Origin of the sequence: Carboxylicivirga sediminis (assembly GCF_018156225.1) — a bacterium.
Taxonomy (GTDB): domain Bacteria; phylum Bacteroidota; class Bacteroidia; order Bacteroidales; family Marinilabiliaceae; genus Carboxylicivirga; species Carboxylicivirga sediminis.
The window spans coordinates 1-115,343 of the sequence record NZ_JAGTAR010000014.1 but is presented as its reverse complement, the minus strand read 5'-3'; the positions used below and the strand labels follow the sequence as shown (position 1 = coordinate 115,343).

The 115,343-nt window shown below is 41.1% G+C and carries 89 protein-coding genes (1 of these 89 running past the window's edge); 45 read left to right on the top strand and 44 right to left on the bottom strand.

Annotated elements, in window-relative coordinates; all coding sequences use genetic code 11:
* The 6 genes from KDU71_RS10645 to KDU71_RS10620 all read left to right on the top strand — a co-directional run.
* Positions 1-842 carry the 3' portion of an efflux RND transporter periplasmic adaptor subunit gene (locus KDU71_RS10645; protein ID WP_212190641.1) on the top strand. It extends 271 nt beyond the left edge of the window, so 842 of the gene's 1,113 nt are visible here — the last part of the coding sequence; the start codon falls outside the window, past its left edge; its stop codon occupies positions 840-842.
* Between the two features lie 160 nt (positions 843-1,002).
* A complete protein-coding gene (locus KDU71_RS10640; protein WP_212190639.1) occupies positions 1,003-4,167 on the top strand; it encodes an efflux RND transporter permease subunit in 3,165 nt (1,054 codons plus the stop codon).
* Positions 4,157-5,506 (top strand): TolC family protein, encoded by a 1,350-nt coding sequence (locus KDU71_RS10635; protein WP_212190637.1) that lies wholly within the window; start codon positions 4,157-4,159, stop codon positions 5,504-5,506. The genes KDU71_RS10640 and KDU71_RS10635 overlap by 11 nt, the downstream gene beginning before the upstream one ends.
* Before the next feature lie 3 nt (positions 5,507-5,509).
* A complete protein-coding gene (locus KDU71_RS10630; protein WP_212190635.1) occupies positions 5,510-6,568 on the top strand; it encodes a sensor histidine kinase in 1,059 nt (352 codons plus the stop codon).
* Complete coding sequence (locus KDU71_RS10625; protein WP_212190633.1) at positions 6,561-7,328, top strand: LytR/AlgR family response regulator transcription factor; 768 nt, start codon at positions 6,561-6,563, stop codon at positions 7,326-7,328. The genes KDU71_RS10630 and KDU71_RS10625 overlap by 8 nt, the downstream gene beginning before the upstream one ends.
* Positions 7,329-7,418: 90 nt before the next feature.
* Complete coding sequence (locus KDU71_RS10620) at positions 7,419-9,065, top strand: diflavin oxidoreductase (RefSeq protein ID WP_212190631.1); 1,647 nt, start codon at positions 7,419-7,421, stop codon at positions 9,063-9,065.
* A 31-nt stretch (positions 9,066-9,096) separates the two neighbouring features.
* On the opposite strand, the gene dnaB is transcribed toward KDU71_RS10620, so the two are convergent.
* A complete protein-coding gene (dnaB, locus tag KDU71_RS10615; RefSeq protein ID WP_212190629.1) occupies positions 9,097-10,647 on the bottom strand; it encodes a replicative DNA helicase in 1,551 nt (516 codons plus the stop codon).
* 150 nt (positions 10,648-10,797) lie between these two features.
* On the opposite strand from dnaB, the gene KDU71_RS10610 reads away from it, so the two are divergent.
* The 3 genes from KDU71_RS10610 to KDU71_RS10600 all read left to right on the top strand — a co-directional run bounded on the left by KDU71_RS10610 (position 10,798) and on the right by KDU71_RS10600 (position 15,370).
* On the top strand, positions 10,798-13,227 hold the full coding sequence (locus KDU71_RS10610) for a LamG-like jellyroll fold domain-containing protein (protein ID WP_212190627.1): 2,430 nt from the start codon (positions 10,798-10,800) through the stop codon (positions 13,225-13,227).
* A 77-nt stretch (positions 13,228-13,304) separates the two neighbouring features.
* Positions 13,305-13,772: a DoxX family membrane protein gene (locus KDU71_RS10605; protein WP_244828378.1), complete on the top strand. Its 468-nt coding sequence runs from the start codon at positions 13,305-13,307 to the stop codon at positions 13,770-13,772.
* A gap of 95 nt (positions 13,773-13,867) precedes the next feature.
* Entirely contained in the window at positions 13,868-15,370 is a 1,503-nt protein-coding gene (locus KDU71_RS10600) for a Gfo/Idh/MocA family protein (RefSeq protein WP_212190625.1), read from the top strand.
* Between the two features lie 69 nt (positions 15,371-15,439).
* On the opposite strand, the gene KDU71_RS23020 is transcribed toward KDU71_RS10600, so the two are convergent.
* Together KDU71_RS23020 and KDU71_RS10590 are read right to left on the bottom strand one after the other, a co-directional pair.
* Complete coding sequence (locus tag KDU71_RS23020) at positions 15,440-18,772, bottom strand: DUF1080 domain-containing protein (protein WP_244828376.1); 3,333 nt, start codon at positions 18,770-18,772, stop codon at positions 15,440-15,442.
* 58 nt (positions 18,773-18,830) lie between these two features.
* Positions 18,831-20,147, bottom strand: coding sequence for a Gfo/Idh/MocA family oxidoreductase (locus KDU71_RS10590; RefSeq protein ID WP_212190624.1), 1,317 nt, complete (start codon positions 20,145-20,147; stop codon positions 18,831-18,833).
* A 189-nt stretch (positions 20,148-20,336) separates the two neighbouring features.
* Here KDU71_RS10590 and ispE point away from each other — a divergent pair, with 189 nt between their 5' ends.
* On the top strand, positions 20,337-21,152 hold the full coding sequence (ispE, locus tag KDU71_RS10585) for a 4-(cytidine 5'-diphospho)-2-C-methyl-D-erythritol kinase (RefSeq protein WP_212190622.1): 816 nt from the start codon (positions 20,337-20,339) through the stop codon (positions 21,150-21,152).
* Between the two features lie 32 nt (positions 21,153-21,184).
* Here the strand turns inward: ispE and KDU71_RS10580 are convergent, their stop codons facing one another.
* The 4 genes from KDU71_RS10580 to tgt all read right to left on the bottom strand — a co-directional run bounded on the left by KDU71_RS10580 (position 21,185) and on the right by tgt (position 25,573).
* A complete protein-coding gene (locus KDU71_RS10580) occupies positions 21,185-21,508 on the bottom strand; it encodes a biotin/lipoyl-containing protein (RefSeq protein WP_212190620.1) in 324 nt (107 codons plus the stop codon).
* 11 nt (positions 21,509-21,519) lie between these two features.
* Positions 21,520-23,064 (bottom strand): acyl-CoA carboxylase subunit beta, encoded by a 1,545-nt coding sequence (locus tag KDU71_RS10575; protein WP_212190618.1) that lies wholly within the window; start codon positions 23,062-23,064, stop codon positions 21,520-21,522.
* A gap of 171 nt (positions 23,065-23,235) precedes the next feature.
* Positions 23,236-24,318, bottom strand: a complete 1,083-nt coding sequence (locus KDU71_RS10570; protein WP_212190616.1) for an LptF/LptG family permease — start codon at positions 24,316-24,318, stop codon at positions 23,236-23,238.
* Between the two features lie 124 nt (positions 24,319-24,442).
* On the bottom strand, positions 24,443-25,573 hold the full coding sequence (gene tgt, locus KDU71_RS10565; RefSeq protein WP_212190614.1) for a tRNA guanosine(34) transglycosylase Tgt: 1,131 nt from the start codon (positions 25,571-25,573) through the stop codon (positions 24,443-24,445).
* 216 nt (positions 25,574-25,789) lie between these two features.
* Between tgt and KDU71_RS10560 the strand changes: the two genes are divergently transcribed.
* From KDU71_RS10560 to KDU71_RS10530, 7 genes are all read left to right on the top strand, one after another.
* Positions 25,790-26,908 carry a glycosyltransferase gene (locus tag KDU71_RS10560; protein ID WP_212190607.1) on the top strand — a complete coding sequence of 373 codons (1,119 nt, stop codon included), beginning with the start codon at positions 25,790-25,792 and terminating at the stop codon, positions 26,906-26,908.
* Positions 26,899-27,507: an RNA polymerase sigma factor gene (locus KDU71_RS10555; RefSeq protein ID WP_212190605.1), complete on the top strand. Its 609-nt coding sequence runs from the start codon at positions 26,899-26,901 to the stop codon at positions 27,505-27,507. The genes KDU71_RS10560 and KDU71_RS10555 overlap by 10 nt, the downstream gene beginning before the upstream one ends.
* A gap of 59 nt (positions 27,508-27,566) precedes the next feature.
* Positions 27,567-28,187, top strand: a complete 621-nt coding sequence (gene rsmG / locus KDU71_RS10550) for a 16S rRNA (guanine(527)-N(7))-methyltransferase RsmG (protein WP_212190603.1) — start codon at positions 27,567-27,569, stop codon at positions 28,185-28,187.
* A gap of 190 nt (positions 28,188-28,377) precedes the next feature.
* Positions 28,378-28,536 (top strand): 50S ribosomal protein L34, encoded by a 159-nt coding sequence (rpmH, locus tag KDU71_RS10545; RefSeq protein WP_212190601.1) that lies wholly within the window; start codon positions 28,378-28,380, stop codon positions 28,534-28,536.
* Between the two features lie 172 nt (positions 28,537-28,708).
* Positions 28,709-29,497 carry a PASTA domain-containing protein gene (locus KDU71_RS10540; protein ID WP_212190599.1) on the top strand — a complete coding sequence of 263 codons (789 nt, stop codon included), beginning with the start codon at positions 28,709-28,711 and terminating at the stop codon, positions 29,495-29,497.
* 86 nt (positions 29,498-29,583) lie between these two features.
* Positions 29,584-30,663: an RluA family pseudouridine synthase gene (locus KDU71_RS10535; RefSeq protein ID WP_212190597.1), complete on the top strand. Its 1,080-nt coding sequence runs from the start codon at positions 29,584-29,586 to the stop codon at positions 30,661-30,663.
* Positions 30,664-30,694: 31 nt separating this feature from the next.
* The gene (locus KDU71_RS10530) at positions 30,695-31,666 is read left to right on the top strand and encodes a D-alanine--D-alanine ligase (protein WP_212190596.1); all 972 of its coding nucleotides are present in this window, start codon (positions 30,695-30,697) and stop codon (positions 31,664-31,666) included.
* A gap of 120 nt (positions 31,667-31,786) precedes the next feature.
* Here the strand turns inward: KDU71_RS10530 and KDU71_RS10525 are convergent, their stop codons facing one another.
* The 10 genes from KDU71_RS10525 to KDU71_RS10480 form a co-directional block, all read right to left on the bottom strand.
* Positions 31,787-32,803: a hypothetical protein gene (locus tag KDU71_RS10525; protein WP_212190594.1), complete on the bottom strand. Its 1,017-nt coding sequence runs from the start codon at positions 32,801-32,803 to the stop codon at positions 31,787-31,789.
* Positions 32,804-32,974: 171 nt separating this feature from the next.
* A complete protein-coding gene (locus tag KDU71_RS10520; protein ID WP_212190591.1) occupies positions 32,975-33,694 on the bottom strand; it encodes a response regulator transcription factor in 720 nt (239 codons plus the stop codon).
* 441 nt (positions 33,695-34,135) lie between these two features.
* Positions 34,136-35,686 (bottom strand): hypothetical protein, encoded by a 1,551-nt coding sequence (locus KDU71_RS10515; protein WP_212190590.1) that lies wholly within the window; start codon positions 35,684-35,686, stop codon positions 34,136-34,138.
* Positions 35,687-35,765: 79 nt separating this feature from the next.
* The gene (locus KDU71_RS10510) at positions 35,766-37,253 is read right to left on the bottom strand and encodes a hypothetical protein (RefSeq protein ID WP_212190588.1); all 1,488 of its coding nucleotides are present in this window, start codon (positions 37,251-37,253) and stop codon (positions 35,766-35,768) included.
* Between the two features lie 40 nt (positions 37,254-37,293).
* Entirely contained in the window at positions 37,294-38,682 is a 1,389-nt protein-coding gene (locus KDU71_RS10505; protein WP_212190586.1) for a hypothetical protein, read from the bottom strand.
* A gap of 197 nt (positions 38,683-38,879) precedes the next feature.
* Positions 38,880-39,488: a response regulator transcription factor gene (locus KDU71_RS10500; protein WP_212190584.1), complete on the bottom strand. Its 609-nt coding sequence runs from the start codon at positions 39,486-39,488 to the stop codon at positions 38,880-38,882.
* A 357-nt stretch (positions 39,489-39,845) separates the two neighbouring features.
* Positions 39,846-40,862, bottom strand: coding sequence for a DUF4097 family beta strand repeat-containing protein (locus KDU71_RS10495; protein WP_212190582.1), 1,017 nt, complete (start codon positions 40,860-40,862; stop codon positions 39,846-39,848).
* Between the two features lie 125 nt (positions 40,863-40,987).
* Complete coding sequence (gcvP, locus tag KDU71_RS10490; RefSeq protein ID WP_212190580.1) at positions 40,988-43,858, bottom strand: aminomethyl-transferring glycine dehydrogenase; 2,871 nt, start codon at positions 43,856-43,858, stop codon at positions 40,988-40,990.
* Between the two features lie 162 nt (positions 43,859-44,020).
* A complete protein-coding gene (locus KDU71_RS10485; RefSeq protein ID WP_212190578.1) occupies positions 44,021-44,662 on the bottom strand; it encodes an MBL fold metallo-hydrolase in 642 nt (213 codons plus the stop codon).
* A 30-nt stretch (positions 44,663-44,692) separates the two neighbouring features.
* Positions 44,693-45,343: a protein-L-isoaspartate(D-aspartate) O-methyltransferase gene (locus tag KDU71_RS10480; RefSeq protein WP_212190576.1), complete on the bottom strand. Its 651-nt coding sequence runs from the start codon at positions 45,341-45,343 to the stop codon at positions 44,693-44,695.
* Positions 45,344-45,523: 180 nt separating this feature from the next.
* On the opposite strand from KDU71_RS10480, the gene KDU71_RS10475 reads away from it, so the two are divergent.
* Positions 45,524-46,234, top strand: a complete 711-nt coding sequence (locus tag KDU71_RS10475) for a sugar transferase (protein ID WP_212190574.1) — start codon at positions 45,524-45,526, stop codon at positions 46,232-46,234.
* A gap of 43 nt (positions 46,235-46,277) precedes the next feature.
* Here the strand turns inward: KDU71_RS10475 and KDU71_RS10470 are convergent, their stop codons facing one another.
* From KDU71_RS10470 to KDU71_RS10455, 4 genes are all read right to left on the bottom strand, one after another.
* Positions 46,278-49,079 carry an alpha-amylase family glycosyl hydrolase gene (locus tag KDU71_RS10470; protein ID WP_244828371.1) on the bottom strand — a complete coding sequence of 934 codons (2,802 nt, stop codon included), beginning with the start codon at positions 49,077-49,079 and terminating at the stop codon, positions 46,278-46,280.
* Positions 49,080-49,145: 66 nt separating this feature from the next.
* The gene (locus tag KDU71_RS10465) at positions 49,146-50,198 is read right to left on the bottom strand and encodes a SusE domain-containing protein (RefSeq protein ID WP_212190572.1); all 1,053 of its coding nucleotides are present in this window, start codon (positions 50,196-50,198) and stop codon (positions 49,146-49,148) included.
* A 25-nt stretch (positions 50,199-50,223) separates the two neighbouring features.
* Positions 50,224-51,855, bottom strand: coding sequence for a RagB/SusD family nutrient uptake outer membrane protein (locus tag KDU71_RS10460; RefSeq protein ID WP_212190570.1), 1,632 nt, complete (start codon positions 51,853-51,855; stop codon positions 50,224-50,226).
* A 12-nt stretch (positions 51,856-51,867) separates the two neighbouring features.
* Entirely contained in the window at positions 51,868-54,864 is a 2,997-nt protein-coding gene (locus tag KDU71_RS10455; RefSeq protein WP_212190563.1) for a SusC/RagA family TonB-linked outer membrane protein, read from the bottom strand.
* A gap of 482 nt (positions 54,865-55,346) precedes the next feature.
* Here KDU71_RS10455 and KDU71_RS10450 point away from each other — a divergent pair, with 482 nt between their 5' ends.
* From KDU71_RS10450 to KDU71_RS10425, 6 genes are all read left to right on the top strand, one after another.
* Complete coding sequence (locus KDU71_RS10450) at positions 55,347-56,375, top strand: LacI family DNA-binding transcriptional regulator (RefSeq protein WP_212190561.1); 1,029 nt, start codon at positions 55,347-55,349, stop codon at positions 56,373-56,375.
* Between the two features lie 431 nt (positions 56,376-56,806).
* Positions 56,807-58,165 carry an MFS transporter gene (locus KDU71_RS10445; protein WP_212190559.1) on the top strand — a complete coding sequence of 453 codons (1,359 nt, stop codon included), beginning with the start codon at positions 56,807-56,809 and terminating at the stop codon, positions 58,163-58,165.
* A 10-nt stretch (positions 58,166-58,175) separates the two neighbouring features.
* Entirely contained in the window at positions 58,176-58,829 is a 654-nt protein-coding gene (pgmB, locus tag KDU71_RS10440) for a beta-phosphoglucomutase (protein WP_212190557.1), read from the top strand.
* A gap of 62 nt (positions 58,830-58,891) precedes the next feature.
* Positions 58,892-61,204 carry a family 65 glycosyl hydrolase domain-containing protein gene (locus tag KDU71_RS10435; protein ID WP_212190555.1) on the top strand — a complete coding sequence of 771 codons (2,313 nt, stop codon included), beginning with the start codon at positions 58,892-58,894 and terminating at the stop codon, positions 61,202-61,204.
* A 138-nt stretch (positions 61,205-61,342) separates the two neighbouring features.
* On the top strand, positions 61,343-63,169 hold the full coding sequence (locus KDU71_RS10430) for an alpha-amylase family glycosyl hydrolase (protein ID WP_212190553.1): 1,827 nt from the start codon (positions 61,343-61,345) through the stop codon (positions 63,167-63,169).
* Between the two features lie 140 nt (positions 63,170-63,309).
* Entirely contained in the window at positions 63,310-63,528 is a 219-nt protein-coding gene (locus KDU71_RS10425; protein ID WP_212190551.1) for a hypothetical protein, read from the top strand.
* A 291-nt stretch (positions 63,529-63,819) separates the two neighbouring features.
* Here the strand turns inward: KDU71_RS10425 and nhaD are convergent, their stop codons facing one another.
* Both nhaD and KDU71_RS10415 read right to left on the bottom strand, forming a co-directional pair.
* Positions 63,820-65,181 carry a sodium:proton antiporter NhaD gene (nhaD, locus tag KDU71_RS10420; RefSeq protein ID WP_244828364.1) on the bottom strand — a complete coding sequence of 454 codons (1,362 nt, stop codon included), beginning with the start codon at positions 65,179-65,181 and terminating at the stop codon, positions 63,820-63,822.
* A 91-nt stretch (positions 65,182-65,272) separates the two neighbouring features.
* On the bottom strand, positions 65,273-65,602 hold the full coding sequence (locus KDU71_RS10415) for a hypothetical protein (protein WP_212190540.1): 330 nt from the start codon (positions 65,600-65,602) through the stop codon (positions 65,273-65,275).
* Between the two features lie 218 nt (positions 65,603-65,820).
* Between KDU71_RS10415 and KDU71_RS10410 the strand changes: the two genes are divergently transcribed.
* From KDU71_RS10410 to KDU71_RS10375, 8 genes are all read left to right on the top strand, one after another.
* Positions 65,821-66,420 (top strand): DUF4294 domain-containing protein, encoded by a 600-nt coding sequence (locus tag KDU71_RS10410; protein ID WP_244828362.1) that lies wholly within the window; start codon positions 65,821-65,823, stop codon positions 66,418-66,420.
* A 62-nt stretch (positions 66,421-66,482) separates the two neighbouring features.
* A complete protein-coding gene (gene recR / locus KDU71_RS10405) occupies positions 66,483-67,103 on the top strand; it encodes a recombination mediator RecR (protein ID WP_212190536.1) in 621 nt (206 codons plus the stop codon).
* Position 67,104: 1 nt separating this feature from the next.
* Positions 67,105-67,557 (top strand): hypothetical protein, encoded by a 453-nt coding sequence (locus tag KDU71_RS10400; RefSeq protein ID WP_212190528.1) that lies wholly within the window; start codon positions 67,105-67,107, stop codon positions 67,555-67,557.
* Between the two features lie 12 nt (positions 67,558-67,569).
* The gene (locus KDU71_RS10395) at positions 67,570-68,001 is read left to right on the top strand and encodes a BT0820 family HAD-type phosphatase (protein WP_212190526.1); all 432 of its coding nucleotides are present in this window, start codon (positions 67,570-67,572) and stop codon (positions 67,999-68,001) included.
* Between the two features lie 48 nt (positions 68,002-68,049).
* On the top strand, positions 68,050-69,219 hold the full coding sequence (locus KDU71_RS10390; protein ID WP_212190524.1) for a glycosyltransferase family 2 protein: 1,170 nt from the start codon (positions 68,050-68,052) through the stop codon (positions 69,217-69,219).
* A gap of 112 nt (positions 69,220-69,331) precedes the next feature.
* Entirely contained in the window at positions 69,332-70,918 is a 1,587-nt protein-coding gene (locus KDU71_RS10385; RefSeq protein WP_212190522.1) for a PD40 domain-containing protein, read from the top strand.
* Positions 70,919-71,057: 139 nt separating this feature from the next.
* Positions 71,058-72,980 (top strand): PD40 domain-containing protein, encoded by a 1,923-nt coding sequence (locus tag KDU71_RS10380; protein WP_212190520.1) that lies wholly within the window; start codon positions 71,058-71,060, stop codon positions 72,978-72,980.
* Positions 72,980-73,492, top strand: coding sequence for a GNAT family N-acetyltransferase (locus KDU71_RS10375; protein WP_212190511.1), 513 nt, complete (start codon positions 72,980-72,982; stop codon positions 73,490-73,492). Before KDU71_RS10380 ends, KDU71_RS10375 begins: the two co-directional genes overlap by 1 nt.
* Before the next feature lies 1 nt (position 73,493).
* Here the strand turns inward: KDU71_RS10375 and KDU71_RS10370 are convergent, their stop codons facing one another.
* Positions 73,494-73,949 (bottom strand): type I restriction enzyme HsdR N-terminal domain-containing protein, encoded by a 456-nt coding sequence (locus KDU71_RS10370; protein ID WP_212190509.1) that lies wholly within the window; start codon positions 73,947-73,949, stop codon positions 73,494-73,496.
* Between the two features lie 143 nt (positions 73,950-74,092).
* On the opposite strand from KDU71_RS10370, the gene KDU71_RS10365 reads away from it, so the two are divergent.
* From KDU71_RS10365 to KDU71_RS10345, 5 genes are read left to right on the top strand one after another with little or no spacing between them, the layout of a single operon-like run.
* Positions 74,093-74,869 (top strand): AMP nucleosidase, encoded by a 777-nt coding sequence (locus KDU71_RS10365; RefSeq protein ID WP_212190507.1) that lies wholly within the window; start codon positions 74,093-74,095, stop codon positions 74,867-74,869.
* A 12-nt stretch (positions 74,870-74,881) separates the two neighbouring features.
* A complete protein-coding gene (gene holA, locus KDU71_RS10360) occupies positions 74,882-75,883 on the top strand; it encodes a DNA polymerase III subunit delta (protein ID WP_212190505.1) in 1,002 nt (333 codons plus the stop codon).
* A 40-nt stretch (positions 75,884-75,923) separates the two neighbouring features.
* Positions 75,924-76,535 carry a rhomboid family intramembrane serine protease gene (locus KDU71_RS10355; RefSeq protein ID WP_212190504.1) on the top strand — a complete coding sequence of 204 codons (612 nt, stop codon included), beginning with the start codon at positions 75,924-75,926 and terminating at the stop codon, positions 76,533-76,535.
* 2 nt (positions 76,536-76,537) lie between these two features.
* Positions 76,538-77,035, top strand: a complete 498-nt coding sequence (locus KDU71_RS10350) for a D-glycero-alpha-D-manno-heptose-1,7-bisphosphate 7-phosphatase (RefSeq protein WP_212190500.1) — start codon at positions 76,538-76,540, stop codon at positions 77,033-77,035.
* Entirely contained in the window at positions 77,035-77,913 is an 879-nt protein-coding gene (locus tag KDU71_RS10345) for an aminotransferase class IV (protein ID WP_212190498.1), read from the top strand. Before KDU71_RS10350 ends, KDU71_RS10345 begins: the two co-directional genes overlap by 1 nt.
* Here the strand turns inward: KDU71_RS10345 and KDU71_RS10340 are convergent.
* Entirely contained in the window at positions 77,882-78,475 is a 594-nt protein-coding gene (locus KDU71_RS10340; RefSeq protein WP_212190496.1) for a YqgE/AlgH family protein, read from the bottom strand. The two genes, KDU71_RS10345 and KDU71_RS10340, sit on opposite strands and share 32 nt — an antisense overlap.
* A 330-nt stretch (positions 78,476-78,805) precedes the next feature.
* Here KDU71_RS10340 and KDU71_RS10335 point away from each other — a divergent pair, with 330 nt between their 5' ends.
* Entirely contained in the window at positions 78,806-80,722 is a 1,917-nt protein-coding gene (locus tag KDU71_RS10335; RefSeq protein ID WP_212190494.1) for a Na+/H+ antiporter NhaC family protein, read from the top strand.
* 120 nt (positions 80,723-80,842) lie between these two features.
* Here KDU71_RS10335 and KDU71_RS10330 read toward each other — a convergent pair whose 3' ends face one another.
* On the bottom strand, positions 80,843-83,266 hold the full coding sequence (locus tag KDU71_RS10330; protein ID WP_212190492.1) for an alpha-ketoacid dehydrogenase subunit alpha/beta: 2,424 nt from the start codon (positions 83,264-83,266) through the stop codon (positions 80,843-80,845).
* A gap of 152 nt (positions 83,267-83,418) precedes the next feature.
* Here KDU71_RS10330 and KDU71_RS10325 point away from each other — a divergent pair, with 152 nt between their 5' ends.
* Positions 83,419-83,661 carry a hypothetical protein gene (locus KDU71_RS10325; protein WP_244825053.1) on the top strand — a complete coding sequence of 81 codons (243 nt, stop codon included), beginning with the start codon at positions 83,419-83,421 and terminating at the stop codon, positions 83,659-83,661.
* A gap of 174 nt (positions 83,662-83,835) precedes the next feature.
* On the opposite strand, the gene KDU71_RS10320 is transcribed toward KDU71_RS10325, so the two are convergent.
* Together KDU71_RS10320 and KDU71_RS10315 are read right to left on the bottom strand one after the other, a co-directional pair.
* Positions 83,836-84,561 carry a DUF6261 family protein gene (locus tag KDU71_RS10320; RefSeq protein WP_212190486.1) on the bottom strand — a complete coding sequence of 242 codons (726 nt, stop codon included), beginning with the start codon at positions 84,559-84,561 and terminating at the stop codon, positions 83,836-83,838.
* Positions 84,562-84,717: 156 nt separating this feature from the next.
* Positions 84,718-84,933 (bottom strand): hypothetical protein, encoded by a 216-nt coding sequence (locus KDU71_RS10315; RefSeq protein WP_212190484.1) that lies wholly within the window; start codon positions 84,931-84,933, stop codon positions 84,718-84,720.
* Between the two features lie 456 nt (positions 84,934-85,389).
* Here KDU71_RS10315 and KDU71_RS10310 point away from each other — a divergent pair, with 456 nt between their 5' ends.
* Positions 85,390-86,451, top strand: coding sequence for a hypothetical protein (locus KDU71_RS10310; RefSeq protein WP_212190483.1), 1,062 nt, complete (start codon positions 85,390-85,392; stop codon positions 86,449-86,451).
* Between the two features lie 187 nt (positions 86,452-86,638).
* Here KDU71_RS10310 and KDU71_RS10305 read toward each other — a convergent pair whose 3' ends face one another.
* The 15 genes from KDU71_RS10305 to KDU71_RS10235 all read right to left on the bottom strand — a co-directional run bounded on the left by KDU71_RS10305 (position 86,639) and on the right by KDU71_RS10235 (position 107,637).
* A complete protein-coding gene (locus tag KDU71_RS10305) occupies positions 86,639-87,784 on the bottom strand; it encodes a hypothetical protein (RefSeq protein WP_212190481.1) in 1,146 nt (381 codons plus the stop codon).
* A gap of 71 nt (positions 87,785-87,855) precedes the next feature.
* Complete coding sequence (locus KDU71_RS10300) at positions 87,856-88,848, bottom strand: FAD:protein FMN transferase (RefSeq protein ID WP_212190479.1); 993 nt, start codon at positions 88,846-88,848, stop codon at positions 87,856-87,858.
* 124 nt (positions 88,849-88,972) lie between these two features.
* The gene (locus KDU71_RS10295; RefSeq protein ID WP_212190477.1) at positions 88,973-90,415 is read right to left on the bottom strand and encodes a RagB/SusD family nutrient uptake outer membrane protein; all 1,443 of its coding nucleotides are present in this window, start codon (positions 90,413-90,415) and stop codon (positions 88,973-88,975) included.
* Positions 90,416-90,539: 124 nt separating this feature from the next.
* Positions 90,540-93,638 (bottom strand): SusC/RagA family TonB-linked outer membrane protein, encoded by a 3,099-nt coding sequence (locus tag KDU71_RS10290; protein ID WP_212190475.1) that lies wholly within the window; start codon positions 93,636-93,638, stop codon positions 90,540-90,542.
* A gap of 166 nt (positions 93,639-93,804) precedes the next feature.
* The gene (locus KDU71_RS10285; protein ID WP_212190473.1) at positions 93,805-94,398 is read right to left on the bottom strand and encodes a lysine exporter LysO family protein; all 594 of its coding nucleotides are present in this window, start codon (positions 94,396-94,398) and stop codon (positions 93,805-93,807) included.
* Entirely contained in the window at positions 94,395-94,661 is a 267-nt protein-coding gene (locus KDU71_RS10280; RefSeq protein ID WP_212190471.1) for a LysO family transporter, read from the bottom strand. The genes KDU71_RS10285 and KDU71_RS10280 overlap by 4 nt, the downstream gene beginning before the upstream one ends.
* A 13-nt stretch (positions 94,662-94,674) precedes the next feature.
* Complete coding sequence (locus KDU71_RS10275; RefSeq protein ID WP_212190469.1) at positions 94,675-97,794, bottom strand: glycoside hydrolase family 2 TIM barrel-domain containing protein; 3,120 nt, start codon at positions 97,792-97,794, stop codon at positions 94,675-94,677.
* Between the two features lie 27 nt (positions 97,795-97,821).
* A complete protein-coding gene (locus tag KDU71_RS10270) occupies positions 97,822-99,828 on the bottom strand; it encodes an MGH1-like glycoside hydrolase domain-containing protein (protein ID WP_212190462.1) in 2,007 nt (668 codons plus the stop codon).
* A 217-nt stretch (positions 99,829-100,045) separates the two neighbouring features.
* Positions 100,046-101,596, bottom strand: coding sequence for a tetratricopeptide repeat protein (locus tag KDU71_RS10265; protein ID WP_212190460.1), 1,551 nt, complete (start codon positions 101,594-101,596; stop codon positions 100,046-100,048).
* 141 nt (positions 101,597-101,737) lie between these two features.
* On the bottom strand, positions 101,738-102,997 hold the full coding sequence (gene nqrF / locus KDU71_RS10260; RefSeq protein WP_212190458.1) for an NADH:ubiquinone reductase (Na(+)-transporting) subunit F: 1,260 nt from the start codon (positions 102,995-102,997) through the stop codon (positions 101,738-101,740).
* A gap of 18 nt (positions 102,998-103,015) precedes the next feature.
* Positions 103,016-103,648 carry an NADH:ubiquinone reductase (Na(+)-transporting) subunit E gene (gene nqrE, locus KDU71_RS10255; RefSeq protein ID WP_212190456.1) on the bottom strand — a complete coding sequence of 211 codons (633 nt, stop codon included), beginning with the start codon at positions 103,646-103,648 and terminating at the stop codon, positions 103,016-103,018.
* An 18-nt stretch (positions 103,649-103,666) separates the two neighbouring features.
* On the bottom strand, positions 103,667-104,326 hold the full coding sequence (locus KDU71_RS10250) for an NADH:ubiquinone reductase (Na(+)-transporting) subunit D (RefSeq protein ID WP_212190454.1): 660 nt from the start codon (positions 104,324-104,326) through the stop codon (positions 103,667-103,669).
* Between the two features lie 12 nt (positions 104,327-104,338).
* Entirely contained in the window at positions 104,339-105,037 is a 699-nt protein-coding gene (gene nqrC / locus KDU71_RS10245) for an NADH:ubiquinone reductase (Na(+)-transporting) subunit C (protein ID WP_212190452.1), read from the bottom strand.
* A gap of 12 nt (positions 105,038-105,049) precedes the next feature.
* Complete coding sequence (locus KDU71_RS10240; RefSeq protein WP_212190450.1) at positions 105,050-106,207, bottom strand: NADH:ubiquinone reductase (Na(+)-transporting) subunit B; 1,158 nt, start codon at positions 106,205-106,207, stop codon at positions 105,050-105,052.
* 80 nt (positions 106,208-106,287) lie between these two features.
* On the bottom strand, positions 106,288-107,637 hold the full coding sequence (locus tag KDU71_RS10235) for a Na(+)-translocating NADH-quinone reductase subunit A (protein WP_212190448.1): 1,350 nt from the start codon (positions 107,635-107,637) through the stop codon (positions 106,288-106,290).
* Between the two features lie 91 nt (positions 107,638-107,728).
* Between KDU71_RS10235 and KDU71_RS10230 the strand changes: the two genes are divergently transcribed.
* On the top strand, positions 107,729-109,063 hold the full coding sequence (locus tag KDU71_RS10230) for a type IX secretion system plug protein (RefSeq protein ID WP_212190446.1): 1,335 nt from the start codon (positions 107,729-107,731) through the stop codon (positions 109,061-109,063).
* A 271-nt stretch (positions 109,064-109,334) separates the two neighbouring features.
* Here KDU71_RS10230 and KDU71_RS10225 read toward each other — a convergent pair whose 3' ends face one another.
* A complete protein-coding gene (locus KDU71_RS10225; protein ID WP_212190444.1) occupies positions 109,335-110,384 on the bottom strand; it encodes a nuclear transport factor 2 family protein in 1,050 nt (349 codons plus the stop codon).
* Positions 110,385-110,740: 356 nt separating this feature from the next.
* Here KDU71_RS10225 and pruA point away from each other — a divergent pair, with 356 nt between their 5' ends.
* The 4 genes from pruA to KDU71_RS10205 all read left to right on the top strand — a co-directional run bounded on the left by pruA (position 110,741) and on the right by KDU71_RS10205 (position 115,105).
* Entirely contained in the window at positions 110,741-112,369 is a 1,629-nt protein-coding gene (pruA, locus tag KDU71_RS10220; RefSeq protein ID WP_212190442.1) for an L-glutamate gamma-semialdehyde dehydrogenase, read from the top strand.
* A 323-nt stretch (positions 112,370-112,692) separates the two neighbouring features.
* Positions 112,693-114,261 (top strand): hypothetical protein, encoded by a 1,569-nt coding sequence (locus KDU71_RS10215; RefSeq protein ID WP_212190440.1) that lies wholly within the window; start codon positions 112,693-112,695, stop codon positions 114,259-114,261.
* A 173-nt stretch (positions 114,262-114,434) separates the two neighbouring features.
* Complete coding sequence (locus tag KDU71_RS10210; protein ID WP_212190438.1) at positions 114,435-114,740, top strand: FtsB family cell division protein; 306 nt, start codon at positions 114,435-114,437, stop codon at positions 114,738-114,740.
* Positions 114,741-114,781: 41 nt separating this feature from the next.
* Entirely contained in the window at positions 114,782-115,105 is a 324-nt protein-coding gene (locus KDU71_RS10205) for a hypothetical protein (RefSeq protein ID WP_212190436.1), read from the top strand.
* The last annotated feature ends 238 nt before the right edge of the window (positions 115,106-115,343 follow it).

The window sequence follows — 115,343 nt, the reverse complement described above, 5'->3', positions numbered from 1 at the left end:
ACAGCTACCAAAAAGGCGAGCTAATGCTGGAAATTGATCACCAGGAGTTTTACATGAACCTGCTGGCACAGAAAAGTGAGTTTATCACCCTGGCCACGTCCATCCTGCCCGACCTTAAATCAGACTATCCGGATGCATACCCTCTCTGGAGAAAGTATGTTTCTTCCATTGATGTAAATGCCCCTCTGGCTGAAATGCCCAAAGCACAAAGCGAACAGGAACATTTTTACCTCTCGGGCAAAGGCATCCTAAGTAAATATTACTCGGTAAAATCGGCTGAAGAAAAGCTGTCTAAATACATCATACGCGCACCCTTCACAGGCGTTGTAACGGCTGTGAAAGCCGAAGCCGGCAAGGCTGTTCGCCCAGGATCTGAAATGGGTACCATGATTAGCACCGCCCATTACGACCTGGAGATAACCATTCCGCTTGGCAGTATGCAACAGATAAAAGCAGGGACTGAAGCTCAACTTAGTTCATCAGATATAGCAGGCAACTGGCTTGGCAAAGTAGTGCGTATCAGCGGTGATATTGATGAGCAGTCACAAAGCGTCAAAGTATTTATACGCACCCAGGGCTCAGAGTTGAAAGAAGGCATGTACCTAAATGCAGAGATAGCTCAGAAACCATTGGAAAACGCTATTAAGATTCCGCGCAAAATGGTAGATGATAACAACCACCTGTTCATAGTTGAAAATAATGCTCTGAGGAGTATTGAAGTAGAGGTTGTCAGCCGCCAGAGTGATTATGCCATTGTTAAAGGACTACCTGCTGGCACCCCTGTTCTGGCCACGGTAGTAAAAAGTGCCTATGACGGTATGCCAGTGCGCGTGAATGATTAAACAAGACATAAGCGGTAAGCATAATCGGTTATTAATGATTCCTAACACCCTTTATACGCTTAATTTTACAATAATCAATCAGTAGCTTGATAGATGTTTTAAAGTCACAACAGACACCTCAAATGAATATCTACTAACTACTGACCAATAATTAATACACATGAAAAACCTCATAGCCTACTTTATGAAATTTCCGGTGGCAGTCAACCTCATCATGGTGATGGTACTGCTATTTGGCACATTCTCATTAATTGGCATCCAAAAGAATTTTTTTCCCAATATCGCACAGCGTTACATATATGTGGATATTGTTTATCCGGGTGCTTCCCCCGAAGAGGTGGAAGAAGGCGCAATTCTGAAAATAGAAGAAAACGTTAAAGGCCTTGAAGGGATGGAGCGCATCACCTCTGTATCGCGCGAAAACAGTGGCACCGTAACCATTGAAATGTTGAAGGGCACCGACATGGACGAAGCACTGATTAAGGTAAAGAATGAGGTGGAACGCATTGCTTCCTTTCCGGTAGGTATCGAGTCGGTGGTGACATACAAACATGATGATGTAAATTTCTCCATCAACTTTGTGATAACACCCAACGAAGGTAAGCATGCCAGCCTCAAGCAGCTCAAATCAACTGCCCGGCAGATGGAACACGATCTTCTGCGTAAAGAGGGTATCTCAAAGATCTCCATTGGGGGCTATCCCGACGAAGAAATTGCCATCCTCTTAAAAGAAGATGCGCTTGAAGCCTACAACATTACGTTTACTGAGATTGCGCGTGCCGTAGCCAAAACCAACCTACTGATGACTGGCGGTAGTATTAAAGATGGCGAAGAGGAACTGTTTATTCGTGTTCGCAATCGTGAGTATGAAGGAGAAGGACTGGAAGATATTGTTATTCGTAATACACCCGGAGGCGGCATCATCCGTCTTAAGGATGTAGCGACCATAAAAGACCAGTGGGCCGATTCACCTTCTGAAGTGTATTTCAATGCCAGGCAAAGTGTGGTGATTACCATACAAAGCACCTTTAGCGAAGATGTGATTACTGCTACTGATGCTGTTAAAGAATACATTGAAGAATTCAACAACAGTCAGGATCTATATACAGCAACCGTTATTCGTGATTCCAGCGACCTCTTGAACCAACGTATCAATCTGCTGGTTAAGAATGGTATTATCGGTATTGTTCTGGTATTACTATTCCTGTCCTTGTTCTTAAATCCGCGTATAGCCTTTTGGGTAGCGGTTGGTATCCCCTTTTCCATGTTGGGGATGTTTATTATCATACCAGGCACGCCCGTTACCATTAATATGTTATCGCTATTCGGGTTGATATTGGTACTCGGAATATTGGTGGACGATGCCATTGTAGTGGCCGAAAACATCTACCGCCACTGGCAGATGGGAAAAACACCCATACGAGCAGCCGTGGATGGCACACTGGAAGTAACCCCTGCTGTTGTATCAGGTGTTCTAACTACCATGATGGCCTTTTCAGCTTTCATCTTCCTGGACGGGCGCATGGGTGATATGTTTAAAGAGATTTCCATTGTTGTGATTGCCATCCTGTTTGTATCTCTTATTGAAGGATTAATTATTCTGCCGGCTCACGTGGCACACTCCAAAGCACTTAAAAAAGGCTATAAAAGCCAATGGGTAAAATACATGGGCTGGGCCGAAACAGGCCTGCTTAAATTGCGTGACATTACCTATAAACCATTGGTAGAAAAAGCAATTCAATACAAAACCATCACCTTTGCGGTGTTTACAGCCTTGTTTATTATTTCAATCGGTATGGTATCGGCCCGCTGGGTCAATGTCACATTCTTTCCACAGGTGGATGGCGATAACATCACCGTGAGCTTAACCATGCCATCGGGTACTGATGAAACGGTTACACAAAAGCAGGTTGATAAAATTACCAAGGCCATATGGGAGGTCAACGAGGATATGCGCGCGCTGCAACCCGACAACCAGAGCATCATCAAACAAACCTTTCAGCAGTTTCAGGGCATGGGTAGCAAAGCCACTGTTCAGATAACCCTGCTGGATGGCGAATCGCGCAACTCTACTACCGACGATGTGGTATTGCGCCTGCGCGAAAAGGTGGGCGATGTACCTGGTGCCGAAGCATTACTCTACGAAGGATTTAACCCCTTTGGCAAAGCATTGGTTATCTCATTATTGGGAGATGACAACGATATTTTACGCGCTGCCAAAGAAGAATTGAAGCGCGGACTGAATGAAATGCCTGAGGTCACCGATGTTTCGGACAACACACCTATTGGTTATCGTGAAGTAGAGTTGCAACTGAAGGAGAAAGCACACCACCTAGGCATCAGTCTGCAGGATGTTATCGGACAAGTGCGCGAAGCCTTTTGGGGCAATGAGGCACAGCGCCTGCAGCGCGGAAAAGACGAAGTGAAAGTGTGGGTGAAATATTCGGAAGATAACCGCCGCTCAATTGGTCAACTGGAAGACATGAAGATCAGGCTGAGCAATGGCACTGCCTATCCTTTATCTGAACTGGTCACTCTGAAAACAGTTAATGGCTTCTCTAATATTCAGCACCTCGATTTTGAACGCGAAGTTCAGATTGAAGCCAACCAGTCGGATCCAAACGCATCCTTACCTGATGTCATCAAAAAAATTGAGAAGGAAATTCTACAACCTATTTATGCGAAATACCCGGGTGTAAAAGCCGATTACGAAGGACAGAAACGTGAAAGTGGAAAAGTAGCCAACTCGATGCAACAGGTGATGCCAATTATTTTGTTGCTGATGTTCTGCGTGGTGATACTGACACTTCGCTCTGTCACGCAATCCATACTGGTTTATATGATTATTCCTTTAAGTTTAGTAGGCGTCATCATTGGACACTGGATACACGGCATGTCATTAAGTTTGATGTCGGGCATGGGAGTTATAGCCTTGATTGGGGTAATGATCAACGATTCACTGGTGCTAATTAACGCCTTGAACATTAACCTCAAGGAAGGCATGAAATACGAAAAAGCGTTATTAGATGCAGCCATTTCCCGCTTCCGCCCAATCCTATTAACCACCTTGACTACTATTGCAGGCATGGCACCTATGCTACTGGAGACGAGCATGCAGGCCCGTTTCCTTATACCTATGGCTATTTCGGTGAGTTATGGTATGGCTATGGCCACCACTACAACTCTGGTGCTGTTACCAGTGATGCTGCTCATTGCCAATGGCACCAAACTAAAGTGGCAACAATTACGCGGTAGAGAAGTTACCCGTGAAGAATTAGAACCCGCAATTAAAGAAATGAAATACATCGAAGAATATGAAAACTAAATATATCTCAACACTTCTGCTAGCGTGGATATGCCTGTCCGCTAATTCGCAGGAGGTATTACCTGATTCCAGCGAGCAACTGACACTGCAAAAAGCAGTGGAAATTGCCATGGTTAACAACTACGACATTAAAATAGCCAGTGGCGAGTTGCAAAAGGCTCAAAACCTGAACTCAGCTGGTAATGCCGGGCTTCTGCCTTCAGTGAGTCTTAGTGGTGGGGCCGACTACTCCAACAAAGATACCGAGATGGAACTGCTAAGCCAGGGAAGCGACGGCTCTGCATCGAGTGTAATTATTGAGCAGGACAATGCTGCCTCAACCACTTACAATGCTAATGCTCGCATTGATTACACCCTGTTTGATGGATTTGGCAATATTTACACTTATAAAAAATTACAGAGTGCCGATGCTTTACAGGAAACTATCTTCAGGCAGCAAACCGAAGCCACAATAGTGCAGGTAGCCCAGGAGTATTACCAGGTATGTCGTTCACAACAAAACCTGCATCTGGCCAAAGAATCGATGCGCATCTCACGGGAGCGTTGGCAAAAAGCCATTGACCAAAAAGCATATGGCCAGGCCACTCAACTCGACGTGCTCAATGCCGAGGTGGACATGAATAATGACAGTACAACTGTGCTGCAAACCGAGCAGACCTTTATTCAGAGCCTCAAAAACCTCAACCTGGTTCTGGGTATTCCCATACAAAGCTCCTATGAAGTTGATAATTCCATCAGCTACCGCGATGATTTAACGGCCGATAATGTAGTAGCAGGTGCCCTGATGAACAATGCCAGACTGGTAGCGCAACAACAGCAGGAACAAATAAGTGAGTTTGATGTGAAAATTGCCAATGCCGGCAAATACCCAACCCTATCGGCCTATGGACAATATGGCTATTACAGGCAGGATAATGATGCCGGTCAGTTGCTGTATAACCAAAACCTTGGCACAACAGCCGGTGTATCGCTGAAGTTTAATGTGTTCAATGGTAGCCAGCAGCGAACACGTGAAAAAAATGCCAAACTGGATTTCATCAATCAACAGGAACGCACCTATCAGGTTAAATCAGAAATTGAGCGTGATGCTTCGAATGCTTATACTGACTATATTTACAAACGTAGAATTGTTGAGTTGCAAAAGAGCAGTCTGGAACAGGCACGCCTTAATTTCGAACAAACACAGGAATTGTTTCAACTGGGACGTGTGACTTCCATAGAGTTCAGAACGGCACAGCAAAATCTGCTAAAAGTAGCGGCTAACTATAACGATGCACAATTTCAGGCCAAAACAGCTGAATTCTACTTGTTACAGTTATCCGGTCAATTAGTACAATAAGTAATGACTAACAATATTATTTTCAGAAACAAGCGACTAAAGCTCTTGCTGACGCCATTTATTTTATTTGGCATCATACTGATTGCAATGGCACTTACTGTTGTATTTCAGTACCGAACCATTGAGGAAATAAGCCATATGCCACTCGAAAGAATGGCCATTGGCTTCCTCGAAGCCTTGGGCCTTGTGTTTTTATACAATTACCTGGTTCGCAAGCTGAATGTCAGCTACCCATGGAAGCGCAACTGGCTTGTTCGCTCCATTATCGACTTTGGCATAACCATTATTATCCCAACCATTATCATTGGGACGATTAATTTTGCCATTAATGCCGGTTGGATGCCCGAACATCAAAATGAAGAACAATTCCGCATCATTATTTTCATTATGCCACTAATGGTTAGTGCCTTATTAATGGTTGTGGTTGAAATGATAGTGGCTACAGAGGAACGCAACCAACTGGAGCTGAAAATAACGCAACTCGAGAAGGAGCAAATCAACACCAAATACACAGCCCTGAAAGAGCAATTGGATCACCATTTTCTATTTAATAACCTTAGTGTTCTGTCTTCGCTGATATACGAGAGCACCGAGAAAGCCGATAAGTTTATTCAGGACTTTGCTGCCATATACCGTTATGTGCTTTCTATTAACAAGCAAGACCTGGTGACCGTGGAAGAGGAAATGGAATTTATTAAAACCTACCTCAACCTGTATAAGTATCGATACGAGGATCGGTTCGATTATAATTGCAACATCGAACGAGAACTTGCTAACTACCTCATCCCCCCCCTTTCATTGCAGGTGGTTGTTGAAAACGTCTTAAAGCACAATGTGGTATCACAGCAACATCCGTTAACCATCACCATTGAAACAACAGATGGCAAACTTATCATCAAGAACAACCTGCAGCTTAAAACGGATAAGTTTGTATCAACACAAACAGGCCAGGCCAACCTCATTGAAAAGTTTAAATTGCTAAATTGCGAAAAACCGCTGTTTTACAGTCAGGATAATCATTACATATCATTAATCCCACTTATACCCCCGAGCCATGACTAATGTATTGATTGTAGAAGACGAAATGCCATCGGCACGCAAACTCAAAAGTATGCTCGAATTGGTTGCGCCTGATTTAAAGGTGTGTGAGATAACTGATTCGGTGCAATCTACCATTGCGTTTTTAAGCAATAATTCGGTCGACCTCATTTTTTTGGACATCCATCTGGCCGACGGCAACAGCTTCCAGCTTTTTGAGCAATTAAACATTGAGACACCGGTTATTTTCACCACTGCTTACGATCAATATGCCATCCAGGCATTTAACCACAACAGCATTGGCTACCTGCTGAAACCATTTGGCAGCGATAAATTAAAAGCCGTTCTTGATAAATACCGCCTCAATACACAATCACCCAGAGAACAATCAATTGATTATCAACTATTGGGCAAGATGATTGCTCAACAACAGGTACAGCCCGAATACCGCGAACGCTTTCTGGTGCATTACAGAGGTAAGTTAAAACCGGTTCCAATTAATGACGTGGCCTACATCTATGCAGAAAACCGCGGGGTTTTTATATGCACGCACGAAGGCCGCATCTATGATATTAACCAAACACTTGAACAACTGAGTGAGGAGTTAAATCCCAGACAATTCTTTCGGGCCAATCGTAAATTCATTGTCAGCGTTTTGGCTATTGTGGAGGCACACCTTTACTCAAAAAGTAAGCTGAAACTGGAGCTTAAACCAGCTGCCAATACTGAGGTCATCGTCTCAAGCGATAAAGCCAGTAAATTCAAGCAGTGGCTGGCCCGATAGGCAAACATTTTCATCCCAATATTTGTTAATATTAAGAAGGCTCACTTTACCGAAGCCTTCTTTTTTTTAATAATAAAACACGCATCATATATGGGATTTTTCAGCGCTTTGATTAAAAAGAAAGATAAACCACTTAACCTCAATATTAAGGCTGACATTAAATGTCCGCCCATCACTATCTTATATGGCACCAAAACGGGTAATGCTCAGCTGGTTGCCCAACAAGCCCACAAATATTACCATCAGTGTGGCATTGAGAGCGAATGCTATAACATGGAGAAATATGATGTGGGGCGCTTACCCGCAGAGCACAAACTTTTAGTGGTGGTCAGTACTGATGGAGAAGGCGAACTTCCACCGAATGCACGTAAGTTTTTTGCCCTTTTGCAACATGAAGAAATGCCCATGTTACCCAATTTGCAATATGCGGTTTGTGCCCTGGGAGATTCAAGCTACGACAATTTTTGTGGCGCTGGCAAAACCATTGAAAAACAACTTCAAAAACTAGGAGCACAAGCCATCATGAGTCGCGTCGATTGTGATTTAGACTTTAAAAAACCAGCACTTCAATGGATTCAGAATAGTTACGATACCATTACCGGTGTTAAGAAGGAGGCACCCATAGCTGAACCTGAGATTACTGAGCCAGACTTTATTTCAACAACATTAACCAAACGACAACAGCTCACAAAAGGAGAAACCCCACAAGCTGTATATCATATCGAACTGGATAACACCACAAATAAGGTAGATTATGCAGCGGGTGATTGCATAGAAATCATCCCAAGTAACCCGATAAAACTGGTTGATCAGATTATTGATACACTTAACCTGAATCAGTCACAGCAGTTGATTTCCAATAGCCATACACTTGAATACGCTTTACTGCACCAGTTTGAGATTACTAAGTTAACACGTCCTGTCATCAGGCGATACATGAAAATTAACATCAATGAAAGTCTGAAAAGACTTTACAATGATAAAGAAGCACTACGAGATTACCTGGTATCATCTGATGTGCTGGACTTAATTAAAGACTATCCGTGCCAAATGGATGCAGATGAGTTTATTAGTATTTTGCAACCACTGCACTCGCGCTACTATTCAATTGCATCAGGTGCTAAAGCTAAGGCCGATCAAATTGACCTGACAGTAAAAACCATTCGGTTTCAGCAAAAAGAACGGGAATATGAAGGCGCTGGCTCAACCTATGTTAATGAAAGCTTAGAAGAAGGAGCCGAAATTCATTTCAGGCTGGTTGCCAATCCCTCCTTTCACTTACCAGACGACCCGGCAACACCGCTTATTATGATTGGTGTTGGAACCGGCATTGCTCCTTACAGAGCATTCCTGCAGGATTTAAAGGCTCAAGGCATCAAAAATAAAGCCTGGCTCATTTGGGGCGATAAACACCAAACCACTGACTTTTTGTACGAAGATGAGCTGATTGATTACTACAAGAATAATACCCTGGCCTTTATCAATACAGCATTCTCACGTGATCAGGAGCAGAAAGAGTATGTACAACAACGCCTAATCGATTATCAGGATCGCCTGCTGGAATGGCTGGATGATGGCGCTATGATTTATCTTTGCGGGCACAATAAGATGGGTGACCAGGTGAAGCAAACACTGGTACATATATACATGAATGCCAAAGGCATGAGTGAACAGGAGGCCAGAGCCTATCTGCGTGAGCAACGCAATAATAATATAATCCGTGAAGATTTATATTAATTGATATCAGAAGCAATAGTTCAACTACACATTAAAAAGGCACATCACTATTAAAGCCCGGGCCATCAGGAAACTCGGGCAATTGTTGCCCACCCGATTGCGATACAGCATCTGACTCAGCATTTTGGTTCATTTTAGAACCAAATGTTTGAGATGGTGCACTCTGACCAAAACCGCTATCATCAAACTCAGCATCTTCCACATCCTGGAAACGTGCCAGTTCGGCGCGGAATCGTAAGCGTACATCAGCTGTTGGCCCTGCACGGTGTTTGGCTATAATGATTTCGGCCATACCAATTAATGAGTTTCCCTGTTCATCCTCAGTAATACGATAATATTCAGGACGGTGAATAAAACACACCATATCGGCATCCTGCTCAATCGCACCTGATTCACGCAGGTCTGACAGCTGCGGACGCTTTCCTTCGGCTCCTGCACGACCTTCCACACCACGGTTAAGCTGTGACAGGGCAATAATTGGCACATCCAGTTCTTTGGCCAAACCTTTGAGGTTACGTGATATCAAACTCACCTCTTCCTGACGAGAGCCAGGATTCATACCGCTGGCATTCATCAGCTGCAGGTAGTCAATAATCACACATTGTATATCGTGCTGCTTTTTTAGTCGACGACACTTGGCACGTAACTCAAACACCGATAAGCCGGCCGTGTCATCCACAAAAATAGGAGCATCAATCAGGTTCTGTATTTTATGGTCAAGCTGTTCCCATTCGTATGGAGCCAGATTACCTTTCTTGATTTTATCGGCAGAGAGCTCTGTTTCCGATACAATCAATCGGTTCACCAATTCGACATTAGACATCTCCAGCGAGAAGATGGCCACCGGAATCTTATGGTTCAACGACATCTGGCGAGTCATGGACAGCACAAAAGCTGTTTTACCCATCGCCGGACGTGCCGCAATAATAATCAAAGCCGAGCCCTGCCATCCAGACGTAATACGGTCCAAAGCCGTAAATCCTGATGCCACACCACTTAAACCATCCGAACGCTCAGATGCGGCCTTAATACGATCAATTGCATCCTGAATAACCGGATTAATCTGCGTAGCATCACGCTTCATGCTTCCTTGCGAAAGCATAAAAAAGGTACTTTCTGCCTCTTCCAGCAAGTCATTTACATCAATACCATCGTCGTAGGCTTTACTTTGCAAATCGCTTGAGATGTGAATCATCTGACGCTGCAAATATTTTTGCCAAATGATACGCGCATGGTATTCGATGTGGGCAGCCGATGCCACTTTACTGGTCAATTGAGTGATGTAAAAAGCACCTCCGCACTCCTCCAGCTTACCCATTTTCTTGAGCTGCTGGGTAACCGTTAGCATATCAACCGGCTGCTCATGCGCCTCCAAATCCATAATGGCTTTATAGATATGCTGATGGGCTTCCTTATAAAAATGCTCTGGCTTCAGTAGTTCCGACACATTTAGGAAAGCCTCTTTTTCCAGCAATAAAGCACCCAAAACCGCTTCCTCCAGTTCAGTCACCTGAGGTGGTAGTTTACCCATTTCTAAGCCCGCAACAGGCTTTTTGCGATTTGAATATCTATTATCTGCCATATATCTAACTTGGAAAAATTCGGAGAGGCAAAGATACAAAAAGCACTCAAAGTTATGTCTGTTTACATTTATTTTAATCCACGATTATTGCCCAAGCAGAATCCATTTACTCTTTAAAAACTTATATTTGCCTTACAACACTAATTATCTATGAACCCAGAAATTCGCTATCTACAGCTCGTATTAAGTCTTCTTTTTTCCACCTGTCTATATGCACAATCTCCATTAGATAAAAAAATGTTGGGATGTCATAGTAGAGTTGTACTTGAAGTTGAATCTGAATTGGAGGTAACATCTGGCATTGAAAAAGGAATCGACACTTTTATTCCGACATGTACTGATTATAACTGTTTAGTAAGCGTTTTTAAAACACTATCAAGCAAACTTACTCAAGCCCCAAATTCACGTTTCATCATAATCAATCAACATCATAGTGATTCTGTATGGAATAAAGCCATTGAACAAAGTACTCTTGACAAGTTACTTGTTGAAACTAAACAAAGACTGGGTACACAACTATACTCCTGTATCTTAGATTCAAACACTCTCATTTCTTTCTCAAAAGGAACAACTCTTTATAGTTTTGATTTCAACGACTATATAACTAACAGTGGTGATAGTATTTCAATCCATGAAAGAGCCAATGACTTCTTACTAACAAAAATAAACCTTGATTCTTCAGATACAATTATTAATGGACCGATAAACACTTGGGTTAAAAGTCTAAATACTGAGTATAGCCAACCGGTTATTAACCTGTTAAAGCTATGGGATAATACGGGTAAACGACCGCATTTTATTGTTTGTAAAAGGTATGAAGCGGAACAAGGCATAAGCATCACCAATATCATTAATCAAACGGCCTTTCGAACGGTTAAATTCACTTTGGATAACAAGGTGTTTGCGCCGGTAAAAATCAGTGAGAAACCAGGCTTTATAAGTGGTGGTCGAGTATGCTTCCCCATTGCACCGGAGCAGCAGTACAAATTCGAAATTACACCCAAAGCAAAAGGCTACAGATTCTCTCCGGATATCTTCAGATTTACAGCGGAACATGAAATGGTTGAAGTACCTATAACTGCTATTCCTTTGCCACTTAATCACAAGCAAGTAATACAATTTAACTTTGATAATTCTGAGGCGCCAGGTGCTAATCATGTTGATAACATATATGCATCGTCAAATACCATGTTGCAAAAAGACGATGAGCGAGGCAAGGTGTTTTATTTTGATGGTCAAGGAGATTATATCGATTGCGGCTCCCATTTAAACATTGATTTTAAAAAGCCGATTACCATTAGCATCTGGGTGAAACCAGAAAAGATGGAGCAGGATCATAGTCTGGTTGGTTTGGCAAATATTTTTTCAATGAAGATTAGAAACAGTTGGTTAACCTTTACACATACCGATGTTTCAGACATCAACTTTAAAGACTACCCAATTGAACCGAATACATGGCATCACCTGGCAATTGTTAACGAACCTAACAACCAGCTCACATTTTTTCAAGACGGGGAAATGATTGGAATATCAAAAATAGGAGAGATAGACAATACAGACCATGCCCTTTTGATTGGTACAAACATCTGGGGTGAATACTACCAGGGATTTATGGACGATTTAATTATCTGGAACCGGGCACTGTCTGACAATGAAATCATTCAACTTAGCCAACTTGAAAGCAGCCATAAAAACTATCGTTTAATTACTGTTCTAATGGCACTTGCTTTAGCAGCTCTGGCATTAACTATTTGGTGGATAAAACTGCGATCGCCAAAATCAATAACTCAACCTGATAAAGTCAACAAAACGACAAACTCCCCGGCAATTAATACTGAGCAGACTCGTCAGGTAAGTTCTTGCATATTAACATTCGGTGAACTTCGGATCATCACCAGCGATGGTCATAACCTGGCTACGGAATTATCGCCAAAGGAAAAACAATTGCTGATATATCTCCTGTGGCACACCTATCGAAACAACAAAGAAGGTGTTTCATCCAGACAGCTATCAGAAGACCTCTGGCCCGGCATTTCTAAAGACAGGGCAAAGAACAACAGGAGTACCTACATGCAGCGATTAAGGAAGTTATTAAATGATTCAACAGGTATACAAATCACCTACTCATCCAATAAAAAATGGATTTTAGAGCTACCTGCTTCTTATACATGCGATTTAGTCACCTACGAAAAGGTTAAACAACAACTGAACAAAGAACGTAACATCGACAACCTTCAGATGTTTCTTAACACTTTGCTTGATGGTAATTTTCTATCACAAACCCGAAATGAGTTAATCGACACCTTTAAAAATGAAATTGAAAATGAAATCATTCTACTTTTAACGGATCCTGATATTATTGAAATAGCTAAAAACTCCCATCGAATTATTCCAATAATTACTGCCGCCATCAGGAAGTACGATCCCTTAAGTGAAACTGCCTTATCGCTTGAAATTAATTGGCTTTATAGCATCGGGCACCATGGGCGGGCACTTGAAACTTACCAAAAATTCTGCTACGATTATGAAACTTTATATGGGGAAGTATTTAACCGAAAAATGGATAAACTGCTCACTTAATTAAGGAATTACCCTATTCATTACTCCTTCCTTTTATCCTTCAAACCTCATCTTAGTCAATATTTAATATTATTGAGATGAGGAATAACAAATCAGAGAAAATTGCTTTAACCTTATTAAGAATAGCTATTGGCTGGTTATTTTTTCATGAGGGCTTAAACAAAGTTATCACTGAGGGATGGACAGCAAAAATGTATCTCCTGCAGGCTAATGGACCACTACAATCCTTTTATCATTGGATGGCCTCCAACGAATCTATTCTGCAATTCACCAATTACAGTTTAATCGGTTCTCTATTGCTCATTGGACTGGCTCTATTTATTGGTTTATACGAACGTTTTTTTACAATCGCAGGCATCATTATTCTGGCATTATTTTACTTTGCTTACCCACCTTGGGGCGAATCAATCAATAGTTATGCCGAAGGTAATTACCTGTTAGTAGATAAAAATTTGATTACAGCCTGTGCTTTACTGGTGCTATTCCACTTTAACATTGCTAAGGAATTTGGTCTCGATCGATTCCGTTTCAAACCTAATGCTTAATCCAATTCAAGCTGAAACGAACCTATAAATCGGATTCTAATTGCTCAGTTAAAAATCGATTTACGAGTTCTATTTGACCTAAAAATATTCAAATCATGAAGAGACGAGATTTACTTAAAGGGCTGGTAGGAGTTCCTTTTTTAGGAGCTTATGGTTATCTGCTCTTAGATAAATTAAAACATACTCCTGATATAAATGACAATCCATTTATTCATTTTCTAGAAAAGAAACTACCATTACCGGCACAACAAACACCGTATTCTAACGATGGTAAAAAACTAAGAATCGGAATTATTGGAACAGGCAGCAGAGGCAGCTATTTAATGAAAGCTTTAGGCTTTTTGCCACCTGAAAGCATTGATCAGATGAATGAGAAACAGCAACAGCTTTTTAATGAACAACCTGATCTTAATGTTGAAATTGTTGCCATTTGCGATCTTTACCAACCACGCGCCGAAAAAGCAGCATTGGCAGCGGCCAACATTGACAGGGATGGCACCCAAAAATTCAATAGGCCAGCTGTTAAAACCTATGCATCATATAAGCAATTGATTGCTGACAATACTGTAGATGCCGTTGTGATTGCAACAAGTGACCAATGGCATGCCCCCATTACAATTGAAGCCGCCAAAGCCGGTAAGCATGTTTATTGCGAAAAAGCCCTCACGCATAATCTGGAAGATGTTTTTAAGGTAAGGGATGCGGTGGTTAACAACAGAATTACCTTTCAATTGGGACATCAAAACAGGCAAACGGAAAATTACATCCGTTCTAAACAAATTGTAGATGCCGGCCTGCTTGGAAAGGTTAATCTGGTTGAAACTTCAACCAACCGTAACTCAGAGAATGGTGCGTGGCTTTACAATATTCCTGAATCAGCCAACGAGCAAAATGTGGACTGGAAACAATTTCTACGCAATGGAAATATACCTTTCAATAAAGAACACTTTTTCAGATGGCGTTTGTTTTGGGAATACAGCACCGGTCTTGCCGGCGACTTACTAACACACGAGTTTGACTGTATTAACCAAATACTTGGAATGGGCATACCCGAAAAAGTAACTGCTTCGGGAGGTATCTACCATTGGAAAGACAACCGTGAAGTACCTGACGTTTTTCAGGTCATGATGGAATATCCAAGTAAGAGCATGTCGCTGATGTACTCAGCATCGCAGGCTAACAGCGCCAACCGCCCACGCCTGATTATGGGAACCGATGCATCACTTGAAATAGGTGGAAAAATTAATTTAAACGTCGATCCGGGCTCCAGGCTCTATCAAAAATATCTAAAAGATAATCAGGTACAGCCCAACAGCTCCATCTGCTTAAACAACGCTGAATCGTTAAAACTGGATGGTATTAGTTCGGCAACTGAAAAATATTTTGCCTCACGAGGATTATTGTACACAACACATAATGGTAAGATGATGGATACTACCCACCTGCATTTAGCTGAATGGTTACATGCCATTAGAACGGGTTCAACAACCAGTTGCAATATTGATCGCGCATTTGAAGAAGGCATTACAGCACAGATGGCCACTTTAGCCTACCGCGAAGAAAAAGTCAAAAAATGGGATGGTGATAAAGTCATTTAGACTTCTGAATAATATTAAAAAGCCTCGCAGAAATTATCATCTGCGAAGCTTTCACATTTTAATTTAATCCTACAACTCCTTAATTCTAATATTTCTAAAAAAGACCTCAGAACCATGGCCTAAAAAGCCAATATACCCTTTTGTACGCTTAAGTCCCGGATGATCTTTCCCATCCAAAGTACCATTGGCCGATGCTTCAGCAATATCACCATCCACAATTACTTCACCGTTCAATATTACTTTTACTTTGTTTCCTTTTACAATCACTTCTTCGGTATTCCATTCTCCAACAGGCTTTAAGTAACCTCTTTTGGCAGCTATAACACCATAAACCGAACCATGATACTGGTAAGGCTGCAGCTTGGCATAGACAGGAGCCGTGTTATCCAGAATCTGCAACTCCATACCCACATAGGCTGCATCTCCTTCCAGTGGCGCCCTGATACCCAATCCATTATTGGCCCCAGGGGTTAACTTAAATTCAAAGCGGTAAATAAAATCAGCATATTCCTTTTCGGTGTATAAATTACCATGTCCCCCATTCTTTGGTTTTATTACAATCTCGCTATTCTCAACCAGGTAATCCGTTTTATTACCAACCCATCCATTCAGGTCGGTACCATTGAATAAGGCTACAAAGCCATCAGCCTTTTCTTCATCAGTCAGGTTAAAACCGGCTACATCCAGCTCCTTAATATACACATCCCGAAACGCCAGGTCAGTACCATGAGCCTGCAACTCAATTGGACCGGAGGCAAAAATTGGTATTGAACGATCCCAGTAATTTTCCATCACCACGTTATCAACTACCAAATATCCATTCAGGTAAACCGTTACGCGTTCGCCAACCATGCGAATCCTAAAGGTATTCCATTCACCAATTGGATTATCTGCCACTAATAATGGCTTGCTTTCATGTTTCTGGTTATTGTACAGTCCACCAGAGCCAACCTGTGCCCCAACATCAACCCGTGAAGTATCCCATACCTGCACCTGAGGCGTTCCTCGCAGATAAATACCACTGTCGCCATGCTTCGTTATTCGCCAATCAACTATCATTTCAAAGTCACTATATTCTTTCACCGAACACAAATTATGGCCTTTACCATTAAACACGATATGCCCATTCTTAACCGACCAGTTCTCAGCCATTTTTTTATCGGCTTCCTTTTGTAACTGACTATGTTTATAGGATGATAACTTCTTAAGCTTAATCGGATTGTCAACAAACCCTTGCCAGCCACATAGGTCTGTCCCGTTAAACATTGACACATAGCCCTTATCATTCGTCATAGAAGCCAGATAAGTCTCAATATCAATTTTTAAATACTGGCTATCAGGACCTGTTATCAGCGGAAGGGCTTTCATTAAACCATCCCTGATGATGTCACCATCCAAGCCATTTCGCTTGCCTGCATCATGCATAGCCACTTTCACCAACGCATTGGCTGCATCATTTTTCAAGGCACTATCATCCAGATAAGTTGACAAGTAGATAAATGTCAGATAGGTCTTAACCGAAGACAAGGCATTCAGTACCTCCTTTTTCTCTGCATTCCCTTTTGCCAGCGGCATTACCTTGCGCATTAACAGCAGCTTTTGATCATTGGGCAATTGCGATGACGTAACTTTGTTGACATAGCCACTGAATGCCTTTTTGTAAGTGTTGTCAGATGACGCTCCTTCGACAATGGAATACAAAGCAGGCAATGCAGCTGTTCCGCTCCAGTGCACCAAAGCTTCCAGTGCTGCTGGTGAGTGCTCATTTTGATAAGCCTCATACACCAGTTGAACAGCTTCCTGGCCACCTATCGCACTGTATACCGGAATAAACTTATTAAACTCATCAGACTTAGCCGCCTCAAATATCTTATTCTTTGCCACCTCTTTCTCTTTCGTTTGCTCATAAGCAGCAACAATGGCTTTAGCAATTAGCTCACAATCCTCAGATGCTTTTACGCCTTGAAATAATGCTAATAAAGCTTCCAGATCCTTTTCTCCCGAAACTGACGCCAGGTTTTGTAATGCCACACTACTTTGCTCACCTCCATCTTTGACTATATCCATCATCTTATCAAATGCACCTTTATACTGTTTGGCACCCCAAATGTCGATTAACACAGCTTGTCCCGCTGCCGGAACCTGATTAAAAATAGTTAAAGTCTGCTCAATATTGTTTTTACTAACACTTAATAACAGCGCCTGCCTGGCTACCTCCACATCATCCTTAGCCGTATGGTTGGCCAGAAAATCAAGAATTACATTAATACCTTCTTCCCCATTCAGAGTTGCATAGCAAATGAGTGCCTCCTGACGAACACCGGCATCCTTTGAGTTGACTAATACCTCAACAGATGGAGCATCAGTTGCCTTTCCAGTCTGCGATATCAGGTAGAGAATTTCTTTTTGCACTTCCGGTGATTTACTGCGTTGCATTTGCTTCACCCATGGTTCCAAAGGTGTCTTCTGTCGAATAGCTTCTTCAATGGCTGCTCCCCGATAAACCTTATCCTTACTCTTTAATGCACCTAGGAGAAGAGCATTCGTTTGAGCCATATCGCTCAGCTCACACATCAGCATCAACGCACCGGTTTTAACCTGCACGGCCGATGTTTTTTTATTAATTTTTGTTGCTATCTGCATAGCTTTTTTAGGGTCTGTTGATGCTATTTGCTCAACATAGTCCAGCAATGCAAAAACCGCCTGGTCCGCTGAAGGATTGTAGTTTGCTGCTTTCGCTTCCAGCATTATCAATTCTTCTGAAGTTTCGCACGGCATGCTTGCCAAAGCACGTAATATATCTGTTTTAAGCTCGGTTGTTGCTTGCGGGTATAAACCTGCCAATTGACTGGCATAGCCAGCATCATTACATTGCCCCAGGGCTTTAACCAAACTTTTTTGAGCGGAGTTTCCTGCATTTTTTAAGGACTCGGAAAAGAACTGTGCCGACCTAGAAGCATCGGATAATAGCATGCTTTTAATGGCTGGCTCCCTCAGCACATCATCACTTAAATAGCTACTTAGAGCATGTATACAGGCCGAAGAACCGACAAATTCCAGTTGACGAATAAAAAAGGCTTTCACCTCGTTGCTTGTTGACTCCTCAATCATTTTCAATAACTGACGTTCCCATTCTTTGGCTGCATTCATCTCCAATGATTGGCTGATATATTTAGAGTAACTCTCAACAGAGAAGCGTGCTTTGGTATCATCACCTGTGCCCGGTTCCACTATTTGCTGACAAATTAACTCACGAACATCAGGTCCCAACTGCAACATGTCTTTCATTAGCTTATCGCGATAAGCCATATTATTGACTGGCATCTGCACCAGCAGGTCGGCCACCTTGGTATCAACAGTTCGATTTATTTGAGATTGCGCTGATGTTATCACCAATAACATCAACAAAAGATTAAGTATTCTTTTATTTAAGTACATAAAATTCATTGTTTAAGGTTGATTAGATGCTCCAATTGCCACGCATAGGTTGATTCAACAGACGATTTGCTCCATCGTCATTAATGAACTCCTGCTTTACCGGATCAAAGTGTAAAGTGCGTCCAAGTCGTAATGCCACTATTCCCATGTTTACAATAGTACAAGAGCGATGACCGTTTTCTTCGTTAAGTGCGAACTTTTTACGTGAGCGCACCGACTCATGGAACGATGTAATCTGTGGCTCCGGATCAGGCATGGAATCAATGATACCTTTCAAATTTGGAATGGTTGAGCGAAAACCTTTGTATATCTTACCTTTGGGTCCTTCAATGTATGCAGCATCCTGATCTTTGTTTTCGCCATCCAGAATTATCTGGCAACCATCAGCATAGGTATAGGTAATTTTTCGCCAGGTACCTACTGCATCCGGGTGTTGCTGGGGAGCATCCACCTCTACCTTAACCGGACTGGTGTCATCTTTACCCAGAATGTATTGCACCGGATCAATATAATGCTGGCCCATATCACCCAGACCTCCACCATCATAATCCCAATAACCGCGGAACTTAGTATGTACCCGGCGAGAATTATAGGGTTTAGCCGGAGCTGGTCCTAACCACATATTATAATCCAATGTCTCCGGCACTGGTTGTGGAGGCAGGTTATGCTCACCTTGCCAATAGAACTTCCAGTTATATCCGGTAACGCCACTGATGGTTACTTTCAACGGCCATCCTAATACACCACTGTCAATAGCCTTCTTAAGGGGTTTAACAGTGGTTCCTAATCCATAGAAATTATCTTTAAATCGAAACCATGTATTTAGGCGGAACATACTGCCACTTTTCCTGACAGCTTCAACAACTTTTATTCCCTCGTCAATGGTACGGGTCATGGGTTTCTCACACCATATATCTTTACCTGCTTCAGCTGCCATTACCGACATAATCCCATGCCAGTGAGGAGGCGTTGCAATATGAACTACATCAACATCTTTTTGCTGTAACAAATCCCTGAAATCGGTATAAGCTGGTATACCTTTACCAACTTTATCAATTGCCCTTTTTAGATGATTCTGATCAACATCACAAATAGCAACCAAGCGGCCTTCCCTTGTAAGGTGATGACCATAACCAATACCTCCCATTCCAATGATGGCCTTGGTAATTTGATCACTCGGAGCCGTGTAACCTGGTCCGCCTAACACATGTCGCGGAACAATCGTAAGAGCAGTCAATCCAAGCAATCCTTTTTTTAGAAAATCTCTCCTTTGAATTCCATTTTTATCACCCTGCTGTCCTTCAGAACAACAAGTGATTTCCTTTTTATTTTCCTTCATTAGATCTGAATTATGATATAATATTCAATTATTCAATGATATGATTTCAGATCAAAACTACTTAGCTACAGGGTATTTAGAGGGGTAACAAGCTGAGTAATGCCCTTAATTAACCGTCAAAAATATTTCGATTATTAACTTTTTCTCAAACAAAGAGAAATAGTTACTTTGCAATCAAAGAACAACAATATGATTTGCTATCCCAACGCTAAAATAAATATAGGCCTTAATGTGGTTGAAAAAAGGCCTGATGGCTACCACAACCTTGAAACTATTTTCTTTCCAATACCATTGACTGATGCTCTTGAAACGGTGCATAATCCTGAAAGCAAAGAACCATACTTATTCAGTTCGTCAGGAATTGACATTGACGCTAAGCCAGAGGAGAATATTTGTATTAAAGCCTTTGAGTTGCTCAAGGCTAACTATGAGCTTCCTCCTGTTAATATTCATCTGCATAAGATGATTCCTTTTGGCGCCGGACTGGGCGGCGGCTCGGCAGATGGGGCTTTTATGCTCAACCTGCTAAAGAAAGAGTTTGAGCTGGACGTAACCGAAGAAGAGTTACAAGAACTGGCTGCCCAGCTAGGTGCAGACTGTGCCTTTTTCATCAAAAATAAACCTTCGTATGCCACTGGAATTGGCAATATACTACAAGACGTAGAACTGGATTTGAGCGATTATTACATTGCTCTTATAAAGCCACCTATTCACGTTTCCACGCCGGATGCGTACAGAGGTATCACTCCAACTCCTTCATCGCATTCGTTAACCGAGTTAATTCAGCTCCCGGTCGAACAATGGAAACACCATATTAAAAACGACTTTGAGCAATCAGTTTTTGCTAAATATCCAGAGATTGGTAAAATAAAAATGGAACTCTACGAAGCTGGCGCCAGTTATGCCTGCATGAGCGGTAGCGGCTCCAGTGTCTTTGGATTGTTTAAGACAGAACCTTCTTTGAATATGCCGCCATCCTGTTTTACCTGGATAAAAAAGCTATAAAGTAAAAGGGCTGCAAATTGCAGCCCTTTCTCTTATTCTATCACCACCATTAAGTGGTTCTTCGGAATTCTATCACCTTGTGACACTTTTATTGAAACAACCTTCCCATCGTGTGGCATGGTTATCTGGTTACGCATCTTCATGGCTTCCAGAATCAAAAGTGATTCACCTTCTTTCAATGATTGACCTTCTTTCACAAACACCTCACAAATTGTTCCTGGAATGTAGGACAATATGTGGTTTGGATTTGGCGCCTCATATTTAATACGATTTTCGAATTTCTTGGTGAGTTTTGTCTTATACTTCATGCTAAGTATAGCAAAATCAACCAATCCTTCTGTTTTCTGTGTACTCATATGCGCAACTATTAAAATGGAGGAATACCATGCTTTTTAGCAGGACGATGATCATCTTTACCGGCCGATACCTCAATGGCATGCAGCAATAAAGCACGTGTTTCGCTTGGCTCAATTACCGAATCAATATAACCCTTAGCAGCAGCGACATATGGATTAGCAAACTTCTCTTTGTACTCTTCCACCTTGATGGCACGCATTGCATCTTTATCCTCAGCTTCATCAATATCTTTCTTAAAGATGATATTAGCCGCACCTTCTGGTCCCATTACAGCAATCTCAGCCATTGGCCATGCAAACATAAAGTCTGCTCCAAGGTGACGTGAGTTCATGGCGATATAACCACCACCATATGCTTTACGAAGAATAACCGTTACTTTAGGTACAGTTGCCTCTGAGTATGCATACAGTACTTTCGCTCCGTGACGAATTACACCGGCATGCTCCTGGTCTACACCCGGCAAGTAACCTGGCATATCCTCAAGAGTGATAATAGGCACATTAAAGGCATCACAGAAACGGATGAATCGAGCCGCCTTATCTGAACTGTCACAATCAAGTACACCGGCCAATACCATAGGCTGGTTGGCTACAAAACCAACTGTTTCACCGTTTAAGCGACCAAATCCGATCACAATATTCGCAGCCCAAAGCTCCTGAATCTCGAAGAAATCAGAATCATCAACAATGGCTTTGATAACATCACGAACATCGTAAGGTGTTTTAGGATCAGAAGGAATAATATCTTCGATCTTACCTTTGAATTTAGGTGGTTTTGGAGGGAAAGCTTTTGCTTTCTTACTGTTATTCCAAGGAATAAAGGTAATCAGTTTCTTAATCTGCTCGAAACATTCAGCTTCGCTGTTTGAGAAGAAGTGAGCATTACCGGTTGTTTCAGCGTGCACACGTGCACCACCTAAATCTTCCATCGAGATTTTTTCACCAAGCACTGATTCAATTACGCCTGGTCCGGTAATAAACATCTTAGAAATATTCTCAACTACAAAAACGAAGTCTGTCAATGCCGGAGAGTATACAGCACCACCCGCACATGGACCCAAGATAACCGACAGCTGAGGTATAACACCTGAAGCTAATGTGTTACGGTAGAAAATCTCACCGTATCCGGCTAAAGAGTTCACACCTTCCTGAATACGCGCACCACCTGAATCGTTAATACCGATTAAAGGCACACGCATTTTTAAGGCGTGATCCATGATTTTTGTAATTTTACGGGCATGCATTAATCCTAATGATCCCCCGGCTACAGTGAAATCCTGAGCAAAGATACAGATAGGTGCACCATAAATGGTACCTGTACCGATAATAACCCCATCACCATGCAACTGCTTTTTGTCCATTCCGAAGTCACGAGCTGTGTGCTCAACAAAAAGGTCGTATTCGGTGAAAGAATCTTTATCAACGAGTGCAAGGATTCGTTCGCGAGCCGTCATTTTACCCATGGCTGCTTGCTTTTCAATGGCTTTGTCGCCACCACCCTTTTGCACTTGTTCCTTTCTTTTCCGAAGGTCAAGGATGTGTTTTTTCAATGACATAATCCAAAAATTTGATTTAACCTCTATTAATCAAAATATTAATTTAGCATCCTGATTAATAATTTTTCAGAGTGCATAATTACTAATTTATTTTTTTTAACAAAAGGAATAAAGTAAGATAGTACGCTTTTCAACAACGGAACAACCTGTGCAAATAGTCAGTTTCTTAGACTATTTAGGCGCCCTCATGTACAAATAAAATCCTATGGCAGCAAAAACAATGTTGGGCAACCATACGGCCAACATTGGATTCATATTACCATTTACGGCAAAGGTGGTTGAAATTGTCATGAACAAAATATACGAAAAACTCAACGCAATACCAACTCCAATGTGCAGCCCCATACCGCCCCGCACTTTACGCGAAGCCAATGACACCCCAATAAGGGTTAGAATAAAGGCGCTGAACGGTGATGCCACCCGCTTATACTTCTCAATAAGAAACTCCTCAAGGTTTCCAACGCCGCGAGCTCGCTGCTCATCAATATAATTATCCAATTCGGTATTGGTCATCATCTCAAAATACTTGCGCTCTTCCTGAAAGTCTTTGGGCGTTACATTGGCAATCAGGGTATCCATTTTGGAACCGCTGCTTATCTTATGCTCCACCCCGTCGGTAAACTCGCGCAACACATAATTCCTGAGCTGCCATTTACCCGAAGTAGTATCGTATTTGGCATAACGGGCTGATAACTTGGACACCAATTCCTTTTCATCGTATTTTTCCATCGAAAAATGATCGCCATTACCGCTATAAGCCCGGTACTTATCCAGGTAAACAAACACACCTGGCTCTATTTGCATATGAATTTTGTCCAGCCCTTTGGCTTTCCTGTTTTTAACATAGACATTTTCAAACTGTATACGAGTTTGGTTGGCCGGCGGTATTACATAACCACCCAACAAAAATGAGAAAAGCCCAATGATAGCAGCTCCCAAAAAATAGGGGAACATCATACGCCGGAAGCTAACGCCGCTCGACAAAATGGCAATAATCTCTGTTTGATAGGCCATCTTTGAAGTGAAAAAGATAACCGCAATAAATACAAATAATGGGGTAAACAGGTTGGCAAAATAGGGGATGAAATTCTTATAATAATCAAACACAATCGCCTTTAAAGGAGCCCCGTGTTCAAAGAAATTATCAATCTTTTCGGTGACATCAAACACCACTGATATACTAATTATCAACAGTATCGCAAAAAAGAATGTCCCTAAAAATTTTCTAAGTATATAAAGATCAAGTTTTTTCAAAACTCTCTATTTAGTTTAGTGAAGCCTGCTACAAAAGAACGAAAAAATAGTTACAAGCTAAATAGTAAAACTTCAATCACTCCTTTGTTATAGACAACTAATAGCTCTTGCACACTCATTACCATTAAAGGCGAGTTGTCAATTTTTTAACCATCACATCCTTCCATTGCACAAAATCGCCTTCCAAAATGTGCTTACGCGCCTCGCGCACTAACCATAAATAAAATGTCAGATTGTGCATACTGCCAATTTGCGCCGCTAACATTTCTTTTGAAACATATAAATGACGCAGGTAGGCCTTGGTATAGTGATGATCAACAAAAGATGTTCCATTAGGATCTACAGGTGAGAAGTCGTTTTTCCACTTCTCATTGCGCATATTTAGTATGCCTTCAGAGGTAAAAAGCATGCCATTACGCCCATTGCGCGTAGGCATTACACAGTCGAACATATCTACACCCAATGCAATATTTTCAAGTAAATTGGCAGGTGTACCCACCCCCATCAGGTAACGTGGCTTATCTTTAGGTAAGATACCATTCACCAGCTCAACCATTTCATACATCACCTCTGTTGGTTCACCAACGGCCAGCCCACCGATGGCATTACCTTCGCGGTTTTGCGAAGCAATAAATTCAGCCGACTGGGTTCTCAAATCACGATAACCGGCTCCTTGCACTATCGGAAAGAATGTTTGAGAATGCCCATACAACGGTTCTGTTCGGTCAAAATGGTCAACACCTCTTTTTAACCAGCGATGCGTGAGCTCCATCGATTTTTTAGCGTAAGCATATTCAGCATCTCCCGGCGGGCACTCATCCAGTGCCATAATAATATCTGCCCCAATGACCCGCTGAATATCCACTACATTTTCGGGCGTAAATAAATGCTTTGAGCCATCCAGGTGTGAACGAAACATGGCACCTTCTTCGGTCAGTTTTCGGTTATCACTTAAAGAGAATACCTGATAGCCTCCACTATCGGTCAACATTGGTTTATCCCAACCGTTGAATTTATGTAATCCACCTGCGGCTTTTAATATATCCAAACCAGGTCGCAGATACAGGTGGTAAGTATTGCCGAGAATAATTTGGGCCTTAACATCATCTTCCAAATCACGAAAATGCACCCCTTTAACCGAGCCAACAGTTCCAACTGGCATAAAAATGGGTGTTTCAATTTCACCATGATCGGTTGTTATTTTCCCAACGCGCGCACTACTTTTGGCATCGGTATGTTGCAGCTCAAATTTCATTTTCCTTGTATTAATGACATTTCTAAATCTGCCTATCATTGTATGATAAAACAGCCTGCAAATATACAACAGCCGCTTTATAAATAAAATGCAGAAAAGAGGTTCTTACACTAAAAACTGTTTCGTCGTCATTTTTTTGAAACGATGGGCAAAAATGACTTGATAAGAACAGGCTTTTCATAAAAATATGTTGCATTTTTGACTAAAATTCAAACTGTGGACGAATCAATACTATATACCTTAGGCGGCATTTTTATCTTTTCCTGGCTTTTTCAGCTCTTTTACCAGCTATTCTTTCTTTTAAAACCATCGCATTTTAAACCTCTGACGTATGATAATAAACAGCGTCCTTTATCAGTTATTATTTGTGCTAAAAACGAAGCATCGAATCTAAAAAACTTCATTCCGAAGATATGCAACCAGAATTACCCCAATTTTGAGGTCATTGTGGTAAATGACTGCTCTACGGATGACTCAGAAATGGTATTAGCGCAACTAAAGACTGAATTCAGCAACCTCTATTACACCAGCATCCCACTTAGCAAACAACATTATCAAGGTAAAAAATTAGCGCTCACAATTGGTATAAAAGCAGCTAATAATGAGCATTTAGTGTTTACTGATGCTGATTGCTACCCAACATCAGACCAATGGCTAAAAGAAGTAAGCAGTCAGTTCACCGATGAAAAACAAATAGTAATTGGCCATGGCCGCTTTGAGAAGCAAAAATCATTCTTCAACCTGTTTTTGCGCTACGAAACCTTTTTCAACGCAGTACAATATATGGGCTTTGCATTACGTGGCAAACCATTTATGGCGGTTGGCAGAAACATGGCTTATACCAAATCTTTGTTTGAGCAAAGCGATGTTTTTAAGCCATACCTTAACATGGCTTCGGGTGACGATGATTTGTTTATCAGACGTTGCGCCAATAAACATAACACAACTATTCAATTAAATTACGATAGCCAAACCGTATCACTGGCACCACAAAGTTTCAGTGAATGGAGAACTCGTAAATCGAGGCATTTAACCACGGCACCTGCATATAGGTTTGGGATAAAATGCTGGCTGATTATGGAGCCCCTGACTCGTCAAATAATGTGGCTTCTAACACTTTGTTCACTTTTTTTTCATATTTTTGTTCCTTTAACAATTGCGTTATTTGCTCTCCGCATGCTGACTTTACATATTGTATTAGCCAAAGCAGCAAATAAAATGGGAGAAAACAAGTTATTCTGGGCAACCAGTATTTTTGATTTTATAACGCCTTGGTTAGTTGGGAGTGTTTGGGTAATTAATATTTTTAGTGCAAAGAAGAAGAAATGGAAGTAAATCCGAATCTATCTGATAAGGCAAAATACGACTTAGATTTAGTGGAAGTAGCAGTTAAAGGCGATCAAAAAGCCTATGCTGAACTCATGGGCCGCTACAGAGATGCCATTTACTTTATGCTCCTGAAAATGGTGAATAACAAAAGTGATGCCGAGGACCTGACGATTGAGGCCTTTGGTAAAGCCTTTAAGAACATTCATCAATACTCACCAAACTATGCATTCAGCACATGGCTGTTCAAAATAGCCTCTAATAACTGCATTGATTTTCTTAGGAAAAAGCGCAATAACATCGTTTCCATCGATGGCGGCATTTCGGATGATAAAGAAAATGATCAGCCGATACACCTGAAGGATGAAACGCCCGACCCGGAAGAAAATCTGATAAAGCAGCAAAAGAAGATATTAATGCGCACCGTGGTCAAGAAACTTAAACCCCGCTATCGCATTTTAATTGAGCTTCGCTATTTCAAAGAGTTCTCATATGAAGAGATTGCCGAAGAGCTGGATCTTCCGCTTGGAACTGTAAAAGCCCAATTATTCAGAGCCAGAGAACTTCTCTTCAATACCCTAAAAAACTCGGATATCAAACTGGGGTAAGCTCTTAGTTTCTATTTTAACATTTAGCATTCAGGATAAGTTATCCTGCACATCATATCATGGAATTAATTAAAAAGTACTTTCCGAATTTAGATCCTTCTGTTGAAGAAAAACTCAGCCGACTGGGAGATTTATATGCTGACTGGAATTCAAAAATCAATGTCATATCGCGCAAAGACATGGACCACTTCTACGAACGTCATGTTTTGCATTCATTAGGCATAGCAGCTTTCATTCAATTTGAAACAGGCACACAAATCCTGGATGTTGGCTGTGGTGGTGGTTTTCCGGGTATTCCTCTGGCTATTATGAATCCTGACTGTCAGTTTCACCTCATCGATTCGATTGGTAAGAAAATTAAAGTGGTGAAAGGCGTTGCTGAGGCATTAGACCTACAAAATCTTACAGCTGAACAAATAAGAGTTGAAAATCATCCTAAGCAATATGATTTTATTATCAGCCGGGCAGTAACCGCCTTTCCTGATTTCGTAAAACTATGTCACAACAAATTCCTTCCAACGAATAAAAATGCCATTACTAACGGCATCATCTATTTAAAGGGAGGAGACTTTGAAGGTGAAATAAAGCCGTTTAAAAACAGGGCATCCGTAACGCCGCTGACCAACTACTTTGAGGAGGAGTTTTTTGAGACGAAAAAGATCATCCATCTGTCGATGTAAGCAACAGTGGTATTAAACTTTATACAAACCTAAAAAAGCATTCATTTTTTTTTGGAAGATAAAAAAAACATGTATTTTTGCAGTCCGAAAAGTTAAGGTAACAACATTAACTTAGCTCTTCAAAGGAGGAAGATCCCGAACGAATCCATTTGAAAAGCGATTATTACGAAGAATAAAAAAATTACATACAATGAAAAGGACATTCCAACCATCGAACAGAAAGAGAAGAAACAAGCATGGTTTCCGCGAAAGAATGGCTAGCGCAAGTGGTCGTAAAGTATTAGCTGCAAGAAGAGCTAAAGGACGTAAGAAATTAACTGTTTCTAGCGAAAAAAGACATAAAGCTTAATTAAGAGCTTTCACGATATAAAAAGTAAAGAATCCACTATGGGTTCTTTACTTTTTTTATGCCCATAACTCTGATAGCAGAAGTTTTACTATTTTTGACCATCTGTTATAAACCAGCATTTTTTTCACTCTTGAAATAAAAGTAAAAAAGCGGTATACAAATCAACATGCTTATGTCAACGATCAAAGGAATAATCAATAACGTATTTGTCAAAAATATTGTCATAGCAATTGGAGTAATCACACTGGCATTAATCGCCACTTTTGTTAGCTTAAATATTTACACCAACCACGGCGAATACTATCCTGTACCCGACTTTAAAGGCCTGACTGAAGAGCAATTCAGTCAATTAATTGAAGAGAAAGGCTTTCGCTATAACATCATCGACTCGGTACATATTGATGGCTACCTGCCCGGTGCAGTCATTGAACAAATACCGGCGCCTGGCAGTATGGTAAAAGAAAATCGTAATATTCACTTTACCATCAAAGCTATTGCGCCCGAAAAAGTTCAGATCCCAAACCTTGTAGATTACTCATTGCGAAATGCCAAAGTAATATTGGAATCGTACGGACTGGTAACCGGTGAACTTATCTATGTACCAAGCGAATATCGCAACCTGGTTATTCAGCAGCTTTATAAAGGCAAACCGGTTGAGCCGGGAACTGTGGTATTAAAAGGATCGGTGATTGATTTGCACATCGGTAAAGGCCTTAGCACCGAACGAACCAATGTACCGGATTTAAAAGCGCTTACACTGGAAGAGGCTAAAAACTATTCTGCCTCTGTTTCTTTAAATATTGGTGCGGCCATATATGATGAATCTGTCATTACAGCAGAAGATTCCATAGCGGCATTTATATGGAAACAACAACCATCGGCCGAAACAGGTGAACGCATACCTCTTGGCGCTTCTATAGATGTATGGTTAAGTGTAGATACTGCCAAAGTGAGTTATTAATGGCTGAACGGAAGACCGAGGATTGATGTTGGCTGGTTGTGAGTGAGAGGTAGACAGATTTAAGAATTAACTAATTGATAAATAGAATGACAGAGCACATACAGGAAGATGAGTTGGATGAGTTGGACGAACTGGATGACGCAAATGGTTCGGACGATGGTAATGAGTTGTATGAGCACTATCGCTTTGTAACTGATCCGGGACAAAAGCCACTGCGCATCGATAAATTTTTGGTCAACCGCATTGAGAATGCCTCGCGCAATAAAATACAGGATGCAGCGGCAGCCGGTAATATCCGCGTTAACGACAAGCCGGTTAAATCCAATTATAAGATAAAAGCCAATGAGGTGATCACTATCGTGATGTCCTTTCCTCGTCGCGAACTGAAAATTATTGCTCAGGATATACCTCTGGATATTCCATATGAAGATGATCAACTGATTATCATCAACAAAAAACCAGGCATGGTAGTGCATCCGGGACATGGAAACTACACAGGCACTATGGTTAATGCTTTGGCCTGGCACCTGAAAGATTTGCCGCTGTTCAATTCTGAGGATCCTCGCCCGGGACTGGTTCATCGTATTGATAAGGATACATCAGGTTTACTAGTTGTTGCCAAAACAGAGGAAGCCAAAAACTTTCTGGCCCGTCAGTTTTTCGAAAAAACCTCTACGCGTACCTACATTGCATTGGTATGGGGACAACCGGCCGAAGATGAAGGCACCATCATTGGTAACATTGGTCGCAGCCTGCAGGATCGCAAGCAGATGGCTGTATTCCCGGATGGAGACCGTGGTAAACATGCCGTAACACACTATAAGGTATTGGAGCGTTTAGGTTACGTTTCGTTGGTAGAATGTAAACTGGAAACTGGTAGAACACACCAGATTCGAGCACACATGAAATACCTTGGTCACCCACTGTTCAACGATGAACGTTATGGTGGCGATCAAATTTTAAAGGGCACTACTTTTACCAAGTACAAGCAATTTGTACAAAACTGTTTTAATATTTTGCCAAGACAGGCACTGCATGCAAAAACGTTGGGTTTCATTCATCCGACCACCAAAGAGTACATTGATTTTAATACGGATATTCCTGAAGATATGATGGAGGCCATTGAGAAGTGGAGAGGTTATATTGCAGGAAGAGAAAACGACTAATCGAATAACAATCAATCACATATTGACCAAAATGAAAAACATCGGTATTATTTACGGTGGCTATTCTTCTGAAATCATAGTTTCTGAAAAAAGCAAGGAAGGCGTTATGTCCTTTATTGATGCTTCACGCTATAACCGCTACCCCATTTTGATTACCAAAGAGAAGTGGTGTGCCAAAGTTGATGGCAACGAATACCCGATTGATAAAAATGATTTTTCATTTATTATAGATGGTCAAAAAGTAAAGATTGACTTTGCTTACATCACAATCCATGGAACTCCGGGCGAAGATGGCCTGTTACAAGGCTACTTTAATATGTTGGATATTCCACACAGCACTTGCGATGTGCAAGCAGCATCCATCAGCTTTAACAAGTTTACCTGCAACACTTACCTAAAGGGCTTTGGTGTAGCTGTGGCCGATTCGGTATTAGTCCGTAAAGGCAACAGCTTTGACGATAAGGCGATAGTTGAGCAACTGGGATTGCCCTGTTTTGTAAAGCCCAATGCAGGAGGCTCCAGCTTTGGCATTACCAAAGTGCAAGAGGGCGGTCGGTTAATCGAAGCCATTGAGAAAGCCTTTACCGAAAGTAACGAGGTGATTATTGAGCAGTTTATCGGCGGTACAGAGGTGACTTGTGGTTTATATAAAACCCGCACAAACCAGGCAGTGTTTCCCATAACCGAGGTGGTGAGCAAAAATGAATTCTTCGATTTTGAAGCTAAATACACGGCCAGCAAAGTAGAAGAGATTACACCTGCTCGCATCGAAGACAATGTACGTGACCGCATCCAATCCATCTCGTCACTCATTTATGATATTCTGGGTTGTAAAGGCATTGTACGAATCGATTACATCATTAGCGATAATAAAATATTCCTACTCGAGGTGAATACTACGCCCGGCATGACTGTAACCAGTTTTATTCCCCAGCAAATAGCAGCTGCCGGATTAGATATACAAAAGGTATTCAGCGAGATAATAGAAGATGCTAGCTTGTAGCATTACTGAACTTAATACTTCTATCATTGTTAATTACAAAACTCATACGTTAGAGTTAACTAAGAAAGGCTATCCAAATATTATAGATAGCCCTTTCTATTGTTTATATTACTCAAAGAATTAGTCAACCTCTAACACATCATCTTGATTTGTCCAAGGATCCCATGTAAATGTAAACATTTGTAAATCAGCTTGTATTGCATCTGCTTTGACTACAACATTAAGCCACTTACTAACGCCTCCAATAATTTTAGTGTTTTCAGTATCTAATACAATCCATTTAACAGGCACATAGTTACCTCCTTCATAAGAATATATCTCAACAGCAATTGGCAGGCATTTTCCTGCTGTTGCATCTGCATTTGACCAATAGATTGTGCCAAGGTTTTTTTCTGATGTGAAAAATCTATCCCAGTTATTTCTAATTTTAAGATATTCATAGTCAATACCAGCTTCGTACGCCGGCTCCTGATAAAATAACCGAGCGTGATAATTTTGAATATCTGCACCACTTTCAAATTCAAATGTCACAATTAACTGTCCATAATTTGTTGACATGGGGATATTAATGCTAGAAGGATTAGCAGCATAGTCATCATTAATAACAACAGGAGCAGATTCGCCACTAAATTCAACAAATGGTACAACATGTGTGCGCAACTCCTCCGCCATTTGTGCTGAAGACCAACTTCCACCTGGTCTTACATCAGTAAAGGCAACAAGACCTGGTGCAACTTCTTTAAAAACGCCACTAGGATATATTACATTCCCAAAGAAAATTTTATGGTCCCCAATAGTTGGAGTTGGAGGAGTGACGGCAGTTGTAGTTGCTGTAAAAATATTTGTACCATACCACACATTCTCAAGTACGGGCCCATCATTACCTGAACCATCATCAACAATATTATACTGATCAATCACATCCGGATGAACTGACTCAGCCTTAAGCTCCATAGCAGTAACGGTAACAGGAATATCCCCTCTGTTAACATCACCTCCTTTTAGGCCTGTTTCATTTAAACCATCAACAACGTTGAAGTGCACATCTGTGGTTTTCACATCGCTCACTTCATTATCTTTCTGACAGGCAGACAACACCATTGCTGTGATTACAGCAAATAACAATACTTTTTTCATAGTTAATAAGTTTGAAATTAAAAGTTAATACTCACGGTGGTTAAATAGCATGAGATTTAGGATTTCTTAATATTTGTTTCTCCCAGACTTTAAAACCTGAAGTAAAATTATAGCTGGCAATAATAAAGTTCAATAACCCCAAAGAGGTATTTTACAGTAATTATACGATATTTAACTAAATAAGCTTGATTTTCCAGCCATGTAAGCCAGACATGCAGTATTTTTTACACCTAGCTTATGAAGAATGTTTTTACGATGTTTCTTAGATGTATGGGTACTAATGTTTAAGACCTCACCAATACACCTATCTGTTTCGCCCTTAACAATCAACTGCAATACCTCTTGTTCACGCATAGATAATGAGCTAACTAATTTTTGGTAATATTCTACTTCTGATAATTCATGCTCCAGATTAATTTTCAATGGCGATTGCTTTAATTGTATTCCTATCCGGAAGTGCTCAGTGGCTACCCCTTTAACCTCAGGTTTTGTAACCAAAAAATAATAAGGAACATATGACAGATGACGCTTAAACCTGAGTATTCCATTTAAAAACGGCGCATGCCCTTTCTTTTTGGCGATACGCTCCAAAACTTCAACACGCCGAGCATCCTCAGGGTGAATAGATGAAAATATGAGTCGCCTCAAGACCGATTTTTTAAATACCCGTCTATTAAGGCCATTGCTCATTACAAATCGTTCATCTGCATAAACGATTTTATCTTTATGCGTATCAAATAAGAAAACACCTAAGTTCAAGGAATCAGGTATTTGTTGAAGTATGTAATTGTTTCTAAGAAAAATATTGGTAATTTTCTTATATAAGCACTCCAAGTTTTCGAGAGTCGCAGACACAATAGCCTGCCTCTCCTGCTCACAATCAGTTGTCATTTTATTATGTTTGTCTGGTCCCTCAGCCTCTCAGAATAGATCAGCTAAAATTATCTCACATTTAAATTATAACCCTTTGAAGTAAATGTCAATTCGACAACAGACGATTAATCAACAATTAGAGCATATTAATACAATTCAGACTAGAATTCATCAATATTAAAGTGACATTAGTCAAATTAAGGTAAATCATATGCATGATTTATTTTTCAATACAAACAAAAAAAGTTCAACTTAAGCTTAAACATACACTAATTCACACCTATATCAACCTATCCTACAAATACTTATAAAAATATATCTGGCACTTTCTTTTCCACACGCTTCAACTTCCAACCTACTGATTAAGAAAATAATTAGCATGCTATAAGTTTGAATTATATGAGTACAACAAAAAAGCCCCGCGTTTGCGAGGCTTTAACACTAATAATACTAAATCTGTCATTCAAACACTTCGATACAAGGAGACGTCACTGTTGTGAATAGCACCTGAACTTGCTCATTGTGGTAGAAAATGACCGCCTGCAAATCACCAATCTGTGGTGAATAATCACTCGGTTGAGTAACTGCATCAACTGCATTACCATAAAGAGTTTGAAGTAATGTCCAATCTACATTCCAATCATTATTTGCATAGTCGTCAGTAAGCAGCCATATCAAAGCCTGTATAAACTTACCTTTATCAGCGTCAGCCACAACTCCGTCTGTCAGATAACCATCAGGAAGGTGATTGATAATATAATTTAAGCGTGCAAGTTTGAGAGGATCCAAACCATTTGCTCCTTCCCATAGTGAAGCTAAGTAAATACCTATTGAATAATTTGTATTTAAGCTAATATTGTGATCCTTATCAGCACACCATCCATAATAAACGCCATCTGAGATACTGTACTTACCTGCAGGAATACCATCTAATTCCATTTTTAAATAATGATAATTGGTGCTCGACTTAAAGTTATAGTCTGTTACTTTAAGTGAAATACCTGTTCCTTCTGCATCAGCAGGCAAATGAAGATGAGCTGGGAAGATATAATCAGCATCATAATGACAACCACCAATTACGAAATCCAGCACATTATCGGTTCCTGCCACTGGAATATCTTCGTAACTATCAAACACCCATGTTTTGATACTTACCCAATCCAGAACATCCCCAACTGGCAATAATACTTTAAGTTCAATGGTAATCTCATCATCCAACAAATCATAATCAGGCCAGTAAATAGGCAAGCAATCATTGGCGTTATCCAGGTTATCAAATTCAGCACTCCAGTTATTCTCAGAGCTTGAAACAATTATCTTCATGTAGGCAATCAGGTCGTAAATGGTACCTCCATTAACCTGAGTGACATATGGGAATACATCACCATAAGGCAACATATATGATGCGGGTTCACACACACAGATATCACCAAAGAAACACATCTGCCTTACCGTAATTGGCTGTATATTAAACCATATAAATCCAAAGTTATCATATACCAGATCATCATAACACAGTACATCAATGATAATTTCTTCTTTAGTAAATTTATCCAGCATAAAGTCTCTTAATCCATTATTTGGATTAATAAATTGGAAATATTCACTATTATCATGTGGCGTTGCTTTAACCATAATATCATCACCTCCTTCTACTTCATGCCATACAGTAAAATCAGTGATATTAATATTAACACTATTCACTCCTTCACCTAAAACAACTTTAATGGGCTGTGTAACATATTTACCATCAACCACAAATATTGGAATAACAATGTCGTCAGATACACCATCTTTTTCAAACCAAACGTGCGCATAATCTAAACTCAGATTCTCATCACATTCAGGAATAAAATCATCCGACAAAGGCGCCGCCTTAAGAGTTACAAAATCAGCTTCACTTATGCCAATTGAAAATTCAGCAGTAGCCTCTTCGGGATTACTTACCTTTTCATTACAGCTGCTTACTATTAAAGCAAATGCTGCCAATACAAATAAAATTTTTTTCATCACATTATTGTTTTAGGTTATTAAAATGGGTATGATAATATGCGGTCAAGGTTATTATAAGAAATGCTTCACATTATATTTAATCGCAATGGCCTGGTCCTAAGATGCCGTTATTAAACAAGTCAAGCACTGATGACCAGTTCACCATATCAGATTTCTGCTGCTCTGTAAATGTTTGCTCCGGCACTATATCATCAATGCCATCATTATCAAATAATTCAGCTGCATTATCAAAGGCTTCTTTTACATCAGGCCAGTTATTAAGGTCAACAGGGCCATTTTCAACATTCAGGAGTGCAGCTATATATTGATGAGCCAGAATATAGTATGGATTACCACCAGCCGCTGATGTCTCCAACACCTCTAAATAGGTTTGTGTGGCGTTAAACGGATCATCGGGCTGAGTTGCACCTTGCCATGCATTCGTTTGATTGCCGGGTCCGTCACCAGTGTGATTTTTCCAATAGCCTTGTGTAAGGGTACAACCATCGTTATCAGGCGGTATAATAATTATAAAAGGTTCGCTAAAGCAAGAGCCGATAACAAAATCTACAACCCCATCATCACCCGGATTTGGTGCCTCATTATTGTAGAAAGAGTATGAATTCTGGAACCGGTAGTCGAATTGCTTATTAATATCAGGCAGATAGACGTATAGATCGAACCTGAACAGTTCATCCATATTATCATTATCGGGCCAGGCAATTGTCATACAATCCCCTTCACCATTTTCTCCGCCGTTACCGAAGGTGCCCATATTGTTATAGCTATAAAGAAACTCCCAGTTCATGTCAGGCCCATAATTACCTAAGCCATTGCCAATAAATCTCAGAACATCTATTTTCATTATAGCAGGCATATCATATTGCAAGCCATTCTGCTGTTGTTCATAAACAGAACCTTCAAACAGTGTTTTGTCAGCAACACAAATATCTCCAAACCAACATTGACTGCGAACTGTAATAGCGTTGATATTAAACCAAACGAATCCGAAGTTATCATATACCAGTTCATCGTAACACAATACATCAATAACAATTTCTTCTTTGGTGAACTTACTTAATGTAATAGTCCTCAAACCATTGTTGGGATTGATAAACTGGAAGTAGGCGCTATTGTTACTTCCACCAAATACGCCATGCGGTGTAGCTTTAACCAGAACATCATCGGATGTATCAAGGCTTAAGTCTTCATCAATTTCTCCATCATCACCCATATTGTATACCAGGAACTCACTAATGGTCACCTGAATGGATTCAGCTGTTTCCATATCTATTTTAACAGGTTGTGTAACATATTTACCTGCTACCTTAAATATTGGAATGGTTACTGTTTCATCGCCTTTACCGGTATCAAAGGTGACCTTTGCATAGTCAAGGCTCAAACTTTCATCACATGTTGGGATATAATCTTCAACACCCAAAGGGGCACTTTTTAGGGTGACAAAATCAGCTTCACTTATACTAATAGAGAACTCTGCATTGTTTTCTACCGGAGAACTCACATTCTCTTTACAAGCACCTAGTACTAATACCAGAGTTGCTATCACTACTACAATTTTTCTCATGTTCGGTTGTATTAGATTATTATTAAATTCAAATCCACACTTAGTCGCAGTGCTTACTGCATAATACGCCATTGTTAAACAGATCAAGGGTTTCAGCATACATTATTAAATCATCCATAACCGCTGAAAGATCATCCGTGGGTAAATATTCATTAAGTAGTTCGCCGGCAGCCACATAGTGTTGCTGCACATCAGGACACATGCTTATATCCACACCTCCTACTTCCAGGTTCAGCATGGCTGCTATATACTGGTGTGCAAGACTGTAATATTTACTTTCTGAAGGTTTTTTAGCATATATACCCAGGTAGCTTAATCCGGTATTAAAGAAAGTATCGGAGGGATTGATATGCCCCCAGTAAGCCTGACCTGTTTTTTTATTAATTCCGGTATGGTTTTTCCAGTAGCCCTGTGTTAACGTACAGGCACTAAAAGAGTTTGTTACGCAATCGCCAATGTTAAAATCGGCGACACCATCGGTACCTACATCGGGAGGAATCGCATCCCAAAAAGCATACGAGTTGTAAAACTGATAAGTAAACTCGTTATCACCTTCTGGCATTAACACATATACATCAAAACGAAACAGATCGTTCCGCACATCATGGTCGGGCCAAAAAACCTCCAGACATTGATCGCTGCCATAGGATTCCGATGTGCTATTAGAGTGCGTAATAATCAGGTCCCAATTGATATCATCTTCATAATTGCCGGCGGTCGCGCCTATGTAGTTCAGAACATTTACCTTAAATATTGCTGGCATTTGCTGGCTAACTCCGCCTGGCGACAAGGTTTCGTAAAGAGAACCGTTAAATACTTCCGTATTGTCAACACATAATGTACCCATCCAGCACTGACTGCGAATTGTAACCAAACTCATATCAAGCCACACAAAGCCAAAGCTTACTATATACATTGGTTCAAAGCACAGTACATCAATTGGCACTTCGTGTTTAGCAAACTTATTGATAGTAAAAAGAGTATTCAGCTTATTGCTTACCAGCGGGTAAAACTTACTACCTTCCATTGGGGCAGCTCTCACAATTACATCTTCAGAACTAAGGTCATCAGCATGATATATAAAGAAATTGATTATACGAGCTTGAGTACTATGATCACCATTCAGCATCACTTTTACAGGCTGAGTGACATGTCTGTTATTAATCGTATAAATTGGGGTCTTAATTTGCTTCTGAGAGCTTACCTGACCGGTTTCAGTAATAAATTCAACTGTATAAAGTGCGTAGTCCATGGACAGTTCAGCACATTCTGGCACACCACCAACATCACCATTTTTTAATGAGCCAAATCCAGGATTCTCGAACGCAACAGAGATTTCAACTGAAGGAATCAGTATTTTTTGCTCAATACGCGTACAGCTATTTACAATGAGGCATACAATGATGCAAACTACAATTGACTTTCTCATTATTAAGTTGGTTAAAAGTTCTATTTGGTTTGATTGTAAATACAGGTTAGGTAACCCATTTCTATCAATCAACCACCTCACTAATACACTCCTTGTCAGGTACATATTATTTTGAGACTGTAAAATTATGAGGGCTTTTATTCGAGCTCAATACCCATAAAGGGGTAAATCTGAAAGTCAATAAGGGGAATCGAATTTTAGACTAATCGATACTTTCCGATGATGAATGCTAATTTAGCCGTATTTTTAAACTCCAGCTTCTTAAGAATATTCTTACGGTGCCGCTGAGCAGTATGAGGACTGATATTTAAGTAATTGCCAATCTCTTTATCGGTAGCACCATCTACAATTAATTCTACAATTTCTTTTTCGCGTTTTGACAAGCGTTTCGTTTTATCGCGATATGTGCCCCAGTGGGGATCTTCTGTTTCTTGCTCACTCCAGAATTCAGGCACATTAATCACAATACCTAAACGGTAATCTGATAAGTTTCTGTCGATATTAGCAACACTAAAAACCAACAAGTGAAGGGGTTTGTAAGATTGGTCCTTTTGTCGCAATCTCACCACCCTGTTGATTGGTTTAGAGTGTTTATTTTGTGAAGCATTCCACTCTAGAAAACGAATATAACGGGCATCATCTTTATGTAGTTTCATAAAAATCAATCGCCTGATAGCTGAGTTATTAAGCCTTTCAATAGATATTTGATAGGTTTGAAGAAATTGATGATTGGCACATACAATTCTATCCTTCTCCTTGGAGTAGATAAATATGCCAAGTTTATCCTCTTCAGGCAAGATTTTCATCAAGGTGCTATTTTGAACAAACCAATCAATGAACTTACCAAAAACATAGGAGTTCTTTGAACCGATTTTGTCAAAATTACAACACGCTAACTGACTCGCGTTGGGCAAATCCATAGCAATTAAACTTAAAGAAGATTCTTATTCCTTAAAGCACTGATTCTCAAAGCCCAAATTATGAATAAAAAAGAAGCATTTCAAGAAATAACCTACACTACACCACATACTATCAGTCACTTATCAATCCAATAATAATATTCATCAACAATTATTGCCCGTTTGTCATAAATTCCCCATTCTATTATTTAGCAAAAAAAAGCCCCGCGTTTGCGAGGCTTTGTACTAGCTATTATTTAGTGCTTATTTATTAAAATTCATGGCGCCGGTTGTACTTATTGCCGTAATTACAATCGGTCCTTCTCCCATTTTTAGTTTCTTCTTCTTCGACTTACCATAGGCCACTATGTATGCATGCTCCGACTGACAGGCAAAGGTAAACTGCTCTTGTGGATTGATGAACTTCATCTTGATTTTTCCCTCTGTGGTATTAAACGAAGATGATTCAGTTAGCTTTACCCGGCTGCCTATGATAGAGCCTTTAGTGGCCACAAGGTTAAACACACCAGTTACATCAAACAGGTTTAAGGTTCCCGACACTGATAATGAGCCAATTTTTCCTTCGGCATTTGAAAGCTTCATGGCTCCTGATTTTGTTTTCAGATACACATCACCCTTGACCTCTTTAATGGTTTGGGCGCCATCAGTAGATTCGGTTTTCAATGCGCCATTAATGTTCTCTATGATCATCTCACCACTGCTTGAATATAACGAAACTGCACCTTCTACATTACGGGCGACATGCGCACCTCCTTTGGTGGAAATATTAAGCTGGCCTGTAATATTCTCGGCTTTCACCGAGGCGGAACTGGTCTTAAGCGTGAGGTTTGCTTTAATATTATTAGCCTGTATTTTACCCGATTTTGACTGAGCCAGCACATCTGCACCTGACAATCCTTCAAGTGAAATATAACCCGATGTGGTTTGTACATCCAGCTTTATACCAGCCGGAACGACTAGATTAACAAAACCACTGTGTGAAGTCCAACCGGATGCCGGCTTTTGAACCTCCACCTTCAGAACACCTGCTTCCTCTGAACACATAACAGCGTAGCCTTCCATTTCTTTGGCGGCTTGCAACTCAGCCGTCACTACAAGTTTTGCGCCCTCTTTAATGTCTACCTTACAAAATTCACCAATAACCGATACAGAGGTTATATTATCGAACGACTGATTAACACTGGCTACCTTTGGCATCTCCTGCCCTAATAACGTTATAGGCAGCATTACTAATAACAATAAGCAAATATTCTTCATCATTTATATTTTTATTAACACCCTTTTTACTACGCATACCTCGGCTAAAAGTTTCTGCAGAACAACATAAAAAAGCCTGGTAAATCTTGACGAAATACCAGGCTTTATTAGTATCAATAAACTATTAATTAGTCTTCCATGTAGCTCTCGATTGGCTCACAGGCACAAACCAGGTTACGGTCACCATAGGCATCGTCTACGCGCGCCACATCAATCCAGAATTTATTCTCGCGGATAAATGGTAACGGATAGGCTGCCTTTTCGCGACCATATGAGTGATTCCATTCATCAGCCACTACTTTGTAAGCCGGGTGTGGTGCATTTTTCAGCACGTTATCCTCCTTATCAGCCGTTCCATTCTCCACCTCTTTAATTTCTGCATAAATCGATTTCATAGCAGCTATAAAGCGGTCCAATTCCTGAAGCGACTCACTTTCGGTTGGTTCTACCATCAAGGTACCATATACCGGGAATGATAAGGTTGGTGCGTGGAAACCATAGTCCATCAATCGCTTGGCAATATCAGTTTCGGTAATACCAGACTCTGCTTTAAAATGACGGCACTCCAGAATCATTTCGTGCGCAACACGACCATTTTTACCGGTGTAAAGAATGCCATAATCATCTTTCAGCTGAGATGCCATATAGTTAGCATTCAAAATAGCCATTTTGGTTGATTCCGTTAAGCCTTCACCACCAAGCATTTTGATGTATCCATAGGTAATAGGCAACACACTGGCACTTCCCCAAGGTGCTGCTGCAACAGCTGTAATACCCTTACGTCCATTGTCAACTACCGGATGCTTTGGCAGGAACTCTACCAAGTGCTTGGCTACTCCAATCGGGCCAACACCAGGTCCACCACCACCGTGAGGGATGGCAAATGTTTTATGAAGGTTCAGGTGACATACGTCGGCACCAATGTGTCCGGGGCTGGTCAAACCAACCTGTGCATTCATATTGGCACCATCCATGTATACCTGACCACCGTTATCGTGAATAATCTGACATACTTCGATGATAGACTCTTCAAACACACCATGTGTAGATGGATAAGTCACCATCAGGTTCGACAGATTATCTTTGTGCTCTTCAGCTTTGGCACGCAAGTCATCCACATCAATGTTGCCCTTATCATCGCATTTAACCACCACTACTTTCATGCCGGCCATTACCGCGCTGGCAGGGTTGGTACCGTGTGCCGATGCTGGGATGATAGACACATTACGATGTCCTTCGCCACGGCTTTCGTGGTAAGCCTGAATTACCATCAAACCAGCATATTCGCCAGCAGCACCTGAATTAGGCTGCAAGCTTACATCAGCAAAACCAGTAATTTCTGACAGATCGCTGCGCAGCTCATCCATCATCATGTGGTAACCCAATGCCTGATTAGTTGGGATGAATGGGTGTAGTCCATTAAACTCAATCCAGCTCAATGGGAACATTTCAGTCGATGCATTCAGTTTCATGGTACAAGAACCCAATGAAATCATCGAATGCGTTAATGAAATATCACGACGCTCCAGCTTTTTGATGTAACGCACCATTTCAGCTTCTGAGCGGTATTTTTTAAAAATATCTTGTGTCAGGAACGAGCTTGTACGTGCCAGTTCAGGCTTTACAGCCAAATCTTCACTAAAATCACCAATGACAGGTACATCCTTACCAGCCGCTTTGGCAAATACTTCTACGATCCAGTTCAAGTCAAACAGGTTGGTTGTTTCATCAATACTGATGCCTACCTGACCATCTTCGAAATAGCGGAAGTTCATCTCCAAATCAAGGCTGAAACGCTCAATATCTTCCACTTTCACGCCTTCTGGCAATTCAAAGCGAATAGTATCAAAATAATCAGCATTCAACTGCTTATAGCCCAACTTCTCAACTTCACGTGTGATTTGGAACGCAATTGAATGAATACGCTCAGCAATGCGCTTTATACCTTCCTCGCCATGATACACAGCATAGAACCCTGCCATAGTAGCCAATAAAGCCTGGGCAGTACAGATATTTGATGTTGCTCGCTCACGTTTAATGTGTTGCTCGCGCGTTTGAAGGGCCATACGCAAGGCACGCTTGCCATTCACATCTTTGGTAATACCAATGATACGACCTGGTAACTGACGCTTTAACTCTTCTTTAGTGGCGAAAAAGGCAGCATGCGGTCCACCATACCCCATTGGAATACCAAAGCGCTGAGTAGTACCAAATACAATATCAGCTCCCCATTCTCCCGGAGGCGTCAATAATGCTAAGGACATTAAGTCAGCAGCAACGGCAATACGGCAATCATTGGCATGAACTTTTTCGGTAAGCGCTTTGTAACATTCAACAGTACCGTTGGAGTTAGGATACTGCACCATCACCCCAAATACCTTATCATTACACTCGAATGCATGAATATCACCAAACTGCAGTTCAATACCCAGTGGCTTGGCACGGGTGATAAGTACCTCTTTTGTTTGAGGCCACATATTTTCGTCTGCAAAAAGCACATTCACACCGGCTTTAGCTTGCTTGCGGCTTCTTGAGTTAAAAAGCATAATCATGGCTTCGGCAGCAGCAGTAGCCTCATCCAGTAAAGACGCATTGGCCAACTCCATACCAGTCATCTCAGTTACAACAGTCTGGAAGTTTAATAATGCTTCCAAACGGCCTTGAGAAATCTCCGCCTGGTAAGGTGTATAGGATGTATACCACACCGGATTCTCCAATACATTGCGCTGAATAACGGCTGGCGTAATAACATCGTAATACCCCATACCAATGTAGGTATTGTATACCTTGTTTTGCTGAGCAATGTCGTGTATCTTTCTAAAATACTGACGCTCAGTCAACCCTTTACCAATATTCAATGGTTTTTCCAATCGGATAGAGGACGGTACAGTTTGTTCAATCAGCTCATCCAGGCTTGATGCGCCAACAGTTTTTAGCATGGTGTCTATCTCATGATCCCTAGGACCAATGTGACGAGAGACAAACTTATCGGTTCCCATATGCTTGCGTTTATGTTATCGATTTACTTTTTGGTATAATTTGAAGATTCAAATTGATTAATAAAAACTCGAAAAGACAATGATATTTGCTTGGTTAATAGAAAATAATTATCAATAAAAAAAAGCTCCTTCTCCAATAAAGGGAAAGAGCTTTATGCTTTACTAAGTTAAAAAGGGATTACTGGTTCTTTCGTGCCCTATGGTTGATGCAGGCCCATGACCGGGGTATACCTTCACCTCATCATCCAGCACCAACAGCTTGTTTTTAATATTTGATACCAGCGTTTCGAAATCACCGCCAGGCAAATCTGCCCTGCCGATGCTTTCACGAAACAGCACATCTCCCACAATGGCTATCTTATCCTCTTTGCTGTAAAAAACAATACCTCCAGGTGAATGACCTGGCACATGAATTACCTCCAGTGATGAACTTCCAAAAGTAACTTTATCACCTTCGTTTAAATAGTTGCCGATGGCGGGTGGATTAGCATCTAACTCCATCCCAAAATTAGCTGCATACTCAACCGTTTGTTCACCCCAGAATTCATCATCTTTATGGGCTTCCAGCTTGAGGTTGTATTTGTCAGCAATAAATTTACTACCAAAGACATGGTCGAGGTGCATATGTGTTTGCAGTAATCGCACAGGTTGGTAGCCCTTCTGTTCAATAAAACGGGCTACTGCATCGCGTTCTTCAGCCGATAAACAGCCCGGATCAATAATAACACATTCCTTTGTTTCATCCGACAGAATATAGGTGTTTTCCTGCCAAGGATTAATGGGTATAATATCTACATGTATCATTTAAAATAGTCTTTAGCTCTTATTACAATTTTATTTGCCAACTACTCCATTGAGCATGGGCACAAAAGCACACTCTTCAATTTCCTCTTGCTCAAATTCATCCTCATTGATTCGGATAATGCGCATCAACACCTGCTTTTTGTCACCAAAAGGAATTACCATCATCCCGCCAACTTTTAATTGCATCAGCAGGTTTCTCGGAATTACGGGCGCACCGGCCGTTATTATTATTTTATCGAAAGGCGCCTGAGCCGCTAAGCCTTCGTAACCATCACCTAAATAAAACCGGCCCTGATACCCCAGTTCCCTGAGCAAACGCACAGAGCGCTGATAAAGTTCACCCTGTCGTTCAATAGAAAACAGTTTCACCCCCATTTCGATTAATACGGCTGCTTGGTAGCCTGAACCAGTGCCAACTTCCAATATCTTTTCGCCAGCCTTGACTTCTAATAGCTGTGATTGCAATGCTACGGTGTAAGGCTGAGAAATTGTTTGCCCTGCTCCAATAGGAAAGGCCTTATCCTGATAGGCAAATTTTATAAAACTGCTTTCGAGAAACAGATGTCTTGGCACCCGGCCAATAGCCTCTAAAACTCGTTCATCGGTAATTCTCTTGCGGCGCAACTCCTCAACCAGTCTTGTTCGCATGCCTATATGTCGGAATGAATCTTTACGCATCATGGCGCCAAAAATAATGCATTTATTCGGATTCTACTTCTATATACATAAAGAGGCTTTTTACATTATAAAATTTGATACTCCTCAAAAAAAATGCAACCCGATTGACTAAAACTGGTAAAATCAAATGGTACTATAATAAAACAAAAATGCCAACGTTATTATAGGCAGAACAATTTGGGAATGTTGAAAGACAGGGAGAGTATAATGCAAATTGCACCAGGATACACATATAGTTACGAGCGAGAGCTGGATCGACAAATTCTTGAGCACCGAAGCTCAGGGTTAGTACCTGTACCAGTTTGGAATAAAACAAAATACGCCATCAAGCGAAGCAGTGATGTGACCATGTCACTCATAGGTCTTTTGGCCATATCACCTTTTATACCAATAATCTATTGGAAAATAAAGAACGAATCGCCAGGGCCGTTTATTTATAAGCAGGAACGTGTTGGCGAAAATGGACAGACCTTCCAAATACTTAAGTTCAGAACAATGTATGATGATGCCGAAAAAAACGGACCTGCCTTGTCCTCAGCTACAGATGAAAGAGTTACACCATTTGGTCGTTTTCTTCGTAAATGGCGCATTGACGAACTTCCTCAATTCATAAACGTTATTAAAGGAGAAATGTCGGTTATCGGCCCACGACCAGAGCGACAACACTATATTAATCAACTAATTAAAGACGAGCCAGCTTTTGTAGAGTTACTTAAAACGAAGCCTGGCATCACTTCACTGGGTCAGGTGCTGTTTGGTTATGCCGAGAATAAAACTGAAATGCTGCAGCGTCTTAAGCTAGAGTTATTTTATATGAGAAAATACTCATTACGGCTCGATATAAGGATTTTCTTTTATACCCTGCGAACACTTATGAAAGCAGAAGGAAAATAATAAAAATGGCCTTTAGATATCGTCTTAAGGCCATTTCTGTATTTTATTGCTTCACCAATTTTCTGACTTCGGTTTTTCCTTTACTTCTAATTCGCAATAGGTAGTGCCCCTTGGGCAAATCGCTCCAGCTAAGTGTTGCGGCCCCTCTGTTTAGGTGCCCCTTCTTCACCAGAACTCCTGTTAAACTGAATAACTCGTATTCAGCCTCAGACTCATCAATCTTAATAGAAACATTATCCTTAAACGGATTTGGCGACACGCCCAGCGTCAGACTATTCAAATCATCCCCAATGGAAGTGGGTTGTTCAAAGCCACTGAGCTTCTTTTGGCTATAAATCACATATTCGCCCGGCTGAAGGTACACCTGCATTTGTGTATCTGTCACATCAATACTATCACGCACAAATACATTGTACCACTTTCCTTTTGTACTGAAATTAGGTGTCACACTCGCTGCTTCAACACCAAAATTGGCCGCAATACGCACATCGCTGCCACTGCTATTTAGCTCAATGCGCTTTGTTGCTCCGGCCACATCCATCACAAATTCGTTGGTTGCAAAAACAGGCTCGTTCTTTTTGTACTCAATCATCTTTTGGTACACTTTAAACAAGCGCATACGTTCTTCGCTGTCTTGATATTCCCATTTGGGAGGCTTGGCAGCCAATCTGCAGTCATTGCTGATTGTTCCGTCGGTACAGCGATTGATACTTAATTCAAAGCCTAACTCACCAAACTGCCATATCATCTTTGGGCCAGGAATGGCCATAAGCATGACTGCAGCGGCCTCGGTACGCTTTAATGCTGTTGCCAGTTCTGTTACATCATAGTCACCACTGCTATTACCATACTCTAAATTTTTATACATGATGCGCTCTTCATCATGGCTTTCCATATAGTTAACTATACCTGGTCTGCCCCATCCTCTTTTTTGATAAGATGTCCATGATAAATCAGAAGGGTACCCCATTGTAGCTTCATTAAAATCATGATTGGCATTGCCCCATAACAGAATACCATTGCCATGGTTAGACAGCTCCTTCTCTTCACTATTCTCTGAGAGATGCTCAAATATTATAATTGCATCTTCCTTCTTTGACCAGATTACAGAAGCCATTCGCTTAAGAATCCCTATTCGGGAGGCATCATATGCACTAGCCCAGTCTCCAACCGGATATGAGGTATTGGTAAAACCTTTGGTAAAATCAAAACGGAAACCATCAATCTTGTACTCTTCCATCCAATATGAACAAATGCTGTCAACCAATTGCTGCGTATGCACGCTTTCGTGATTGAAATCGTAGCCCCATTGAGCTGCCGGTTCAGCCATGTTATGCTCAGTATTATACCAAGGATTATTTAAGGGCTTGCCATTATCTCCCAGATACATCCTTGCAAAAGGCGATTGCCCGTAGGAATGGTTCAACACCATATCCATAATAACAGCAATACCAGCCTTATGGCACTCATCGATCAAGATTTTGTAATCCTCCACCGTGCCATAGGCTTTATCGGTAGCAAAATAAAACGATGGATTGTACCCCCAGCTATCATTGCCTTCAAACTCATTAAACGGCATCAGTTCAATGGCATTAACCCCTAATCTCTTAAGGTAAGAAAGCGTATCGGTTATGGTCTTAATATCTTTGTTATCGGTAAAGTCGCGAATCAACACTTCATAAACCACAAGTTCTTCGGGCGATGGGGCTACAAAATTATTTACCTCCCAGATAAAAGTCTGATCGGCTGTTGTAAACACACTCACTATCTCATCTGTTTTTCCTTCGGGATAGGCTTTTAGGTTGGGATAGATATCCTCTGGAATGTATTTATCATTCCACGGATCAAGTATTTTATTGGCATAAGGATCAGCCACTTTCAAATCGCTACCAATCCAAAACTGATAAGCGTACTCCCGTGTATCAACCAAGTCACTAATTGTTAACCAGAAATAATCACCATCTTTCTTCATCATGGCCGCATTAGAAGGCTCCCAATTATTAAAGTCACCCATCAGATACACATATTCTTTATTAGGGGCAAATAAAACAACTGTTGCAGTATTGGCATCAATTACATTAACGCCTCGTTTCAATCCTACAGGTAAAGGCTCGTTCACCACCTCTCCCTTTACAAAGAATTTGGTGGTAGCGCTTATCAAACTTGTAGCATCACTGGCTATCGCCTCCAAAACATACTGATCCAGCGTTACATTGGTGATGTCATATACCAGTTCCTGACCGGTGGTGCTGGCAACCAATTCACCATTAACCCTTAACTGCAGCTGATCATTTAATAAGGCATTGACCTGCACCTGCACGGTTGAGCCACTTTCATGAATACTGTTATTAACAGGACTGGTTATAGAGACAGACAGTTCTTCATCCGACACATCCACAAAAATATCTTTGTTTCCTGTATCTTTGCCTTCTTTAGAGTTATCAGCACTGCGAAACACAAATGCCATCTGCTTGATGACTTCAGAGGCTGTAACGCCATAGTAATCTCTAATGTTAGGAGTAATCTCAAGCGTATACACATTGGTCGAAACGCGCGTCATCTTGTATTTGGCACTGTTATCACCCCATGTGGGTGCGTATTTCCAGTCGCTGCCACTGGTGCTCTCGCTGGTGATAACACCGGTATGGGCATATACATCGCCCGTGTAATCCATGAGTCCCTGGTTACCTTTATCAGCATAAAAAGTGATGGTAACCGATTTTGATTCTACGGGAATCGCAGGTACAGAGGTAACCACCTGTGCCTTTAGCCCAATGGAAACAAGGAACATAAAGAGCAAAAAGATGCCCCTGCTAATTAGTTTAGTTAGGTAATTATCTCTCATATACATGTGTTTTAAAAAAAAGCCGCCACAGTGGGCGGCTTTTTAATCCAAATATTATAAAGTGTTCTATTCAACTATTTCAAACGTGTACGTCATGTTGTTCAAATCGAATGTCACATGGTATTTACCAGGCGTATCGCATGATATGTTATCACCTGAACCTACAAGATTACCATTAGAATCCCCAGTAAGGTCACCGCCCCATGAACTATTCTTTCTGAATTTCCAACCGCCTGCTACGAAATCAGCAGTTGCTTCCCAGTACATGCGCTGGCCATTGTAGTGCATGATAACATCATCAGCATCACCCCAGCCACCAATGGCTTCACCAATTATTCCCCAATAATCAGTTTTAGTTAATGTTATTGTATTCGCATCCAGATCTACTCTAAACATGTATGTTCCTGGGGTTACTTTGAAGTTATCTCCACCGCCAACAGTTCCAGTATAATTGTCACCATCTGCAGTTAATGTTCCACCCCAATTTACATCCCAGCTAGGACCTTCAGTTAATTTAAATTCACCATTATTCTCAGCTGTTTCAGTAATTCTTATGATTCCCTCATAAACATTGTCGAAATTATACGAATACAACCTACCATTTTCGGCACCTGGACTCCAACCTTGATATGCTCCAGGAACATAAATCATTGGGTAATCAATTATTGTTTCATATGGAGTAGTTGTATACTCTTTAAAAGCAGATGATATATCTTCTACATTCTCATTAATCTTGGCCAAAACACGCAAATAAACTTGTGTTTCAACACCAGGATCCAATTCTAAAGCAATTAATGCATTATTAACACCACTAACTTTAATATCAACACTGGTTTCGCTAGTTTCAGCCAAAGTAGTTACAACATCAAAAACATTTGTTGTAGAAAGTTCAACTACATAATCAACCTGAACACTTACACCAGGATCTGTAGCTGACCACTCGAATGTAATTAATTCATCGGCATCATCTTTTGTAAATACTAATCCATCAGCACCTGGCAAACTAATATTTGACTCAGTTGCTAACTCAGGATTGTATGTTAATTTATCATCTTCTGAACAAGACGAAAACAACACGGCTCCCAGTAATATAACAGCTATATATTGAAATATTTTCATTTGTCTAAAATTTATAGGTTAACGATTAATAACCTGGGTTCTGATTAAGATTTGGATTTGCAGTAATATCTGTAAATGGAATAGGCATTAGATTATACTTATCATCCACATCTTTCCCCTGCAAAGCATCACCTTTTAGAGGCCAGTTATAACCTTTTGTAAACTTACCAAAGCGAACAAGATCTGAACGGCGGTGACACTCCCAATATAACTCACGAGCTCTCTCATCAAGAATCCAATCTAGATCAATAGTTCCTGGTAAAGTTGTTTCTGCTCTATCAGCAATCTCTTGCAAAAATGCCCTACTTGCACCTGAAACAGCTCCATCTAATCTTAGGTCAACCTCAGCAGCCATTAAATAAGCATCGGCCAAACGGAAAACAGGAATGTTAATATCAGTCCAGTCTGATTTACCTTCGTTAGAACCATAACCACCACTTCTTGTTCTGTTTTTATACTTAACAACCGCATAGCCGTGAGTAAATTGATCTTGTTGCTCAATTTCTAACTGCTGGCCAGTTGTAAACCAAAGTGCTCGGTTATCATCAACACTAAACTTATTTACCAGGGCCTTTGTAGTGCGATTACCGCCCCAACCATTAGCCATACCATAATCATTTGGCTTCATTTCATCACCACCGATAGAAGCAGCAACTACATATGTCATACCGCCATATGTTCTGGTATCATCACCATTAGAGTTAATTGAATAAATAATTTCATTATCAGCTTTATAATTATCAGCTAAGAATAGGTATTCATATGGAGAATACACAGCATCTGCAACAGCATCTGCATCAGTAATCAGGCTATATCCTGCTGACGTTACTTTATTGATGTAGGTACGAGCTTTTGTATAATATGCATTGTCTAATTCTCCTCTGTAAATATTATGATTCAAATACAACTTTGCTAATACCATCCATGCTGCTGCTTTATTAGCCTGGCCACCATAAGTTTGGCCAACATCAGCTAATACCTGTGATTTATCTTCACCTTCTCCAACTATGGCTAACAATTCACTTTCGATGTAATCGAACAATTCAGGTCCACGTGGGTTTTCACCAGCAGGCAAAGGTAAAACAGAACCAATGGCACTATTCTCAGTTACAAATGGAACACCATTTCCAAATAAATCCAAAGCGTGCCAGTATGATAAGGCTCTTAAGAAACGAGCTTCTGCCATATACTGTGGTAAGTTAGAATACTCAGGTTTTCCTAATCTGTTTGCCTGACGAATAAACTCGTTAGCTAAAGAAACCTGGTAAATAGCTCTGTAGTAAAATTGACGGATGAATCCATTGTTTGCTCCCCAGTCTACCTGACTTACATCTGGCAAGTCACCATCAGCCCATCCATTTACAGCTTCATCGGTTGGTAATTCTTGACAAACGAAATAACCTCTCCAATATTGGCTGTGACCTTCATCAAAACCAACTAAATCTGGATCACCTGCAGGTCCTTGTTGGCCTGAAACTGCAAAACCAGCATAAATCTTAGCCAACACTTGAGCAAATGCCTCCTCAGAATCCAAAACTTTATCTGCTGTTGCCAAGTTTGGATCAATCGGCGTAACATCTAAATCACTTGTACATGCACCTAAACCAACAATAACAGCAAGTGCAAATGCAATTTTATTTAATACTTTTATCTTCATGACTTCTTCAAATTAAAATGTAACATTTACACCAAGTAAAAATGTTCTTGGACGTGGGTAAATATTATTGTCAATACCTCCACTTACCTCAGGATCAATACCTTCATAGTCTGTAATAACAAATACGTTATTAACCGAAGTGTAAACTCTCATCTTCATATTGTTGTTCAACAAATCAGACATATCATATCCAAGGGTGATATTGTCCATTCTGAAGAAAGAGGCATTCTGAACATAGTAATCACTTAAATACTGAGCAGTGTTAAAACCTGTATTAAATACATCTTTATTCAAATTATTCAAGTACTCACCACTAATTTGCATTCTGTTATAGAATCCACCATCAGAGGCCATGTTATTATAAACATATTGACCTAAGTTAGCGCGTCCTGCCATGCTGAAATCCCAGTTTTTGTAATTGAAGTTAGTATTCAAACCAAGCATCACTTTAGGAGCTGATTGCTTATAAACTCTCAAATCACTTTCATTGAATTGTCCGTCTCCATTAACGTCTTCATATAAACCTTCAATGGGCATACCATTAGTGTCATATATTTGCTTATAAACAAAGAATGAATTAGCTGGCTGTCCAACTTGGTGAATTTGAACCATATTACCAGTACCACCTGAAATACCACCTGTTTGAACACCCAGGTAGTTAGGATCTTCAACCCTTGTTAATTTTGTAATCTCATTTTCATTATAAGCAACATTGGCTCCAATACTCCAAGAGTAATCGCTTCCTTCCAAGGCAATTGCATTAACAGACAATTCAAAACCTTTATTCTCCAACGAACCAACATTTGTTACAAGTTCATTAGTTAAGTTAGCACCTGCAGGAACAGGAATCTGGTTCAAAAGATCCTTTGTTTCACGTAAGTAAACATCTAAGGTACCGCTAATGCGATTATTTAAGAATCCATAGTCTAAACCAACATTATAAGTGGTTGTTTCCTCCCATTTCAAATTCTCATCATATCCGTTAGGGCGAATTGTAGTTAATGGCACACGATCATATGAACCAGTCACATTATTGTAATAAACATACTGAGCTGTTGGCTGTCCTGATTTATAAGTTCCAAAATAACCATAGTCAGAACCAATATTTTGCTGACCAGTTACACCATAACCCAATTTCATTTTCAAGGTAGAAAGCACGTCACTTGCTTCCAAGAAAGACTCTTCTTTCATATTCCATGCTAAAGCAACAGATGGGAAAAGACCCCAACGATTATCTTCTGAGAAACGTGACGATCCATCATTTCTTAAAGTAAATGTTAAGTAGTATTTATCGGATAACACATAATTTAATCTACCGAAGAATGATACTAGGTAGTTCTCATTACGGGTCAAATTTTCTGGATCTCTCACGAAATCGTCATCTTCGTTTGGTAAGTTGAACCAACTACCTGATGTATTTTCAGTCCAGAAATGTTGCCATGAATAACCACCCATCACGTCAAAACGAGAATCAATAGCATCTAGGTTTTTTGTATACTGCAAATAGAAATCAAGTAATTTGTTTTCCTTCTTTAACTTATACTTTTCATAAGAACCTCCACGTAAATATGCATCAGTATCCCATGCAGCACCAGCCATAACTTCTTTTGGATCATCCTGTGATTCCAGCATATCCATCCCGATATTCAGATTGGCGCGAAGCTCTGGTAAGAAGTGGAATTTATAATCGAATTGAGCATTTCCAATGAAACGATTCACTTTCGACTTATCAACTCGTTGGTCTATTAGCGCTCTTGGATTATCAGGGGCATTACCATTAGGAGTTCCATCTCCCCGGGTCCATGTAAAGTAACCACCATAAGGCTCATACATATCACCTGTTATCATTTGTGTTGGATCCATAGAAATTGCGGCTCCAACAGCTCCGGTATTTGAAAAGTTGTTGTTAACAAACATTCCTTTGGCAGAAAGATTTACTCTTAAGTGATCATCAAAAAATGTTGGATTAACATTAATTGACGCTGTTGTTCTTTCCATACTTGACTCATCAAGGATACCATTTGCAAGGTTGTATCCAACAGAAGCGCGATATGGCATTTTATCAGCAATCATACCTGACATTGCAAGGTTATGATCAGTACTTACGGCAGTTCTATAAACTTCTTTTTGCCAATCAGTATTTGCATCTCCCATTAAACCAACATTATCAGGGAATTTATCTGTAAGAACCTCTCTATATTGATTAGCACTTAATATGTCTAACTCATTCGCTTTAGTTGCCACAGATACATTACCTGCATAATCTATCTTCATTCCAGCTCCACTACCTTTTTTAGTAGTAATTAAGATTACTCCATTAGATGCTCGTGAACCATAAATGGCGGTAGCTGATGCATCCTTTAACACTGTAAATGTCTCAATATCATTTGGATTAACAACATTAAGCGGATTGCGCATACCTCCTACGTCACCCCCATCAAGAGGCACTCCATCTATAATAATTAGAGGATCATTAGATGCTGTAAGTGAAGAACCACCTCGAATTCTAATAGTCGCACCCTCTCCAGGCGCACCACCACCATCAGTAATCTGCACACCAGCTACTTTACCATTAATTAACTGTTGTGGAGAGGCTATCGCTCCCTGATTAAAATCATCAGCATTAACGGTCTGGATAGATCCTGTTAAATCTTTCTTTTTTGTAGTACCATACCCAATAACAACAACCTCTTCCATGCCAATTACATCTTCTTCCAAGGCAATATTAATGGTTGTATTGGTAGCAACAACTTCTTGTGATTTATAGCCAATAAATGAGAAAACCAGCGTTTGCCCATTTTCAACGCTTAACGTATAATTTCCATCAGGCGTAGTAATCGTACCTGTTGTGGTACCTTTAACTGCAACTGTTACGCCAGGTAATGGCATCCCATCAGCTGCGTCTGTTACCGTTCCTGACACTGTCATTTGCTGGGCATATAGCGCTGAAAAGCTAAAAAGTGCCACAACAATAAACAGTAACTTAAAAAGATTTGACTGTCTTTTCATAAAAACTAGATTTTCATGTGTTGATAAAAAATTTAATTTATCATGTTAGCCCCCTTACAATTGGGGTGGTTTAGACCACTAATCAAAATTATACCAATTTAAACGTGGTGCTATACCGAATTAAACATCCGTTATCCGTTTTAAAGGATTTTTATTTGTGGATTAATTGAGAAGATGATTCTGTTAATACCTTTAAAACAATGCTTAATTTAACCACTAAGACCGCTACAAACATATGCAATTTTGAAGATTCTGTAAACATTTATTAACACACAAATACACAATTTTGCAGATAATTCGTCGCAACCGTTTGCGGTGTCGTTTGCGGTGTCGTTTGCGGTAAAACAACCTGCTGTAGAACATGTTTTATTTTTTTCAGAATTATGATCCGTCAACTCATTTTTCGGCAAACTATGAGAGGTATTGATGTTTTTGCTATCTTTAATTTTTATCAGTCTAACAACAGTTCCATAGCTATAAAAATGAAATCCCAACCAATCACGATTAAAGATATTGCCAGAATACTTGGTATCTCACCATCTACTGTTTCAAGAGCACTGAAGGACCACCCCGACATTAGCCCGAAAACCAAACAGTTGGTACAAACATTTGCCGAAAAAGTAAACTATCGTCCCAATGCATTGGCGTTAAGCTTGAGGAGTAGTAAAACCAATACCATCGGCATTGTAATACCGGAGATTGTTCACCATTTCTTTTCTACAGTTATTAGTGGTATTGAAGATGTAGCATATGGAAGAGGTTATAATGCCATCATTTGCCAAACGAATGAAAATTACCAGCGAGAGGTAATTGACCTGCAGGCACTTGTAGACAATAGAGTTGATGGCATTTTAATATCGATGAGTAAGAACACTCATGAGTTTGCCCACTTTGAAAACCTGAAAGAAAATGGTGTTCCAGTGGTGTTTTTCGACCGAATATGCGAACAAATTAGCTCCGACAGAGTGATTGCAGATGACTTTGAAGGTGCCAGAATTGCCACACGTCATTTGATAGATAAAGGCTGTAAAAAAATTATGCACCTGGCAGCACCGCAACATTTATTAATAGGTAAGAACCGTAAAGAGGGATATTGCAGTGCTCTAAAAGAGCATAAACTCAGCTGTGACGATCGCCTAATTGTGAAGTGTGACACCCGTGAAACTGTATTTGCCAGGGCCGATGATATTATACGCTTAGCACCTGAAGTTGATGGTATATTTGCCGTTAACGACAGTACAGCCATTGCTGCTATGCAAGTTCTTCAGCGCAACGGCTACAGCATCCCCAAAGACATTGCAGTTGTGGGCTTTGGCGACGGCCCCAATGCCAATATAGCTTATCCACCGCTCACAACCGTTGAGCAAAAAGGCTATGATATAGGTCAAGCCGCTATGCGCCTATTAATAGGCCATATTGAAAACAATGTGGAAGAGGAAGAATATGAGACGAAAATATTTACGCCTGAACTGGTAGAACGCGCCTCATCGCAACTAGGCACTGAATACTAAACACTACCCTTTACTTTAACAGACAGCTACATTAATGGCCATTGTTAACCATGCAGTCAATGGGCTGTTGGCTGTAAAGTAACATCTACCGAAAACGTTTGCAAAAAAATCGGTTTGTTAATTTTCAGCCTATCTCTAAATAATGCAAGGTGTTTCGCAAACGTTTGCAATCAGTAATAGCACTGATTTATTTGAAGATAGCCTAAAACACCGCAACAAATAAAGCTGGCATAAATATTAAGTTTATCTTAAATTTGTATTGGATTTAATTGATAAGAGACTTTCCTGTTAATGCCTTTCAATAATGCTTATACCTTTATAAGTCATTAAGGTATTATTGTACCTCATCTAAGACTATGAATATCATTTTGCCTGCAGTTGGTTTACTAACTGTCATCAATTGGTATTCCTGTAACTAAAAACAAGTAATTATGAAACAATTACCAAAGTTATCCTTTTGGCAAATTTGGAACTTAAGCTTTGGCTTTTTAGGCGTACAATTTGGGTTTGCACTACAAAATGCAAATGCTAGTCGTATTTTAACCAGTTTAGGCGCCGACCCACATAACCTGTCGTTTTTTTGGTTGGTTGCTCCCATTATGGGTTTAATCGTTCAACCGGTTGTAGGTGCAGCCAGCGATAAAACATGGACAAGGCTCGGTCGTCGTTCACCTTATATTTTAGCTGGTGCCATTGTTTCAATGATTGCGATGTTTTTTATGCCCAATGCGCCATTGGTAATAAAAGCCGGCGGGGCTGGTGTTTTGTTTTTCGGAGTAGCAATGCTGGCATTAATGGATGGTTCATTTAATGTGACATTTCAACCATTCAGAGCTCTGGTAGCAGATATGACCCCGGAAGAACAGCGAAACATTGGTTATTCAGTCCAGAGCTTCCTGATAAATACAGGAGCTGTTATTGGATCAGCATTACCTTTTATACTAACATCCATAGGTATCGAAAATGAACCTGAGGCTGGAAAAGTAGCCCCATCGGTTATCTGGTCATTCTACATTGGCGGATCATTATTACTGATAAGCGTTTTGGTAACAGTATTTAAAACAAAAGAGTACCCTCCGGAGGAGTTTGAGGCATACAAAAATATTACTGAAGAAGATAAAGCCCAGAAAGAAAGCTTCTGGAAGCTTTTAATCAACATGCCTAAAACAATGCAACAATTGTCAATTGTACAATTGTTTTCATGGTTTCCGCTTTTCCTGCTGTGGGTATATTCTACCACTGCCATTTCACAACACTACTTTGGCGTACCAATAGATTTTAATGCCGAAACAGAAACAAATGAAGCCACACTAAAAGCTTTTAATGAAGCTGGTAACTGGGTAGGTATTTGTTTTGCGGTGTATAGTGCTGTGGCTGCTCTCTTTTCAATTGCTATGCCTTGGTTTATTAAACTAACCAGTCGCAAAACAGTTTATGCCGGCTCATTGCTACTCGGTGGCTTAGGATATATTTCAACCTATTTCTTTAATGATCAGTACATGCTATTGATATCAATGGTTGGAATCGGAATTGCCTGGGCAGGTATTTTAGCAATGCCATATGCCATTCTTTCAGGCTCACTTCCTGCCAAACGCATGGGTATTTACATGGGACTGTTTAACCTGACAGTTGTTGTCCCTCAAATTTTGAGTGGCGTTATTGGTGGTCCCATCTTACGAATGTTCTTTGGAGGTCAGGGCATATACATCCTGATTATGGCCGGTGTAATTATGATTTTAGGTGCCTTCATGGTATCATTTGTAAAATCAGAAACAGAAACAACAGAATAAAACAAATTGGATGAGACAAATAAAAGCATGTTTGTTTGATTTAGATGGAGTGATTGTTGATACGGCAAAGTATCACTATATCGCATGGAAAGAACTGGCAAGCAACTTAGGCTTCGAGTTCACGGAGGAAGATAATGAGCGTCTGAAAGGGGTAAGTCGGATGACTTCGCTTAACATACTGCTGGAGATAGGCGGAATAACCCTGAGCGATGAAGAGAAGCACCGCCTGGCTGAAAAGAAAAATGAAAACTACAGAACATTCATTTTAAAAATGCAGCCCGATGAAATTTTAGATGGTGCGAAAGAATTTTTACAAGAGTTAAAAGCTAAAGGCATTAAGATTGCTTTAGGGTCTGCCAGCAAAAATGCTATGACCATCCTGGAACGATTAGAACTAACCGAATTGTTTGAAGCCATTATTGACGGCACTAAAGTAACTGAGGCAAAACCCAATCCTGAGGTGTTCCTGAAGGGGGCCGAAGCATTAAATGTTGATCCATCGGAATGTGTGGTATTTGAAGATGCTGAAGCTGGCGTTGAAGCAGCTTTAGCCGGTAATATGAAATGTGTGGGCATTGGGTCACCAGTTGTATTAGGCAAAGCTAACCTGGTAATTGATGGCTTGCATCAAATGACCTATGAGAAATTAATGGAACTAAACTAGAATTACGGTTTTGATGAAAAGTGGCGCTAGTCACCAACTTAAAATCTTAAAACCAAATTACAATGAAGGAGTATTTAAAACACGATGAGTGGTGCATCATAGAAGAAGGCTTTAACCCCGAAAACCACCAGTCTTCTGAAAGTATTTTCAGCCTGGGTAATGGTAAAATGGGACATAGAGCCAATTTTGAGGAAACCTATTCAGGTCCATCCTTGCAGGGAAGTTATGTAGCGGGTATTTATTATCCAGACAAAACCCGTGTTGGATGGTGGAAAAATGGTTATCCTGAATATTTTGCGAAGGTATTAAACAGTCCAAACTGGATTGGTATTGACGTGCAAATTGATGGCCATTACCTGGACCTATACACTTGCAAAACAGATAATTTCAAACGTACTCTTAACATGAAAGAGGGTTATCTGCTGCGTGAGTTTACTGCCACCATGGATGATGGTAAAAAAATACAGATATCGGCTAAGCGCTTTGTAAGTATGGCTGACACTGAGAATGGTGCTATCCGCTATTCGGTTACTCCGCTTAACTTCGATGGTAAAATTGCTTTCACGGCCTACCTGGATGGTGATGTGGAGAACGAAGATTCCAATTACGATGAGAAGTTCTGGAATATTATTGAAATGGAAGCACACGCCGGCGAAGCATACCTGGTAACTGAAACAAAGAAGATTGGTTTCAGAGCCGGTTTTGGCATGAAGATCGTCGCAAAAATTGGTGATTCTGAGCTTAAAACAACACCCGAAGTTCTTAAAAAGGAGGCTTGGGTAGCTAACCGCATCGAGCGAACCGTAAAAGAAGGCGAATGCTTCTCAATTGATAAGATTGTTGGGGTTACAAGTTCGCTAAACTACGACAAAGCAGCTGTGTTAGAAGCCACTAAGAAAGTTACCGCGTCAGGTTTTCAAAAAGGATTTGAGGCCTTATTAAAGGATCATATAAAGGTTTGGGCCGACAAATGGGTACTAAGCGACATTCGCATCAAAGGCGATATAGCTGCCCAGCAAGGCATTCGCTTTAATATCTTCCACCTCAACCAAACATACACCGGCGAGGACGAGCGTTTGAATGTAGGTCCTAAAGGTTTTACCGGCGAAAAATACGGTGGCTCAACTTACTGGGATACTGAAGCATACTGTGTGCCGTTCTTTATTGCAACAGCCCCTTCAGAGGTGACGCGCAACCTGCTCATCTATCGATACAAACACCTTGACAGAGCCATTGAAAATGCCGAAAAACTAGGCTTTAAAAATGGAGCTGCCCTCTACCCAATGGTAACCATCAATGGTGAAGAATGTCATAACGAGTGGGAGATTACCTTTGAAGAGATACACCGAAATGGTGCCATTGCATTTGCTATCCACAACTACATACGCCACACTAATGATGAGGCTTATCTGAGCGAATATGGCCTGGAAGTATTATTAGGCATTTCGCGTTTTTGGAGTCAGAGAATCACCTTCTCTGAAGAACGCCAAAAGTATGTAATGCTGGGGGTTACCGGACCAAACGAATACGAAAACAACATCAATAACAACTGGTATACCAACAAAATGGCTGTATGGTGCTTAAAATACACTATTGAAGCTTTGACCAAGGTGAAGGCCATGAATGAGGCACGTTATAACGAAATAATCGCTAAAACGTCGTTCAGCTACGAAGGTGAAGTACCACGATGGGAAGATATAGTTGCCAAAATGCATTTCCCATATAACGAAAAGCTGCAGGTATTTATGCAGCAGGATGGCTATATGGACAAAGAGCAGATATTGGTTGACCAGCTAAATCCGGCCGAACGCCCTATCAACCAATACTGGTCGTGGGATCGTATCCTACGCAGCTGTTACATTAAGCAGGCCGATACACTGCAAGGCATCTATGTATTCGAAGAAGAGTTTGATATGGAAACCATCAAACGCAATTTCGAATTCTACGAACCTCGCACAGTGCACGAATCGTCTCTTTCACCTTGTGTACACTCGGTGTTAGCAGCTAAAATTGGTGATTACGACAAGGCCTACGAAATGTATCTGCGCACATCGCGATTGGATATTGATGACTACAATCATGAGGCACACGAAGGCCTTCATATCACAAGTATGGCAGGTACATGGATGTCGATTGTTGAAGGATTTGGCGGAAAGCGCGTTCACGACGGTGAGCTCTTCCTAAATCCTATTATACCTAAACAATGGCAAGAGTATTCATTCCGCATTGCGTTTATGGGCAATGATATGGAAGTAATTGTTAATAGCCAGGAAGTAACCATTCTGTCACATGCTAAAAATCAGATTGAACTGAAAGTATATGACCAGAAAGTAAGCGTTGAACCAGGGCAATCAACAACCGTTCAGACAAAATAATTTTGCTGATTATATAATGTCGAAGAGGAGCCGTTTTAAGGCTCCTTTTTGCATTTAAGCTGCTTCTTCTTGCAATAGTAAGCAGCTTTATCTATTTTGTGCAGTCACCCATACACACATCTTTTTAATTCGATTAAAATGAAGATTCGCACAGTCTTAATCAGTAGCCTTTGGGTTGTTTCCAGCCTTATATGTTTTGGAAAGGACATTAAAATAAGTCCTCAGAACTGGTGGATTGGGATGAGTAGCCATAACGTTATTGTCATTGCCGAAAACATACCATCAGAAGTACAAGACATCAGTATTAATCCGGCTCACATCACCCTAACGAAGCACTACCCCGCCGCCAACAGCAGTTTCCACATTCTTGAAATAGCTGTGCCTGACAGTGTTCAACCTCATATAGCTAACATCACATTTCACACCAAAGGTAAAAAGCCTTATACCCTGCCCTTCAGGATTGAAAAACGTAAAGAACGAGCTGAATACGTGTCGCTTCAACCAGCAGATGCCATTTACCAGATAATACCAGATCGTTTCTGTAACGGCGATGAAAAAAACGATAACATCAGCAGCTACTTCGAGAAAAAAGATCGCCTCAACCCTACCGGCATTCATAGCGGCGACCTAAAGGGTGTTCTTTCAAAACTGAACTACATTGCAGAGTTAGGATTTACAGCCATTGAGCTGATGCCCATACTGGAAAGTAACCTGATGATGAACTCCTATAAACGTCAGGCTCCAACTAATTTCTATCAGATTGATCAACGATTAGGCGATATTAAACTCTACAACAACTTACTGGAAGCCTGCGAGCAACAAAACCTTAAATGCATACAGACCTTTAACCTGAATCAGATTGGCAATCAACACCCTTTCTTTAAAGAGATGATTGATTCTACATTCTTTTACAACGAAGTTTTTGGATATGATACCGACTATCCTAACCACGATGTACTGACTGATCCATACAGCCCACCTCAAACACAAGAGAAAAACAGACGGTTGATTGAATACTCAAACTTTCCTACCCTGAACCAGCACAACACGCTCGTCAACAAGCTCATTATTCAACATTGCATATGGTGGATTGAAACAACAGGCTTACAGCACATTAAAATTGATCAGGCAGCCAGAAACCAACCGGTATTGATTGAGGCGTTATACCAACAACTGAAGCGCAACTTTAATGATCTAACAATTGTTCTGGATAATCACTCTTATACTAATCAGCACATCTATTGGGAGCCAATTGCCGGAGAATTAAATACGCTAATATACAACTACAACTATCCGAAGATTATGGCCGATGCCTTTTCGCCTTTTCAGGATTCTGAAATTGGTATTGCATCAATCTACAATTATTCACTCAATCAATCACCTGCTCAAGCACGCCATAACATTATTATGCTCGACAATCATACGCTGAATCGCGCATACACTAATGCCGATAGTGACATAGAGCAACTATTGATGATGACTGCCCACTTACTAACGTCACCTGGAATTCCATCTATCTATTACGGAACAGAATGGATGATTAAAGGCCTGCAAGGCAAGGGACTTAGCAATTTATCCAAGGATTTTCCGGGAGGTTGGGAAGACGATGTAGTCAATGGTTTTACAGGTACTGGCATGAATGCTGAGCAGCAGCAGTTTCATGACAACCTCAAAAAGCTGCTCAACTGGCGAAAAGCGAATACTTCAATACTGAATGGTCATTTTTATCACTTCTTTCCCGAGAACGATTTATATGTCTATTCAAGAGGAAATGAACAACAGGCCTTGGTGGTGTTTATTAATAACTCTAGCGCTTCGAGCTACCGGGTTGAAACAGAAGAATACAAGGATATCTTATCGCAATACAGTTGGGGAATCGACATCATAACTGATGAATCATACAAAGATTTTAACGATGTAAATATCCCACCTAAATCAACCATTATTCTGCATCTAAAAAAGTAAACATACGCATGTGTGTATAGGCTTACCAAAGCTTCGGTAATTTGAGCGAATTGGGATAGCAAATGGTCTTTTCAGAGCCATTTGTTTATGTTCTATTGGCGAATTTTACCGTCTTAATTTTTCCCTGTAAAACTATACACATGTCTAAGAGATTAAACAGCACAAGAAAAACTAACTATCAGGAGGATCAGTTATTGTTTATTTTAATGTCTTACCAATTTGATGTAGACCGCACTAAGAAACTAATTGTTACTCCGGAAGATTATGCTCCATTGAACCTCAAGCAGATTGGGCTGGAATTAACAGGAATCTTTCGTCATCTGAAAAAAATGGGATGGTTCATCCCCCAGGTTCTATGAAGTTTGAGCAAAATAGCAGTGCCTATAATTCCACGAGGATATACGTTTAAAAGTGAATGACCGAACAGACTAAATCAGGGACGGTTTCTGTCCGGCCAAATCACTTCAACCAAAAAATATTAAAAAGAACCGGTTATTACACGAATAACCATCACAATTACGGTTAGAACAACTACCCCAATCCACATTTTAGAGGATTGATAATTGTTAGCACTATTGATTTTAAGAGAAATATTTTTCATTGCTATAGATTTAAAAGACATATACCTCTAACCCTTTAAAAGCATTAGATTAAAATAATTGTACCTGAATATAATATGCTACTGCACCAGCCAGATAACCCACCAGGGCAATCCAGCTTATACGTTTGAGGTACCACAGAAAATTAATTTTCTCAAGTCCCATTGCAGCTACACCCGATGCCGAACCAATAATTAACAAGCTGCCACCTGTACCGGCACAGTAAGTCAGGAAGGTCCAAAAAACACCATTTTGCACAAAGTTACCGGCCATTCCAACAGCATCGGCAGCCTCAATTGAATACATACCCATAGAAGCAGCTACCAATGGTACATTATCAACAATCGACGAGATAACACCTATCAGCAGATTAATAGCGTAAATATTATGGACCTTATTATCCAACCACTGTGATAACACATCTAAATGACCGGCCGATTGAAGGGCGGCCACAGCACTTAATACGCCGAGAAAAAATAAAACAGTTGGTATATCCACAGCCTTTAGCGCTGCAGTAACTGTCAATGTTCGTTTATCAGCAGCACTGCGTTTTTTTAGGTATCTGTCGGTCATAATCCATAACACTGACAAACCAAGCAACATCCCCAAATAGGGTGGCAAATGGGTGATAGTTTTAAAAACAGGAACAGATATTAAGGCAAGCGTACCAACTACCAACATAAATACCCGTTCCTGGTGCGTGGTAAACTCACGCGTTTCATCATCTGGCAACACCGGCTTTATAGATTGTCCTTTAACTGTAAAAAGACTAAACAATACCGTTGAAACCAACATATTAACAACACTCGGTACAATTAATGATCCTATTATATGTGCCGCTGTTATCTGACCGCCTATCCAAAGCATTATAGTGGTAACATCACCAATTGGAGACCATGCACCGCCTGCATTGGCTGAAATAACAACTACACTGGCAAACACCCACCTGTTTTCCTGTTTGGTTAATAACTTTCGTAAAACAGTAATTAAAACAATAGTGGTTGTGAGGTTATCAAGCACTGCCGACATAAAAAATGTGAGCAGACTAATAATCCAAAGAAGCCGCTTAATATTACCACTCTCAATTTTACTGGTAATAACCCTAAATCCCTGGTACTTATCAACCAGTTCGACAATCGTCATGGCACCCACCAGAAAAAACAAAATAGATGATATCTCCGACAGGTGGTGAAAAAGCTCATGATGCGTTATGAAATACGTTACATCTCTTGCATGAGTTTTGGAGAACTGTAACCAGGATGCGCTGGCGCCATTGGATAAAATCCCTTCTCCTCCCAAAGCATAGATTGCCCAGAGTAGGGTGCCAATACATAATGCTGTTGCCGCTTTATTAATATGATTTACATGTTCAAACACAATAAATCCGTAGCCCACGACAAAGACTACAACCATTAAAAGAAACATATGATAGTTTTGCTAAAAGGAAAAAACCTCTAGTTATAATAATAAATTAGCTAAAAGAAGATAGCCCCGATAAGGCTTATTAGGCTAATGGTGGAGATGTGTCTGATTCAAAAAGAATAAAGAAGCAAAAACTATGAAACAGGTGCGTTAGAGTGCCACTATGCGGATAAACGGTAGTTTGTTCTTGCTCACCAACAAAAATAATATGCGTTAATGCATCGGCTTCTTCCTCCCCAGTTTCAAAATTATTTTCGCTAAGGAGAACCTGTTGTAAATTACTTGAATGATAGGCATTATCTGACTCAACCTGGTAGTTTTTATCGCATACATAGTCATATGCAAAAGTTACTTTTGCAGAATTAAAGATGACCATTGTAATCATCACCGATATGTACCAGATTTGACTCATGCGATTATTTAAGGCGGCAAATGTAGTATAAAATTTGCTGGCTTGATTCTTAAAAAAAACTAAAAATATGGTGAGCTCACTTCAAACACATACAACAAGTCATATGTTGATATATTGAAAACGGATCCATTGCCTTTGAAAAGCCACCATTAAAACATTTGCAACATAAGTGGTTCCGGTTCTATTTTTGTAGTATGCTAAACACCTGTAAAAACATATTGAAAAGAAGCGCATTAATAACGGCATTGCTGGTATACTCACTAACCAATTCCAGTATTGAAAGTCAGGAATTAGCCGATTCCATCAACCTGATACTGCAACACCGAATTGTGAATCACGACACCATACCGCATGTCAACCTCAAAGAAGTGCCGGTGATACCACCGTATGTCTTTAAAAATAAACGAGCCAAGCGCCATTATGGAAAGCTGGTAAGAAATGTAAAAAAAGTTCTTCCATATGCACGTAGCGCTGGAGAAAAAGTAAACACCATCAATGCCGATTTAGCCCTGCTTACCAATGAGAAGGAGAAGAAAACATACCTCAAAAAAGCCGAAAAGGAGTTATTTGATGAATTCGAAGCACCACTCCGGAAATTAACCTTTTCGCAAGGCCGGCTGCTTATTAAACTCATCAACCGCGAAACAGGCAACACCACCTATGACTTAATCAAGCAGTTTAAAGGTGGTGTATCTGCATTCTTTTGGCAAGGAATAGCACGCTTGTTTGGTTCCAATCTTAAATCGGAATACCATGCCGAAAGCGAAGATAAAATGATTGAACACATCATTTTGCTCATTGACAGCGGCATAATATAATGCCACAAAAGCCTGTTGCAAGATACAATCTTTACTATCTTTATGGCCCAATATAAAATTCAATGTCACCATCATCATATCCATCCAAATTACTTGAAAATGCTGTTAATGAATTTGCCAAACTACCTGGCATCGGACGAAAAACAGCATTGAGACTGGTACTGCACCTGCTTAAACAAGAAAAGGAGCAAGTATATAAATTTGCTGATACCGTTCATCACATGCGTCAGGAAATCATGTACTGTAAGAGCTGCCACAACATTTCCGACAGTGAAACCTGCAACATATGTGCCGATATGAACCGCGATCACAGTACAATATGCGTAGTTGAAAGCATCAGGGATGTGATGGCCATTGAAAGCACGCAACAATTTTCAGGTGTATACCACGTTTTAGGCGGCGTTATTTCACCTATGGATGGTATTGGACCCGATGACCTCACCATTGCACCGCTGGAAGAAAAGATAAAAAACGGTTCGATCAAAGAAGTTATTTTTGCCCTGAGTACAACTATGGAAGGCGACACAACCAACTTCTATCTTTATAAAAAGTTTGACAAGTATAATATCACCACCACCACCATTGCCCGCGGCGTATCAATTGGTGATGAATTGGAATATACCGATGAAGTAACGCTTGGTCGTTCACTAATTAATCGTTTACCCTTTGAAAAGACAATTTAATATGAGCTCTCAGAAAACTATAAAACAAATCCGACTCATTTACTTTATTGTAAGTATTCTGCTGGCAGTTTTCGCGGCCCTGGCATTTGTTTTTATCACTATAAACGGACGCGTGTACCCGATGGATCTGGCTGCAGAAAGCAACCTCAAATCATTGATTATCATTTTAGCACTTGCAGGTATACCAGCCAGTTACATGTTTCACAACCGAAAAGTAAAACACATTAATCCCGACTTGGGTGCAGAAGCAAAACTACAACAGTACCGCATGGCCTATTTCATTAAAATTATGACGCTAGAAGGCATTTCATTGCTAAGCTTACTTGGCTACCTGATGACAGGCAGCCTTAATCAACTGATGATCTTCGGTCTTGTATACCTGTTTTTATTGCTTAATTACCCCCGAAAAACAAGTATATTAGAAGAATTAACTATTGATCCTAACGAACTTTAATCCTCTATTAGTATGTTGATAGCTGTTGATTTTGACGGAACCATTGTAGAACATAAATACCCTGCCATTGGCAAAGAGCGGATATTTGCTTTTGAAACATTAAAATCACTGCAGGATAAAGGCCACCTATTGATATTATGGACCATCAGAACCGGCAAAGAACTGGATGAAGCCGTTGAATATTGCCGTAAAAATGGCATCGAATTTTACGCTATTAATCGCATGCATCCCGAAGAAGAATATACAGATGGCATCAGCCGTAAGGTTAACGCCGACCTGTTTATTGACGACCGAAATGTGGGCGGTTTTATGGGTTGGGGAGAGATTTGGCACTGGATCAATAAGGACGCTTCCGATAAAGAGAAGTCTGATTATCAGCAAAGGTATTTGAAAGCAAAGAAACGAACACTTTGTGGCTTTTTGCAGGCAATTTTCTGCAGATAATAACATTTATCTGATATTCGCGTTCATAAGTACTGAGTGAGATACATTATGAATGATTCAAATATAGAGTTATCAATAATAATTGTTGGCTATAATGCTATTGATTTTCTGAAGCTAACACTTGATGCAGTTTCGAAAGCCATATGCAACATTAATGCTGAAGTATTACTGATCGATAACTCAAATAGCCAATTACTGCAGGCAACAATTCGGAAACAATATCCTTTTGTAGAAATTTTACCCAATTCTGAGAACCTCGGGTTTGCCAAAGCCAACAACCTTGGTCTTAGAGCAGCTAGGGGGCATTTAGCCATACTGCTTAATCCTGACACTATTGTAGCTGAAGATTCGTTTAGTCAGGTATTGAAGTATTATAAAAATAATCCAAATACGGGTGGACTGGGTGTCAAAATGATCGACGGCAATGGACACTACCTCAAAGAATCCAAGAGAGGATTCCCTGATGTTAAAACATCCTTTTTTAAACTAGCTGGTCTCCACAAACTTTTTCCACAATCTAAACTATTTGCAAATTATTACGTGGGTCACCTCAACCAAAATGACATTCATTCAGTAGATGTTTTATCAGGTGCTTTTTTAACCATACCACGCGACAATAAAAGCAAGTTCACTCAATTGGATGAATCGTACTTTATGTATGGTGAGGATATTGACTTATCATGGCGATTAAAACAGGCACATGGCAGTAACATTTATTTCCCAAACACAACCATCATCCATTTCAAAGGGCAAAGTACTATTTTAAACAGAACAATCATCGGACACTTCTATAATGCCATGTGGCTTTTTTACAAACAGCATATCTACTCTAACAAATGGTGGCTAACTAATTCACTCATATGGAGTGGTATTAAGCTGGCAACCAATCTACACATAGCATCAAACTTGCTTACACACTGTAACCACCAAAGAAGTAAGCATTCTTACTTTCAGAAAAGTATTCTATTGTCAGACAATAAAGGGTTGCAACAGTCAATCAATAATGCGCTCGGTACTATAGTTAAAATTTCAATATCAGGCATTAGTAAGTCTGCCGATAACCAATTGACCATTTTCGACTTTGCTCATACCTCATATAAAGCAGCAATTGAAATGATTGAAAAGCAACCAGGCAATTATGCTTTTCTAACTTATGATCAAAAAAGCCTGATTATATGCACACAGTCTGATGGAAAAGGACAGGTGATTCACCTTTAATTATTTACATCTAGCCAAAAAGAAGCTACTATTAGGGTTCTTATCCTTGCCTATCATTAATGATTTTTGCAATTTTATTCTCATTATTGAGTCACTGACAAATAACCTCATCATGATAAAGAACTTCTTAATTATCATACTTTGTGCCATTGTGGTTCCTGCGATAGCATCTGATAAGAAACCACGCAAGAAAGACCTGGTGCCGATAGAAAACCTCATGCAAGTTGATAACTACGAAAAAGCAGCCGCTCAAATCAAACAATTACAAAAAAAGCATCCTGATAATCCCTATCTCTATTTGATTAATGGCATCTGCCTGCTTAATATTGATGGAAGAATTAAAGAAGCTATACATCCCTTGCAGCTGGCTAAAGCACATTACGGCATATACTCAAATAAAAATGACAATGCGCTTAAGGCCAACTATCATCTCGGACAAGCCTATCATCTTACCTACAAATTCAAAGAGGCTCTGGCACTATTCGAAATATTACAAGATAGCGTTCCCGTTAACCGCTCCAATATACATGCGCAGTTGAAGCAGCAAATTAACTTTTGCAAAAATGCTATTGAGCTCGAAAAACAACCGGTTGAGTTTCGCATCACCAACCTTGGTCAGGCTATTAATACTGAGTATGACGAGCACAGTCCTATCATTTCCGGCGATGAAAATCTATTAATGTTTACCTCCAACAGAAAAGGGTTGAGCAAAAAGATAAAGGATGAAGCACTTTTCCCTGAAGACATTTACTCAACCAAATGGCGCGATGGACAATGGCTCCCTTCGGTGAATGCCGGCATCAGTATCAATACCAATAAATATGATGCCACCTGCAGTTTAAGCTCCGATGGTCAGTCTTTAATTATTTACAGAAACGAAGGGAATGGAAACCTATACATTTCCCAGCAATCCAACAACAAATGGTCGGAACCTCAAAAGCTTCCTAAGCCTATTAATTCTGCCTACGAAGAGTCGCACGCCAGTCTCTCCCTTGACGGCAATAGCATTGTTTTTACCAGTACAAGGCCCGGCGGGTTGGGTGGCAAGGATATATACATATCCCATAAATTACCCACTGGAGACTGGGGGAAAGCAAGTCTGCTGAGCTCAGCTGTAAACACACCACTCAATGAAGAGAGCCCCTTCTTATCATACGATGGTCAAACATTATTCTTTGCTTCTGAAGGCCATACCTCAATGGGTGGATATGACATATTTAAATCGGAGAAAGACAGCAGTGGTAACTGGGGTAAAGCTGTTAATATTGGTTATCCGATAAATACACCAGGTGATGATTTGTTTTACATTCCAACATTGGATGGACAACGCGTCTATTTTGCCTCTGAGCGCAATGAAGGTTATGGTCGTTCAGACATATACATTATAGAATTCCCCGAAACAGATGAACGCTCACTTGCCGTTGTTTCAGGCTATTTATTTACTGAAAACGGGCAACCTTCCTCTGAATCTGTCATTACCGTCACCAAGGCATTATCCGATGAGGAACAAGGCATTTTCAGACCTCAAACCAACACCGGGAAATATACCATGATTTTACCAACAGGGATTGAGTATATAATGACCATTGAAACACCAGGTATGATTACCATCTCAAAGGAATTAAAGTTACCCTACAGAACCAACTATAAAACCCGAACGGGTGCAACATATCTTGAACCAATGGTATTGAAGAAATAGTTGTTTACAAATAATTAATCAGAAGATCTATCATAAATCAATGCTCATTCATAAAAAATAGAAGTATATCAAACATTACCTGCACATTTTTAGTTATTTTGCAAAGTCAATTTAAAACCAAACATTAAGTACTGAAGGCATGATACGACCAAATGCACTCTTTGTAGCCCTTTTTATTCTTATCGCCCAACTAACACTGGCTCAATCTGACAAAAAAACTGATGACAAAAAGTTTAATCAGGCTGTTAAATTAGCAGATGATAAAGATTTTGGTGAAGCCATTAAACTATTTTCCGATATCCTGGAAAATGAGCCGAATAATGTACCCGCACTCTATAACATTGGCAACTGCTACCTTAACACCTCTGACGGCCCCGATACGGCTATCGTTTTCTTCCAGAAAGCATACAGTTTACTTCAGGAAGACGAAAAAATTGGTGATGTAGGTGTTGACATCCAACTATCCATTGGTAAATCATATCAGTACCTTTTAGAGCACGAAAAGGCCATCAGTATGTATGAAGAGCTCATTAGTATATTACCTGCCGAAGATGAGTTACTAAGACAGGAGGCCTTGCGTGAAATAGAAATCTGTGAAAATGCCATTGAACTGATGCAAGAGCCGGTTCAGCTTAAGGTGAAGAACCTGGGACCTAATATCAATTCAAAATATGACGACCATAGTCCGTTAATTTCTGCTGACCAGAGTATGCTGTTCTTTACCTCACGCAGAGCATCAAGTTATAGTGAACTGCTATTTGATGGACAATATGCCGAGCGCATTTATTCGTCAACCAAAGAGGAAGAAGAATGGGACAAGGCCAAATCATTAAAGGAACTATTCAGGCGCTCAGGACATGAAGCTGGTGTAAGTTTGTCGGCCGAAGGCACTGAACTGATTGTGTACCGTAACGATGTAGATGGAGCTAACCTCTACATTTGCCAGTATGATGGTGAAAACTGGGGGGAACCAGTAAAGATGGAAGAGCCCATCAACTCAAAATTTGAAGAAACACATGCTACTACATCAGCCGATAAGCAAACTATGTATTTTACCAGTAACCGCCCGGATGGTTTAGGCGGGTTGGATATATACCGTGTTCGCCGTTTACCTAATGGTGAGTGGGGCAAGGCTGAAAATATGAAGGCTTTCAATACCCAATACGATGAAGAAACACCCATACTGCACCCCAATGGCAAAGTAATGTATTTTAGTTCCGAAGGCCACAACTCAATGGGGCAATTCGATATCTTCTATTCGGTAATGGATGACGAGGGTAACTGGGGACCGGCCATTAACATGGGCTACCCGATTAACACTCCCGATGATGATTTCTTTTTTGTACCAACCGCCACGCCCAATATTGCTTATTATGCATCGGCAAGATACGATGATAATTTAGGAGGATCAGACATTTACCTTGTAGAATACGAAGAGCCTGAAATCAACCGCCTGGTAGTTATTAAAGGCTGTGTTAACTCAACCAACGAAGCACCTATTGAGAATGTACAAATCTCCGTTACAGAACAAGGAGAAACTGAGCCGGCTGGTATTTACAAACCACACCCTGGAACTGGTAAATATGTGCTAATACTGGAAGCAGAAGGTAAGTACAATATCGAATATAAAGGCACCGGTTTCGAAAGTCAGGAGAAAACCATTGATGTTACCCGGGAAATGACTTACAAAAGTACCAATCAAACATTTGACATTGATGATGTGATGCTGGTGGCCATTCCTCAGCCTGAAGTAACAGAAACAAAACTACTGGCTGATGATGCAACAGAAACCACTTATGATACGAGTGATGGCATCCCGTACTATACAGTGCAGATTCTTGCACTCAAAAAACCTATTGCTTCGTATGATATTTTTGTTGATCTGGAGCAAGACTTGATTAAAGAATACAAGTGTACCGATGGATTCTATCGTTATGCATATGGCTCCTTCAAAGGCTATAAAGCCTCTCTAAAAGGTAAGGATAAAGTACTGAAAACAGGCCTGTGGAGTGATAGTTTCATCAGAGATATCAAACAATACGACCAATTGACGAAAGAGTAATGAAAACAGAAGAGTTGGTTTTAAGAGCACTTGAACCTGATGATATCGACCTGCTCTACCAATGGGAAAATAATATGGATATATGGGAGGTGAGCAATACGCTCACCCCTTTTTCTAAGTACCAGTTGCAAAAATTCATTGAACAGGCACAACTTGATGTATTTCAAACTAAACAACTCCGGTTAATCATTGAACTGGAGCCATCAAAAAAAGTGGTTGGCATGATCGACCTGTTTGATTTTGACGGTTTTCATCAGCGGGCTGGTATTGGCATAATCATTCACCAAAATTACCGTCAACAGGGATTTGCCTATGAATCACTAATAATGTTTACTGAATACTGCTTCAATAATCTGGGACTTAACCAGCTTTATGCCAACATTTCTGTTCACAACACAGGCAGCATTGCCCTGTTTAAAAAAGCCGGTTTTATGCTGGTTGGCATTAAAAAGAAATGGCGAAAAACAAAAGACGGATTTGTAGACGAAGCCTTATATCAACTGCTACGTTAAGTTATTTATACACCTCAGTGGCCTCGGGTATTGATTTAAGTAACTCATAATGGCCTTCTTCGTTAAGTAGCCGCGCGCAATAGTGCTGCATACCATTAGTTACAATCAGATAATCAACATTTAGGCGTGTATTATAACGGGCGGCCTGGTTAAACACCTGCTTTGTAACCGGCACCTCAGGCGCCTTACACTCCACAATTATCACCGCCTGCCCTTTTTTATTATATAGAACTATATCAGCTCGCTGACTCAAGCCATTGACCTTTACCGGCATTTCTACTGCAATTAAACCAGGTGAATAGTTCAACTGCTTAACCAGATAGTGCACAAAATGCTGCCTTACCCACTCCTCAGGCGTTAATGCCACATATTTCTTACGCACCTCATCAAATACCTGAAACTTGCTGCCAACAGGCTTTGTTTTGAGTTGTATCGGAGGAAGATTAAGTTGTTGCATGAACGGCTAATTTTTCAACAAAATAAATCAAATTCAACAGAAAAAGTTACCTTAGCGTGAAGAATAAAATTCAGCATCTCGCACTTTATTCCCATCGTGCCAGGCGAAACCGCTACCGCACTTAACCTTAAAAATTTTTTCGGATGAAAACCAAGAAAGAAATTGTTGACAATTGGCTACCCCGCTACACCGGTAGAAAACTGGAGGAATTTACGCCATATATCCTGCTCACTAATTTTAATCATTACATTGAGCTGTTTTCGGAATGGTACGATGCCCCAATTATCGGACGCAACGGAAGTATGCCCAATTGCAGTGCCAATGGCATCACCATCATCAACTTTGGTATGGGAAGCCCCAATGCAGCTACTATGATGGATCTGTTGAGTGCTATCTCACCTAAAGCCGTGTTGTTTTTGGGTAAATGTGGTGGACTGAAAAAGAAGAACGAGCTGGGCGATTTTGTATTACCTATTGCTGCCATACGCAGCGATGGTACTTCTGACGATTATCTGCCACCTGAAATACCAGCCTTACCTGCTTTTAGCCTGCAACGTGCGGTATCAAGTGCTATCCGTGATAGTGAAATGGACTATTGGACCGGCACTGTTTTCACCACCAACAAACGGGTATGGGAATACGATGAGCGCTTTAAAAAGTATTTGGAAAAAACACGCGCCATGGCAATCGATATGGAAACTGCAACTATTTTTACAGTCGGTTTTTATAATCATATACCTACAGGTGCCCTATTATTGGTATCTGATCAGCCAATGATTTCAACTGGCGTTAAAACAACGGCCAGCGACAAGGTAGTTACTGAGAATTTTGTTGAGAAACATATTCAACTGGGTATTAAAGCCCTGTCTACTATAATGAATAATGGCAAATCAGTAAAACACCTGAAATTTGACAGTTAAGAAAACAGTTTGATGACTTTTGAGCAGATATTACAGGAACTTAAACAAAAAACCTATCGTCCTATTTACTTTTTAATGGGCGATGAAGGCTATTTCATTGATGAGATAACCAACTATATTGCCAATAACGTACTGACTGAAGAAGAGAAGGGCTTTAATCAGGCCATTCTTTATGGAAAAGATGTCGATACAACGGATATTATCCATGCAGCAAGGCGCTTCCCTATGATGTCGCAGCATCAGGTGATTATAGTAAAAGAAGCTCAGAATATTCCTAAAATTGAAGACTTGGAGGTGTATGCCAATAACCCGCTCATGTCAACCATTCTGGTGATTAACTATCGCTACAAAACACTTGACAAGCGCAAGAAGTTTTATAAGAGTGTGGCTAAAAACGGCATCCTCTTTGAAGCCAAGAAGCTATACGACAATCAAGTGCCTCAGTGGATCAGCACTTACCTGCAGTCAAAAGGAAAAACCATAGAGCCCAAAGCATCGGCTTTGCTGACTGAGTTTTTGGGCAGCGACCTGTCGAAAATTGCACACGAATTGGATAAGCTGGAACTGGCAATAGGCGCCAACATCACCCAAATCAATTCAGCTCACATCGAAAAGAACATTGGGGTCAGTAAGGATTATAACAACTTTGAGCTACAAAAGGCTGTACTGAATAAAGACATCGCCAAGGCCAATAAAATAATACTGGCTTTCGGCAAAAACCCCAAGGCCTACCCCATTCAAATGACTACAGTTACGTTATTTGGCTATTTTCAAAAACTACTGGCCTATTATTACCTGCCTGATAAATCGAAAAATGCCGTGGCTGCTGCCCTGAAAATAAATCCTTTCTTTGTGGCAGATTACACTACCGGGGCGCGACACTATCCGGCGCGTAAGGTTGTACAAATCATCAGCCTTATTCGCGAGTACGACATGAAATCGAAGGGTTTTGGCAGTGCCACAACAGAGTCGGGCGAGCTGCTGAAAGAGTTAATCTTTAAAATTATGAACTAAGAGCCTGTCATATTTTCATGACGTTCTACAACTATTTAGAATGAATATCGCAATTATTATCATCATCGTCATCTGTTTAATCAGTATTGCCGGCTTTAGTCAGCCCGAACTGATTTATAAATACCAGTTCAATGCCTGGCAAATTAAGCATCGAAAAGAATATCTCCGATGGATTAGTCATGGTTTTTTCCATGGCAGCTGGATGCACCTGCTCATCAACATGTTTGTTTTATGGTCATTCAGCCGTGCCGTGCTGTTCTATTTTATGCGCAGTCTGCCAGGTAACAGTAATATTGTCTTTTTGTTGTTCTTTTTTTCTGCCATTGTTGTTTCCAGTATCTATTCTTATTTAAAAGAGAAGGATAACTATAATTACAACGCCATTGGCGCATCAGGCGCTGTATCTGCAGTTGTTTTTGCCAGCATCCTGTATGATCCATTCCGGATTATTTACCTTTATTTCATTCCAGTTCCTGGTATATTACTCGGCATTGGTTATTTAATTTATTCAAGGGTAATGTCGCAACGAAACACAGACAATATTGGCCACGATGCGCATTTTTGGGGAGCCGTATATGGCTTTGTGTTTCCAATCCTGTTAAATCCTTCGTTGTTGAGCCGATTCTTCAACGAATTAATTTCTATATTTTAAATATGAGTCAAAAAGCAGTTTTTATCGATAGAGATGGTGTTATCAACAATGATGAAGGCCATTATTACATATACAAGGTCAAGGACTTCAAACTAAACAAAGGTATTATTGAAGGGCTAAAACTATTGCAGAATGCAGGCTACAAGCTGTTTGTCATCACCAACCAGGGAGGTGTTGCCAAAGGCAAATATACCGAAGATGACGTCGAAATGGTCCACGGTCACTTCCTTCAGTTGATGTTTGATAACGATATTCGCATTACCGATATTTACTATTGCCCGCATCACGATAGTGTAGAACTATGTGACTGTCGTAAACCACAACCTGGTATGATTATTCAGGCCATAGAAGAGCACCAGATTGACAAAACCCAGTCATACCTGATAGGCGATTCGGAACGAGACATTGAAGCTGGTAATGCAGCCGGCCTGAAGCAGTGCTTCCTGATCGATAAAAACAGCTCAATCATGCCAGTCTGCCAAACAATTATTAAGCAATAATGCAGCAACCATTCTACATTGTATTAAATGGTCATAGACTATTAAATGATACGCCTGTTCTAAGGTCCGAGAACCGGGCCTTCAGATATGGCGATGCTTTGTTTGAAACCATACGTTGCATGCATCAGCGCCCGCTTTGGTTTACCGATCACTATCAGCGCCTGCTTAATGGGATGAGCCTGTTAAAGATGGATGTAAAAAGCTTACCGCCAGCAGGCATCCTTGCAGCAGAAATTAGCACCCTGATACAAAAAAACCGTCTGTTTGGGGATGTAAGAGCCAGACTGACTATCTTCAGAGAAGAAGGCGGATTGTATACGCCAGCTGGCAACAAGGTGAACTATCTGATTGAAGTATCACCACTCACAAGCAATGGCTATGAGTTGAACAACAAAGGGCTTTTGATTGATGTGTATACCTCTGAACAAAAACCCATCAACCATTTTAGCCATTATAAAACAGCTAACGCACTGTTGTTTGTAATGGCCGGACTATTTAAGAAAGAACAAGGTAAAGATGATGTGCTTATTCTCAACTCACACCATCACATCATTGAAGGATTAGCCTCTAACCTGTTTTGGGTGATTAACCAAGAGGTATTTACTCCTTTACGTTCAACTGGCTGCGTAGATGGCATTATGCGTAAGCAAATTATTCGTTTATTGAGAGAGAACCACCTACGTGTACATGAAGTTAGTGGCACCGATCTTAACACCCTTTTACAGGCCGAAGAAGTATTTCTAAGCAATGCCATACAAGGCATACAATGGGTAGTAGGCTTAAAACAAAAGCGCTATTTCTGTAAGCTCAGCAAAGATATTTGTCGATGGTTAAATGAAGATGCTGCTAATTATATGCAGGATTCTCAGGAAAGTTAGTCCAGGCTTTAAACACATCGCCAAGACCTTCCATGGCATGTGTCCAAATATGATCAATATCCTCATTCATAATCATTTCATCATCCACGTCGGCCACAATCCATGAGTTTTCATCAATCTCTCCTTCAAGCTGACCTGGTGCCCAGCCTGAGTAGCCTGCAAAAAACTTCACCTGGGTATGGTCAGCCAAACCAGTATTGACCAGGTTCTTAATCGCATCAAAATCACCACCCCAATAAAGTGAATCGGTTATTTTAACTGCATTAGGCACTTTATCGCCCAATGTATGAATGAAGTAGAGGGTATTGGATGAAACCGGTCCACCAACAAACAATTCACCTTTAAAATTAAAGAGATCGTCAATGACTTCATCAGGGTACAGGTCAGATGATTTATTCAACACAAAACCTACGGCTCCATCCTCACTATGTTCGGTTAAAAAAACAATTGAGCGACTAAAATAGGGACCTTGTAAAAATGGTTCCGCTATTAATATCCGACCTCTTGCAGGTTTTAATCCTGGCTTTTGTGCCTTAAATATGTCAAAATCCAAACTTTTCATCTTTCCTTACTCTGTTTTAATTCTCCACCACAAATGTTGGTTTACTTGATTCCCCTATCTCTCTTGGTCAATCTGGTTGTTTAAATGTACTATTTTATATCGAAGCTCCCATGATAAAAAAGAAACATTCCTCAATAAAATATGGCCGTTTACCAAAAGTTGGAAAAATATAACCGCTTCATTTACTTGACATTGATATCAATTTAATACATATCTTAGGAGAATACAAGCATTTAAATGTATTTTTGCAGATTCATAAGCCGAAGTATTTCATTCTTTTGAGCTTACCGATCCCAAATTTTTAGTTTTATTAAATTAAAAATTCCAAAGATGTTAAAGCTAGTTGCAAACCGACTTTTGTTAATCACTTTTATATTGCTGGGGCCTTTATCGCTCATTAAAGCTGAGGATGTTCCAAAATCATACCTCGAACTTCCACCGGCTATAATGAAGCATGTACCCACAGTTATAAGGATACAGACTGCCAATCCTGATGATTTTGTGGAACCCATCCTGATGATTGACGGCGTGAAACGTGAAATTCTGTCTGATGAAGAGGGGCTGTATCATGAATATACTTTTACCGAAGCGGCAGAAGTTCAATTAATACAACAAAGCAGGATTGAAAGTAAGCGCATTACGCCTATTCCTCTCTGGTTATCTATTCTTCCCCCATTGATCGCTATTGTTATGGCGCTAATCACCAAAGAAGTATTTTCTTCCCTTTTCATAGGCTTGCTAATAGGCACCTCCGTTATCTATAAATACTCGGGCATTGGCTTTTTTGTGGCTATTTTTAAAGGGGCCTTTGCCATTATTGACACTTACCTGATGCATGCCCTGCTCAGCCACGAGCACTTATCGATCATTATCTTTAGTATGCTCATTGGCGGAATGGTGACACTTATATCGCTCAACGGCGGGATGAAAGGCATAGTGAATATCCTATCAAAATATGCCAATAACAGACGCTCGGGTCAGTTTATCACCTACATCATGGGGATGCTGATATTTTTTGACGACTACGCCAATACGTTGGTGGTAGGTAACACAATGCGCCCCGTGACGGACAAACTGAAAATATCTCGCGAGAAACTGGCTTACATTGTTGATTCCACATCGGCACCGATTGCAGCTATCGCTTTTATCACCACATGGATTGGTGCTGAGCTAAGCTATATACAACAGGGTATTGCCGAAGTTGGCTTGTCATCATCGGCCTATTCTGTTTTTCTTCAATCATTAAAATACTCTTTCTACCCCATACTAACCCTCATCTTTGTTCCCATGCTGATATGGCAAAGGCGTGATTTTGGTCCCATGCTGAAGGCCGAGAAACAGGCAAAAATGGCCTCGCATGAATCAACTGAGAAAAAGGGCCGTTCGCCACAGATAATGAAAGAGCTTGAAGTAGCTGAGGATGTTCAGCCCCGCTGGTTTAATGCAGTTATACCGGTTTTCATTGTGGTAGCTGGCACCATAGCCGGACTCATTTATACCGGATGGAACCCGGCCATATGGGGAAATGACCACTTAAGTTTTACCAGTAAACTCTCCACAACCATTGGCGATGCCGATGTATTCAATGCACTCATATGGTCGTCATTGGCAGGCGTATTTGCAGCATTGCTGTTAACCACGTCGCAACGCATTCTAAACCTCAAGGAAAGCATCGAAGGCTTAATCAATGGTTTTAAAACCATGTTTCATGCCATTTTAATACTGTCACTGGCCTGGTCACTGGCATTACTGACTGAACACCTGCACACGGCAGAGTTTATCACCGGTTTGTTAACCAGCATTAATATCAGCCCTGAATTTATACCGGCTCTCACCTTTGTATTTTCAGCCGCCATTGCGTTTAGCACTGGCTCCAGCTGGGGAACTATGGCCATCATTTATCCATTGATACTGCCTGCCATATGGAAAATAGGTTTGGAAGCAGGCCTGGATACTGAGGCGATACTACCACTGTTTTACAACGCTGTATCCAGCGTGCTGGCTGGTTCGGTATTAGGTGATCATTGCTCGCCTATTTCGGATACAACCATATTGAGTTCTCTGGCCTGTTCGTGCCATCATATTCACCACGTACGAACCCAAATGCCCTACGCATTAGTGGTTGGCAGCATTGCCTTAATAATGGGAACACTGCCTTCAGCTTTTGGCTTTCCTGTTATTGCCTCCTATGCGCTGGCGATAGGGATACTATTTGTATTTATTCGCTTAAAAGGAAAACTGATATAGGGTTTTAGACATATTATCTTATCTGACTTCTTAAGAAGACTGGTAAACCGAATAAAAAAAGCCTGGGCCGATATATTCTTATATCAAGCCCAGGCTTTTAGCTGATAGACTATATTTGTTTTAATAAATAGCCGGGAAACGTTTGGGATCGCTTTCTGCCATAAGGGCATAAATAGCTTCGTAAACATCCTCTGCATTGGGATTACTAAAGTAATCACCATCTGTACCATAAGCCGGACGATGATCTTTAGCCGTTACTGTTTTAGGAGCTGCATCGAGGTGATAAAAACCACCATGCTCTTCCACCACTTTATGCATCATATAAGCTGTTGCCCCTCCTGGTACATCTTCGTCGAAGAAAACCACACGATTGGTCTTCTTTAAGGATTCAGCAATGACTTTATTAACATCAAAAGGCAGTAAGGTTTGTACATCAACCAACTCTACAGAAACACCAATATCAGCCAGTTGCCTTACCGCATCCTCAGCAATACGCACACATGAGCCATAGGTCACTAAAGTCACATCAGTTCCTTCGTGAATGATTTCAGGCACGCCCAGCGGCACCTTGAACTCTCCAATATTAGACGGCTGCTTCTCGCGCAGTCGATAACCATTAAGCGGTTCAATGACCAGTGCCGGATCATCGGCTGACAGAAGTGTATTATAAAAGCCTGCTGCCCGTGTCATATCACGTGGCACACATACATAAACCCCGCGGATAGAATTAATCACCATGCTTAATGGAGAACCGCTGTGCCAGATACCTTCGAGGCGGTGCCCACGGGTACGCACAATCAACGGTGCTTTTTGCCCATTTTTAGTACGGTAGCGAGTGGTTGCCAGATCGTCACTCATGGTTTGCAAAGCATACAAGAGGTAATCGAAATACTGAATTTCGGCAATGGGGCGTAATCCGCGTAATGCTAATCCGATACCCTTACCCAATATGGTTGTCTCCCGAATACCAGTGTCGCGCACGCGCCAGTCACTGTATTTAGCCTGCATACCTTCCAGGGTCTGATTCACTCCACCTAAAAATCCTGTATCCTCACCAAAGGTTACCACTTTAGGGTTATTTCCAAAGATGTGGTCAAAGTTGTCCCTCAGAATCTCGCGACCCGGAACACTTGGTGCATCATCAGCATATGCCGGTGCAACAGATGCTACTTTAAGAGCTGAGTAATCGTCCTCACTGTATAGCCATTTACTGTAATTTTCGTGGCCTTCATCAAAGTACTTTTTCACCCATGCTTTCAACTGCGATTTCATGCTATTGGGTTTTTCGCAGGCCGAGCAGTAGTGACGCAACACCTTACGGGCAGCACTCAGTATCTCTTTACGGTTAAGCGAAAGGCTGGACTGCAAACCAGCCACAATACCATCAATTTTATCCTGCTTTATCTCACTACAAATACAAGTTTTCTGTGTAATGATATCCAACAGCTCTTTTCTCTCCGCCTTAAAAGCGTCCATTAGCTCTTTAAAGGCTTCCTTTTGAGCCGCTTTCACTTCTGTAAGCGCGTCCTGCTCTATACCATCCAGCTCTTCATCTGTAGCCAGATTACTTTTGACCACCCACTGGCGCATTTGCACCAGGCCATCATATTCTTTTTCCCATTGCAGGCGTTCGGGCGTTTTATAGCGCTCATGCGAACCACTAGTTGAATGGCCAACAGGCTGTGTCAGCTCTTCCACATGAAACAAAACGGGCACATGCTCTTCGCGGCATCGCTTAATACCCTCCTCGTACATTTGACATAAGCCTGCATAATCCCATCCTTTGGCCGTATAAATAAGCATCCCGGTTTGGTCCTTTGGTCCTTTCTCAAAGCCTTTCAATGCCTTGCTGATGCTTTCCTTGGTTGTTTGCATCTTTTTAGGAACCGATATGCCATAGCCATCGTCCCATACAGACACAGCCATTGGAATCTGCAGCACGCTTGCCGCATTAAGCGTTTCAAAAAAGTGTCCTTCGGATGTACTGGCATCACCAATAGTACCAAAAGCCACCTCATTACCATTGATACTGAATTGATCAAATTGCTTGAGAGCCGGATTATTACGGTATAATTTTGAGGCCATGGCCAGTCCTACCAAACGAGGCATTTGACCGGCCGTTGGTGATATATCAGACGAGGTACATTTCATAGCAGTTTGGCTCTTCCAGTTGCCATCCTCATCAATTAGCCTTGTGCCAAAATGGTTATTAAACGAACGTCCCCCATTATCCGGGTTTAATTCGGTTCGTGTTTCTCCGTATAACTGTGCAAAAAACTCCTTGGGTGTAATCATACCCGCCGCCAGCACAAAAGTCTGATCGCGGTAATATCCCGAGCGCCAGTCGCCATTTTTATATTGTTTGGCCATAGCAATCTGGGGGATCTCTTTGCCATCGCCAAAAATTCCGAATTTTGCCTTTCCTCCAAGCACTTCCTTACGAGCCAATAAACTCATATTGCGGCTCACACAGGCTATCTTATAGTCGGTAATCACTTCTTTCTTAAACTCAGCGAAGCTGAGTTCACTTCCTTCTACAGACATATAAATGATTTTTACTGTTTTTTAGTTGCTGATCACAAATCTAGCAAGAATGTTGATTTTTTATTGGGCAACTATCAAACATATGAACGAGGTCGTTTGTTTGGTTAATAGCAAATTTTAGTACTTTTGTGCCGAATTTAAACTGATAGATTATGTGGCCGGTTTTATTATTGAGTGTTGTATTGATGGGAATTGTGTTTGTGTTGATGTCCATTCGGATTTTACTGCAAAAGAATGGTAAGTTTCCTAATACGCACATTGGTGGAAACAAAGCGCTGAATGACAAAGGTATTTATTGCGCCACTACACAAGATAAGCTGGCACGTAAAGAAGCCTTTAATATTAAGCCGCTTAAGCTGGATGGCGAATACGAAAGCCAGACAACAAGTTGCTAAGACCTGCACTTAGATAGCATTTCAATTAGCCTCATTAGCAGGATAAAAACACAGATTCATAAGAGCATTAGTAACTATTTTGCTCAGCTTTAAACCTATTTCATACCTGGCAGCGAAAGGAAAAGGGCACCATGCACGGCACCCTTTGAAATCTCTTATCAGTTATTGCTTGGTTTAATTGCTTTTGGTTTGCAGCTCTTCGGTGCTACGTCGCCGTTTCACCAGGCTATTGGCTTTGTCAATAAGCAAGGCAACTTTGGCACACAAATCGTCATATGGCTGTGGATTCACCTGCATCATGGCGCGTAAATACACCACTAGTTTATTGTTAATGAGTTTGAGTAGCTCACGCTTGACTTGCGTAGCACTATCAGCTTGCTTGTCTTGCGATTGCGCATTATAAAAGCGCTGCTCGGCCACTTTAAATCGACTCTGCTCATCCTTTAACCTTGTGAGCAGGGCAATTTCGCCGGGCAACAGCTCCAGTGCAGGCGCAATCTCAATACTGCCCATGTCATTAAAAAGCGATTCGAGATAGGCAGACTCAGCGCCGTAATTGGCATTAATCATATCAAAACCATATTTCTCAAGTATACGCTCCACCTGCGCTGCCGCTTCCGACACCGGTGCATCTGGGTGGTGCAGGTACCCTTTATTCAGGTAGGCCAATGAGCGATAGGTGCTATCGCGCCGTGCATCCAACTCTTCCAACTCCGACTCTGCCATGTCTCTGTTAATGGCTATTACCAGCCGGCTGTTATTTTGTTCCACTTCTGTTTGTATGGCCTTTAAATGCGCATCTTCAGGCGTCAGTTCGGCCAACTCTTTCAGAAGATTGTCGCCCAGATTGGCGATTTCAGCGATTCGGATATCGCTTACAATTTTAGTTATTCTTCTCATAACATTGATTTTAAAGTTATACTGATAAAAGGTTATTACATGGTTGAAAAATGCTTGCGTAAACACGCAAAGTCTGCCCAGGCAAAAAAATTCGCTTTGCGTAAACCCGCATGGCCATCTTTTGGAAAAAGGAAGCCTTGCGTAAATCCGCAAATGTTAATTTTTGTAAAAACGAATCTTTGCGTAAACACGCAAAGCATGTTTTTCTGAAAAAGGAAGCTTTGCGTATTCACCCACGCCACCTGACAGCAGAAGGGATTGGCCAAATGACCTTGGATGAATTAAAACGGATAGTGAGTTTTGTAAGGCACGAACGGGGAACTTTTCGATAGCTAAAATAGCTTGTTTAGCTGTTTGGGTTAAGGGTTTCATGGTATGGTAACAATGGTTAATGTCACACAAGATATACTTTTTTATGTAATTAGAAATACTGATGAATATAAAATCGAACATTAACTCCTATACTTCTTAGCTAAGCACTGCGCAATGGAATTAAATCCCGCAGTATCACAAAGCCCTAATTTATTTTAAAGATTAGTATTGCAATACATAGCTATAATTAGTCATTTACCAAATAAGCTCCACCTCAGCCCTTATCCTGACTAAGCATCATTGACTTTTCAGATGGCACTACACATTCATTATGTTACCATTCACTTTCTGTTTCTAATATATTGTATGGTATTTTTGTTAGTTTTAAAGGGCGAAAGCCGGTGAAGTTGTTTGAGCTATCAGATACTCTATAAAATCTCGTTGAGAGAAATAAGTTAATACAAAACATCTAAATTGCGGAACAGGCACCACTAAGCGCCCTCAAAACCCAGCACTATGAAACTAAGCGTTAGCAAAAAGCAAGGAAAAGTTATCAATGAGGCGATTGAGCATTGGCATGCATCAGATATAATTGATGACGCCACCAGGGCCAGCCTAAGCGGCTCGGTGGAAACGCGCCGCTTTGAATGGAAAAAGTTGGCGATCTATTCTTTTTGGATTTCCATTGTTTGCGTCATCATATCTTTTAGTGCTCTGGTGGCCGACGAGTTGCTGATGGAGCTGATAGAGCGCTTTTTCACCTCATCAGATGTAGTGCTGTGCCTGTCATTTGCGGCCATTGCTTCTATGCTTTACCTATGGGCTTTTATGCGCCAAAAGAGACATCCCCAAAAGGTGTTTAGCAACGAATTTATTGTGATGATTGGCATACTATCTACTGCCACAGCTATTGCCTACCTGGGCAAAGCGCTGGATAGTGGCGATGGTCATTTCTCCGTCCTATTTCTGATTGCCACCATCGTATACGGGTGCATTGGCCTGCTATTTCCCTCAAAGCTCGTGTGGGTGTTTGCCATTCTGTCGCTGGGTGCCTGGTTTGGCACCGAAACCGGCTATATATCGGGTTGGGGGGCCTATTACCTGGGCATGAATTACCCCCTGCGCTTTGTGGTATTTGGTCTGGCATTAACTGCTCTAAGCTTTGTATTTAGCAGATTTAAGCCACTGAGACCTTTTCAGAAATCGACCTACACACTTGGTCTGCTGTATTTATTTATTGCGCTATGGATACTGTCCATCTTTGGCAATTACGGCGATTGGGATGAGTGGGAGCAAATTAAACAGATAAGCCTATTTGGTTGGGGTCTTATCTTTGGCCTGTTTGCCATTGCGGCCATTGCCTATGGGCTTAAATTCGACGATTACACCAGTCGAAGCTTTGGCATCACCTTTTTGTTCATCAATCTATACACCAAATTCTTCGAGTATTTCTGGGATGCCACACATAAAACCATCTTCTTCCTGATACTGGGGTTTACCTTCTGGCTAATTGGCAGGAATGCCGAGAAAATATGGAACCTGGAGTTTTTAAATAAGAAAGAGATAAAGGAGGATTAAACTCGTCATAAGCATCTGGAATATTCATAGGTATGACACAGGATCGCATCTATAACTACACCTTGCATATATAGATGCGATCCTCTTAGTCACAAATACACTGCACACTTGTTAATGCTTAAAAAGAGGTTTTCCCACTCACAGAAAACCTCTTTTTTCATTCACATTCACACCCAAACCCACACCATTATCTCATTTTTTCTTCCACTTCACAATCCTGTTCTCTGTAGATTTGCCATGCCAGTTTATCAACAATCATTTTCGAAAGGTAGAGTTCTTTCATCTGTTCAAACAGATTAGAAAGGACTTCCTGGTTATCGCCGATTAATTCGGAGAGCAATACCTCTGATTCATCATTAAACGTAATGCGTATATCTTTACTCATGTGCATAAACAGGCTGTTAATGCTGCTTAACGATTCACCATTGGGCATAATCACTTCCACCAGTGCATCCTCCTGTAACTCATCTCCCTTATACACCGCATACACAATTTGCTGCTCATCATTCAAGGTTCTTACAATCTTAATATCACCAATCAGCATCTCATAAACGAATTGCAATGCTAGCTCCTCTGATGCATCAAATGGGATAAAGACCATTGTTTCATTGAATAGTATTTCCTGTTCGGCATTCTCGAGGCTGTAGCTGAGTTTAATGGTATCGTTAAACTGCGCCATGATGCTGATAAAATACTCATCGGTAAAGCCAAACTTTGAATATATTTTCGATTTAATGAACCCCTCACGCGTTTCCTCCACCCAAAGTTCGCCGGCATATTCATCCTCCAAATCAAAACGGGAAGCCAGCTGGTAGTTGTGCCCCTTCATGCTTTGATCAACCTCAAATAAAAATTGTGTGGTCGTGATTTTAAAATTGTTAGTGATGACATCCTCAGGATCGAAATCAAACAAATCATGGGGCTTTAGTACTTTTTCGTGTGGTAAAAGTATCACAAACCACTCACTATCATCTATCCGCTTAAAATATGATTTGCAATGCCCACTGGTGGTTTTACCACTCCCTTCTGAATCTTCAACATCTTCAACCGGATCATAGGCGTAAACACCCATTAGGTCATTGAGGTAAATATTAAGAGCCGGGGCATCACCTCCCCCTTCTTCCTTTAGCTGAGCTCCCTGCTGAAATAAGCCATAGGCTGCTGACTGCTCAATGGCATTTACGGCATCATCTACTTGTTGAGCCGATACATCCAAGGCTTCTTTAAGGTTTAATAATTCGGTTTTTGAAGGGGAGTCATCAGCTCCTTTTTCACAACTGTTAAACAAGGCGACCAATAAAAGTCCACCGAACACAATGGCCATCTTCCTCATGAGTCAATTGATTTATTTGGTTAACAAATACTGTAAGTTTTCTCATTTGAAGATGCAAGTTAAGCCGTGAATCAGGGCTTGTCAATAATGAACTTTGAAAAACCTTCTGACATTTTGATAGTGTAGTCATCCTGATGGTCATCCAGGATAAAATAAGCTTCTAAATCGGCATTGGCCTCCACAATCTTTATACTCTTTTCGTAACCCAATACCATAAAGGCTGTTGCATAGGCATCCGCTGTCATGCAGTCTTTTGCCAGCACTGATACCCCCAATAAACTATGACTTACGGGGTAACCCGTATAAGGGCTGATGGTATGGGCATACTTCTTACCACCTTTGATGTAAAAATTGCGGTAATTGCCTGACGAAGCCAATGCAATATTCGTGATACTGATCACCTCCTGCAGTTGGCGGTTATGCACTTCAGGATCGTCAATGGGTTTATCAATGCCCACACGCCAGTTGACGGCATTTGGATTATGCCCTTTCACCCGCATTTCTCCACCAATCTCCACCATGTAGTTAACAACGTCATGTGCCTCTAGCAAATCGGCAATAACATCCACCGCAAAGCCTTTGGCAATAGCACTGCCATCGAGCATTATCTCAGGCTTATCTTTTACCACGCGAGTTCCTTCAAGACGCACCATATCCATGCCCACAAAATGCCTGATGGAGTCAATAGCAGCTTCCGTAACACTATCTTTCTTGGAGAAACCAAATCCCCATAGATTAACCAGGGGAGCTACTGTCATATCAAAGGCCCCATCGGTAGCGGCAGTTATTTCTTTGGCTGAGTGAAAAACCTGTCGAAAGTACGCATCGGTTTCATCCGACACATTCTGGTTAATTTTACTGATAACCGACTCTTCTTTATAAGTAGACATGGACCAATCGAAGGCATTTAAGGTACTTTGAATGGTGTCAGATAAGTCTTCCGAAGCCTCGTAGGTCATGTGGTAGATGGTGCCAAAAATAAGCCCCTCTGTCCGGATATACTCCTTTTGTGGCTGGCAGGCGATAGCGATAAACGCAATACTTAATATATAAAATAATCGCATAATGATAGTTTTTACCATGCAAAGGTGATAAAGCCATAAGTAAATTCCAATACTTTACATACAAAAGCCCGACACACGCTTTGTTGTGCCGGGCAAATTCAAGATTTATCTGCGTATTGTATAATTAGAATCCAGGTGTAGGCTCAACCTGGCTATTACGCTGTACTTCTTCAAGTGGTATTGGGAAAAACTTGTGTTTAGTCTCAAAGTTTTGAGCAAAAGGCTGACCTGCATTGCTGAGCTGTTCCTTAACAATATCCCAGCGTACCAGATCATAGTACCTTGAGTTTTCGCCCACCAGCTCAATCATTCGCTGCTTTCTGATCTCATCGCGCAAGGTGGTACCCGACAAGTTCACATCACCCAGGCCTGCTCTAAAGCGAATATCATTCACCTTGTCAAGTGCCTCACCATCTTTGCCCAGTTCGTAATATGCTTCGGCCTCCATCAATACCACATCGGCATAGCGCATCAGTATTAAATCAACCACGCTACGGTTGGTACTAATGGCATTTAACGACTCCACATACTTAATGCTCATCTTAAAGTCTGGATCATCAAAATGGATCACCTCACCATCAAAAGTTTCACCATCCTGCAATACTGTAGCTGCTTTGCGGATATCACCATCTTCGAGTTGGCTCATAAAATAATCAGAGATGCTGGCCATAAACCATCCTCCATTTAGCTCTGCTGGCGCCATGGCTACTCCGAGCTGATGATAAAGGTATAGGATGTCCATCTGGTCGGCGGTATAGCCTCTTGAGAACAATACCTCTTCGTTTTGTTCATTAGTGCCATCAAAAAGACCACGGTAATCCTCTCCGCTCACCAAATCATGCCCTTTAATTTCGGCAAATGCATCAATAGCATCCAGGTATTGCTCAGCAAATAAATAGGTTTTACCCAGAAAAGCATAAGCTGCATTGCTGGTGGCACGTCCGTAGTTATCATCAGACCAGCTGGCCGGCAAATGCTTGGCTGCAAAGGTTAGATCCTCTTCTACCTGTGCATATACCCCTTCAACCGGAGTTACAGGAATCTGCAAATCGGCAGGCGAAGTGGCCACCTCAAGCGGCATAATAATCGAGTGGAAATTCATCTGCAGATTCAGGAAATAGAAGCCGCGCAGGAATTTTGCTTCAGCCACCAGTTCGTCACGCTGCTCTTGAGTAAGCATATCCATATTGGGCACATTGGCAATCACATCATTGGCCAGCTTTACGCCTTTGTACCAGTTTCTCCACATATAAGCCGGCACACCATCAGCCGCCGTGTTGTTAAAGCCAACGATACGACCCAAATATGACCAGGATGTTGTACCTCCCTCAGGAAACATATCATCACCTCTGAAGTTTTGAGGCAGGTAATAGTACTCGTGGTAGCGCCATCCGGTAGGTGCCAAGTATGAATAGGCAGAAACCAGATAGCTTTCGGCCGCTTCATAACTCACCCAAACCTGATCGGTGGTTGGCTTATCGGGTGACTCCTGTGTCAGGTAATCTTCGCACGACACCATCATCAGTGACGATGCAAAAAGTATGATATATAATGCTATATTTTTCATGTGTTTAAATATTACTTTCATTGGACAAATGGAACTCATTGGTAAAGTCTAATCGCGTACACGCGTACATCGATATTATTAGCATTTACCTGCTTGTTGCATATGCCATTAGTTTAAATAATGATTAGAATGAAATCTGTACACCCGCTGTGAATGTTCTGTACATAGGGTAGTTACCATGGTCAACACCCTGTGTTAACGCATTAACCGGAATTACTTCAGGATCATAGCCTGTGTAGTTGGTAATGGTAAACACGTTATCGGCGTTCAGGTACACCCGCAGGTTATCCACTCGTATCTTCTGCGCAAAAGTCTGAGGCAGCGTATAACCAATCTGGATATTTTTCATACGGAAATACGAGCCATCTTCAAGGTAGCGGTCAGACATCATGTAGTTGTTATTGTTATCAACAATAACATTTCGTGGCACATCGGTATTGGTATTATCCGGTGTCCAGGCATTGGTCAGACGGTTAGAAATATTGTAACCCGAGTTAGCTGCTTCAAGCTCGTAACGGTTCACATTTAAAATATCATTACCGGTTACACCCTGGAAGAACATTGACAAGTCAAATGCTTTGTAGGTTAACGCAATATTTAAACCATATTCAAGGGTTGGCAATGGTGAGCCCACTTCAGAAATATCGTTTGAGTCGATGATGCCGTCGCCGTTTACATCCACATAGATAACATCACCAGGACGGGCATTAGGCTGTATCTTATTGCCATTTTTATCAACATAGTTATCGATCTGCTCCTGCGACTGGAAGATGCCACCTGTTTTATACATATAGAACTGAGAAGCTGCTGCGCCTACCGAAGAGTAGGTGTATGAACCCGACCATGCAATGTCATCGCCAGGCAGCATGCCTTCGCTGTTACCCAATGATTCAACCTTGTTTTTGATGGTAGTTAAGTTACCCTTCAGGTCGTACTTAAGCTGGCCAATGGCACCGCGATAGCCCAACTCAAACTCAAATCCCTTGTTGGAGATAGTTCCTAAGTTTACAATAGGCGCTGACACACCGCTTGATGGAGGTGTATTAGGCTCCTCAAGCAATAAGGACTCAGAGTTGTTTTGGTAATAGTTAATGGTACCATAAATCTTGTGCTGATACAAGCCAAAGTCTAAACCAATGTTAGTGGTTTTTGACTCTTCCCAGGCCAGCTGATTGTTGGCCATCTCAAAGGAACCGTTACCACCTACTGGCTTACCATTAAATACGTACCACCAGCCACCGCTTACAAGGGCCTGACGTGAATAGGCACCTAACGTGGTTTCACGACCTAACACACCGTACGATGCACGTAGCTTCAGTTCTGAGAAAATATCGGTTAAGCCGTTGAAAAACGACTCGTTATTAATTTTCCAGGCAGCTGATACAGATGGGAAAGTTCCCCAGCGGTTATCGGCACCAAACTTCGAAGAACCATCGACACGCACAGTTGCCTGTAACAGGTAACGATCGTCGTAGCTATAATTTAAACGCGACATATAGCCAAAGCGTGTTACCGTGCTAAAACCGCCTGTTCCGATAAAATCACCAGACTCCATTCCGCCAAATGATGGCTCAAGACCCCCAAAATCGGGGAACATGGCACCACCGGTTACTTCCATACTTACATTCTGATAGTCGTAGCGATACCCAACAATACCAGCCATGGCCGAGAAGCTGTGCTTATCAACAGTCGTCATGTAGTTCAGGGTAAAGTCATAGTTCAGGTCCGACCAGTCGGCACGGTACTCTTTCAAATAAGGATCTTCGCGCTGCGTATCCGACGCCAACACATAGGCTGGTGAATAGTAGCGATCCTTATAAAATGTTTTGGTGTATCCCAGGTTACCGGCTGCAAAGAAGCTTTTAGTAAACTGGTAATTCAAGCCAAGGTTAGCCTGCAGCTGATCTTTTGTAGTTTCTGAATTGATCAGTTCCGATTGACCTACAGGATTTGCTCCTGTGCGAATGCCATACTCGTTAAGGTAGCCATAACCTGACTCCTTTGATTCGTCACGCACCGATACCAGTGGCGATGACTTTTGCATATTGGCCATCCACATGGTGTTGTTATCAGTTACTGTGTGGGTGTACATGATGTTAGGCATCACTTTTAGATTACCCTTCTCAAACATCGACTTAAAGCGGAAGTTATAACGCTCTGTTCCGGTATTGATCACAACCCCTTCCTGGTTGAAATAGTTGGTCGAGAAGTTATAATTTGACGACTCTCCACCACCACTGATGCCTAACGAGTAGTTTTGAATAACACCAGTTTTGATGGTTTCATCCTGCCAATCGGTGTCGGCATAGTTATTCAGGTCAAAACCCGAACCTGGCTGCAGGTAAGCAGGTTTTTGGTCATTGCTTAATGAGCCATCGTTTACCGAATTGGTGTAGGCCTGATCCATAATTGAATGCCACTCGGCAGCATTGGCCATCGGCAACTTATTGGTAGCACTCTGCACCCCTGTGTACATGCTGAAGTCAATTTTAGCAGGCTGGTCTTTTTTTCCCGACTTAGTAGTCACCAAAATAACACCATTAGCTGCTAATGAACCGTAGATAGCGGCTGCAGCACCATCCTTCAAAATTTCAAAAGAAGCAATATCATCAGGGTTAATCATCGACAGGTCGCCACCAGGAATACCATCGATCACATACAATGGCTGCACGTCGCCAAACGACGACATTCCACGAATTTTGATATAAGGAGACGAACCTGGGGCTCCTCCGTTTACCACCGACACACCTGCCGAACGACCTTGAATCATCTGCCCGGGTGATGCTGCAGCAATCTTATTGGCTTCTTCAGCTTTTACAGTTGAAACGGCACTGGACAAATCACTCTTTTTCTGAACACCGTAGCCAACCACAACTACCTCATCAAGTTGCTCGTTATTGGGTTGCAGGCGAATACTCAAGTCCTGAGTCTGAGCTGTCACCGCCACTTCCTGAGATAAATAGCCGATAAAACGAAACTCGAGCACATCACCTTCCGATGCTGTAATTGAAAACTTCCCGTCGAAATCAGTCACTGTTCCCCCGCTGGTTCCTTTAATAACCACGTTTACGCCAGGCGTTCCGTAACCTGTTTCATCGGTTACAGTACCCGAGACTGTTTTCAGTGATTGTGCATAGGATACTGCTGATAAGCCCAACAAAAGTGCCATCAGCACAAAGCTTTTTAAGCTTCTACCCGACATCCTCATAAATAACTTTTTCATTTGTAATAATTAATTAGTACGACAATGGATTTAGCAATATATTGGCACAAGGCATCCTGATTCAGATGCCTGACAGCCTCTAATTACTTTTCATTTGATTTGATCGATTAGTTGGGATAGATTTGGTTTGCAACTAATCTATTAGCTTAGTAATATGGATTTTTACTTATAGAATTAGCGGTATTAACAATGGCACCAGCACGGTTAGAACGATGCCGCTGAACAAAGCAATAATTGCATACTCTTTGCCCGAATAGCGCGTAATAACCGGTAAGGTGGTATCCATTGAGGTGGCACCTGAACTGGCAATTGGTGCCATATTGCCAAAAGCCTTCACTAATAAAGGTGCCAAGACCAGAGACAACAGTTCTCTGGAAATATTAGAGAGTAAAGCAATCACCCCCAGTATGGTATCATAGGTACTTGAGATAATGACACTCGATAAACTGTAATAGCCAAAGCCTGCACCTACAGCCATGCCTTCGACAAACGATTCGGCTATTAAGAAGTATGCCAGTCCTGACCCGATAATGCTCCCCACTCCAATTGAAATGGGTACTAGCAGTAAGCCCAGGTTGGCCTTCTTAAGGATATTGATAGACGACTCGTCCATGCCCAGACTGACACCAACCAAGGCCATGAGAGCATACAAGGCATAAGTACTCAAATCATTTTCCAACAATGCCTGCGGTGTCAAACCATAGATTGAGATAAAACAACCTCCAACAAAAAACAACAAGGTGATGAGTGTTCCCTTCATGCTTTAAAAAATTTACGATAAACGAAATATGAACAAGCAATGCTGCCGGCAATGCCACCAAATGTTAACACCATGGCTTTAGTGCCAATCACATGGATATTCTCTATTACCTGTTGATTAGCTCCAATGGCAATACCCAAAAACAATAGGAGCAGCCATATCATAACAGTGATGCTTTTCTCAACCCCTGCCCGCAGCTCTTTCCTCTTTCGGAACAGATAACCAAGCAGCACTCCTCCGCACAAAAACAATAAGGTTTCCATTTATCTCAATCGCTTATTTGTTATATGTATATTTCACTTTATTATTTACCTCGCTAAGTTTCACCGGACTCAATCGGAAACTAAAGCTGTATTGACCAGCAGGTACCCGATACTGTGGATGTGCCTGCGCACGCCAGCCCCAGGTAGTGTCACCACCTACACCCATATGTTTGTGATCAAGGCAAACAGAAATGGTTTCGCCCGGCTCAATGTCGGTGCCGTGCGCCATTTGTCGCTGGCCATTGTGCTCCAGATCAGCAAAATCGAATTGCTGTGCATTAAATGCCAATGAACCTTCGGCTACAATCAGGATACCATTGCCAGCTTCATTTGTTAAAGTCAGCCAGTTAACATCTTCTTTAAGGCCTGTTTCCTGAGGACGCACGTATGGATAGTACTGCTCCCACACTTTGCCCTGATAAAGTCCTTTCGGCATGCCAGTCTTCCGGTCGGCATAGCTTTCGAGCGGACCACGGCCATACCATTGCATGTTGTCGAATTCAGCTGCCATTTTAAAGGCTAAACCAACCCTTGGTAATTCGGGCAGTGTGTCGTTAATGTTATAATCAACAGACACATTGACATCACCGTTTTCATACAGCTCATATCGCGTGGTTACAAAGGAGTTGTCCTGACTCAATGCTTGTTTGATAAGCACCTCTACCCGATTATCTTGCTTATTCACTTTTGTTTCAACAGCCTTCCACGATACATCTCTCCAGGCACCACATTTGATATTCATGCCCCAAGCCAAATCATTCTCGGTAGGTGAGCGCCAGAAGTTGGGTTGAAGGGGTGCTTCTAACAATGATAGACCATTGTTTTCCCACGTTGATAATTCGCCGCTCTGCTTGTCAAATACCAGCCTGGTCGTTTTATTAGCAACGCTGATCTGCTTGCTTGTTTCCTTTACTTTATAGCTGCTCTTTGAGGTAATCGCTTCACTTCTATCAAACGACCTAATCACGAACTGATCCCAACCTGTTTCGTGCCCTTTGGCTAAGAGCTGTGTTGAATTCTTCCGGCGGATATGAAAGGTCACCAGGTACTCACCACCTACTTGTCCATCAAGCTCTCCATAGTTAACGCTGAAAGCCATCGTATCCTGCGGAGCTACCTTTGGCATCTCAATCACTTTGGTTTGTAGCACTGTACCGTAGTAGCTGATAGCATAGCTCAACTCATAATCATCAGTACCCACAAAATTGAAACGATTCCACAGCTTATATTCACCCTTGGATGCATCCACTTCCAGCACCTTTAATGGCTGATACACCTTTTTAACCTCATAGATGTGGGGATTAGGCAGGCGATCGCTCGTCACCAGTCCATTGGCACAGAAAGATGAATCGTTGCTGATGCCAACGTAGCCCAAATCACCACCATAAGCGTAGTAAGGCTTACCCTCATGGTCTTTAACTGTAAAGGTTTGATCGGCCCAATCCCATATAAATCCACCTTGCAAGCTAGGTTCACTATCAATTAGATCCCAATAGCCTTGCAGGTTACCTACCGAGTTACCCATTGCATGCGCATATTCACACAGGATATATGGTTTCTTATATTCGCCTTCAATGTACTCACGCATCCAGTCTATAGTTGCATACATTGGGGCCGTAATGTCGGTATGGTCTTTTGAACGCGCCTGCTCATATTGCACCGGACGTGATACATCGCGCGACTTGATCCATTCATACGTTTTCTCAAAATTGATACCATCGCCGGCCTCATTTCCTAACGACCAAGTAATAATGCTGGGATGGTTTTTTGTGCGCTCCAGCATTCTTTGAGTGCGATTCAAATGGGTTGCCAGCCAGGCAGTATCTTTAGCTAATGACTCTTCGCCATAACCCATGCCGTGCGACTCTATATTGGCTTCATCCACCACATACATGCCGTATTCATCACATAGCTCATACCAGCGAGCCATATTAGGATAGTGCGATGCCCGCACAGCATTAATATTGTGCTCCTGCATCAAGCGGATGTCCTTAATCATATCTTCTTCGGTCAGCACATTACCATTCACAGCATGGTGTTCGTGACGATTAACGCCCATGATGGTAACTGGTTGCCCGTTGATGAGCAACTGACGGTTGATAATTTCGGATGTTCTGAAACCAATGCGTCGCACCGTCGATTCCAATACATTCTTTTTACTATCGTATAAAGTCAGACGCAGACTGTAAAGGTTCGGTGTTTCGGCTGTCCACTTTTTTACATTAGATATACCCTGTGGTAATACCAGCTGAAGTTGTGTTTGTGAACCTTTGATCGTGCTTTTGGCATCAGCAATTAACACATCGTCATCAAACAATTCCATACCCAACATCAACTTTTCCTTATCTGCACGCTGCAATTCGATATCAACACTCAAAGTACCATCGGTATAGTTTTTCGTGAGCCCGGCATGCACAAAAAAATCGCGCATATGGTTCGGTGTTCGCGCCACCAGGTACACATCACGTTCAATACCGCTCATCTTCCACATATCCTGATCTTCGAGATAAGAACCACTACAGAAACGATACAACTCTACAGCTAAATCATTTTCTCCTGCCTGCAAGTATTTGGTAATATCAAATTCCATCGGTGTTTTTGAACCTTCGCCATAGCCAACTTTCTGACCATTCACCCACAAATACATCGCCGAATTAACAGCACCAAAATGGATAATTATTTGTTGTCCATCCCAACTTTGTGGCACCGTGAACTTACGCTTATAGGAACCTACCGGATTGTGATCAATTGGCACAAACGGAGGATTGGGCTCAAACGGATAAGGCACATCGGTATATATTGGCGCAGAGTATCCTTGCAACTCAATATTAGCAGGCACTTTTATTTCGTCCCAGTTACTCACATCGTAATTGGGTTGGTAGAAGTTTTTGGGTCGCTTGGGAGGAGCCACCGACCAGCGGAACTTCCAGGTACCATTTAACGATTGATAGCGATCGGACTGTTGCCAGGCAATCGCCTTGGCGTCCTCTGGCTTATCGAACACATAAAATATGGCATGTGGTGCCAGCATATTAATCGCAAAAACATTCGGGTCTTCCCAATCCTGTAGTTTCTGAGCATCAATAAACTGAACCAGTGTCAGTAAAAATATTACGGATAGAAATCGAGTCATCGTTTAAAAATTGTGTCTGTTAATAATCTAGAACAACATCAAAATGTGGGCAGCACTCCAGCTAAAATGCTCGGCATTGAGCCCTTCCTTAGTTATTGGATGATAGTTTTCACGAATTGGCTCCTGTGTGAATGCCAATCCGTTGGCGCTTTCAACCATCTTCTGAGCCATTTGGCGGGCTTCAGCTTCAAAGCCATAATTGTTTAATCCTACAATGGCAAAATAGGCCTGATCGAGCCATACTGGTCCACGCCAGTAACCTTTTTCAGGATTGAACTTTTCGTGTGCAGCGCTCAGAGTCGGGAATGGCATTGGCGTATTAAAACGCTCCTTATCCATTATAACTTCTTTAATTTGTTGAGCCTGCTCAGGTGTAGCCACTTCATTGTAAAGCGGAGCCCAGCCTTCGGGTCCCTGTATCCGAATTTTCTCCTGGCTTTTTATCTCCACATCGTAATAGAAACCATCTTCGGAACAGTACATCGCCTCCTGAATCTGATTGCTCAGTTGCTCTGCTTCCCGGGCATATTTTTCAGCTGTTTCATCATCCTTTAGGATGCCGGCAATCTGTTGAATATATCTTTTCTCTTGCGCCAGATAGGCATTCAGGTCCACCGATTCCTGATTAAGTGAGTAGGCCCCCGGCTTGTTCTCCATGATGATGGCATCATCAAAACGTACGGCATTGTCCATGCCACTTTCCCAGGCTGCCGCAATACGCGTCCCATCTGTTGAACCATATTCACAAAGTCCATTCTGGTCATGGTCGCGGTTAATATACCACCACTCATGGTACTTCAGCAACTTAGGATATAGTTCCTTAAGAAACTCCAGATCTTGTGTTTGCTCATACACTTCATAGATACACCATGCCGATAAAGGAGCTTTGGTATTGCGCCAGTTGATACCTTCGATATTCAAATCACGAAAGAAACAGTCGGCAATCATGCCCTCTTCGTTTTGATAATCATACATGGCACGAATCTGGTCCTTGGCCAGCTCACCTTCGAAAGGAGCAATGGCAACAGCATGCTTCCACGAATCCCAGGCCCATAAGCCCTGAAAATAACTAGCTGCATAGGATGGTACAATTCCCTGGTGATAGATATCGCCTGCTGCACTTCTCCAGTTATGCACCAGCGTGAGCAACGATTTTACAGCCAGTTTATCGTACTTATTCACATCGAGCAATGCTTTGTCAGATCCTTTTAGTAAGGTCTTTAGATAGGCGTTCCAGCGCTGCTCGTTTTGCTCTATAGCAGGATTAACATTATCTATTGTTTTTAGAGCTTCTGCAGCGTATTGGTCTAACTCTTCCTGTTTAAAGGTGTAAGTGAAAGCAGTCGTAACAGTTGCTTTTTGTTTTGGCTTCATGCTTACAGCTGCCTCAAGGTATGAATAACAGCTATCAGTCAAGGTTATATTGCTGTCTTTAAAAACAAGTTGCGCATTTTCGTCTTCCTGAATATTTATGAGTACTCTGTTATCATGCTGACTCATTCCATTATTCATCACAGCAAATACTTCACCCTTCCAACCAAATTGCAGTTCTTTCGTTTCGCCATTATTGATAATATCTGCTGTTACAATGGTGGTGCGTTCATTGGTATTCAACAGCGATAAGCTGATCTCCAGTTCGCCTATGGCAAATGATTGCTGAAGTATACCAGGATAAAATGTATTTTGAACCTTTTGAGAGGCGCTCAAATCGATAAACTTATTCGCCTGCACATCCTTGATCTGAAGTCCTATCAGCGATGGGCTCAGCCAAAAGCTACGTTGCTGACGCATGAGGTAGGGCCCCACAAAACTTCCGATCATCTCGAGCTTGTCGTCTTCAATTAAACTAAATGAATGCCAGGTGCCCTTGTCAGAAAATGATGACACATTATCTTCCTGCGGGAGTTTAACAGTGCCGGCTAAGTCTAATACATTGGGATAGTTACTGCGATCTATAACAACTTCTTTGGGTTGATGCTTTTGACATGCAGCCAAAATAAGTGCCAGTACAAAAACGGAAAGTAGCTTTTTCATTGTGGATAAAATTGTCAGTTGATACTTTTTTCACACTGCTAAATAGCGCAGCAAAAATCAAAAACCCCAATATTATACCTCTATGAAATCTATACAATTCAGTTCTTCAAGCCCCTACAGCTACATCACACTATATTACAATAACATACAAATTATAACATTAAGCCACATTAAAGCCATTTATCAACCTGTGTAGGGGTAAAACTCTACATCAAAACTATATTTTCATGATGAAATCTTTGAGCTGAATGCCCTTTTCAAGCTGTAGCTTCTTACGCAAACGGTAGCGGCTCATCTCAATGGACTTCACTTCCACATGGTATTTATCAGCCAGCTCTTTTGAAGTAAGATCTTTGCGAATATCAATGATCAGCTGCATATCCTTATCGGTTAAGGATGGAAATTTAGTCTTCAGCCGGTACTTGAATTCCTTAATGTATTCCTCTGACAGCATCGAAGACTCAGTATACTGGTCGAACTCCAACTGAAATTTTTTCCAGGCCGCTTTCAGCTCATCAGACGATGATTTATTCACATCTTCGGCTACACTCTTCACCAGATCGTTTCGCTGCGATATGGTCAATGCAAGCGTCTCAATAGCTTCATCTTTATAGGCCAGCTTGTGACTCAATTCGGCCTGTTGCTGCTCCTTTTTCTCCAGTTCCTGACTAAGTAGTTGTTGTTTGAGAAAAGCTTTCTCGGCCTTTGACCGAAACATTAAATACAGCACAATAATAATAACAAGGGTGGAAATGATACCCACAATTATGAGTACTTGCCGATTAAATGCAATCTCCCTCGCCTGCTTTATAAGCAGCTCGTCTTGCTTTATTTTTTCATCCTGAACACTCATCAGGTAATTCATTACCTCCTGGGCATCGTTATTATTGATCTTTTTATACAACTGAATGTATTTGTTCTGATAGCGATAGGCGGCATTTAAATTGCCTGCAATGAACTCGTATTCATACCTGATTTGGTAATACTCGATCAGACTAAAACTATAGGAAGTAAGATAACTAAGCTCCTCTGCCGCATCTAAATAGCTCTTGCACTTTTCGTATTGATGCGTACTTAAGTATACTTTGCCCAGTTGAGAATAGGTTTCAATAAGTGCCGAGGCATGACCTGAACTATTTTCAATGGCCTGAAGCAATGATTCTTCTGCTTTCCCCCAATCTTCGTATCTGACATAAACAACTCCCATATTGTTCTGCACCGTAGCCAACAGTGATTTATTTAGAGGGTCCATGCGCGATAACAGGAAAAGAGCTTTTTGAAACAAGCCTAATGCTTTTTGGTATTGGTTAAGGTTGAGGGCATTTAAACCTAATGCGTTTGTATAAACAATTTCACTGCTCAAATCATTCCTTAACTGAGCTATATCTAGAGCTTTCTGATGATAGGGCTCAGCCTGCTTATAGTTCCCAATATCATAAAAAATCCAACCCGTTGTAGCTTGAATTCTTTGATGCAATATGGCCGTATCCTTTTCTGCGAATAACTCTTCGCCTTTAAAAGCATATAACAGTGCAGAATGATATTTGTGCTTATACAGATAAGCCTGGGCCAGATTCCATAACGCATGTGCCTTTTCGATACGTTGCTCATCACTTAATTGAGTAAAGATTTCGTATGAAATAAGGATGCAACTGTCGGGATTGGTTTCCTGCAGTTTACTGGCATGGTTTAGTTCTTGCTGAAGAGATTGTCCATAAACCGATAAACACAAAAACAGAAATGAAATAATCGCCCAAATACCTTTCATACGCGTTAAGATTTGGTGTGCAATTTAATGATTTAAATGGACGATTATGGTCCATTCTGACGTATTTATGCACTGACCTCCCTCAGGTATCCAGTAAAGAAAAGAGCTAAAAAAAAGCCCCAATTAAGGGGCTTTATATATTTATGATCCGAAATCGTCAAAGGCAACCATCTCGTCGGGCACTCCCAAATCATACAGCATTTTATTTACCGCATCATTCATCATTGGAGGTCCACATAAGTAGTATTCGATATCTTCTGGCTCTTCATGCTTGCTCAAATACTCGTCATGAATCACCTGATGGATAAAGCCTGTAGCGCCATCCCAGTTATCCTCTGGTAAAGGTTCAGAAAGCGCAATTGTGAACTTAAAGTTCGGGAACTCTTTCTCGATAGCGCGGAATTGATCTTCGTAGAAAATCTCTTTACGCGAACGAGCTCCATACCAGAACGTAGCCTTACGACCCGTTTTAACGGTGTGGAACAGGTGGAAGATGTGTGAACGCATTGGTGCCATACCTGCACCACCACCAATAAACATCATCTCACGATCTGTTTCTTTAATAAAGAACTCACCATAAGGACCCGAAACAGTTACTTTATCACCTGGCTTACGCGAGAAGATAAATGAAGAACATATTCCTGGGTTAACATTCATGAATTTACCGGCAACACGGTCCCATGGTGGTGTAGCAATACGGATGTTCAACATCACAATGTTACCTTCGGCAGGATGGTTAGCCATAGAGTAAGCGCGATAAGTTGGTTCGGGGTTCTTCATCTTCAGATCGAACATACCAAACTTCTCCCATTCACCACGATACTCATCTTCAATCTCCATATCCTTGAAGTCAACATCAATCTTAGGCACGTCAATCTGGATGTAACCACCCGATTTAAAGTCTAAGATTTCACCTTCAGGTAACTTCACCACAAACTCCTTAATAAAGGTAGCCTGCCCATCATTAGATACTACTTCACATTCCCACTTCTTAATACCCATCACTTCCTGAGGGATTTGCATGGTCATGTCTTCTTTTACCTTCACCTGACAAGCTAAACGCCAGTTATTGGCCTGCTCTTTACGGGTAAAATAACCAGTTTCGGTAGGTAGAATTGAACCTGCACCGCTATCAACCTGACAGCGACACATAGCACATGTACCACCACCACCACAAGCTGATGGTAAGAAGATTTTATTATTACCTAATGCCGAAAGCAAGGTTTGACCCGGCTCTACCACCAACTCTTTTTCGCCATCGTTGATGTTGATGGTTACTTCGCCCGATGGCATCAGTTTTTTCTTAGCGTACAATAAGATAGATACCAAAGCCAGGATCACCAAAAGGAAAATCGCCACACTGGTAAAAATTACTGTACTATCAATTGCTAATAATGTCATTTCTAATACTTTTATTTTTTACAACTGAATTCCCATGAAACTCATAAATGCCACACCCATCAATCCGGTTACAATAAAAGTGATACCTAAACCACGCAGTGGAGCAGGCACATCAGAATATTGAATTTTCTCGCGGATAGCAGCAATACCAACAATAGCTAATAACCAACCAATACCCGAACCAACGCCGAATACAGTGGCTTCACCCAGGTTAGCATATTCGCGCTCTTGCATAAATAATGAACCACCTAAGATGGCACAGTTAACAGCAATAAGCGGCAAGAAGATACCCAGTTGTGAGTATAGAGTCGGTGCAAACTTCTCAACAACCATCTCAACCAGCTGCACCATAGAGGCAATAACAGCGATAAACATGATGAAGCTTAAGAAGCTTAAATCATAAGTGGCAAACTTATTTTCTAATCCTAGTAGGTTATCTAACCATACCAAAGCACCTTCACCCAACACATAGTCGTTAAGCAAATAGTTAACCGGCACAGTGATACTTAGTACAAATGTTACAGCCAATCCAAGTCCTAATGAGGTGTTCACGGTTTTTGATACTGCCAGGTATGAACACATACCAAAGAAGTAGGCGAATACCATGTTATCAATAAAGATTGACCGGATAAATATATTTATATAATCCATTTTTCTGCTTTTTTACAATTACGATTCTATCAAATCTTTATTACGTGAACGCTGTACCCATATGATGATACCCACAACAACCAAAGCCATTGGAGGCAAAATCATAAAGCCATTGTTGGCATATCCCCATTGGTAAAATACATCAGGTACAATTTGAATAGCTCCCAATCCTGGCAATGTCAGGAAACCAGTTCCTAACAACTCGCGGAAGAAAGCTACTACTATCAGTATAAAACCATATCCGGCACCATTACCAATACCATCCAATACCGATGGCCATGGCTTGTTACCCAATGCAAAGGCTTCCAAGCGGCCCATGATGATACAGTTGGTAATAATCAGACCAACGAAAACCGATAGCTGCAAACTCACCTCATAGGCGAAGGCTTTCAACACCTGGTCAACAATGATTACCAGCGATGCAACCACCACCAGCTGCACAATAATACGGATACGTGCAGGAATGGTATTACGCAATAACGATATAATCAGATTAGAGAATACAGTTACAAACATCACAGAGATCGACAATACGATGGCCGGCTCCAATTTAACTGTCACCGCCAAAGCAGAACAGATACCCAGTACCTGGATGGTAATGGGGTTTTGTGCTCCCAGAGGAGTTGTAATCAGCTTCAGATTCTTGGCTGAGAACAAAGGTTCTTTTTCACTACTCATCGTCACAATATTTTAGTTCTTTAAAAACTTTTCATACCCACTCAGGCAGTCTTCTAACATAGTACCAACACCAACACTGGTAATAGTACCACCAGAGATGCCATCCACTTTATGCAGATCGCCCTGTGACTGTCCTTTCTTCACAACTTCAATGGAAGCAAACTGACCGTTTTCATCAAACAGTTTCTTACCTGTAAAAGGTTTCTGGAACATATCGGTTGTGATCTCAGCACCCAAGCCAGGTGTTTCGCCTTTGTGACCAAAGGTAGCACCAAACACAGTGTTCTTATCATCATCCAACGATACATATCCCCAGATAGGTCCCCAAAGACCTTTACCTCTCACCGGAATGATGTACTTCGTTTGTCCATTATCCAGTTTACACTCATAAATCGGGTAAGCACGCTCATCGTCGCCCTTCTTAACTTCTTTAGCTAAATCAACTGTAAAAGCTTCCAATCCTGGTTTCTTCTCACCGTTGATGTCCAACACATAAGCATTCTCACCAATGTATTTATTGTATTTTTCTTCAGCATTAGCTGCTGTACTTTCAATCTGCACCGACTTCAGGATATCCATCTTTTTGGCCACGGCCGCATTTTTATCCTGCATTGGTTTTAACGATTGTGCTAAAAAGGCCAAGATAGCCGCTACCACAATCACCATAACAGATGCATACAGAAAAGTATAAGTATTTCCTTGTCTATCCATTTTACTAATTATTTAGGCTGCTACTTTAGCTCGTTTTAAACGACGTTTGATATTTCCTTGTACTACGTAGTGGTCAATCAGTGGTGCAAATGTGTTCATCAACAGGATGGCCAACATTACGCCTTCCGGGTAAGCCGGGTTAAACACACGTACCATAATCGCCAGGAATCCAATCAGGAATCCGTAAATCCATTTACCTTTTTCGGTGCGTGTGGCTGATACAGGATCAGTTGCCATAAATACAGCACCAAAAGCAAATCCTCCTAAACACAGGTGGTGAATAGCATCAACCTGCATTAGAGCATTGGCACCCCAAAGGTTGAACAACAGCCCCATGAGGTAACCACCTGCAAAGGTAGATACCATAATTTTCCAGCTACCAATGCCGGTATAAATCAGAATAGCTGCACCAATCAGGATAGCCAGCGTAGATGTTTCACCAATTGAACCAGGAATCATCCCTAAAAAGCTTTCTGCAACTGAATGGCTTGGAGCCATACCCGAAGCAGCCTGCCCTAACGATGTAGCACCTGAGAAACCATCTACTACACCTTCGCCTTTGGTTAAACCAGAGATCCAAACAAGGTCACCTGACATTTTTGATGGATAGGCGAAGAACAGGAATGCACGGGCTACTAAAGCCGGGTTCCAGATGTTCATACCTGTACCACCAAATACCTCTTTACCAATCACTACTGAGAAGGCTGTTGCTACAGCCACCATCCATAACGGGATATCAACCGGTAACACTAATGGAATCAGCATCCCTGAAACCAGGAATCCTTCCTGCACCTCGTGACCACGGATTTGGGCAAACATAAATTCAATACCCAAACCAACACCATATGATACAACAACAATTGGTAATACTTTTAATGCTCCATGGCCTACTTCGGCCCAAAATGAGGCATCAACACCTAATGAAAGGTAGTGCTGATAACCTACGTTCCAAATACCAAATAGCAATGCCGGAATCAATGCTTTCACGACAATAGCCATGGTACGCTTCAAATCAACCGCATCGCGCACATGCACACCATTCTTGTTCGTTGTATTGGGAACAAAAAATAGTGTTTCAAGAGCATCGAAGGTTGAATGAAACTTTTCAAACTTCGCGCCCTTTTGAACGTGAGGTTTGATGTTATCTAATAAATTTCTTAACGCTTTCAATGTATATTAGTTTTATAGTTATTAGTCAGCAGGCAATAGACGAATCACTTCTGTCTTCTCACTTCTGACTACTGACTAATTTAACTCAACTCCTTAATCATTAAATCAATACCCTTACGCAAAGTGGCTTGGAGCGGCTGTTTTGAAGTACATACAAACTCACAAAGAGCGATGTCTTCTTCGGCTAACTCATAAATACCGAGTTGCTCCATTTTATCGATATCTTCTACCAATATGGCTCTGAATAAGAACTCTGGCAAAATATCCATTGGCAGCACTTTATCGTACTGACCTGATACCACAAACGAACGAAGACCACCGTGCATATTTGCATCCAGGCGATATTCTTTCTTTTTACACATCCAGCTGAAGAAAGAGTGTGACATACTGAATTTATTGAAACCAGGCATTGCCCATCCCATAAATTCGTAATAATCACCTTCAGGAATGACGGTTACCTGTGAATGATATGTTCCAAGGAAACCATCTTCTTCAACTTGAGTACCTGTTAATACATTACCGCTGATATAACGCAATGTATCGTCGGTTTTAACATTGTTTTTCACTAATGTAGAGATGCTGGCGCCTAACTTGGTACGGTAATAGCCCTTCTTTTCAACTTCACTACCAGCCAATACAACAATACGGTTGGCATCATAAACACCTTCGGTAAACAACTTACCAATGGCAATTATTTCCTGCGGTTGAGCTACCCATACTACCTCACCTTTACTTATAGGCATGGTATGGTGAATTTGCACACCAACGTTACCGGCAGGGTGTGGCCCGCTGAAGGTGTGAACAGTTACCCCATTCAGGTTTTTGAATACCTTTGAAGCTGCATCATTTTGTACACCAACATGTACGTTGTCGCACAAACGCTTAATTACATCGATACCGGCTTGCAAAGCTTCCTCCTGACCTGATAGAACAAAGTCCATATCTGGTGCTAAAGGCGCACTGTCAAAACCTGAAATAAAGAATGCTTTAGGTGTTTCGTCAGCATTAGCAATTACATCATACGGACGTTTACGAATAAACGGCCATAAGCCTGCAGCTTGCATTTTCTCAACTACTTGTTCTTTTGAAAGGTCGGCAGCGTTGGCAGCTCCAAACTGCTCTTTTTCATCTGCTCCATCAGCCTTAACGATTACTTCAAGGATTCTACGGCGTTCGCCACGGTTAACCGCAGCCAACTCTCCACTAACGGGAGACACAAATTTTATTTCCGGACGATACTTGTCAAAAAATAAAACTGTACCCGCTTTCACCTTGTCCCCAACTTTGACAGCCATTTTTGGTACCACACCGTGAAAATCGGTAGGCTTCACTGCAAAAAGCTCGGGTAATTCAGCTTGCCCGAATACCTTATCGGCTTTGCCGGCCAGCTGGATATCAAGACCTTTTTTGATTTTTATTACCTCTGACATGTTTGAAAAACGGTTTTTTTATTTTTACGCGCAAAAATACATAAATTTATCACTAATCCACATATATTGCACTTGTAAAAACGCATATGGCATGGATTATTTTAACACCTATAAATATATAGATACTTCACATCCTGATTTAGGCTCATTTTTCACATTACTAAAGCGCTTCTTGAGCAGCATCTTTATTTGTGTTTTGAGTTGGACTGCCAGCATGGCCAATAATCCGGTTCAAACAGCCTCGCACATACGTACCGTTCAGTTGCATAAGAAAGGCTGGAGCATGTCGCAACCCATAATCAACCTGTATCCCAGCGAACAGCTTACCCTCTCTTTTGATGATTTTGCCTACGAATCAAAAAACTATCAATACAGGATTATTCATTGCACTTCGGACTGGGAAGAGTCAAACCTGATGCAAACTGAGTACATTGATGGCTTTATGCCGAACTCGGTGGATGACTACCAATATTCTTTTAACACCACCTTTGACTATATTCATTACCAGCTCGATTTTCCCAACGAGGATATCAAGTTGAAGCTATCGGGCAACTACATCATAAAAATATTTGAATTGGGCCGGGAGGATGAACCTGTGCTGATTCGCCCGTTTTATGTGACAGAATCATTGGTAAGCATCTTGCCGCGCATCAAGTTTACTTCCAACTCCAACTTCAGGGAGTCGATGCAGGAAGTTAACTTTACCATACTTCATCCCAATTTCAGAATTAATAATCCACGCGAAGAATTAAAAGTAGTACTTCAGCAAAACGGGCGCTGGGATAACCAGATTGATAATCTGAAACCCCTGTTTATACGCAACGAAGAACTGGACTATACCTATAATCGTGAGAACCTGTTTGATGGTGGCAATGAATATCGCTGGCTGGATATAAGAAGCACCCGCTTTGCACCTGAGCATGTTTCGGAGATTTCGTTTTTTGATCCCCACTATCACTTTACGCTGTTTCCGGATAAGTTAATGGGCCGGAAACCGTATTTCTATCGCGAAGATTTTAATGGCCGTTATTACATTGATGTTAAAGAAAACCGCGATCCGGTTATTGAGGCAGATTATGTATATGTACATTTCAGATTACCGGTTCAGGCCCCCTTTGTAGATGGACACATATATGTAACAGGCGGCTTAAACGACTGGCAGCTGAATTCCAACAACCGCATGGAATACAATTTCAATACGCATATGTATGAACTAACCCTGCTGCTGAAGCAAGGTTTTTACAACTACCAGTACCATTTTCTGGAGCAAGGACATACCAAAGCAGAAGTGGAGCGATTTGAAGGTAGTTTTGTACAAACCGAGAATGATTATATCATCTATGTGTACTACAGAAGTGTGGGTGATAACTACGAACGGTTGATTGGCGTTAATATATCCAACTCAATAAAGCATAGCCTCAGATAATAGTTGAATGACATGGCAACCCTAAAAGCATTTCCACAATAATTGAAAATTACCTATCTCAATCTTTCGATACTTACATCGAAAATCCGGCTAGTTCTAATGCATAATTTCCAGCTAAGTCTTAAGTTGAATAAAGCGGCCTGTGGCAGCCTGACACTTTATCTGAAAATTAACACTTTGGAGTAAATGCAAAAACAAAGCTGCCAGAAAAAATGGACAGCTTCATCACCTGTTTGATTAGTAAATAATTTTCGAATAGTAAGGTCAGTTACTAAGGTGCCGTCGGGCAATCATACTGCGGATCTACAGCACAAAGGTAATAGTAGCGGAAACCCATTACTGCTTCAGCCAATTCAGGGATACCAAGCATTATATCACCCTCTGAGTAGTAGTCTCTGGAGTAATAAACGTCGCTTGTTCCGTCAACAAACTTAACAATTGACATACCGGGAGCACTAAACTCGGCCCCGTTAAACGAACCTGTCATGGTCCAGGTTGCCATATAAATATCGTCCACCAGTGTTTCATCCTCAACGATGGTGTACAGGTTCGATGAGCCAGCAAATAAACGTGCCAGAAACTGTGTCATTGTTTCTGGTCCAACAATATCGACAATTGGATCGTGATACTCGTAATTGTCAGACAGGAAAGGTAGCACCTCTGTCCAGTTACCCGCATGCATTTCTACAAGCTGACGTCCGACACTCAGCTGCTCTTTTAGGAGCTTTTTGCTTGATTTTAATTGATTAACTGCACTTACAGGAGGAAACGGACAGTCAAAAGTTGGATCCACCACGCACCTGTACTGTGCCCTGAAAACAGCCATCAAATCATCCATACCATCTATTGTTGCCATGATGTCGCCCTCAGAATAATAATCTCGCTGGTAGTAAACCTGGAAAGTGTTAGGCTTAAACTTAAAGATAGAAATACCTTTAGCCTCATAGGGAATGCCGTTGAAACTGCCATCCATTATCCATGTGGCCGAATAGATATCATCAATGAGAGTTTCATCCACAACAATCGTTCTTAAATCTGGCGAAGAATCTTCGATGAGCTGATTAAGGAAACCGGTCATGTGTTCAATTCCATAGATATCCACAATCGGATCGTGGTATTCAATATCGTGCGAGTAATAAGGAAGTACATCATCTACCCCACCTGATGTTACTTCCAATAAGGCACGTCCCACCTCAAGTCGTTTCTCGTGGAGCCTATCAAGCAGGTCGGCCTTTCCCCCAATCTTATCAATATAAGAGCAGGCCTGAGTCATCAACACAATGCCCGCAAGCATTGTGAAAGCTTTGATCATTTTTCTCATGTCTTTCGAATTAAATTTAACAAACCAGAAAACACGAATTGCTTATAGATTGCAGGTTAATGCATTAGCTAATTTAGGCTAAAAAATATCCAAAGTAAAGTGCTTGCTGCTACTAAGCGTAATCTTGCGTGACCATACAGGTGGCTGGCTTAGCATTTGTCATGATACTTTAAATCGTAAGCTTGTTAAAAGAAAAGCTGATAAATATTACCTAAATTCATTTCAAACCCTGACATATTTCATGTACATCGGCTTTTTTATTTCATAGATTTGTTTCACTCAGATGATTTTGGATTAGAATCTATTCGTTTAAGGTCATACATTTGACTATTGTAACAACCAAAAAAATAAAATCTATGCCAAAAGGAATTTTTCAAGTACCGCCGGCTGTTAATGAGCCGATTAAAAGCTACGCTCCGGGCACACCAGAGCGCGCCGAGTTAAAAAAGATGTTGGAAGAGCTTCGCTCGCAAGAGCTTGACATCCCTATGTTTATTGGTGGTGAAGAAATCAGAACAGGTAATACAAAACGTATTCACCCACCACACGAAATCGCCCATACTCTAGGTCATTATCACCAGGGAGATGAGACTCATGTACACATGGCGATTGACGCAGCATTGAAAGCGCGTAAGCAGTGGGTTAACCTGAGCTGGGAGCACCGTGCGGCTATCTTCTTAAAAGCAGCCGATTTATTGGCCGGTCCTTACCGTCAGTTAATTAATGCTGCTACCATGTTAGGTCAGTCAAAAAATGCATTCCAGGCCGAGATTGATTCAGCCTGTGAGCTGGCTGACTTCTTCCGCTTCAACGTACAATACATGACCGAAATTTATGCTGGTCAGCCTGAATCGGCGCCTGGCATCTGGGATCGTGTTGAGTACCGTCCTTTGGAAGGTTTCGTATTTGCACTCACACCATTTAACTTTACTTCTATTGCTGGCAACCTGCAAACAGCTCCTGCCATGATGGGTAACGTTACTGTGTGGAAACCATCGAAGACTGCTGTTTACTCGGCTTATTTCTTAATGAAGTTATTCAAAGAAGCAGGTGTACCTGATGGTGTTATCAACCTGGTGTATGCATCGGGTCCTGTGGCTGCTAAAGAGATTTTCTCTCACCCTGATTTCGCAGGTTTCCACTTTACCGGTTCTACGGGTGTATTCCAAAGCACCTGGAAAGCCATTGGTGATAACATTGCCAAATACAAAACATACCCACGTATCGTAGGTGAAACAGGTGGTAAAGATTACATTCTGGCACACAAATCATGCGATGCTAAAGGGGTGGCTACTGCTATTGTTCGTGGAGCCTTCGAATACCAGGGACAGAAATGTTCAGCTGCCTCTCGCGCCTATATGCCAGCCAGTCGCTGGGAAGAGATTTTTGGCTATGTAAAAGAGCAGATGGCAGAAGTAAAAATGGGACCTCCTGAAGATTTCAGCAACTTTGTAAACGCTGTTATCGATGAGACTTCTTTTGACTTGTTAGCTGGTGCTATTGACGAAGCAAAAGAAAGTAATGAAGCAAAAGTGATTCTGGGTGGTGGTCATGATAAGTCGGTTGGTTATTTTATTGAGCCTACTATCATACTTACAACCAATCCTAAGTACCGCACGATGGAAGAAGAGTTGTTCGGCCCGGTATTAACCATTTATGTATACGACGATAACAAGTTTGAGGAAACAATGGATATCCTTGACTCTACTTCTATCTATGCATTAACAGGTTGTATCTTTGCACAGGATCGTTACATTATTGAAAAAGCTACCAAGCGATTGGTTGACACAGCTGGTAACTTCTACATCAACGATAAGCCAACAGGCGCCGTTGTAGGTCAGCAGCCATTTGGTGGTTCTCGTGGTTCAGGTACAAACGATAAGGCTGGTTCGGCCATTAACCTGATGCGTTGGGTAAGCCCACGCACCATTAAGGAAAACTTTGTTCCGCCACACGATTTCAAATATCCTTTCTTAGCAGAATAATTCTATAAGCCCCGTTATCGGGGCTTTTTTTTTGCCCTCACTTTAGTTACACCAGGCTCTTCCGGCCACATACTACCGATTACTATTTTCTAATTATCTCCTAAGGAACACTGCAAAAGAATAGTACGCAATGTCAAACCTTTTTGCGCTTGATTTATGATAAAAAATGATAGTTTTGCATGCTCTGATTATTATCATAAATATAAATCAAAACTGCTGATATCGCTTAACAACTCACCTGACACTCATTAGCAAATAGTGCATGCTATTGAGCATTCGTCACAATACATTCTATATTTTCTCTAATACCAAAAAAAAGAATTATGAATTTTAAACAAAACACATTGAAGCTAATGGCATGTCTGCTATTGGCTATCAGCTGCATTATGCCATTGCACGCGCAGCAACAGGCACATAAACTATATGAAAACGTCTCCAAAGACAGCCTGATGTTTTTGACCTACTTCAACAAAGACAAGTTTACGTCAGAATTGCTCTCTGAGTTTTTAAGTGAATTTACTTATAACATTAAAAGTGAACTCATTCAATCTGCAAAGGAAGTATGCCTCTACGGACACAAAGATGGAGCTTTCAACCATTATACGCTGCAGTTTAGAAGATTTGAACAATTCCCATTAAATCAAGTAGATGAGATTCTAAAAAAGAACAACCTGACCATAGAGGAGCTGAATCCGACGCACGCCATCATCAACGGCGGTAAATACCGCAAGGGCATATTTTGGTTTAACAAGGAATATTTTGAATTAAAGATATTCGCCCAAATTGAACCCATTGACAGGGAGCTAAAAAAGGAATACAATCGACTGATAAATATACAACATACCGCCGTCAAATATGACATGGGTTATGAGGACATAGCCTTTAAACTGGATTCGCTGGACAGACTCGACTCGGTTAACTCTGCCTTAAGCTTTAAGGCCCTTTTGGAAACAGAGAAAAACGCCATAAGCCGGCCAGTCAAACGCCAGGTTGATTTTACTAAAGTATTTGATGAGAATACTGATGATTGTGGTGCTTTGCTGTATATCAATCCACAGCATGCTGGTGCCATCCCCTATCATGTTTACAACGTGCTTGGAAATGAAATACCGGAACTTTATGAGCACTCATCACTCACAGCGGGTTTGATGCAGCATTATGAGGAAGTATGGTTCAAACTATCGGCCAATGCGCAACAGATTGCAGCCAGCAGCATCGCGGTCAATAAAGCAACGCTTTCGCCCATCAATCAACCAATTGATAAGCATATAGCCAAATATCTGCCGGCCAAAACTCAAGCACTATACATCTACAATGCCAACCTGGCCTCGTTCAAAAACAACCTGGCAAGCTATCTTGATTATAAAGATTTTGATCGCGAAGAACGTGCAGTAGCCCGTTTAGCCCTTTTGGCATTTGATGATGAACTGGCAAAACACTTGGGGAATGGCTTTGTGGCCATAACCGACAGCTGCCTTAATGGCCGAGATATGCCTGACTTTAAAGCAGCGATTCATATGCCCAACAGGCAAAAAGGTGCCACATTGCTAAGTATACTACAAAACGACCTGAAGCTTATTAAAAAAGTGTCGGAAGGTGCTTATACCTTCCATGCTAAGAAACTGGGGAGCGATAAAGCTCTTTACCTTAATACGCGTCACAGCACATGGCTGCTGGGAACCAGCACACCAGTTGATTTGGAGCGAACATTAAGTCCATCAGAATTGAAGCAACACTACCCGGAGCTATTCGCCGGGAAGACTTCTCAATTCCTGTTCTTTAATGCATCAACTTTAAGTTCATCAAAAATAGACTTTCAAAAGGTGCAGCTAAAAACACAAATACTTAAAAAGAATCGTATCCACACGACAGTATTAATAGATTTAAAATAAGCTATTAAACAGAGAACCAAATTTAATATCGAACTCTGGTTATTATCCGCCTGCCGGCAAATCATTTCGATCTGGCAGGCGGTTGTCATTTACAATGGTCAATTGAATAAATCACAGTTCACCTTTATATGGTGTTGCTTAAATCATTACATTTGCAGAAACAACAAGGCAAAATGAGTCAAACGAGTTTCAGGAAATACATTAAACCACTTATCAGCAATAAGTTTTTTCTTGCTACACTGGCTTTTATTGTTTACATCACCATATTTGATCAGAATAGCCTGATTGATCGCTACAGACTTGCCCGACGCATCAACCAATTGGAAAAGCAAAAGCAGCACTATATCAACGAAATTGAGCAAAACAACCGCAAGATGGATGAACTGCAGAGTAACATTGAAAATCTTGAGAAGTTTGCCCGTGAAGAATACCTGATGAAGAAAAAAGACGAAGTTATTTTTGTTGTTGAAGAAGAGTAGCCACTGCCTGCACTGTTTAAACCAGATTATACAAGAAATTCATGAATATTTACAAGTTTTTGAGTGTCATCTACTACATTGGGATGGCGCTTGTTTTTTTAGGAATACTAATGCATATGAGTGGCTTAACCTACGGTGCCTGGTGCTTTGCCGGTGGTGCGGTTATTATGGTAGCCATTCGCTTGTACAACCGCATGGTAGGTAAGCCCGAAAACCAACGCGTATATACCATCATGCTATACAGTGCTGTTTTATTACTACTGGCTGCATGGGCCATGCTAGCACACCGCGGTTACTGGATCATCTTTATTATTCTGACTGCTATACTGGATACTTACGCCAGTTATCGTCGCATTAAAAAGTAATTAACCTGAGTTCGATTTAAATTTTTAAACTCAGATTAAAATAAAGAGCTGATTTACAATGAATAATTTTAGAGGAATAGTGAACTATTGCGATAAAATTTGAAGCAGTAAATCAGTTATTTATTAAAAGCTTGTTAATCCCACTTACAAACAGCAATTTTCTTCTTGTAATCGACTCAAAATAGCCCGCTATTCTTTCGTCAATATACACTTGAAACTCACTATTTGTAAGCGTTCT

Bases quoted from the DNA above. Each gene is read 5' to 3' on its own strand.
- nhaD (WP_244828364.1), bottom strand. From the start codon at position 65,181: ATGGTTGTAGTCTTTGTCGTGGGCTACGGATTTATTGTGTTTGAACAT.
- recR (WP_212190536.1), top strand. From the start codon at position 66,483: ATGTCACCATCATCATATCCATCCAAATTACTTGAAAATGCTGTTAAT.
- KDU71_RS10540 (WP_212190599.1), top strand. From the start codon at position 28,709: ATGTCAACGATCAAAGGAATAATCAATAACGTATTTGTCAAAAATATT.
- KDU71_RS10445 (WP_212190559.1), top strand. From the start codon at position 56,807: ATGAAACAATTACCAAAGTTATCCTTTTGGCAAATTTGGAACTTAAGC.
- KDU71_RS10475 (WP_212190574.1), top strand. From the start codon at position 45,524: ATGTTGAAAGACAGGGAGAGTATAATGCAAATTGCACCAGGATACACA.
- KDU71_RS10555 (WP_212190605.1), top strand. From the start codon at position 26,899: ATGGAAGTAAATCCGAATCTATCTGATAAGGCAAAATACGACTTAGAT.
- KDU71_RS10265 (WP_212190460.1), bottom strand. From the start codon at position 101,596: ATGAAAGGTATTTGGGCGATTATTTCATTTCTGTTTTTGTGTTTATCG.
- KDU71_RS10280 (WP_212190471.1), bottom strand. From the start codon at position 94,661: ATGGAAACCTTATTGTTTTTGTGCGGAGGAGTGCTGCTTGGTTATCTG.
- KDU71_RS10580 (WP_212190620.1), bottom strand. From the start codon at position 21,508: ATGAGTACACAGAAAACAGAAGGATTGGTTGATTTTGCTATACTTAGC.
- KDU71_RS10345 (WP_212190498.1), top strand. From the start codon at position 77,035: ATGCAGCAACCATTCTACATTGTATTAAATGGTCATAGACTATTAAAT.
- dnaB (WP_212190629.1), bottom strand. From the start codon at position 10,647: ATGGCAGATAATAGATATTCAAATCGCAAAAAGCCTGTTGCGGGCTTA.
- KDU71_RS10610 (WP_212190627.1), top strand. From the start codon at position 10,798: ATGAACCCAGAAATTCGCTATCTACAGCTCGTATTAAGTCTTCTTTTT.
- KDU71_RS10640 (WP_212190639.1), top strand. From the start codon at position 1,003: ATGAAAAACCTCATAGCCTACTTTATGAAATTTCCGGTGGCAGTCAAC.
- tgt (WP_212190614.1), bottom strand. From the start codon at position 25,573: ATGAAATTTGAGCTGCAACATACCGATGCCAAAAGTAGTGCGCGCGTT.
- KDU71_RS10510 (WP_212190588.1), bottom strand. From the start codon at position 37,253: ATGAGAAAAATTGTAGTAGTGATAGCAACTCTGGTATTAGTACTAGGT.
- KDU71_RS10590 (WP_212190624.1), bottom strand. From the start codon at position 20,147: ATGAAGGAAAATAAAAAGGAAATCACTTGTTGTTCTGAAGGACAGCAG.
- KDU71_RS10275 (WP_212190469.1), bottom strand. From the start codon at position 97,794: ATGACTCGATTTCTATCCGTAATATTTTTACTGACACTGGTTCAGTTT.
- KDU71_RS10335 (WP_212190494.1), top strand. From the start codon at position 78,806: ATGTTAAAGCTAGTTGCAAACCGACTTTTGTTAATCACTTTTATATTG.
- nqrE (WP_212190456.1), bottom strand. From the start codon at position 103,648: ATGGATTATATAAATATATTTATCCGGTCAATCTTTATTGATAACATG.
- KDU71_RS10605 (WP_244828378.1), top strand. From the start codon at position 13,305: ATGAGGAATAACAAATCAGAGAAAATTGCTTTAACCTTATTAAGAATA.
- rpmH (WP_212190601.1), top strand. From the start codon at position 28,378: ATGAAAAGGACATTCCAACCATCGAACAGAAAGAGAAGAAACAAGCAT.
- KDU71_RS10330 (WP_212190492.1), bottom strand. From the start codon at position 83,266: ATGTCTGTAGAAGGAAGTGAACTCAGCTTCGCTGAGTTTAAGAAAGAA.
- KDU71_RS10300 (WP_212190479.1), bottom strand. From the start codon at position 88,848: ATGCGATTATTTTATATATTAAGTATTGCGTTTATCGCTATCGCCTGC.
- KDU71_RS10305 (WP_212190481.1), bottom strand. From the start codon at position 87,784: ATGAGGAAGATGGCCATTGTGTTCGGTGGACTTTTATTGGTCGCCTTG.
- holA (WP_212190505.1), top strand. From the start codon at position 74,882: ATGACTTTTGAGCAGATATTACAGGAACTTAAACAAAAAACCTATCGT.
- KDU71_RS10480 (WP_212190576.1), bottom strand. From the start codon at position 45,343: ATGATGCGTAAAGATTCATTCCGACATATAGGCATGCGAACAAGACTG.
- KDU71_RS10270 (WP_212190462.1), bottom strand. From the start codon at position 99,828: ATGAAAAAGCTACTTTCCGTTTTTGTACTGGCACTTATTTTGGCTGCA.
- KDU71_RS10365 (WP_212190507.1), top strand. From the start codon at position 74,093: ATGAAAACCAAGAAAGAAATTGTTGACAATTGGCTACCCCGCTACACC.
- KDU71_RS10455 (WP_212190563.1), bottom strand. From the start codon at position 54,864: ATGAAAAGACAGTCAAATCTTTTTAAGTTACTGTTTATTGTTGTGGCA.
- KDU71_RS10535 (WP_212190597.1), top strand. From the start codon at position 29,584: ATGACAGAGCACATACAGGAAGATGAGTTGGATGAGTTGGACGAACTG.
- KDU71_RS10225 (WP_212190444.1), bottom strand. From the start codon at position 110,384: ATGAGAAAAATGATCAAAGCTTTCACAATGCTTGCGGGCATTGTGTTG.
- KDU71_RS10625 (WP_212190633.1), top strand. From the start codon at position 6,561: ATGACTAATGTATTGATTGTAGAAGACGAAATGCCATCGGCACGCAAA.
- KDU71_RS10390 (WP_212190524.1), top strand. From the start codon at position 68,050: ATGAATGATTCAAATATAGAGTTATCAATAATAATTGTTGGCTATAAT.
- KDU71_RS10285 (WP_212190473.1), bottom strand. From the start codon at position 94,398: ATGAAGGGAACACTCATCACCTTGTTGTTTTTTGTTGGAGGTTGTTTT.
- pruA (WP_212190442.1), top strand. From the start codon at position 110,741: ATGCCAAAAGGAATTTTTCAAGTACCGCCGGCTGTTAATGAGCCGATT.
- KDU71_RS10370 (WP_212190509.1), bottom strand. From the start codon at position 73,949: ATGCAACAACTTAATCTTCCTCCGATACAACTCAAAACAAAGCCTGTT.
- KDU71_RS10375 (WP_212190511.1), top strand. From the start codon at position 72,980: ATGAAAACAGAAGAGTTGGTTTTAAGAGCACTTGAACCTGATGATATC.
- KDU71_RS10205 (WP_212190436.1), top strand. From the start codon at position 114,782: ATGAATATTTACAAGTTTTTGAGTGTCATCTACTACATTGGGATGGCG.
- KDU71_RS10495 (WP_212190582.1), bottom strand. From the start codon at position 40,862: ATGATGAAGAATATTTGCTTATTGTTATTAGTAATGCTGCCTATAACG.
- KDU71_RS10380 (WP_212190520.1), top strand. From the start codon at position 71,058: ATGATACGACCAAATGCACTCTTTGTAGCCCTTTTTATTCTTATCGCC.
- KDU71_RS10460 (WP_212190570.1), bottom strand. From the start codon at position 51,855: ATGAAGATAAAAGTATTAAATAAAATTGCATTTGCACTTGCTGTTATT.
- KDU71_RS10235 (WP_212190448.1), bottom strand. From the start codon at position 107,637: ATGTCAGAGGTAATAAAAATCAAAAAAGGTCTTGATATCCAGCTGGCC.
- KDU71_RS10230 (WP_212190446.1), top strand. From the start codon at position 107,729: ATGGATTATTTTAACACCTATAAATATATAGATACTTCACATCCTGAT.
- KDU71_RS10470 (WP_244828371.1), bottom strand. From the start codon at position 49,079: ATGAGAGATAATTACCTAACTAAACTAATTAGCAGGGGCATCTTTTTG.
- KDU71_RS10325 (WP_244825053.1), top strand. From the start codon at position 83,419: ATGTGGCCGGTTTTATTATTGAGTGTTGTATTGATGGGAATTGTGTTT.
- KDU71_RS10450 (WP_212190561.1), top strand. From the start codon at position 55,347: ATGAAATCCCAACCAATCACGATTAAAGATATTGCCAGAATACTTGGT.
- KDU71_RS10320 (WP_212190486.1), bottom strand. From the start codon at position 84,561: ATGAGAAGAATAACTAAAATTGTAAGCGATATCCGAATCGCTGAAATC.
- KDU71_RS10400 (WP_212190528.1), top strand. From the start codon at position 67,105: ATGAGCTCTCAGAAAACTATAAAACAAATCCGACTCATTTACTTTATT.
- KDU71_RS10355 (WP_212190504.1), top strand. From the start codon at position 75,924: ATGAATATCGCAATTATTATCATCATCGTCATCTGTTTAATCAGTATT.
- KDU71_RS10425 (WP_212190551.1), top strand. From the start codon at position 63,310: ATGTCTAAGAGATTAAACAGCACAAGAAAAACTAACTATCAGGAGGAT.
- pgmB (WP_212190557.1), top strand. From the start codon at position 58,176: ATGAGACAAATAAAAGCATGTTTGTTTGATTTAGATGGAGTGATTGTT.
- KDU71_RS10415 (WP_212190540.1), bottom strand. From the start codon at position 65,602: ATGAGTCAAATCTGGTACATATCGGTGATGATTACAATGGTCATCTTT.
- KDU71_RS10575 (WP_212190618.1), bottom strand. From the start codon at position 23,064: ATGTCATTGAAAAAACACATCCTTGACCTTCGGAAAAGAAAGGAACAA.
- KDU71_RS10210 (WP_212190438.1), top strand. From the start codon at position 114,435: ATGAGTCAAACGAGTTTCAGGAAATACATTAAACCACTTATCAGCAAT.
- nqrF (WP_212190458.1), bottom strand. From the start codon at position 102,997: ATGACATTATTAGCAATTGATAGTACAGTAATTTTTACCAGTGTGGCG.
- KDU71_RS23020 (WP_244828376.1), bottom strand. From the start codon at position 18,772: ATGTTATTGGTGATAACATCAGCGCAATCTCAAATAAATCGAACTGTT.
- KDU71_RS10530 (WP_212190596.1), top strand. From the start codon at position 30,695: ATGAAAAACATCGGTATTATTTACGGTGGCTATTCTTCTGAAATCATA.
- KDU71_RS10515 (WP_212190590.1), bottom strand. From the start codon at position 35,686: ATGAAAAAAATTTTATTTGTATTGGCAGCATTTGCTTTAATAGTAAGC.
- KDU71_RS10635 (WP_212190637.1), top strand. From the start codon at position 4,157: ATGAAAACTAAATATATCTCAACACTTCTGCTAGCGTGGATATGCCTG.
- KDU71_RS10295 (WP_212190477.1), bottom strand. From the start codon at position 90,415: ATGAAAAATATAGCATTATATATCATACTTTTTGCATCGTCACTGATG.
- gcvP (WP_212190580.1), bottom strand. From the start codon at position 43,858: ATGGGAACCGATAAGTTTGTCTCTCGTCACATTGGTCCTAGGGATCAT.
- KDU71_RS10500 (WP_212190584.1), bottom strand. From the start codon at position 39,488: ATGAAAATCTTGCCTGAAGAGGATAAACTTGGCATATTTATCTACTCC.
- KDU71_RS10310 (WP_212190483.1), top strand. From the start codon at position 85,390: ATGAAACTAAGCGTTAGCAAAAAGCAAGGAAAAGTTATCAATGAGGCG.
- rsmG (WP_212190603.1), top strand. From the start codon at position 27,567: ATGGAATTAATTAAAAAGTACTTTCCGAATTTAGATCCTTCTGTTGAA.
- KDU71_RS10340 (WP_212190496.1), bottom strand. From the start codon at position 78,475: ATGAAAAGTTTGGATTTTGACATATTTAAGGCACAAAAGCCAGGATTA.
- KDU71_RS10435 (WP_212190555.1), top strand. From the start codon at position 58,892: ATGAAGGAGTATTTAAAACACGATGAGTGGTGCATCATAGAAGAAGGC.
- KDU71_RS10290 (WP_212190475.1), bottom strand. From the start codon at position 93,638: ATGAAAAAGTTATTTATGAGGATGTCGGGTAGAAGCTTAAAAAGCTTT.
- KDU71_RS10600 (WP_212190625.1), top strand. From the start codon at position 13,868: ATGAAGAGACGAGATTTACTTAAAGGGCTGGTAGGAGTTCCTTTTTTA.
- KDU71_RS10465 (WP_212190572.1), bottom strand. From the start codon at position 50,198: ATGAAAATATTTCAATATATAGCTGTTATATTACTGGGAGCCGTGTTG.
- KDU71_RS10385 (WP_212190522.1), top strand. From the start codon at position 69,332: ATGATAAAGAACTTCTTAATTATCATACTTTGTGCCATTGTGGTTCCT.
- KDU71_RS10505 (WP_212190586.1), bottom strand. From the start codon at position 38,682: ATGAGAAAGTCAATTGTAGTTTGCATCATTGTATGCCTCATTGTAAAT.
- ispE (WP_212190622.1), top strand. From the start codon at position 20,337: ATGATTTGCTATCCCAACGCTAAAATAAATATAGGCCTTAATGTGGTT.
- KDU71_RS10525 (WP_212190594.1), bottom strand. From the start codon at position 32,803: ATGAAAAAAGTATTGTTATTTGCTGTAATCACAGCAATGGTGTTGTCT.
- KDU71_RS10250 (WP_212190454.1), bottom strand. From the start codon at position 104,326: ATGAGTAGTGAAAAAGAACCTTTGTTCTCAGCCAAGAATCTGAAGCTG.
- KDU71_RS10395 (WP_212190526.1), top strand. From the start codon at position 67,570: ATGTTGATAGCTGTTGATTTTGACGGAACCATTGTAGAACATAAATAC.
- nqrC (WP_212190452.1), bottom strand. From the start codon at position 105,037: ATGGATAGACAAGGAAATACTTATACTTTTCTGTATGCATCTGTTATG.
- KDU71_RS10430 (WP_212190553.1), top strand. From the start codon at position 61,343: ATGAAGATTCGCACAGTCTTAATCAGTAGCCTTTGGGTTGTTTCCAGC.
- KDU71_RS10620 (WP_212190631.1), top strand. From the start codon at position 7,419: ATGGGATTTTTCAGCGCTTTGATTAAAAAGAAAGATAAACCACTTAAC.
- KDU71_RS10350 (WP_212190500.1), top strand. From the start codon at position 76,538: ATGAGTCAAAAAGCAGTTTTTATCGATAGAGATGGTGTTATCAACAAT.
- KDU71_RS10215 (WP_212190440.1), top strand. From the start codon at position 112,693: ATGAATTTTAAACAAAACACATTGAAGCTAATGGCATGTCTGCTATTG.
- KDU71_RS10520 (WP_212190591.1), bottom strand. From the start codon at position 33,694: ATGACAACTGATTGTGAGCAGGAGAGGCAGGCTATTGTGTCTGCGACT.
- KDU71_RS10485 (WP_212190578.1), bottom strand. From the start codon at position 44,662: ATGATACATGTAGATATTATACCCATTAATCCTTGGCAGGAAAACACC.
- KDU71_RS10630 (WP_212190635.1), top strand. From the start codon at position 5,510: ATGACTAACAATATTATTTTCAGAAACAAGCGACTAAAGCTCTTGCTG.
- KDU71_RS10315 (WP_212190484.1), bottom strand. From the start codon at position 84,933: ATGAAACCCTTAACCCAAACAGCTAAACAAGCTATTTTAGCTATCGAA.